Below are 93,530 nucleotides of genomic sequence, written 5' to 3' on the forward strand. Positions count from 1 at the left end.
CTTTGCGGCATGAAGATTCCGATGTTCGTTGGAGAGCCGCAGAGGCGTTAGGAAAAATCGGCAACCAAGAAGCGATATCTACCTTAATTAAAGCTTTGCGGCATGAAGATTCCGATATTCGTTGGAGAGCCGCAGAGGCGTTAGGAAAAATCGGCAACCAAGAAGCGATATCTACCTTAATTAAAGCTCTGCGGCATGAAGATTCCGATGTTCGTTGGAGAGCCGCAGAGGCGTTAGGAAAAATCGGCAACCAAGAAGCGATATCTACCTTAATTAAAGCTTTGCGGCATGAAGATTCCGATGTTCGTTGGAGAGCTGCAGAGGCGTTAGGAAAAATCGGCAACCAAGAAGCGATATCTACCTTAATTAAAGCTTTGCGGCATGAAGATTCCGATGTTCGTTGGAGAGCTGCAGAGGCGTTAGGAAAAATTGCCAATCAAGCAGCGGTATCTGCCTTAATTAAAGCTTTGCAGGATAAAGATTCCGTTGTTCGTTTGAGAGCCGCAGAGGCATTAGGAAAAATCGCCAACCAAGCAGCGGTATGTGCTTTAATTAAAGCTTTGCAGGATGAAGATTCCGATGTTCGTAGGAGAAGTGCAGAGGCGTTAGGAAAAATTGCCAATCAAGCAGCGGTATCTGCCTTAATTAAAGCTTTGCAGCATGAAGATTTCTCTGTTCGTTGTAGTGCTGCACTTGCGTTAGGAAAAATCGGTAACCAAGAAGCAGTATCTGCCTTAATTAAAGCTTTGCAAGATGAAGATTCAGTTGTTCGTTATAGTGCCGCATTTGCGTTAGGAAAAATTGGCAACCAAGAAGCGGTATCTGCTTTAATTAAAGCTTTGCAGGATAAAGATTCCGTTGTTTGTAGGAGTGCCGCAAAGGCGTTAGGAGAAATTGCTGGCTCTGAAGTTTTGCATTATATTTGGGAGTTAAAATTAAAAATACCATCATGGGATAAAAGCGATGCAATTTCTAAAATTCAAGAGCGGTGCAAATTTTATAACCATGAAATTTGTTATTCTGTCTTGAATGAGGAAACAAACAACGCTGATCCTTTAACCAGTTCTCTAAACACACTTAATCAAAGACTCAAAATTATGTCAGAAAAACCTCCAGTTCAAATGAATTTTCATGCACCTATTACTAGCAGCAGTGTTGCTGGTAATGTGGAAGGTGATAATATTAGCACTCAAAACAATTACCCGTCTACAGAAGATATTGCTAAATTAGAAACTGTGCTTGAGCAGTTACTTGAGAAAATGGAGCAGGATAAACCGACTGTAATAGATGCTCAACCAATTGTTGCTCAAGCTGTTGAGAGTAATCCAGTACTTAAAAATAGGCAAGCGATTGAGCAAGTTATCAAAAATAATCCAACGCTCAAAGTACGTTTGCAAAGAGCAGTGACAGCAGCAGGTATTGAGACAATAAAGATTTTATTTGCTCCTGCTGGTATTCCGATTGAAGCGTTTAAGGCTTGGTATGAACCTATCTAGACGTACCCTCCTATTCCTGTTTCACTTTAAGAGGATGTTTTAAAAGTTCTTTGGTCGGTAGCAAAACGTTTTAGATCCCCCTGAATCCCCCAATAAATTGGGGGACTTTAATTCCGGTTCCCCCCTTTTTAAGGGGGGTTAGAGGGTATCAACAAGTGCACAAAATCACAGTTAACTACTTTTCAAACAACCTCTGATCAGTTTCTAATATACCAAATACCATCATTACTTTTGGGCAAAATATGATATCTTTTATCAATCAATTCTAAAATCTTGGGACACTCTTTCTTAATCAGAGGCTGATAGTCATTACTAATAAATATATAAGGAGGTTTGGATAAATCTAACTCCTGTAGAAGTTGCGGCCATTGTTCTGATAGAAATAATTCAAGTGACCATGCATTTAGTGATGTTGCTTGAGTCCGACCAGATAAGTAGTAAATAGATGGATCACCTGCAACAAAAATCTCACCTGACAAACTTCCTGGTTGCGAGAGAAAGTCAACTTCTGAACGAAGCAATGTATAGTCTTTTCTAAATACAGTCTGATATTTCAATCGTGTATTTTCAGTTAAAGCAAAGTTATTCTGAACTAAAGCGACAGTTTTGAATTGTAAATTAAATAAGAAAGGTAATAAAAACAATAATGGTAGGAAAATCTTAATTACTGGTGAACTCAATTCTTTTAAAGGCTGCCATAATATATCTAAACCTTTAGTTGCTAAAATACCTGTAGGTACAAATAATAGTAAATATTGATAACTCCACAGTGACCTAATTTGGAGAAAAATAATACCCAGCCCAAAAACAAACCAAACAACAAATAGCAAGGTCAATAAATTCTTAGACTTACGCAATGATACATTGACTGCAACAGTAGCCAGTAAAACTAAAGGTAAAAAACTCTTTAAGAACCATGCAGTTCCCAAAACTAACTTAGATATACTAAATGTACCATTAGCAACCACCTGACTTGGATATACAAAAAATGTCTGATATACAATTGATAAACTATTGAACCAAGCAAAGTAGCTGACAACAACTAGAAGGGGAAAGATAATTCCTATAAAAATTGGTAAGCAAATTTCAACAATAATTTTTTTAAAATTTTGATGTTTTATCAATATAGAATAGAGCAAGATAGTTAGCCAGAAACCCAGCAAGATAGGCAAAAATATTAATTTAAATATCAGGACAATTCCACCCATGGAGCCTGAAAGCAAAAGTGGAATAAATCTTTGCTTTCCTTCGTGATTAAAAGATTGATAAGTCAGCCAAAGACAGAGAAACAAAGGAAAACCAACTAGTCCTTCTACTTGAGTAAATTGCCGATGATATGAAACAAGGTAATAAACACCAACCGTTAACAAAGGTACTAAACTTGCTATTAGCTGATGCCGAAAATAGGTTTTTAGAGTCAACTGCAATATTATAGAGAAAAGCACCATGTAAAGAAGTTCAAAGATATGGATGCCAATCTCATTAAAACCAAATAAAGTTCCTGCTAAGAAATAAAAGTAATAAATCCCAGGTTGCTTTAGATCCCAAAAATCCCGATAGAGTACTTTTCCTTGTTGCATCTCCAACGCACCTGTTGTAAAGAGTGCTTGATCTCCTCCAAATGGGAAAGGTAAATTTATCACACCAATTATCACAACAACAATCAAAACTAAAAAATCTGTTTTACTTAATCTAGGTATACTAATCATAAAAATTTTCCTAAATTCCCCAATTTGCTTTACTAGTCCGTTTTCTGGAGAAATATTTGCCAGCTAGCTATGATTGATTATGATACTGCACAGAAGGTACTGCAATAACTCACTAGAGTTTAAAACTCTCTCTCCCTGGTTAGGAAAATAATAGTTTAGAATCTCAAGGATTTTTTTCGTGAATTGATACTGTACTATCGGCATCGAAAAAGCTCCCCTGTATAGCGTTGATTTTTTGCCCATTTTTATTTTTTATAATATTGTTCTTTTGCGGAGATAATAACTTTTCTCCTTTGTATTCTTTCCATCCTAGAACACGTCTCAGACCAATTTTCAGATATTCTTCTTGAGATTCTATACTAATAGAAATCCGCCCTAAGCGTTTCGCCACAGCAGCAGATGTAAAAGTTCCTGCAAATGGATCAAGTACAATACTACCCTGATCACTACTTGCCAGAATAATTCTTTCTAGTAATGATTCAGGTTTTTGTGAGGGATGATTTTCATATTCTTGCATTCGATATCTCACACGAGAAAAATACCATACATTACCAGGTACTTTTTCTGTATTGTATTGGCTGGGAACAGATTTTCTGTAATCAATCAACTTCCTTTGTGCGCCTGTTTTTGCTGCTATTTTAATATCAGCTGAGTTGAAAATATAATTGCTTTTGTCTTTAACACAGTGAAGTATTGGCTCATACATTGAGCCGAAATATTTTGTTGCTTGAACTCCAGAACTATCGTAATGCCAGACAATTCGGCTAAGAATTACGATTTTCTGCCTTAAATAAAGGTCAAAGTATGGCATCGCTTGAGTGCTTGTCATCACATATAGGGTTCCATTTGGCTTCAATATCCGAAGACATTCATCAAGCAATTTGTATGCCCACTTTGCATACTCTTCCTCAGACTCCCATTTGTCGTAAAAATTTGAAAACCGTTTTCCAATGTTGTAGGGAGGATCGATAAAAACAATATCTACAGATTCAGAGGAAATCTCACTAGACAAAATATGTAGGGCATCGCCATGAAATATCGTATGTCCCTCGTCTTCATATCGTTCAAACATGACCATTTATCTGAAAATAAGCTGTGTGCGAACAAACAGCCTTAACATCCTCACTATGCATACTCTTGAACTAATTGTTTAAACCCCTCATCATCTCGAATTGGGTCTAAAAAACGACTGAACAACATATCTTTACTTACGCTTGAGGAGTCTAAGCTTATAGCTTTTCGGAGATTTTCAACTGCTAAATCTGCATTTTTTAGTGTCGCATAATGAAACGCTTTATTTGTGTAAGCCTGTGGCTTGTCAGGTGCAAGTTCTATCGCTTTATTGATAGAAGCCTCAGCTTCCTCATACCGCCCCAGCATATCGAGCGGAAAGATTCTATTAACCCAGGGATCATAGTAATTTGGCTCAATCTGAATCGATTTCTCATAACAATCTAAGGCTTCTTGATATCGTTCTAACGCATTCAGAGTATTACCCTTACCATTCCAGGCATTCGCATCGTCAGACCGAATCTCAATCGCTTTATTATAAATGTCTAGAGCCGCTTCATATTTTTTTAATTGTCTTAATGCCTTGCCTTTTCCAATCCAAGCTTCAAAATTTGAGGGCTGGATTTGAATCGCTTTATCATAGGCATCAACTGCTTCTGAATAGCCTTCTGCAAATAAAAAAGCATCACCTTGAATAACATCGCTCATACTTCATAATATATAGAATTTTTCTGAAACCGCGTCTACCTTGAAAACCATAGTTTTTTTGTGATTAGATAAAGCTTATAACTCCAGCTACGACCGAATCATAGCATTCTGTTGAAAAACTATAGGTTTCAAAATGGACAAGGTTTAGATATCGAAATTATACCAGAACTCATCCGTCCTTGTGCCAATATAGACAATAGACGGCTCCTATGGTCGAAGGTGTCTACCATCTAGTATGAGCGATCGCTAAGTACAGCATTTCATTAATTCGTAGCGATTATAGACAACAATATTTAAAGGGTTTCAGCCTACTTTATTTCCTTAACCGAGCAGTATGCCTATTCAATTACGAATTATGATCAAACACCTTGAAGGTAGAGTGGCATTGGTAACAGGTGCTACGCGGGGAATTGGTAGAGGAATTGCTATTGGCTTGGCTGAAGCTGGTGCAACTGTATACATCACAGGCCGCAGTCTCAACAACTCTTCCAGTAATGCGGTTTCAGGGAGTCTTAGTGAAACCCAATCAGTTATAGAGGAAGTCGGTGGTGTATGCATTCCCGTCCAAGTAGACCACAGCGACGATGAGCAAGTGCGTTTACTGTTTGAGCGTATTCAAGATGAGCAAGATGGACAACTCGACCTATTGGTGAATAATGCTTACTCAGGAGTTCAGGCAGTAAAAAATGCCTATGGGCAACCTTTTTGGGATTCTGAACTAAGTCTTTGGGATGCAAGCAACAACGTTGGTCTTCGTAGCCACTATATTGCGAGTGTTTTTGCTGCCCGAATCATGACCAAGCGGAACTCTGGACTAATTTGCACCATTTCCTCGTGGGGTAGTATGTCTCATATCTTTAATACAGCTTATGGTGTTGGTAAAGCAGCTTGCGATCGCCTAGCAGCTGATATGGCTGTTGAATTAAAACCCCATAATGTCGCTTCTGTTTCAATTTGGCCAGGTATTGTTGGTACTGAGCTTTTTTCCCATTTTGCTGATGAGATGAATCAAACCAATGCTAGTGAAAAGAATAACTCATTTCTGGGCGATCGCTACAACTGGGAAACTCCCTTATTAACTGGACGGGTGATTGCTGCACTTGCTTGTGAGCCAAATGTCATGCGCCGTACTGGACGTGTGCAGATTGTTGCCGAATTAGCTAAGAAATATGGAATTGTCGATGAAAATGGCGTAGGCGTAGCCCGTCGTAGACATCGTCCCGCATCGCTACGTTCTCTGCGTTTTGTGCTGCCGACTGTATTACCTGTACTGAGAAACTACTCCTGGCTCATACCTGATATTAAAGTGCCGTGGTCACTACTACTACTGAGTGCCCTTAGTTCGCCTAAGATTTGATGGGCATGGGGCATGGGGCATCCACCTTTGATACTCGTGAACGAGTCTTTTAGCTCCGTTCATCCACCTTTGATACTCATTAACGAGTCTTTTAGCTCCGTTCATCCACCTTTGATACTCATTAACGAGTCTTTGAAAACCAGTCTAGAAGCAACTTCTAGAAATTCTCTCATTCCCAGTCAGAGACTGGGAATGCATATTTTGAGGCTCTGCCTACCTTACTCGCGGCAGAGCCGCAACGATCAGCATTTCCAGCCAGAGGCTAGAAACGAGGTTTTAAAATCACTCTAGTGTAGGTTGGGTTGAGGGACGAAACCCAACTTTTTCAGGGCTTTCTTGGCATAGGATGAGGTTTGACTTTTGGATAATCCGATAACTCGTGTCTAGATCATAGCCCCCTCATCGCTTGCTCTTAGGGGGTTGGGGGTGGGGTTCTTGACCTCACAAAGGCCGAAAACCAATATAATCAAATTCTGTCGCCCCTTCACTAAACAAACTGTCCTGAGATATATAAAACTTTGTATGCTGAATTAATAGGTCTTAAGAGTTCTTTTAAAACTGGTGCAAGAAGATTTTAGGCTAATTGTTGATTTAGTTTTAGTTCTAGGCGTTGCAGCCTGTGGCGGACTGTTGGCGGCACTTTTGCGACAACCTGTGCTGCTGGGCTATCTCATTGGCGGGATAATCATTGGGCCAGCCGGACTGGGACTGATTAAAGAAGTTATTCAAGTAGAGACTCTAGCACAGTTCGGGGTCGCCTTTTTATTATTCGCCTTGGGTGTGGAATTTTCCTTTGCGGAACTCAAGAAGGTAAAAGCGATCGCTCTTGGCGGAGGTGGACTCCAGATTGCTTTGACGATTTTGGTAACAGTTGTGGTATGCGGGTTAACCGGAGCCTGGGGAGCCTTACCCGCTAAGGGGATGTTTTTGGGGTGTATTCTATCCTTGTCTTCCACAGCCGTTGTCCTCAAGTGCTTGATGGAACGCAACGAAACCGAAACACCTCACGGGCAAGTGATGCTGGGGATTTTGGTAGTACAAGACTTGGCACTGGGACTGATGTTAGCAGTCTTACCAGCCCTCAACCAACCAGCAGAAACCATTGGCATCGCCGTGCTAACAGCCCTAGCTTTGATTGGTTTATTTGCTGCTGGTGCAGTAGCTGCGGGGATTTGGCTGATACCGCCGTTGTTGCAACTGTTAGCCCGTACCGAAAGCAAAGAACTATTTTTATTAGGGGTTGTAGCTCTATGTTTGGGCATTGCTTTATTGACAGAGCATTTGGGACTGTCGATTGAGATGGGGGCATTTGTCGCGGGTTTGATGATTTCTGAGGTGGAATACGCCGATCAAACCCTGACTTATGTGGAACCACTGCGAGATATTTTTGCCGCTTTATTTTTTGCCGCCATTGGGATGTTAATTGACCCAGTGTTTTTGTGGAACAATTTAGAATTGATTTTGGGATTGGTGGCAATAGTTTTCGTAGGTAAATTTTTGATTATCACGCCCCTAGTGAAACTGTTCCGCTACCCTTTGAAAACAGCGATAATCGCCGGTTTAGGACTGGCGCAAATTGGGGAATTTTCTTTTGTTCTCGCCAGTGAAGGGCAATCTTTAGGGCTGGTGTCCCGACAAATATACTTATTAATTTTGGGAACCACCGCAGTTACTCTGATGCTTACTCCCTTTGTCCTGGGGTTAATGCCATTTTTATTTAACTTTGCCGAATCAATGCCCTGGTTGAAACCGTATTTAGAAGAACAAGAAGCGCGGGATGTATCGGAAGATTTGCCCTTAAAAGACCATCTGGTAGTCTGTGGCTATGGGCGAGTCGGCAAAAATTTAGTAAAGTTGTTGCTGCAACACAACCTGCCTGTGGTGGTAATCGACCAATCAGAGAGTAGAATTCAGCAGTTGCGTGAGGCTGGGGTGTCTTATGTTTATGGCAATTGCGTAAGTTTACACGTTCTGGAAACTGCCGGGGTGAATCATGCCAAAGGAATGGCGATCGCACTTCCAGACCCCATGAGTACCCGTCTTTGCTTGAAACGCGCTTTGGAATTGCGCCCAGAATTAGATTTGGTTGTCCGTGCTACCCAGGATAAAAATATTGAGGTGCTGTATCAATTGGGAGCCAGAGAAGTAGTACAACCAGAGTTTGAAGCCAGCTTAGAAATGGCAACTCATTTATTAACTGGCTTAGGCTTATTATCATCAGATGTCGTCCAACAGCAAATGCAGAAAATCCGCAACGATCATTATTTAGATTTGCGGCCAGAGCGTTCTGCTATTGAAGTCGCTCGTGATTTGCGGCAAGCAACCCGCGATTTAAATCAGCGCTGGTATCCTTTACCATCTGCTTCGCCCCTAATTGGGATGACTTTAGAAGAAGCAGATATGCGCTACTTAACAGGAGTGAGTTTGATGGCAATTCGCCGCGCTAACGGGGATGAAATCGATTATCCCAATAATCAAACAAAATTGGCAGAAGGCGATCGCTTGCTGATTGTCGGAGCAGATGAAGAACTGGCAGCTTTGGCAGAATTCGCCAAAGGACAAGCGGCTGTTCCCGGAGAAAATAGTGCTTGCCAGTGGATTACAGTTAATGCAGATGCGCCAACGTTAGGTAAAACCTTTAGAGATTTAGATATCAGCAAGCAATACGGAGTACAAGTACAGGCGATCCGGCGAGATGGCAAGTTTATCCGCTATCCTGATGGCGGCATGGACTTGCGAGTTGGCGACCAAGTATTGTTATGCGGTAGTTTAACAGGTTTGAGTCAACTAGAAGAATTATTTGCGATCGCCAGTTCAGTACCCCTTTCTGTCCCAGTGGTGAAAGCTGGTGAGGCAGAAGTTCTCAAAGAATTTCTGCCTATGGATAATTGACGATAATAGTCATTAGTTGTGATCTTTAGGTAGGTGCAATCGCGCACATATCTTGCTTGCGCGGTATTGGCTCACAGCATCAATTTACTCTGTATTCTAGCTTAGCCCTCTTTTGTCATTCTCCGGGTGGGTAATCGCTATAAGCCTTATCAGGCAATCAATACAAGCTATCCTATTAGAAAAAATGGGTGTTGTATTTGTTATTAGAAAAAAATCGTGTGAACCCTTGGTAGATAAAAGCTCTAGAATTGATAAATGGCAAATGTTTTCGGAGAGCGACAGAAGAGGGTTAGTGTTTAGTTCTAAGCTAGAGTGGACTATAGAACACGCGGCCCTGCATCTCACCCAATCGACACAATTCTCTGTCTGTACTTTCACAAAGACCTTATTCATGAGAAACTTTCAGTAAAATATTTTTTAGAGATTAATATTTTCCTTTGAAATTACAAAATTTAAGTTTATAAAATCAGCCTTTTGTTTTTTATCTCCTATAATTATATTCCAATTCTTCTCCATGAAATCCAAAAGTTTTATCCCTCTTTCTAATACTTTTTTAGCAGTCCAGTCATTATATTTGCTAACTTCTATTTCGGAATAAGAACCATATTCATACCCAATCATGCTATCAATACCTGAGACTTTTTCTGAAAAACATTTATTTTGAAAAGTCGAGTTTTTAGGTTGTGAAAGAGGTAATAGATTACCTAAAGAATGCCTTAATATGTTTTTTTCTCTAGAATTATAATTACTAAATCTTGAAGTCCAGCATTCCTTTCTTGGATTCTGTGGATATATATGTTCAATAGTTTTATAATCAAATTCATTTTCATTTTCATTTCTATTTTCAATAAACTCATGCCAATTCATTTTATCCCTATTCGTTTTTGATTGATTTTGTAAATGTAATTCATATTCATAAAGGAAATACTTTATACCCTGCCATTTATAAAATCCCTCATTTTTAAAGGCAGCTTTTATTTTTTCTAGCCATTCTTTATTATTAATAATGCTCTGGCGCTTTTCTTCTATCTCTTTTATTAACTTTTCAACTGTTAGAGTGTTTTTACTTAAAGCAGTTGCCCAGTTTAAAAAGGTAATAGGGTGAATTATAGTGATTGAATAGTAATAATCGTTAGATAGCAACAACAAAAAACTTAGTCTTTCTAAGCTTTTTAAAAAGTTAATTCTTTTGATTGGGTCGTTTTCCTTATAAAAGAAAACCATAATCAAAGTTGTGTCTAATAAAATAGAACCTTTGGTTCTTATTCTATTTAATTTATTGAGCCAAAGTTTTTCAGGTTCTGAAAAATTACTATCATTTGGATTGAAAATATTATACCAAATCTCGACAGAAGTTTTTAAACTTTGAACATAATTATAAACCTCCGTTAAGGTTAAGCTATTACTCTCTATAGATTCTTGATGTAATAATATATTTTTACTAGTGAATTTTTTTTTTCTAATAAATATGTTGAATAATATTCTTTATGAATTCTTATTCTCCTAATGCTGATTGAGAATTTCTCAAGGTTATTACTTCCAGCTATTATTTCATCAAAATAAGTAATATAATGGTTGAATAAAAAATCATCGTCATTCAGAGGATTATTCCTATTTCTCCCTAGATTATAATATATAGATTTCCAAGATTCATTAATACTATTCCTTAGTTTTTCCTGTTCATATAAATCAACATTAAATTTGATAGATAAATATATTAATCTATTTTTTAATAATTCTAAATAGGAAAGTGGCTTACCTCTATTGTTCATTGTCTCAAAAGCTACGCAAACATCTATATCAGTTGAAATAGTATAGATGTTAAATAGCAAATGCTGAGTTAGTTTGCGGTAAACCTCTTCTTTTTGCTCAAAATTTAACAGCTTTCTTTTCTCTATAAAAAAGTTTTTTGCATCTTCTAAGTTATGGGTATAAACTGTATTTTGATGAAGGCTAACCATGTCTGATTTTTCACCAAAAATTTGTGTTTTTAAAAATTCATAACTTGGATTATCTTTTTCATAACCGAAAATGTAGGATCTAGATATACCCTCATCTTTAGAATCAAAGATGAATTTCTTTTTAATTTCATAAATAGTAGTATAATTTAATTTTTCATTTTCACTTGTACATTCAATAATAGCTTGAATTAAAATTATAGCTGTTGTTAACCTTTGCTGCCCATCGACAACAAAATATGGCTCATAGTTTTTAGATTGTATGATCCATAAGTCATCTTTCCATTCTTTCTGTAAAGACTTATCAACTTCCTCTAAAGTTAAAACACCTAAATAGTGATTTTTCCCTTTGTCTAATTGTTCTAAATCTCCCCAAAACTCTTTTAATTGTTTTTCTGTCCAAGCATAGCCTCTTTGATAGTCTGGTATTCTATAGAGTTTTTCTGTAAAGATTTTAGATAGTGAATTTAAGCTTTTATCCACAGTGTTTAGTCCTTTAATACTAATAATCGTTATCCTGTAGCTGTTGCTCTGCCCAATGTGAGATAAAAATGCAGCCTCAGTTGTGGGTAATAGCCAGAGTCTTCGGCTAAAAAACTGCCACTGCTTTGGGTTCGTGACGTTAAGGATTTTTTGTAGTGGTAATAAAAAAGATTTTTACCACTACAAGGTTTTGCCAATCTGGTAAATTTTAGCGAGCACCGTAGCGTAGGAAGGGGCGTTCCAAACACCGATTTTTGACTAACTCTTGGGTTTAATATAAGCGATCGCATGTTTCCAAACAGTGGTTTGCTGACTGTTTTCATCAGCAATACAGATACAGTGTGGATCTTGCCATAAAACCTTTCCTGTGATTAAATCACCAGTCAGCAGCTTGAACTCCACTGACATTGTTTGTTTAATCAGGTTTTGGACTTGTCTAATACTAGGCAAAGTGGTGTCAAATTCGGTAAGCATTTTTAGTAAAGATGAACCTACAAGGCAAAATAAAGAGTAACTAATCCTTGATAATTCATCCTTGGGAAAATGGCAATCGAATTTACTAAGTATCATGGTCTAGGCAACGACTTTATTCTGATTGACAATCGCTCCTCATCTGTGCCTGTAGTCACCCCAGAGCAAGCCATCCAGTTGTGCGATCGCCACTTTGGTATCGGTGCTGATGGTGTCATTTTTGCCCTACCTGGAGAAAACGGCACTGACTACACCATGCGGATTTTTAATTCCGATGGTTCAGAACCAGAAATGTGTGGTAATGGAATTCGCTGTTTAGCTGGCTTTTTAGCAGATTTAGAAGGCGAATCCCGGAATAAAGACTTATATCGCATTCATACCTTAGCTGGTGTGATGATTCCCCAACTCATATCTGATGGTTTAGTGAAGGTGGATATGGGTTTACCCAGGTTACTCGCTGGCGAAATTCCTACCACCCTTGCACCCGCCCAAGAAAAAGTAATTTCTCAGCCGTTGGAGGTGGCGGGGCAAACTTGGTCAGTCACCTGTGTAAGTATGGGAAATCCCCACTGCATCACCTTTGTAGAAGATGTAGTAGCAATTGAGCTAGAAACCATCGGCCCAAAATTTGAGCATCACCCAGCTTTTCCCCAACGCATAAATACCGAATTTATGCAAGTGGTACGCCGTGACTATTTGAAAATGCGGGTATGGGAACGGGGCGCCGGGATTACATTAGCTTGCGGGACTGGTGCTTGTGCTTCCTTGGTAGCTGGAGTATTGACTGGAAAATGCGATCGCGCCGCCACTATCGAATTACCAGGTGGACTATTGCAAATTGAATGGTCAGAAGTAGACCAACGGGTTTACATGACAGGCCCAGCCCAGAGGGTATTCACTGGGAAATATGCGAACTGTTTATAACAGTACTTACGCAAACAATAGCTGAAAATAATGATTTTAGGTAGGGGCAATTCATGTAGCTTTAGCTGACCGCAGGGTATTGCCCCTGAGCGCGTGTAGTTTATATTGTTTGCGAACCGTAATATTACTGTAAAAGTATTGCGTTAACAGTCAAATAGTTGTATTGTTAGAAGTGGATTTTCTAGAAAGCCAAAGCAAAACACATTTCCATCCGATTGAAAAAAGTATTCTTCTGCTGAACTAACTTGGCAGATATGTATGATTTCTTTGTGATTGGAAGCAATTAATTTAAGTGTCCTAAAGCCTATTAATTGGCATCATTGATTATCTGCTGTTACTAGATATCAAAACAGGGTAGCACCTAAATTTATTATCACTAGACATAGGAGTGAAAAAGAATTGTTTTGACGTAGCAATGCTACGTCTCTACAAGGGTTATGTGTAACGCATATTTAATTTCTGGAGATGTCTAATACATATTTACCCACTACCAACAAAGATACCAACCCATCTGGAGCAAGGGATGGAAATATCAGAGAAAGTAATTAAGCCTTCAGTGTCAAAGGTAATTGTGATCGGGGGTGGAATTGGTGGCTTAACTTTAGCCCGTGCCTGCCTGGATGCAAATATTGAAGTTGAGGTATACGAGAAACGTCAACTCGGTGCAATGCTTTCTGGACCAGGAGGTATATTCATTCAACGAAATGCCATACGAGTTTATAAACTCTTTTCGTTAGGAAAGATTTATCAACGTTTTTATGCACAGGGGGGCAAAATTTTAAAGGGTGGGTTTTTTAGTCAAAATGGAACTCCACTTTATATTAACTCCCCAAAATTCGCTGGGGAAGAAGACTTGGGTGTATGTCTTTCCAGAGGGAAATTACAACAAATTTTGTACGAAGCATTGCCGCCAGGAATAGTACGCACTGGCATAAGTTTTGAGAAAGTTGAGGAGACTGAAGATAGTGTGCAAGTGTACTTTAAAGACGGCAGTACAACAACTGGCGACATATTAGTAGGTGCTGATGGTCTTTATTCACAAGTACGTGCAAATCTTTCTGGTAAAAAACAGTTAGAGTTGCCACTTTACAGTGGGATGTGTTGCTGGAGAGGTATTTTTAACGCCTCAAGTATTCCACTGGATAAAAAATACAGTTGGATGGAATTTTGGGGTCAGGGAAATCGCTTTGGATATTTTGATGTTGGAGGAGGGCAATTTTCGTTTTATGCCTTCAACAACAGTGAACAGGGTGGGAATGACGACTCAGTTGGTGGTTCCTTGAATGCCTTGAAGTTAATCTTTTCAGATTATGCCGAACCTGTAGCTTCAATTATCAAGGTTTTAGAAGAGGAAAGCATTTATCAAGATGATATTTTTGATCGTCAACCGAGTGGTACTTCTTGGGGAAAAGGTCGAGTAACTTTAATAGGAGATGCAGCACACCCTGTACAACCAAATATTGGTCAAGGTGGTTGTATGGCAGTAGAAGATGCCTTTGAACTTGTGAAGTTGCTCACTAATCAAGCTAGCTGCGACCAAGTTGTGTTACTGTTACGTCAATTTGAAGCTAGCCGTAGCAAACGAGTAACTCGTGTATTTACTACTTCTCGACAGGTTGGACAGCTTGGACAAACTACTTCTGCAATCGGATGTTTCGTGCGTGACTGGATTTACAAACTCACTCCCACCTGGTTAGCTTACTTACAGTTTCGATGGTTATTTGATTACCAACCTGATTGGAAACAATAGTCCCCTTGCTGACATCAAGACAAATATCTTGCACCCGCGATCGCCAGTTCTGGTATTTAACCAATTTACGATATCTGAAACTGGTTTATTTTTATCAAGTCGAGTAATTTGGTAATATTCCGCCCGAAAAACGGGCGAATATTATGATTAAGCAATTGTGTCGGTTAAACTACCTGATCTAAATCTCCTGAGAAATTTAGATGAAATAATTAATAACCTTCTATAGTATAACCAGCAGATTGCACTATCTGTTTAATTGACTCTTCAGAAGCCGCAGATTCCACAGTTACGGTTTTAGCATTAACGTCAACATCTACTTTGGCATCAGATTCCATAGTCTGAATAGATTTAGTTATTTTCTTGGCACAGTCATCACCTTTAATATTCGGAACTTTCAATTTAATTGCCATTAGTTACCTCATTAAATCAACTAGAATTTCCATTTAATAAATATTATAGTGGTTGAGATAGTGAGCGCACATCTTGCTGAAGTAAGGTAATTGGGCATCACAGTGGCAGTATTAAATAATAGCTGTACATAAATTGTTATTGATAAAATTTGCAGGCATTAAAATTAAAGAAGATGCCAAAAGATATAAAGTTATTTATGAGAATACCCTTAGTACTATTAACTTATAAAAAGCCACTTTTTTAGTTTGTTCTCAGATTCCATAAGACATTGCAGATTCTCCGATAGGCGTTCGTGTTCGACATAGTTGTTCTCGCAGCATTCCCTGAACATACAAGCATCTATACGTAAGTCACAAAACCTTTAATCTGTAGTTTTTAACTTATTGCTATGCTATAGCTACTTATGTCCAACTTTAAATGCATATATACATCTAAAAAACATCTGTCTCGTGGTATGAATGAGTTATCAGGACAATGTTCTTAAATTAGTTAATTCCGTAGCGATTAGTTTTGATGCACAAATTATTGCCATCTTCTGGAGATTGCATGGGGTATTAACGCTAGATTGCACAGATTATTTAGTAGAAATTGCTAAATATATACCCCTTAAAATTAGTTTAAACCTCATCTAAGTTTATAAGCGTAGTTTTTGCCCTCACCCTAAATCCCTCTCCCATATCTGGGAGAGGGATTTTGAAATTCTGGCTCCCCTTCTCCTAAATCTGTGAGAAGGGGTTGGGGGATGAGGGCAAATCCTTTTGATCACCGAAGAACTACAGGTTTTAAGATAGACACGGTTTATATTTATTAAACGAACCGCCAAGTGCGCCAAGTGCGCCAAGGGAGAAGGAGCAATCATTGCAAGTTTAGGGAGAATTGGCATTACTCAAGTAATAGTGCCATAGAAGTCTTGCACCGATCGCTCGCCACGGTCGCCAGTGCTGTGTCATTGCTTCCAGCTGAACTGGTGTTGGACGCGTCGCCAAGTTTTTGAGTTTTTGGAAAGCGATCGCGATCGCTAAATCGCCTTTAGGAAAGACATCAGGACGTTGCAGCGCCATTAGTAAGTAAATATCAACTGTCCAGTCTCCTATGCCTTTGAGACACTTTAACTCAGTTCTGATCGCAGTTTCATTCATTCTTTCCAGCTTGGTTAAGTCAAGCTGACCACTTGCGTTGGCTTTGCCCGCCGTAGGCATCGCCTGAGCTAACCCACGACAGTATAGAATCTTTTGCCGACTGAATCCAATCCCTCTTAATTGAACATCATCCAATCTCAGAAAGTTTTCTGGCGTCAGAGTTACAACAACCCCACATAGTCGGTTAAATACAGCCCTTGCAGCCGCTACCGAAACTTGTTGTTCCAGAATTATGCACAATAGCGTTGCAAAACCTGGTTCTCTTGACCATATCGGTGGAGGCCCCAGTGTTTTTAAAATCCGAGCCAAATCGCTGTCAAGATTGGCAAGCACCATTAAACCACGGCTCAGACTTTCTTCAGTCAACGGTTCTAGTTCAGGTGTTTGAGTCATCTTTGATCAATTTCGATTCTTGTATAAGCAGTTTTTGTTTGCGTTCAATTCCCCAGTGATAACCACCAAGACTGCCATCACTCCGTAGCACACGATGACATGGTACAATCAGCGCGATCGGATTTGCTCCACAAGCATTTCCCACTGCGCGGACTGCGTGCGGCTTGGCAATATCACGGGCGATATCGGTATAGGTGCGAGTTTCGCCATAGGGAATTTTTTGTAATGCTTCCCAAACCTGTTTCTGAAATGCTGTCCCGCGTACATCAAGTGGTAAATCAAGATGTGCCTCGCCTCCGGCAATAAAGTTGAGGATTGCTTGTATCCAGTCTTTGTGTGTCTGGTCATCACGCCTGATCTGCGCTTGGTGAAATTCCTGGTTCAAAGTGTGTTCAAGCTTGTCTGCTTCATCACCTAGTTTAACGGCACAGATACCCTTCTCTGTTGTTGCCACAAGCAAATATCCTAGTGGACATGGAGCGATCGCATAGACAATGCTGATTGTTTTTCCAGCTTGTTGGTAAGTCTTTGGTGTCATTCCCAGTTGTTTAGGTGCTTTGTCATACAGTTGACTACTTGAACCATACCCCGTGTCGTAAACTGCATTAGCAATTTCTTCCCCTTTCTGGAGACGCTGCTTTAATCGTTGGCTACGCAGCGCATCTGCATATTGAAAGGGCGATACGCGAATTATTTGCTTAAATATCCTTTGCAGATAACTGGGACTCATTCCCACCTGAGAGCATAATTCCGAGAGGGTTGGAATGCGATCAATTTGTGCTTCAATGTATCGACATACTGTTAAAACTTTGACTTTAGCCGGATTTGGAACTGTTTCAGATTGTGGCTGACAGCGTTTACAAGGCCGAAAACCTGCAATTTCAGCCTCTTGTGGTGACTCGAAGAAACAAACTTGATTCCGATTTGGTCTGCGACTAGGGCAAATCGGTCGGCAATAAATGCCCGTAGAGCGAACACCGTAGAAAAGCTTGCCGTCAATTGTGGGATCTCGATTGAGAACTGCTTCCCAAAGAGTTTTGTCTAAAAGTTGTGTCTGTTGTAATTGCATTGATGCCTCCTTGGATGTATTGCAAAATACCCATACTTTGGAGTGTCTATTATTAGTTTCTGTCTTTAGGTAAAACTAGATTAAATGTATCGATAAACTACTTTCTATCTAATTGTTGCGATCAAACTTGATTTCTACATATGAGAATTGCAACCCGCAGATCCCCGACTTCTTTAAGAAGTCGGGGATCTTGTTTCTCACGAATGATTCAGGGTAGGCAATTACTCACAAAATTTCCGCCAAATCTAAAACAAATCCTGGCAAAACATCTTCTCCCGATAGAGTTTTAGGATTTTGTAAAATCTCAACTTCTCGATTATGACGATAAATTTCTACCTGCTGCTGTCTTTTATTAATTAACCAGCCCAATCTTGCGCCATTCTCCATGTATTCCCTCATTTTGGTTCGCGTTTTTTCTAAGGAATCACTTGGAGACATTAACTCAACCACAAAATCGGGACACAAAGGAGCAAATCTTTCTTTTTCTGCTTCGCTCAAAGCATTCCACCGTTCGATTTTCACCCAAGACGCATCTGGAGAACGCTCTGCACCGTTGGGAAGTTTGAAACCACCAGAAGAGTCAAAGGATTTCCCTAGCTGATTTTGACGACTCCAAGCTCTTAATTGATAAGTGAAATCGGCATTACGGTCACTAGTACTACTCCCCGTAGGTGGCATAATAATTAATTCCCCTGAAGCTGTCCGCTCAAACTTTAAGTCTCGATTATTTTGACAAAGCTGAAAAAATTGCTCGTCAGTCAAGTCGATATTTAATTCCAGGGTAGGAGGTAAACTGACGGTGGTAGTATTCATGTTATCAGTTTGGGTGGAAGCAATATCTCTATTTTAGTAGTCTGTCAAGTCTACTATCCTGGGTAAATAAGTTTGTAGTGAGGACTTTAGTCCTTGTGTTAAACATGCTTTGTGTTTACTGCGTACCAGGTTTTCCTTAGCTTGATGGACTACGATCGCAATCCTCAACTGATTCTCCCTTTGACAAATGGTTCACCCGATTGGGTGAATGCGATCGCCTGATCACGATCTACTCTGAAAGAAGGTGCTGTTTTGCTTGTGTTAGCGATTAAGCCCACAGAATCAAAACTGTTAAATTGGTTATTCTGGCTTTTTATTGTACATCAATAGCTTGTCTATCAAAGGGTCAAAGAGTGGATGAAACCGTTGTAAAATGGCTGTATACACCAAATTGCCAGCAAGAGCCTATTAACCTGCTCTCAAAACTTGCCGTCAATTTACCAGGGGTGATTTTTCAAGTTCTGCAACGGCAGGATGGTTCTGTATTTGTCCCTTATGTTAGTTCTGGTTGTCAATATTTGTATGAATTAGAACCAGAAGCTTTACAGGCAGACTTCCAGGTGCTATACAAACTGATTCATCCACAGGATATAAAAGCTTTTGGAGAATCTATTGCTGTTTGTAGCACCACTTTTACAGCTTGGCATTGGGAAGGTCGGATTATTACGCCTAGTGGCAAACTTAAGTGGATTCAAGGTACTTCGCAACCGGAATTACAACCAGAAGGCGATTTTCTTTGGAATGGCTTGGTTATGGATATTACAGAGCGAAAATTAGCCCAAGAAAAATTGCTTGAGAGTGAGGCGCGGTATAAAGCAATTTTGGATGCTATCCCCGATTTGATGTTTCGCATCAGCCGCGATGGTGAGTATCTAGATTTGAAAAGTCAGGGAGCAAATGTCACTCTTTCCAGAGAAGAAATAATTGGAAAACATTTGCAGGAGTTATTGCCCAGTGATGTTGCGGCGATTAGCCAAGTAGCGATGCCTACGGTGGTCACTGAGCTTTGTCGTTGGCGTAGCCTCTCGCAGAGAAGTGCGGGCTACCCCTACGCTAAAACTTTAGATTCCGGAACTTTGCAAACTTGTGAATATCAACTACCAACGCCTTTGGGAGTCAGAGATTATGAGGCGCGGTTAGTAGTGAGTGGTCAAGATGAGATCCTAGCAATTGTGCGAGATATCACAGAACGCAAACAAGCAGAAGTTAAATTACAAAATCTTGCTAAAAAGTTTGCTAAAGCTTTTAGTTGCAGTCCAGATTCAATTACTATTAGTACACTTGGTGAAGGACGCTTTATTGAAATTAACGACAGTTTTGTGAAACTCTCAGGTTATGAGCGAGATCAGGTTATTGGTAAAACTTCTTTTGAGTTAAATCTTTGGGTAAACGATCGCGATCGCCTGAATTTGTTAGAGGAGTTGCAAGCCACAGGAGTTGTTCGCAACTTGGAATTTGAATTTCGGCAAAAGTCTGGCGAGATAATGACAACGCTGGTTTCAGCCGAAGTCATTGATTTGGATGGTAACAAGAGCATCCTAGCAGTCCATCACGACATTACAGAACGCAAACAGGTAGAAGCGCAATTACGCCTTTGTGGAGAACGCGATCGCTTATTGGCAAAAACCCTAGTGCGAATTCGATCTTCGCTTAACTTAGAGCAAATTCTCCAAACCACCGTGACCGAAGTCAGACAATTTCTGCAAGCAGATCGAGTTTTTATTGGTTTAAATAATGCCAATTTAGGAGTGAGAACTCTTGCTGAATCAGTAGATCCCAAGTATCCATCAATCTTAGGTTGGTCTACTAATGATGAAGCTTATCTACAAGAATTAAGAAACTTACTAAAAGATAATCTTGTCCGTGTCATTGAAGATATAACAAAAATATCAGTATCTCCCAAAATAAAAGCACACTATCGAAAATTCCAAACGAAAGCTACTTTGGCTGTACCAATTATGCTAAATAACGAATTATTTGGGGCGTTAATTGCCAATCAATGCTCAGGGTCGCGTTATTGGCAGCCAATAGAAATTGATTTGTTACAGCAGATGTCAGAACAGGTAGCGATCGCCATTCAGCAAAGCCAGATATACCAAAAACTAGCAGAACTTAACACTAATTTAGAACACCAAGTACAAGAACGGACAGCACAGTTGCAGCAGAAAATGCAAGAAGTAGAAAAATTGCATCGCGTCAAAGATGTTGTTTTGCACACGGTTGCCCACGATTTACGAACTTCGGTGATGGGTAACTTGATGGTGTTAAAGAATTTGTTAAATCAGGGAGTGGGACAAGGGGACAAGGGGACAAGTGGACAAGGCGCACAAGGCGCACAAGGCGCACAAGGCGCACAAGGGAGAATAATTGAAGAATCTCCCTTGTCTCCTCCCAATGCCCAATGCCCAATGCCCAATTCCCAATCCCCAATTCCAGTATCTCCCTCAATCATCGAGCGGATGATTCAAGGCAACGATCGCCAACTGACGATGATTAACTCATTGCTAGAAATGAATTCCTGTGAAAAACAGGGTATTGATATCAAACCCGAACCTGTGCAATTTAGCATCCTACTGGGAGGAATATTTGCCCAGTTGGAACCCATGCTAACACAAAATCAAGCGACTCTGAAGAAGTTGGTTCCCGCAGATTTACCGTTAGTAATGGCAGATGCGACTCGGTTGCAGAAAGTTTTGGCACATTTAATAACACATAGGTTGCAAAATAATCCACCAGGATTAAATTTTATTCTGAGTGCCACTGTTGAAGCTGGAATGATTCGGACTCAGATTCAAGATGACGGTGTGGTAATGAGTAAACTGGAGTGCGATCGCCTCTTTGATCTCCATGTCCGCGATCCCCAAGATTCTTGTTCTACAAGCATTGGCTTAAAAATGTATCTTTGTCGCAAAGTTATCAAGGCACATGGCGGTAAAATTGGTGTGATTACTAACCGCAAACGCGGGTTAACTTTCTGGTTCACATTACCTTTAATAACTCCATCCGCAACAAGTCGCCCATAAGTTACCAGAAAAATGCGAAGGTGTTATTTGTGGCAATGTTGAGTAAGAGAAACACCTTCGACGGTATGGGCAAAGTTAATCGGATGCTAATGGCTACCCCATTTACAACAGTGCAAAGGTGGTGGAGAAAAACCTTTTCTACGCCAACAGCAGATGAAATCACTAGTTTTTACAAAGCTCGGCGCGTAGATACGGAGTGGCTGGCCCATAGGGATCGCTTTTTGTGGCAGAGATTGCGTTTATGGTTATGGCTGGTGCTGATCTGTCTTTTGTCTTTTACTTTGCGAGACATTTACGGCTTGTTTTTCCCCTTAAAGGAGTTGGAAAGGCTGCCAGAAGCACTTACAGCTAAAAGCCTTGTGATCAATGTTGCAATGCTCATAAGTATAATTATTTACCTTGCCTTACATAAAACTAAGTTCGGTCGTCATCGTCCAGATTTATTATTTTTGGGGTCTTCTTGGTCAATTAGTCTAGCATCGCAGTTGTTTGCAACCATCAGAGGTTTCGCACTACCTGATACTATCGGCTGGTCGCTGCTGTTTTTAAGCCAAGCTGTGTTGATGCCTGTCTGCTGGATTATACATTTGCTATGTCAGGTGGGTGTGCTGGTTTACTATTTTGGTGTAAATACGGTACTTGGACTAAAAACACCAATCCCCGAACACCCAGAAATATATAATGTAACCTTGATTTTATACATTTTTTGGTTTTGTGCTATATGTGACATCGGTGTTTATCTGTACGATCGCCTGCAACGTTCTGAGTTTTACGCCCGTCAAGAACTGGAATCTGCCTATCAAAAACTCAAGGTTGCAGAAGCTAAATATCGCACCATTTTTGAAAACGCTGTTGAAGGGATCTTTCAAAGCAGTCCCGATGGACGTTACATTACGGCAAATCCGGCTTTAGCGCGTATTTATGGCTACTCCTTAGCAGAGGAGGTGACGGCAAATTTCACTGATATAGAACATCAACTGTATATTGATCCAAACCGTCGGCTAGAATTTGTGCGCCTGATGGAAAAGTATGGCAGCGTTTCCGAGTTTGAGTCCCAAATTTATCGCCGAGACGGGAGTATTGTCTGGATTTCCGAAAAAGCCTACGCAGTGCATGACGAACAAGGAAAACTGCTTTACTACGAAGGTTTGATTGAAGACATTACCCAGCGTAAACAAACTGAAGAAGAACTACGAGTATTTTTTCATGCAGTTTCTCACGACTTACGTAACCCGGTGCTGGGTAGTTTAATGGTGCTGAAAAATTTGCTTGCACATCCAGAGGAAAATATTTCGATTTCACGCTCAATTTTAGAGCGGATGATTCAAAGTAGCGATCGCCAGCTGAACTTAATCAATTCGTTGATGGAAGCTCATGTTAGCGAGGTGCAAGGTGTTATTTTACAACGCCAACACGTACAATTATTGACAGTTGTCGAAGCTGCGATCGCAGATTTAGAGCCATTGCTGACACAAAATCAAGCAATCTTGACAAATCTGGTATCCGCAGATTTACCATTAGTGAATGCTGACCCCACGCAACTATGGCGAGTTTTTTCTAACTTAATAGTTAATGCTCTGAAACACAATCCCCCTGGATTGCTTTTGACAATCAACGCTATCCGTAAGGATGACAAAATGTATTGTACTGTTAGTGATAACGGTGTAGGAATTAGTCAACAACAAAGCGATCGGCTTTTTGAGCTTTACTTTCGGGGTGCAAATATCCGCAATTCTGTAAGTTTAGGATTGGGTTTGTATTTATGTAAGCAAATCATCCATGCTCACGGTGGCGAAATTGGCGTAAACAGTGCATTGGATGCAGGCGCAACTTTCTGGTTTACATTACCTATTAGAGTTTGAGAGATATTTTGTGTAAGTCCTAATTGTGTGACTACGCATACAGGGCTATAACCTATATCAGGGAAGGTTTCAACCCTTATCCCATTTCAAAAATCAAATATAAATCCTCGTATTAGTGACAAAAGTAACCATTCAAACGTGACTTTTGACACAGGTGTATGCCTGATTATTCCAATTATATTGAGAATATACAAATCAAGCAATGCAAGAGTAAACGATATATGAACCGCTTAAAATCTATTCTTCTTGGAGGCTTATTAGCAGCTACTTCAATTGCTGCTCTTTCTCAAAATGCTAATGCTGCTGAATTTAAATCTGAGCATGATCGTTTTAATCGTAATAGTGTAGCTGTTAATAACAGTAAAGTTCAACGCGAACGTCAAGCTTATGAACAACGCGCTCATGAATTGCGTGAACGTCAAGCCCATGAACAACGCGCTCGTGAATTGCGTGAACGTCAAGCTTATGAACAACGCGCTCGTGAATTGCGTGAACGTCAAGCCCATGAACAACGCGCTCGTGAATTGCGTGAACGTCAAGCCCATTTTAATCACTAAGCTGAAAATTTTCCCTCATATTACGTTAGGAGAGTAGCAATATTCTCCTTTTTTTATTTGTATAAATCTGCTCAAATTAATGCCTAAATAATGTTAATCAAGGATTCTGAGTAAAAGTACATAAATAAATGCGATCGCTTAAATAGATGCGATCGCATGAAGTGAAATTAAGAGTATTACTTAATAGACATCTCCGAAAATGACGTAGGGACAATTCATGTAGCTTTAGCTGACCGCAGGGTATTGTCCCTACCAAGGATTTCAAGCAACGCAGAATTAATTTTCACTCCTATGTCTAATACGATCGCCTTTTTGTGGTGACGTGTTTAGCTACCGGAAATCTCTATTGAAAAATTCTCAAAACTTCCTAACATCTTCGATCTCCGTCCCTGGTAATGCAAGTGTCTTTTCAGACCTAGCTCCTTGGAGTTTCCTCGGATCAAGTCCTAATGCCTCCAATACTGTAACCGCAATCTGTTTGCTAGAAACTTTCATTATCTGAGAAGTCCCCTTAACACGAGTTTCTAGTCCACGACTACTGAGGATCAGAGAAATATGGGTATCATCATCAGAAAAACCGCCGTGTTCTGCCCTTTTGGTGCTATTAGAAATCACATATCCTGGTTTGAGTTTAATAATAATATCAGGAGTACGATCTTCTTGCAACGGATTGCCAAAGCCTGCTGCCAATAATGCGCCACGCGAATAAACTGTATCAATTGCTGGATTTGCCAGTTGCTTTAAAACAGTTGTTGCAATGTTAGCTCGGCTTTGATCCTTAAGCCATAGTAAAGCAACATCATCTTGAGTAGCTTGATTAACTGTGATCCCAGCTTTCGCCAGAGCATCTGTAAAAGTATTTCCCGGAATGAGGGTAGCTGCTCCCAAACGAGGATTCTGACCATGTTTTGCTGTCAATACTATTAGTGTCGAGTCAAATTTCCCCTGTTGCTTTAAGGTATTTACTATCTTACCGATACTGGCATCTGTATGTTCCAGAGCATCAATTAATCCTGACGAAGGTGTACCATTAGTGGCAATACCACCATTATTGCTGGCATCCTTTTGGGCTACGCTGAGAGCTTGGAAATTCATCCCAAAAAGGTTGGGAGTTCCGGGTTTAGTTGTGCCTAGTGAATTGTTTCCAGCAATTTGGTTCAATATCGCATTTACCTTCAGATCATCGTAAGCTTCCGTGAGCTTGGTGTCTTTAGTTGTCGTTTTAAATGTGAGATTAGCAGGATTACGCGCTGTCGATTGGTCTACAAGTTTACCATTTTCTAAAGCAACTTTGGCATTTATTTCTGGAGCGTAGAAGTCATCAACTCCCTTTCCAGAAGGTCCATTTGCAATGTCATAAGCAGGATGTTTATCAACAAATGCAGTGTGCAAACCTGAAGCTTTTGCTACCTCAAAAATAGTGTTTACCTTCAAATAGTTGTGAGGATAAACACGATTTCCATTACTGTCTACTGGTAATTTGCTGGGGTCAATACTATTTATCCCAAAGTTACCCCCACCACTGAGAAAATCGGGGTTTTTATCAATGTTTTCCGCAAATTCAACTTCTATACCAGCCGGAGATCCTGGTTTGTCTGATAATATCCGACTATATGTATCGTCATAATAAACCCCAGTAGTTTTGGGACTTGCTCCTGTTAAGTAGTTTAATACTCCAGGGAAGGAATCGGAGGGAGTGCTAGTAAAAGCGTTAGTGTAACTGATACCCGTTTGTCTCAAACTATTGATGTTTGGCAAATACTGTTGTAATTTGCGATCTTCCAAATCTGCTTGACGCAAACCATCAATTGATAGTAACAGCACACTCTTAAACTTCCCAGGATGCTTATAGAAAGGTTTCTCATCCTTTTTCCGACCATCAGCTATTCTGACTATGGGCGAGGAATAGTCATATCTGATTACTGGAGGATGTAAGTGTTGAATTGGTATCATGATGTTTGTATATACTGTGTAAACAGAGTTCTAGAAGTTATTTTTGATAGTCACAGTTCAGCTTATGTCAATAAAGCTTCACAAAAGACTACTAAATCTTCAATAGAAACCCCGGTATTTTCAATCTCAAGATACGAGTAAAATATTAAGAAAAGGTTATGCAAAATAGTGACAAAAGGTTATGAGGTGAAACCAGTTGACCGACAATGGGCATGATTTAATGTTGCAGCTATCAACCTCGCCCGTAAAATTTTACATTCAATATCATCAATTTTGGAATCAATATTTACATTTATATCTAGCGGTTAGGTTTCCATAAACCTTCTCGAATTTGCTATTATTCAGGAAAAAACAAACGGATAGAACAACAAAATCCGGGTAAAAGTGGCGATGTGATTTCATCATGGCCTAACAAAGTAGCAACTAAAACCAATTGTGCTTTTTCTCGGCGATAAACTTCGACTTTTTGACTAAAGCGATCAACAATCCAATACTCACGCACGCCTTGAACGGAATAAAGTTTCAGTTTTGCTTCTTTGTCTCGAAATTCATTTTGTTTACCAGGGGATAAAACCTCTACTACTAAATCTGGTGCGCCCGTCAAATGTCCCGCTTCATCTTCAATTTGCGCCAGTCGTTCTCGACTTACCCAAACTACATCCGGTATAACGCTATCTGATTGGGAAAAATCACTCCGGGATTCACAATTGTTTCCCCTAAACTACTCGAATCTGACCAAACATCGAGTTGTCAAAATATTTTGCCACAACCTTGTTGATGACGGCGGTGAGGAGTGCGAGTCACAAAGAGTTCTCCATTAATAATTTCATAGCGCCTCCACTCATTTTCGGGTAGAACTTCTAAATCGTGAATTGTCCAGCGTACTCCCTCAATTGCTTGGTTCATGATTGTCCCCGTTTGGCTGGTTGCCTTTCTTTGTTTAATTTTATCTTTCTTTGGGCAAGGCAACTATGGTATTTAAATAGAACCATAATGAAAAGCGGAAGATCAGGCGAAACTGTGTATGCTGATATTTAGCCAACTTAAACCACCTAATAGCGATGCCGCAGTTACCTTTACTCTGGCGCTAACAGCCGAAGAACGCACCCGCAGTCGTCATCGCTTTGAAACGGCAGATGCTAAGGTTGTGTTTTTCCATTTACCCAGAGGAACTGTGTTACACGATGGCGATATTCTCGAAGAAGAAACCCATAGCAGTTTAATCAGAATTACTGCCAAACCAGAATTAGTCCTGACTGCCTTTGCCCAAACACCACTTTTATTATTACGCGCAGCATACCATCTGGGAAATCGCCATGTACCTGTAGAAATTACTCCGACTTATTTACGCTTATCTTCAGATTCGGTTTTACGCACGATGTTGGAACAATTGGGGTTAGAAGTTAAAGAGGAAATTTTACCGTTTCAACCAGAATTGGGAGCTTATGGACAACAGTATCATGCTCACTGACAGCCATCTTTTGAGTATTTTGCAGCTGGCTAGCCCTACTTTGCCTGTGGGAGCATATAGTTATTCTGAAGGCTTGGAAATGCTGGTGGAAAATGGTACGATCGCTAACCAGATACATCTCAAACATTGGCTAGAAGCAGAGTTGCTCTACGGGGCAATTCGGTTAGAGGCGGCGGTGATGGTACGATCTGAGCAAGCTGCAAAAATGGGTGATATTGAATCGCTATGCCGTTGGAATCTCTGGTTATCTGCTGCTAGAGAAACAGAAGAGTTACGCGCTTCTAGTTGGCAGATGGGGCGATCGCTGATCCAACTACTTGGTAAACTAGAACCACAGATTATGCCTATTGTCAATGCTGTAGGTAATCCTGGCAATTATGCGATCGCTTTTGGCATTGCCGTTGCCCATTGGCAAATCACTATCAAAGCCGCATTACTCGGATATCTGCATAGTTGGGCAAGTAATTTGATTACTGCTGGTGTGAAACTTATTCCCCTTGGACAAACAGCAGGACAGCAGTTATTGCTAGATTTGCAACCATTACTCATCGCTGCGGCATTAGAAATTCTCGCGTTGGAGGATGATCAACTCGCCTGTTGTAGTTGGGGTTTGTCGCTGGCGAGTATGCAGCATGAAACGCAGTATACAAGGTTGTTTAGGAGTTAGGAGAGACGCGATTAATCGCGTCTGTACAGGAGTGAGAAGTTATGAATGCATTTCGAGTAGGAGTTGCTGGCCCAGTGGGTTCGGGGAAGACGGCTTTGGTGGATGCTTTGTGTAAGGGGTTGCGTGAGCAGTATCAGATTGCAGTGGTGACGAATGATATTTATACTCAAGAGGATGCTCAGTTTTTAGTGCGTTCTCAGGCGTTGACAAGCGATCGCATTTTGGGTGTAGAAACTGGTGGTTGTCCTCACACTGCTATTCGTGAAGATGCTTCGATGAATTTGGCGGCAATTGAACAGTTAGAGGAACGTTTTATCAATTTGGATTTGGTATTTTTGGAAAGTGGCGGCGATAATTTGGCTGCTACTTTTAGTCCCGAATTGGTGGATTTAACAATTTACGTCATTGATGTTGCGGCTGGCGATAAAATTCCCCGCAAAGGTGGTCCCGGTATTACAAAATCTGATTTGTTGGTGATTAATAAAACTGATCTTGCACCCTATGTCGGTGCAGATTTAAGTGTGATGGAACGAGATGCTAAAAAAATGCGCGGTGATAAACCTTTTATTTTTACTAATTTGAAAACTCAGTCTGGACTTGCAGATGTAATTAACTTTGTTTGCACAAATATCTGTTAAAAAGAAAATGACTTGCGCTGTATTCAGGTAGGGGCAATTCATGTAGCTTTAGCTTCCCGCAGGGTATTGCCCCTACAATTTTACTATAAAGCCCGTAGATGACGATTTCGCACACGTTCAGCACTCCCGGTAGGAATCGCAGCAATTAATTTTTGCGTGTATTCCTCTTTGGGTTGCAGGTAAAGACTTTCGGCTGTCCCTTCTTCAACAATTTGACCGCGATTCATCACTAAAATGCGATCGCTCATAAATTTCACTACACTTAAATCATGCGAAATAAAAATATAAGTAAGCTGAAAGTCTGACTGTAATTCTTTGAGAAGATTTAATACCTGCGCTTGTACTGAAACATCCAGCGCTGAAACTGATTCATCACAGATAATAAATTTAGGGTTTAACGCCAAACAACGGGCTATGCAAATCCGTTGGCGTTGACCGCCAGAAAACTGATGTGGATAGCGGTTAATCGCATCTGCACTCAAGCCCACCCGTTCTAAGAGTTCGGCTACTCGCTGATGTCGTTGTTGCTTTGTCTTACCAACGGAGTGAATTACCAACGGTTCCATCACCGCGTCTCCAACCTTCATCCGTGGGTCAAGAGAACTGAAAGGGTTTTGGAAGACTATTTGCATTTCTCGCCGCAGTTTTTGCAAGGGTTCTCCTTTGAGGCTAGTAATATCTTGTTTCTCAAAGATAATCTGACCACTCATCGGTTCAATTAATCGCATCAAGGTTCTGCCAAGGGTGGTTTTACCGCAACCAGATTCTCCCACCAAACCTAGTGTTTCTCCTGGTTTGACATCAAAGGAAACGCCATTGACTGCCATATTGTAGCGTTTTGTACCACCGAACACCCCGCGCACTGGAAAACCAACTTTCAGGTTGCGGATTTGTAGCAGAGGTTCCTTCTGATTGAAGTTTGCCAATCTTGCAGCAATCTCTTCGGTGGTGACTTCTGTGGGTTGTGCGGGTTCTTTCGCCTGAATTACTACTTCTCCCGTTGGTGTCTCTTCTGCACTCATATAGTCGGAAACAGTGAGTAATTTTTGGGGACGGCGGTCAAGTGTGGGGCGGCAGGCGATCAAACCTTTAGTATATGGATGCTGAGGACTGCTGAAAATTTGCTCAGAAGCACCAGACTCGACAACTTTGCCTTTATACATCACCGCTACTTCGTCAGCAATTTCCGAAATTAGCCCCAAGTCGTGGGTGATGAAAATCATTGCCATGTCACGGGTTTGCTGCAATTCTCGGATTAACTCCAAAATTGTTGCTTGCACCGTCACATCTAAGGCTGTGGTTGGTTCATCGGCAATTAAGATTAATGGGTTGCAAGAAATTGCCATTGCAATCATCACCCGTTGCAACTGACCCCCAGAAAGTTGATGAGGGTAGCGTTCCAGCATCGCTTCTTTGTGTTCTTTAACCAACTGTGGCAACTTTGATGGATCTAGTTTCGATGAATCGGTATACTGCTGTTGTATCTCTTCATCGCTCGGTAGAAGTTTTACCTCTTGCAAACCTGCGATCGCAATTTGTCGTGCTTGGGATGCTGACACATTTTGATGCCGCATAATCGCTTCTGTTAGCTGAAACCCGATGTTATAAACCGGATTAAGCGAACTCATCGGTTCTTGAAAAATCATCGCAATGTCGCCACCCCGATGCAACTGCATTTGCTCAGGAGGCAATTTTACCAAATCGATAGAGTTAGCATTCTCCTGCGGACGAAACCAGATTTCACCGCCAGTAACTATACCCGGAGTTTGCAACAAACCCATCACAGCAAGGGCTGTCACTGATTTACCACTCCCCGATTCTCCTACTATTCCTAGAGTTTCACCTCGATGTAGCGCAAAGGAAATACCATCCAAAGCTCTGTTAATGTTGCCATCACTGGGGAATTCCACTTGGAGATTGCGAACCTCTAGGACAGTTTCTCTCATAGGAGTTGGGTAGGAATATTAACTTAAAATTATTTGATTTTAACAATAGTTTTGATGTATCTGTTGGTAAATTTGGTTTTTACACTCTTTGGCAGTTTTTCTGACATCGCATACTTCCAAAATATACACGCATTTGCGATGCATCACTGCCTGTCATCTCTGCAAACTGCGATCGGTTCATGGTATCGCTCTCTTTTCAGAGTTCCAGTCTTTACATAACACCATTAACTACAGTAACTTGCCACCACGAACAAAACAGCCAGGAGAGCAAATCCGTAAATTGGTTAAGGAGCGATCGCCAGTCTGCAATGCTGAGTTATGCTTTTGCAGTGGTTGTTCTCGTTTTTATGATTTGACATCTCCAGCGATCGTTGCCCTAAAAAATCCCCCAATGGGGGAGTGAAATTAAGATGGACAAGTTTTTTACCAAGTGCTTTCAACCATAAATTTTGTAATATAATAATACAAAGAAGTCGGTGTGAAAAAATGAACCTATGTAACAAACTGTAAAGTCAACAAAGAGCTTATAAATAAATAGTTCCAGGGTTTTTACAAAACTCAATATACCTTGATTTTATCGTGCCTACTTACAGTAGAATTTGAATAAATTAACGTTTATGTCAATTATTAGCGAATAAGTTGTGGAACTAAATGGTAAACAGCCTGAATCTAACCCTCCTAAAGATATACTTTTATCTCACTGGACAGATGACCGCAGAAAAAGACAGATATGGTTACACGAAGAAGCTCCTTCTCTAGCAGAACTTTATGAAAGTGCAGTGCGTTTAAGGTTTGAAATACAAATCCCCGGTAGAGTTAGGCTTATCGCTCACTGTCTGCGCGAAATTTGCAACCGCTTACTTAACGTAAAATTGGGTCAAGCAAGTAAAGTTGAATATTACAATTTAATCGAAAATATGGCAAAAAATTGGGAAAATAAAAGTTTTACAATAGATGGGAGTTTTCCAGAAGTTGGAATCAATTCTCAAACTAATTTACCATCTTCTTCTCCCGATATTTTTATACCTCGTGAGTTATACCGTGAAATTGCCTACATAATTAAAGAACATACGGAAAAAAGACCACAATTTGAAAAGAGAATTGGGGTATTTTTTGCTGAATGTGTTTCTAAAGATGCACTTGTGGAAGAATTGTTGCCTCAAGTGAATCAATGGAAAAAAATGAGCCAATGGCTTGTTAAAACAGCACACGATAACGGGAAAGTTGATAAAGAATATAAAGAAGATGAACTTTTATATTGGTTTGATATATTTGAGGCATTCCTAAGTACATTTGCTCAAGACTTTTATAATACTACAGATGAAATCGATGACATCCTGGAAGAAGCCAACTCCTCAACAGCTTGATAAAGCCATAGCAAAGCTGATTCATCCCCAGCAACGCATTTATTTTTTCAATCGTCTACAAAATCCAGAGTGGATTAAACCGTTAAAGGATAAAGGGTTTTTCAAGAATCCTCCACAAATTATTGAGGATGTTAGTCAAGGCAGTGTCAGCTTTCCTATGTGGCCTCAGTCTCGCTATCTAGCGCGAATGGCTGAACACGAGCCGAAAGAGGTTCTAGAAATTGCACGGCAGATAGAAAGCAACAATCCCCGTGTTCATGAAGACTTTGTTGATGCAGCACTTCAGATGCCCTCACAAGAAGCAGGGCAATTAGTTCCTAAAGTTAAAACCTGGATAGAAGAATCACTATACTCATCATCTCTATTCCCAGAGAAAGTTGCTGCTCTCATAGTGCATCTTGCTCAAGGGGATGAGATTAAGAAAGCACTAGAACTGGCTCGAATATTACTTGCTGTTAAGAAAGACTTTAGTTTTAACAATCAAGAAGAAGGTAGCACCAGAGTTTATCTTCCCTCACCAAAACCACGAATACGCTTTGATAACTGGCATTATGAACAAATTATTAAAAAGAATGTACCTGAATTAGTGAAAGTAGCAGGTAAAAACAAACTAGATGTTTTTAAAATGTTAGCTCTTCTGCTATTTGATGCAGTTCAGTTTTCCCACCGTGATGAAGAAATTCAACAACTGCAAGAAAATTCACTTATCTGGGAGGATGGCTCAGGTTATTGGCGATACGCTATTGATGAACATCCTAGAAATTACTCGCATGATAAAATTAGAGAACATTTGGTAGCAGCAGTCAGAGATACAGCAGAGCAGATTTTAGAAGATGATAAGACTAAAATAGGAGATATCATTTCGGAGTTAGAGAAGCGATCCTGGCGGATTTTTCATCGCATTGCACTTTACCTGATTCGTAAGTTTCCAGAAGTAGACCACGATTTGCTTATTAAAAAATTGGCTGATCGTGAGCATTTCACAGATAGTAGTTCTTACGAAGATTATGAGTACGGACACTTACTGAAAGAGAATTTTTCTCAACTGCCAATAGAGAAACAAGAGCAAATTCTAAGTTGGATTGACAAGCCTGAACTTGACTTGAATTGGCAAGAAGATCAAGATAAAAAAGCTGAATGGATAAAATATTGGCAGTGGCACAAACTGACAATAATAAAAGATAGTCTTCCAATAGATTGGCAAGAAAGATATCAACAATTAGTTAATGAGTTTGGTACTATTGAAATTTCAAATATTTTTTCTAGAGGAGTCAGCACATTTAGAGTCTTAGGTGTTGGAAGTCCAAAGACTGACTCAGAATTAGAATCTATGAGTATTGAGGAGCTAGTTGCCTTTCTTAGAACATGGGAGCAAAATTCTACAGATCCCTTTGAAGAGCCATCACGCTCAGGGCTAGGATCTGCTCTGGCAAGACTGGCTGAAAAAAGTCCCGAACGTTATGCACAGGGAGCCGCTCAATTTCAAGATATACACCCAACATATATATCGAATTTGCTTAGAGGTTTGTGTCAGGCTTTAAATAATCAATCAAGACAACAGCAAGAAATAAGAGAATTTGATTGGATATCTGTTCTAAGTCTCTGCAATTGGTTGGCAGAGAAATCTGAAGAATTGAAGAAATATCAGACAATTTATAACGAACCCAGCAGCAGTTGGCTCGAACCTTGCCGAACAGTGGTAGACTTGCTTGGAGTCGGACTGAACCTTGATACAATAGCAATTCAGTTTAATTTTCGCGATCGGGTTTGGAACATCCTCAGACTTTTAACTCAACATCCAGACCCTACACAAGAAAGAGAAATAAAGTACCATAGCTCAAATAATAATTATAATGATCTGGCAATCAATACTGTTCGCGGGGAAGCAATGCACACAGTTGTACGCTATGCCCTCTGGATTCGTCGCCACTTTGAGCAAATACCTGAGAGTGCAGAGCAGTTGCAACGAGGTTTTGATGAAATGCCAGAAGTACGGCAGGTACTTGATGAACATCTTAACCCAGATATAGAGCCATCTTTAGCGATACGCTCAGTTTATGGTCAGTGGTTTCCTTGGCTGGCTTTACTAGATCCGCTATGGGCAAATCAAAGTATAGGAAAAATATTTCCACAGGATGAGACTTTCAGCAATCTGCGGCTTGCTGCTTGGGAAAGCTACATTAATTTTTCTGGTGTTTATGACAATACCTTTGATTTACTACATGAGGAATACCGCTATGCAGTTGAACAAATCGATCCCACCTCGATTGAACGACAAAAACTGACACATACCGATGAAGGTTTTGCCCAACACTTGATGACTCTCTACTGGCGTGGGAAGCTGAATTTGGATGAGCCAGGAGCATTACTGGCACGGTTTTTTGAGTTAGCTTCTGATACGTTGCGTGGCTATGCTCTAGAATTTGTGGGGCGAAGCCTTAAGAACACAAAAGATGAGATAGCTCCGCAAATCCTTAATAGTCTCCAATTGCTCTGGAAGAAGCGTTTTGAAACAGCGTTTAATTCTGCTGAACCTAGTTCCTACGCCACTGAACTTGCTGCTTTTGGCTGGTGGTTCGGTTCTGGGAAATTTGATGACACTTGGGCTATTGCACAGATTAAACAGATTCTTGAGCTAACTGGCAAAGTAAACCCTGACTTTTTGCTGCTGGAACGTCTAGATGTACTTGTTGATACGATGCCAGAATCATCTGTCGAGTGCCTTGAACTGATGATTAAAAATGATAAGTCTGTTTGGAGTCCCTACGGTTGGCAGAATGAAACTAAGGCTATCCTCAGTAAAGCTATTCAAAGCACGAGTGTCCAAGCAATAAAAACTGCTGAAAATATTATTCAAGATTTGGGCAAACGCGGACACTTGGAATATCGGAATTTACTTCCTCCTTCTGGAAGCAAATAACCCTATTCCGTCAAAGTGGACAGTCAATCATACAGCAATCGCAAAACTTGATTGCTTTTTCAGTTAAAGGATCTAAATTAGCTGTAGATTCATCTGATGGCAAGAACTAACCGGTGAAGATTGTACTGGAGAAATACGCGATGCAATTTGGACAGTGCGAGATAATCTAGAAACAGAATCGTAGGAGAAATATTATGCAAGCTTACAAACTTAATGGGAAAATCGATTCAGCAGGTAACTTGGTGATTACCGAACCAGTGAATTTACCCCCCGGAGATGTGGAAGTGATTGTCTTGCAAGCTATTGAGAAGCTTGACAATATTACAGTCCCAGCAAGTGAACCGCAGACAGAGACACCTAAAAGACGAACTAAAATCAATGCTTTGCAAAACTGGTTTGAGAAAACTCAGCCAGCACCTCCTGATTTTGATCCACATCAAGCCAAATGGGAATATTTAAAGGATAAACATAACCTGTGAAAGTCTTGCTTGACACCAACATAATTGTGGATATTGCCCTGGAACGACAGCCATATATCACTAATAGCGAGACAGTTTTAGCATTTGTTGAACAGGGACAAATAGAAGGCTACATTTCAGCATCAACTATTAGCGACCTTTACTATCTTATCCGTAAACAAAAAGGTCGAGATTTAACTATTGAGTTTTTGAGACAAATAGTTAGGTTCTGTCAAATTGCTACGGTAAATCAAGCTGTAATTACGATGGCTCTAACAGCAAATTTTAGGGATTTTGAAGATGCTATTCAATACTCCACTGCTGTCTTGAATCAATTAGATGCGATTATTACCCGTAATCCTCAAGATTTCACCGCTATTACACCCCGAATTTTAACTCCTGAGCAATTGATTCAGGAATTAACAAATTCTCCTTAAATGCTTTTCCTTAAAACAAAGATTATGGTAAATCTTAATCGTTCCCATCCTGCCAACACTACTGGAAATGCTTTGCTAAATTAGCTGTAGATTCATCTGAAGTTAAAATTGGTGGATTATTGATGATTGCCCTAGCGATGCCTGTGGCGGGCTACGCCTACGCTAATCCCTGCTTCTGCCCTTCAGAAACATTTGCCCCCACTGCGCCTGATATTGTATTATATTTTTGCGGAAATTGGCTAAATGTAAGAGGCTGAGGCTTTGGATTTAGAGATTAAAATAGAGTTAGTAAAGGTAGAGTTTACTTAATTGGAAGGTTCTATGATGACTTTACAAGAAATTATTAATTCTATTGAAAGTTTGCCCACAGAAGATCGAGAGTATTTATTTGAGTTTCTTCGCCAGCAACGAATTGAGAATCGGCGGATTGAAATTTTGGCTAATGCTCAGGAAGTGATGCAGGCTTTTAAGGATGGGACAGCTCATAGGGGAAGCGTTGATGATTTGATCGCTGATTTACTAGGAGATGATGATGGAAGTTGTCTGGAGTAGTGGATTTAAGCGGTCTTTTAGGAAGATCACAAAGAAAAACCTGCAATTAAAGAATCAAATTGTTAAGGTATTAAGGCTTTTGGCAGATGATCCATTTACACCGTCTTTAAAGTCTCATAAGTTAACAGGAAATTTAGCGGGGTTGTGGTCTTGTTCTGTTGCTTATGATTGTAGAATTATTTTTAATTTATCTGAGGATGAGAATTTGTTAGAAATGGTTATTTTATTGATTGATATTGGCAACCATGATGAAGTTTATTAAATGGTAAAATAGAGTCTGAAGCTTTAGATTGAGAGATTAAAATAGAGTTAGTAAAGGTAGGACTAAACTAAGCGATGTCTCACGACAAGACGCAAAGCGTCAACGCAGACAAAAAAAATAGCACATCCTCAAGGATGGCTATTTGTAGAAATTATTAATTTTGCTTGTTGCTAAGTATGGTTAGCAAACTGAATACACACTCAACTACCAACTTTAGAAGGGAATATCATCTGGATCTGGTTCTTCCGCTTTCACTGCTGGATTAGTGGTTCGCTCATAATTTGTGCGTTGGGGTATGGGTTCGTAAGTTGTCGCTTGGGGAGTAACACCAACAGCATTTGTCGCTGGGGTAGGCGCTGCACGTGGTGATTCGTAAGTGGGAACGTCTTTCTGTGGTGGACGAGATGCTGGTGATGGTTGTTGTGGAGACGTTTCAGTAAATGATGGAGTTACGGTTGCTGAAGGCGATGGATCAGTATTAAAACTACCTCCAACAGGTTGAATTTGTTGCACCGTCAATTCAGCGCGTTTTTCTTTAAAACCTTCTTGACGCTCAACAGTATTCATGGTTAAACGTCCTACCAAGATGACGCGATCGCCTTGGTGATACTTTTGCTGAATTTCCGTTGCTAAATTCCCCCAGCCGACAACTTTTAAGGTGGCTGGTGGATCTTCTGGTTTCTGGGAATTGGGAAACTGCACCAGCATTTCCGTGACTCCCAGATTATCCGCCGTATAGCGGAGTTGCGGCTCGTCAATAATTTCCGCCATCAAAACGCAGCTGTTCATTAAAATTACTCCTGAGTACAAAAAGTGTTGATTGAAAAAGTGGGGGTTTTTCTATGTAGTGCCAATTAATATCAAAATATGTTTAATTGTTTGCATTTTTTAATAATGCCTGAATAAATTTTCTAGATCAACTCTGAGTTTTTAGTCATTTCTAGCATAAAAGCCAAGCGATCACTTTGAACAGCCTTAAATATGCTGTTCGCCACCCTCGCTTGACTTTAGGAGCATTGAATTCTGCATTTGAGTAGTATAATTGTACCATGAATTCCTCAAATAGAAAAAATTATTGGCAAAAATTAAGTCTTGACGTGAGATGGAAAAATACCGGGGTGGACAAAATTTGCGGCGCGTAGTCCATAAACAGTTGATATATTTTCTTAAAACAGCGAAACATCCATTTGTTGGTAGCGCATACCCTTTTTTATAAGTGTGTCATTTTTTAATCCAAGTAATTGCTAAAAATAAATTTAACTTTTGCAAAAACTCTAGGTAAAATACATAAGCCTCATCCTTTTTCGTCAAAATCATGGGCAACACTTTTGGTGATCTATTTCGGATAACTACTTTTGGCGAGTCTCACGGCGGCGGTGTGGGAGTTGTGATTGATGGTTGTCCTCCACAACTAGAAATTTCGGCAGAAGAAATTCAAGCAGAACTAGATAGAAGGCGTCCGGGACAAAGTAAAATTACTACCCCTCGCAAAGAAGCGGATACCTGCGAGATTTTATCAGGGGTATTTGAAGGCAAAACACTAGGAACGCCTATAGGAATTTTGGTACGTAATCAAGATACTCGTCCTCAAGATTACGACCAGATGGCCCAGAAGTATCGGCCTTCTCATGCGGATGCAACTTATGATGCAAAATATGGGATTCGCAATTGGCAAGGTGGGGGTAGGTCGTCAGCGCGTGAGACAATTGGAAGAGTAGCAGCAGGTGCGATCGCTAAAAAAATTCTCCGTCAAGTCGCCAATGTCGAAATTATCGCTTACGTTAAGCGCATCAAAGACTTGGAAGGTGTAGTTGATCCAAATACTGTCACCTTAGAACAAGTGGAAAGCAATATCGTCCGTTGTCCCGATGCTGAATGCTGCGATCGCATGATTGAACTAATTGAGCAAATTGGTAGACAAGGGGATTCTATCGGCGGTGTCGTAGAATGTGTGGCGCGAAATGTGCCGAAAGGTTTGGGCGAACCAGTATTTGATAAATTGGAAGCTGATATCGCTAAGGGTGTGATGTCTCTCCCTGCCAGCAAAGGCTTTGAAATTGGTTCCGGTTTTGGCGGAACGCTACTAACCGGAATTGAGCATAACGACGAATTTTATATTGATCAAAATGGTGAAATCCGCACATTAACAAACCGTTCTGGTGGTATTCAAGGCGGTATTTCCAACGGGGAAAATATCATTTTGCGAGTTGCATTTAAGCCGACAGCAACAATTAGAAAAGAGCAGAAAACTGTAACTCGTGAGGGCGAAGAAACGCTATTAGCAGCCAAAGGACGCCATGATCCTTGTGTATTGCCGCGTGCAGTTCCAATGGTTGAGGCAATGGTAGCGTTAGTGCTGTGTGACCATTTGTTACGGCATCATGGGCAGTGTAAGGTCTTGTAGGCACTACACTTTGACTTCCAAAAAATATTTATTTTCCTGGGGTAAGTATCTGACTCGCCCTGTGTACTTATACGCGAGTGCCTAAGCTTATACTGTTTGACTTTAATTATGATACAAATACGTTGGTAGGGGCACGGCAATGCCCATTAGTGTCAACTTAAAGTAGAAGTTAGGTTTAGCAAGGGTTCCAGGGTTGCCCTCATCCCCTAACCCCTTCTCCCAAGATGGGAGAAGGGGAACTGGAGAATTTTCTCCCCTCTCCCAATATGTGAGAGGGGCTGGGGGTGAGGGCAAAACTCATACAGTCAGAAGATTTCAGCTTAAGTTGACACCAATGGATATCGCATATACCAGCGCATAACAGTAGAATAATCTTGTATATTAAGTGCCGCCATCAGAAAATAGTTACTTGCGGTTTATTAACGGCGTATCTTTCGCTGCTGAATTATCTGCTTTCTGCACTTTTACCAGACCAGGACAGGTTTTTGCAACCCAACCGTATTTATTTTCAAGCTCATCTGCAAAATATAGGTTGTTTAAGCAGATATGTTCTTAAGACTTAAGTAGGTAGGCAGAATAAAAGCCAACTATGTAAACTTATGTAAAGTACCAGAAAGGCTTTGAATATAAGCTTTTAAGCAATTTACATTTCTTAATCTAGTTGTATTTTTTAACGCCCACCTACTTATCCTAGCAACTTATCGAGGTAGAACATGACTCAGATATTACGCCCTTGCCAGAAATGTTTGAGGAAAAGCCTTTTCACATACATCTATATTAGCTTGAGCTTATTGTTATTGATGCCTACAACAGCCTTAGCTGATGGGAACAATAATTCTAACGATCCCCCACCTCAGACTACAGGAACTTCAGGTGGCTCTAGAGGATGCGAAACTCAGTCCGAGACATCTTCAAGTAGCATTCCAGCCATCATTTTGCTTGCACCTTCCCAAATTTATGGGCAAACTTTGGCAACCCGTCTTACATTCGCTTGGTTTATCAGCAATTCTGCCTCCTCGCAAATGGAGTTTCGGCTTTATGAGTATGACCAAGCTAGCAAACAATCTAAGTTGGTAAAGGAGATTAAAGACGAAAGTTTTAAAAGTTCACCAGGAATTATGATGCTATCTTTGTCCAGTCCAGAATTGTTAGTTGGTCAAAGATATCTTTGGCAAGTCGAATTAGTCTGCGACGCTAATCGCCCGTCAGGTAATCCATTTGCTACAGCTGCGATGAAAGTAGTTTCACTTCAACCAGATTTGCAAAAGCAACTCTCTCAAAGTAATGATGTTTTAACTAAGGCAAATCTCTATAACCAAGCTGATTTGTGGTACAACAGTTTAGAAATCGCTTTAATCTCAAAAGATCAGCCGAGGCTGAGAGAATTAAAGATATCTCTTCTAGAAAAGGTAGCAAATGGATCTGAAACAGGACTAAAAGAACAAATCCAAGTAGAACTTACAAAAAGCGCAATTCATCAATTGCAGCGCTAGTATAAACGTTTGAATTTCAACCAAAAAGCACTTAAAAATTTCGGTTCTATCGCTCCCCTTATTAGAGTTAATAAAAGGAGCTATAGAGCCAAAATTTCAAGACAGTGATTAACTATTCACTATTCACTGATTTAAAGCCAGTTACCAATGAGAATGAATGGTGCCCAGTATCCAGGGTGACTTTCGAGTTGCTGCTGATGCGTTTTTAGCCAAGCTATTTGAGTCGCCTGTAAAGCTCTAGCCTTACTTAGTCCACTGTGCCAGTTTTGATAAAATTTGGCTATCAGTTGCGCGGTTGCGGCATCATCAATTTTCCATAGAGAAGCCATAGCACTTTGAGATCCGGCTTGGATGGCGATACCAGCTAGACCTAGAGTTTCACGATCGCTACCTACTGCTGTTTCACAAGCTGTCAAGGTCAGTAACTCTATGGGATGATTGCGATCGCGAGTATTACTAATTAGTTGATAAAGGTCGCTGATTGTCAATTTTTGATTATAAGTCTCAGGTCGGCGAGATTTTTGATAATTTACTTTAACTTTTTTACCTGTCACCAAGAACGTTTCTCGATCATCAATACCAAACTTGCCATGTGTTGCTAGATGAATTACTGGGTAAGTATTTTTTGCTAACTCTTGTTGCAAGCGCTCAGTTGTAAAATCTTGATCCAATAAGCCCATGCTTTGAGGTAAACTCTTTGTAATGGTTTTCAGCTCTAATTTCACTTGACTAAGCGGCTGAAAAAATTTTGCCCCCGCATCCGTTTCAACGGTAGCTGCTTCTGTCAAGCCGAAAGCCAATACTCTTAATTCTTGAGGGTTATAGCGGATTGGATTGGTTAGAGTTAGTGCTGGGGTAGTGGCGATCGCATACTTTTCAATCAAGAATTGCTTGCCGTCAAACAGCGCCCCCATTGGGATACTCCGAAGAATTCCATCTTGGATAAATACTAAAGTTTCGATTTTATCTGTTTCTAAATCTTTGATAAAAGGACGAATAAACCAGTCATACACTTGTTGAGCTTTAGCTTGATAACTGTTTTCTAAATCGGAACGTTTTTCAAGTTTTACTCGCAGGTCACTGATTACATCTTTGACTTCCTGACTCTTAGCAGGTACCCAAAAAAGTCGTGATTTAAATTTTTTCTGCTCGTCAGCCAAGGTAAGAATGATCGCTAGGCGGTCTTTCAAGATAATCGAACTCAAGACAGCAGTGTTTTTCCCGATTAATGGCACTGGTTGCTGAATCAGTGCTAAAGCACAATCATTACCTAAATAATTTTGTAGTTCTGCTAGCCTTAACTCATCTATTCCGAGAAGGACAAATTCCAAATTCTGTTGAATATCAGATTCTTGAACAAGATGCTCAGTTTGCTCTAGGCGTAACTCAAGTAACTCCCGGTAAACTGGTTCAATATTGTCTCGAAAATCAAATTGAAAATCTCGCTGTTCTAATGTCAGGTCGCTGCGGATACTTTTGAGGCTATCAACAGATTGTTCATAAAAATTAATCGCTTCTTTCACCCGACCTGTAGCTTTAGATAAGCGTGCCGCTTGCCAAGCCCACAAGTAAAAGCTTTCCTTTCTGACAGTGCCAATCAGCGCTTGTTGAGTTAAATTTATCGCTTCTTGATAATCTTGACGACATTCGTAAATATGTCCTAAGCGACCTTTGGCAAAGGATTCTCCCTCGCTATCCTGTATTTTTTGAGTGATTGCCACAGCTTTGTTGAGTAGTTCAACAGACGGGAGTAATGATTCTGACTTCAAGCATTGAGTTGCTGGGTCAGTTGTTACCGACTCGCTCTTTTGGTTAGCCAGTTGTAAAAGATTAGCGAGTTGAATCGCCCCATAAGCTTGCTCACGAGAGTCGGGCAATTGTTCCAAGACGACGATCGCTTGCTGTAATATATTGTTAACTATGGCTTTATCTTCAGGATGTTGGCGATCATAAAGCCTAACTAAACCTAGTAGCGATCGCAGTTCGTTTACTCTCTGGTTTTGGCTACGAGCTAGATTCAGACTTTGTTCAAAATATTGTGCAGCTTGGTTATCATCTCTAACAGTGTCTTGCTGGAATTTTTGGGCTGCTTTGCGATCGCCTACCTCGCTTGCAAATTCAGCACGACGCTGATTGCCCTTAGCCAGACTAACGTAGGTATTGGCTAAACCATTTAAAGTAGACGCTAGATAAGTTTGATTATTGATGCGCTTGGCGATTTCATAGCTATGTTCAAAATCTTCAATAGCTTGCTTATACTCGCCTTGGAGACGATGAGCATTTCCTAAACTGCCCCAAGCGGCGACTTCGCCCAGAAAATCTGAGTGGCGGCGGGCAATTTCTAAAGCACTATCCTGAGTACATGGCAGATTGATTTGATTTTGACCGCACAAAATCGCAATTGCTCGTCGGTGCTGTCCCAAGCTACTGTAGAGTTGAGCCTGTTCTGTCAGCATCCGTCCGACTTTTATCGGCTGGTTTGTTTGACGATAGTAAGCGATAACTTGCTTTAATTGCGCGATCGCTTCCGGTATCTGACCTACTTGTTGATATGCTCTAGCAAGGTATGTAAGGACACTTATCTTATCAGATAAATTACTGTTATGCTCTTGAGAAGAAGAGAGAGCTTTTTGCCAAGACTTGATTGCTCCTTGAATATCGCCAGCTTGATATAGCTCAAGTCCTTGCTGCGCTAGCTGTGTTAAAGCCGACGATTTAGCTGTTGCGATCTCTGCGATTCCCTGATGCCCAATTGTTAGGGAAGGATACGCTAACCACAAGCATAAGGTTAGCGTCGTGAGAAACAGAACTGCCCAAACGCGACGAATACGGTATGGCAAGCGTTGCATGATGGCACAAACTAATACTTTCAGAAGTTAATTTCTTACTTAATCAGCGATCGCTTTAAGCAATTTACAGTTTTGGTGTTGCGATCGCATAATTAAATACAGTATTTTATCAGCGAATGTCTTGTCAAACTCAAGGCGCTAAAAGTTGAGACCCTTGTATCGACTTATGAAGTAGAGCAAGTTAGTAAAGAATACCAGCAAATCCTCTCTGATTTCTCAAAAATTGACTGTTGAACGAACCTATAAGCGCTCTCAGCATAGGGAAAAATAATTAATCCTGGTAATTAGTGTTTTTTTGCGGTTTAAGTAGAATGCATCGACCTGCAATGCCAACGCATCAACCTGCAATGCCAATGCATCGACCTGCAATGCCAATGCATCGACCTGCAATGCCAAGGCATCAATCTGCAATGCCAAGGCATCAACCTGCAATGCCAATGCATTGGTATCACCTTAAGTTACATCAGTGCGGTCAAAGAAAAATTTCCAATTGCCTGGATACAAAAATCGTTGTCGCCAATTACTTGCTACAGGCCAAGTCAACTCACAGACAATGCCTTGTGGAGAGTGAGGAAATCGTCGAAACTTACCTCTCAATTTTCGGGCTAAATCTTGAGCTTGGTCTGTTCCTCGTCCACCACTTTGATAGCTAGATTTAGATATAATTCCCGATCCATTATCAATTATTTGCAGACAAAACTCCTTCGCCGATCGCATACAAATAACATCAAGACGGGTAGCTCCTTGCGAATGTTTGCCGACATTACATAAAGCTTCTTCCAAAAATAGATACAGGCTTCGCTTTTGATCTGTATTTAAATAGCAATCTTCTAGTGGCTCAAAATTAGGAGGAATAAAACTTTGGATTGTTTCAAATCCTTGAAAGTTTCTTCTTAAGGTACTGTCGTAAATATGATAAAGTAACTCAGCAATTGGAGTTTGCAGATCGAGAATCTCATTCCCCTCCAAATAGAGACTGTTATGACGACTAAGCATTTCTTGACTGAGATAATCAGGGATACTTCGTAACTCCCGATTCACTTGTTCAAGTTGCGATCGCAAGTTCTGTGTTTCTATCTCTTCTTCGCCAAGACTCCTTAAAATTACAGCCAGAGTTTGCAGAGGTCCATTATGGATTGTCTCAAAACAGCGCTTGAGAGTTAGACTGCGTTGTTCGAGTAATGTTCTTAAATCTTGGTCGAAAAAAGATGTTGTCAGTCCGGCACTTGCTAAAGCTAACAAGGTTGGTACTAAAGGAATCCACCAACCCACAACTAGGAGAATATAACAAATTCCCACAAGTCCGATGCTAGTTAACCCCAGGCTCAACAGTGTTTTTACAGGAGATTTCAGGATTAAACCCAGAATTATCCCAAGTAAACCCCAAGCTAAAATCCATAAATATTCCCAAAATTTTGGCCACACTTTTAACAGTGGTCGTCTGTCTAAAACATTACTAATAATTTGGCTGGTGGCATGGGCATGAATCTCTACACCATAAATCCATTGATACTGATTAGCAGAATTTTCAAATCCTAAATCTTTAGTATAAAATGTACGTTTGACTGCTGAAGTGATAAATCTATCTTTAATACTGGAGGCTGTCATCCCCACAATCACGACGCGATCGCTAATCCAATTGGGATCAAATTTTTTAGTGAGAACATCTCTCAAAGATAAGATCCGAAAAGGTTCAGGATCAGAGCGAAAGTTTAATAATATCTGAAAGCCATTAGCATCACTTCCCACATATCCGCCAGAATTGGGGAGAAAGCGAACTAGCCGACTCGAACCAAACCGGATCGGATCGTAAGAATGACTGCCATGAGCAAATACAATTCCTTGTTCGCGCAAATAGAATTGTGCTAAACGCAGAGGTAAGGAGTATTTAAGTTTTCCTGTGTAAGTCTTGCTTGCCATCAAGCTTCGGCGTAGCTTGCCATCAGGGTCAACTATTACATCTGCAAAGCCGACTCGTTCGGGAGGTAATTCAGGTGGTGGCTTAACATTAAAAGTTCGCTTCTGATTTAATGAAACTTCAACTCCAATGATATTTGGATTTTCTCTCAAGGCAAGTCCGAAGTCTGCACGCTCGGAATTACTATCTTTATCCTTAAAAATATCCAGACCGATGACTCTAGGTTTGTAAGTATGTAGAATCCTCAGCATTTTAGCAATGTCTTTATCCGGTATGGGATAGCTTCCTAAATAGTTAATATCCTCTTCATCAATGCCTATAATTACCACCCGTGGATCGGTAGCTTCATTAGGCCGCATTCGCAGCAATTGATCGAATACAAGCCACTCTTGCGATTGCAATAATCCTATTGAGCGAACTAGCACAATAAACAGGATTATTGAGAGTCCTGGCAGCACTACTTCTCGCCAGGGTTGCAGTTGTCTATAAACTTTTTTCCAAAAATTGCCTTTGATAGTAAACGCAAACTTCATCAATTAATTAATCCGATTTTTCTAGCTGCGATTTCAATTTGAATTCTTAATTCTTTACCGGGTTCGTCGTAGACACACAGAGAATCTTGCAGTCTAATCCAGTAATTTCTGACAGTGCGATCGCTTACTAGCATTTTTTGAGCGATCGCTTTATCTGTCAAGCCTTCTTGATATTTCAGCGTCAGTACCTCGATCCATTTTCGGTCAAATTCTGGGCGCGATCGCAGTTCTGAAGATAAATAAATAGAGCCGCGCAATGCCAAGTCAACTAACTTCAACATTTCGCGGATCGGCAAAGACTTATCCATAGCTGCAAAGCCACCCTCATAAGCATTAATTATCGGTTTGAGACGTACTAAGGGTTTGATATTGGTACTTAACACCACTAAGTTAGGGGCAAGAGGGCTTTCCATCAAAGTTTTGCTCAGTTGCATACCAACTTCAACCTGAGCTGGAGCTTGAGGCTTTCCTGGCAGACATAAATCTACAATTAGCAAGTCTGGGTGGTGGCGTTCAAATAGCTGATACGCAGTTTGGGCATCCTGAGCTGCGAAGATTTCCGCTTCTGGATATTTCTCTTTGAGCGCTGGAATTGTACCTTGAAGAATAGCTTCGTGGTCGTCAACAACTAAAAATTTTTGCAAAGTTTGCTTTGAATCTCGGTTCATAACTGGTTTACTTTTTAATGTATTTATTAAACCTACCAAAACTATCGGAGGTCTAACTTTTTATGGACAGAAATTAACTTGCCATTTAAGTAAAACTTATCGTTAAAGACTAGGATACGAATAATCAACTGACTGCGTGTTGCAGATTCAGGAATTTAGTTTTCCAAAATTGGAAAATTAGCACCTTAGTTAAGGAATATGACAATTTATGAAACTTGATGACATAGTATGATTACTGGTTGTGAGGAGTCTATAAATCTTGTGAAAGCTAAATTAAGGGGTTATCAAAGCTGGGAATCGCTGCTATTTGGTTCTGGGGCGATAACTATAACGGGATGCTGTGCTTTTCTCATGACTAGCCCCATCTACGCCCAAATTATTCCTGATAATAGACTTGAGGTAAATTCCAGCGTCGCGCCAGGATGCACAGCTTGCAAGATTGAAGGTGGAACAGTTCGGGGTAGCAATCTATTCCACAGTTTTAGCGAGTTTTCTGTACCTACAGGCGGGGAGGCATATTTTAATAATACGACGCAGATTCAAAATATCTTCACTCGCGTTACAGGTAACTCAGCCTCAAATATTGATGGGTTGATTCGGGCAAATGGCACTGCAAATTTATTTTTAATCAATCCGAATGGAATTATCTTTAACTCCAATGCCTCCCTGAATATTGGCGGTTCTTTTATTGCAACTACAGCTAATAGTCTTAATTTTAGTGATGGGATTAAATTCAGTGCTGTAAATTCTCAAACCCCACCTTTGCTGACTATCAATGTACCCATTGGCTTACAATTTGGGACGAATCCAGGAAATATTCAGCTACAAGGTTCTAATTTAAAAGTTAATCCGCGTCACACCTTAGCACTTGTAGGCGGTAATGTGCAGCTTAATGGTGGTCAACTCCTAGCTTCGGGTGGAAATGTGGAGTTGGGAGGTATGGCAGACACTGGTACAGTTAGTATGAGTATTAATGGCTCATACCTTGGTTTAAGTTTTCCTAATGGCGTTGAACGAGCTGATGTATCTCTGGGCAATGGCACTGATGTCAATGTACTCGGTGGTGGGGGTAGTATTGCGATCAATGCCCATTCCTTGGATATGACTGGAGAAAATACACAGCTACAGTCAGGGATACCATCAGGGCTGGGTTCTGTTGACTCACAGGCGGGAGATATTGAAATTAATGCAACAGAGACAATAAACCTGAATGGAAGTAGTATCTCTAATACGGTGCAATCAACAGCTGTGGGTAACAGTGGCGACATCAATATAACGACCGGATCGCTTTATGCCAGAAATGGCGGTCTACTGAATACCCAAACCTCTGGACTAGGGAATGCTGGCAGTATAAACATAGTTGCCCGTGATACCGTTTCCTTTGATGGGGCGACTAGCTTCAATAGACCCAGTGCAGCATCCAGCGCTCTACGACGAACAGCCGAGGGCAAAGGTGGCAACATCAACATTACAACTCGGTTACTCTCTGTTACCAATGGTGGTGAGCTGGTTGCTACCAACTATGGTGGAAAGGGTGATGCAGGTAGGGTAGATATCGATGCCCGCGATACCGTTGTCTTTGATCAAGGACTTGGTAATATCCCGACTGGAGCATTCAGCAATGTGTTCCCAGACGGGGTGGGCAACGGTACCAGCATCAATATTACCACTGGGTCACTTTATCTGAAAAATGGCGCTGTATTGAATGTCACAACCCAAGGAAAAGGAAATGCAGGCAATGTAAATATATTTGCCGACGATACAGTTTCCTTGGATGGGATAAGTGCCAATGGCACAAATGTCACCACGGTAGTCAGCGGAGTGCAGAGAGGAGCCGAAGGTCAGGGAGGCAATATCAAGATCACAACTGGGTCACTCTCTGTTACCAATGGTGGTGAGTTGGTTGCTACCAACTATGGTGGAAAGGGGGATGCAGGTAGGGTAGATATCGATGCCCACGATACCGTTGTCTTTGATAAAGGACTTGGTAATATCGCTACTGGAGCATTCAGCAATGTGTTCCCAGACGGGGTGGGCAACGGTGCCAGCATCAATATTACCACTGGGTCACTTTATCTGAAAAATGGCGCTGTATTGAATGCCACAACCCAAGGAAAAGGAAATGCAGGCAATGTGAATATATTTGCCGACGATACAATTTCCTTGGATGGGGTAAGTGCCAATGGCACAAATGTCACCACGGTACTCAGCGGAGTGCACAGAGGAGCCGAAGGTCAGGGAGGCAATATCAATATTACCACTGGGTCACTTTATCTGAAAAATGGCGCTGTATTGAATGTCACAACCCAAGGAAAAGGAAATGCAGGCAATGTGAATATATTTGCCCGCGATACAGTTTCCTTGGATGGGGTAAGTGCCAATGGCACAAATGTCACCACGGTAGTCAGCGGAGTGCAGAGAGGAGCCGAAGGTCAGGGAGGCAATATCAAGATCACAACTGGGTCACTCTCTGTTACCAATGGTGGTGAGTTGGTTGCTACCAACTATGGTGGAAAGGGGGATGCAGGTAGGGTAGATATCGATGCCCACGATACCGTTGTCTTTGATAAAGGACTTGGTAATATCGCTACTGGAGCATTCAGCAATGTGTTCCCAGACGGGGTGGGCAACGGTGCCAGCATCAATATTACCACTGGGTCACTTTATCTGAAAAATGGCGCTGTATTGAATGTCACAACCCAAGGGAAAGGAAATGCAGGCGATGTGAATATATTTGCCCACGATAAAGTTTCCTTGGAAGGATCGGGCAACAATGGAAGCCGCAGTCAATTACTCAGTACTGTGGAATTGACAGGCGTAGGCAAGGGGGGCGATATTAATATTACAACCAGGATGCTGTCTTTGAGGGATAGGGCTAAAATAACGGTCAGCAGTCAAGGGTCAGGAATTGCAGGCTCATTAATAGTTGAAGCTAACTCTATCGATCTTGACAACCAAGCAACAATCAGTGCTGACACAAATGGAGGACAAGGAAATATTAATTTGCGATCGCAGGACTTGTTGCTCCTACGCCGAGGTAGTAGCATTACTACCAACGCTATGGGTAATGCCACTGGTGGCAATATTACGATTGATACCCATAACCTAGTCGCTGTTCCAAAAGAAAATAGCGACATCAGTGCTAATGCTGAAAATAGCTTTGGTGGTCGAGTAATTGTCAATGCTTCTGGCATCTTTGGCATCAAGTTTCGTTTACAACCCACGCCATTAAGTGAGATTACAGCTACTTCTGCTCGTGGTTCTGAGTTCAATGGCGTAGTGCAACTCAACACGCCTGATGTTAACCCTAGTCAAGGCTTAACTGCTCTGCCCACAAACATCATCGATACTTCACAGTTGATTGCCAATAGTTGCATTGCAGGGAGTAAACGACCAGAAGGGAAATTCATCATCACGGGGAACGGAGGTTTGCCAGTGATGCCAGATGACCCCTCAATTGCACCCTATCCAACTTATCAGATTCCAACTGTCCAGAGCGCAAGTATCTCAACGTCACAAGAAAACGCTCTCGACCCCGAAAACCCTACTACTAGCAGCAAACCTTACCATTCCGTTAAATCTGCGCCACTGATTGAAGCTCAGGGATGGATGTACACAGCTAATGGTGAGGTGATTCTCACTGCCTCTGCATCTACTGTCCCTCCTCACAGTTTTTGGCCACAACTGCCTACCTGTTCGGGTTCTTAAGAAGTTTTAGTTATCTTCGGAAATTGGTTTTCCAAAATTGGAAAGTCAATTTCCTAACTTGATGATGTGCGTCTGATCAAATTTATCTATTGTAAAGGAGTTCAGTGAAGGCGAACACCTAAAACGCGATCGCCGCACAGATTCAACTTATTAAACTCCCTCAATTAACTTAGGACAAAAACAATGTCTAACATCAACAACCAAACCCAAGACCTTTACAGCATCGAATTGGTGCAAGACCTTGACCATGAAAACGCTGCTACTGTTAGTGGTGGTTCTTTAGACCTTTCGGACTTACGTAATGGTAAAGGCAAACGCTTAAATAATCTCACACGCAGCTATAACAGTTTAGGCAGCTTTAACAATAAAGCAACTTGGTACGATGTAAAGGGTAACAGAAGTTGGTTCGCCTGGAGTGGTAAGAATTTCACAGGTGAAAGATTCCTTCTAAAAGCAGGCACAAAAGGTAACTTACGCTTTTCTAACAACAACATTGAGTCTATCAGTCCTGTAGCTTAGCTCGGTTCTATTTCATACCGCGACTAGAATCCTGAAAGACCTAAAACAGAAAAGAATGCTCTCACCTTTGCTTTTAGCTGAGTAACATCCTTTTCTCGCAGCTTGTAGGAGTGAGACGGTTTTTGGTCACAACTGCCTACCTGCTCAGGTTCCTAAGAAGTTACGACTTACGCACTGAAGCTTGAAACTCTACAACCCACAAATCAAAACCTCACCCTGGTTTTGCTATGCAGAACCTGTCCCTCTCCTTATTAAGGAAAGGGATGTCCCATAGGACAGGGTGAGGTTTTTTTTGAGTAATTCGATGACTTGTGTGTACATCGTAGCCTTAAAAAGGGGGGAATTTCTAAAGCTTTTTAAGGGGTTGGGGGATCTGAGTGCGTAAGTCCTGGAAGTTTTAGTTATCTTCGGAAATTAACTTTCCAAAATTGGAAAGTCAATTTCCTAACTTGACGATGCGCGTCTAATTAAATTTATCTATTGTAAAAGGGTGCAGTGAAGGCGAACACCTAAAACGCGATCGCCGCACAGATTCAACTTACTAACCTACTTCAATTAACTAAGGAGAAAAACAATGTCTAACATCAACAACCAAACCCAAGACCTTTACAGCATCGAATTGGTGCAAGACCTTGACCAAGAAGACGCTGCTACTGTTAGTGGTGGTGCATTATACATTTCGACCGGATATAATGGTTCAGGAAGTGAGATAGGTCTCGGAAAAGGATATACCAGTTTAGGAGGCTATAACAATAAAGTATCCTGGTACAAAGTAACGGGTTACAAAGGTTGGTATGCGTACACTGGTAAGAATTACACAGGTCAAAGATACTATCTAAAAGGAAACAGCCAAGGTAACTTAGGCGGTAACGCTAACAACAACTTCGAGTCTGTACTACCTGCGTAATCAGGTTGGTTCTATTTTATACCGCAGACTATAATCCTGAAAAACCTAAAATAGAAAAGAATGCTCTCACATAAGGTTTTAGCTGAGTAACATCCTTTTCTGGCAGTTTGTAGGGGCGAGGTCGTATTCGCTCCTACTTTTTCATTTTATTGAAGATAACACAAATAAACTGTAATAGATAAAGGAAAAGAAAATGACGTAGGGACAATTCATGTAGCTTTAGCTGACCGCAGGGTATTGTCCCTACCAAGGATTTCGAGCAACGCAGAATTAATTTTTACTCCTATGTGTAATACCCATAGCTTGATTGAGCGTAGGAGTACGCGAACAGCATGACAATCAAGTTGCACAGGGACTAACCAAGTAATCCCCGGATTTTTTATGAAATATCAGGTTGTTCTCCAACATAGTGAAGAAGATTGTGGCGCTGCTTGCCTTGCAACTGTTGCCAAACATTACGGACGCACTTTGACTGTGAGCCGGGTACGAGAAGCGGTAGGCACGGGATCGCGAGGTACTACCCTGCTTGGTTTGAATCGAGGTGCAGAAGCTTTAGGATTTAATGTCCGCCAAGTCAAAGCTTCTCCTCAATTGATCGACAGTTTAAATAAAACTCCACTGCCCGCAATTATACATTGGAAAGGCTACCACTGGGTAGTTTTATACGGACAAAAGGGAAATAAATATGTAATTTGTGATCCTGGTTTTGGTATCCGCTACCTCAGCCGTCAGGAATTAGTTGAGGGTTGGAGCAATGGGATTATGCTGCTATTGGTGCCAGACGACACGCGTTTTTATGAGCAGTCGAATGACAAAATGACTGGCTTTGGGCGCTATCTGGTGCGTGTTTGGCCCTATCGCTTCCTTTTGGGTCAGGCGATCGCAATTAATATTGTAATCGGACTTTTGTCTCTGGCCTATCCTTTGATGATGCAACTCCTCACCGATGATGTGCTAGTGCGGGGAGATACTCAACTATTAACTACCGTGGCAATTGGGGTAATTGCCATGAACTTGTTTAAAAGTGCGATTGGTTTGGTACAGTCTCACCTGATCGGTCATTTCGGTCAACGGTTGCAATTAGGACTGCTGCTAGACTACGGTCGAAAACTTTTACACTTGCCCTTATCTTACTTTGAAGGACATCGTAGTGGGGAAGTCGTCAGCCGAATTGCCGATATTCATGCGATCAATGAGTTAGTTTCGCAGATTGTTCTTGGTTTACCTAGCGAATTTTTTATTGCTGTAGTTTCCTTGGGCTTTATGCTCTTTTTGAGTTGGCAACTGACTCTGGCTTCAGTATTGGCCTTTGTGATCGTCACCTTAGTTAATCTGCTTTTCCTACCCGCCTTGCGCCAGAAAACCCGTAAACTTATCGTTTTAGGCACTGAAAACCAAGGCTTTTTGGTGGAAACCTTTCGTGGCGTCCAAGTACTCAAAACGACACAAGCAACTCCCCAAGCTTGGCAAGAATATCAAACCAATTATGGTCGCCTGGCTAACTTGGGTTGGAGTACGATGAAGTTGGAACTATATAGCAGCACATTCACTCATATTCTTTCAAGTTTAACTAATATAGGTTTACTCTGGTTAGGCAGCTATTTAGTAATTAATCACACATTATCTATTGGTCAGCTACTAGCCTTTAACGGCATGAGTGGCAACTTTCTCGGTTTCTTAACTTCAGTAATCGGGTTAGCCGATGAGTTTATTACTGCCCAAATTGTTATCCAACGGATGGCAGAAGTGATTGACGCTACCCCAGAAGAGTCGAATGAAGAGAAAAAGCCTTGGGCAGAAATTTCTACTGATGCAAACATTATCTGTACTAAAGTTAACTTCCACCATGCTGGTAGAGTTGACCTCTTGCAAGATTTTACGTTGACTATCCCTGGTGGTAAAGTGATTGCTTTAATTGGTAAATCTGGTTGTGGTAAAAGTACTCTAGCCAAACTAATGGCTGGTTTATATTCCCTCCAGTCAGGCAATATCCGTTATGGCATCTATAACAAACAAGACTTATCTTTAGAATGTCTGCGACAGCAGGTAGTTTTAGTCCCGCAAGACCCGCACTTTTGGAGTCGCTCAATTTTTGATAACTTCCACTTCAGCTATCCTGACCTGACTTTTGAAGAAATTGTTATAGCTTGCCAGATTGCAGGAGCTGATGAATTTATTAGCGAATTACCTGACAAGTATCATACCGTCTTAGGAGAATTTGGAGCTAATCTTTCTGGTGGACAACGACAGAGATTAGCGATCGCCAGAGCAATAATTACTAACCCGCCAATACTGATTTTAGATGAATCTACTGGCGCTCTCGATCCCGCCAGTGAAGTTGAAGTACTAGATCGATTGCTTACCCATCGCCAAGGCAAAACCACAATTTTAATTAGTCACCGTCCCAGAGTCATTGGGCGAGCCGATTGGATTGTATTACTAGAGAAAGGACGTTTGCAAATTCAAGGTTCTCCAGAAGAATTGCGCCAAATTGCTGGTAATCACTTGGACTTCCTAGAGAACCTGGGGCCATCAACTCCTAGTTTATTAGTGAAATCTTCCGGCTCTCCTGCTAATGGCAAATATGTCAGCATCACTTAACTAATTCGTAATTCGTAATTAATTCTGTTTAGGTACTTGTTATGGTTAGTCAGTCTAATTCTGTCGTACTTCCCCAAGCTGAAGAAAACGATTTTTTGCCACCACTTGGGAGTTGGACTACTATTGGTGGCGCGATCACATTGGTTGCTGTGACAATAGCAGTTGCCGTCGCCTCTGTAACTCAATACAAAACCACCGTTCAAGCACAGGCAAGTCTGCGTCCGGCTGGTGAGTTGCGGCTGGTTCAGGCTGCGACAGAAGGCCCAGTTATGCGGATTTTTGTGAAAGAGAATCAGATTGTTAAAACAGGAGATGCGATCGCATCTATTGACGACTCCCGCCTGAAAACCAAAAAGAGCCAACTAGAAAGTAGCATTGGGCAAACAAAATTACAACTGGTGCAAATCAACGCTCAGATTCATGCTCTTAATAACCAAATTGTAGCCCAAACTGACAGCAGTAACCGTGCAGTTGCAGGGGCTGAAGCTGAATTGAGCAGTCGTAAGCGGGACTATCGAGACAAGCGAATTACTACTGTTAGTGATGTCCAAGAAGCCTCTGCAAACGTGAGAGCAGCAACTGCTGGCTTAACAGCAGCCGAGACAAAGCGAAACCGATATGAGAGCGTAGCCAAAGTTGGAGCTTTGTCACTAGATCAATTTGAGGAAGCACAACTAGCTGTTCGCCAGCAAGAACAAGTACTTGAGGCTGCCAAAGCCAAATTGCAAAGCCTCCAAGCTGCCCTGAATCCAACTCCAGCAGAAATTGCGATCGCTCAAGAACGCATTGCTCAAGAAAAAGCTACGGGACAAGCTAGCATCGCCACATTAGACAAAGAACGCAACGCCCTGATTCAGCAACGGATTGAAACGCAAAAACAGTTCGAGCATGATGACCGCGAACTTAAACAAGCGAATATCGAACTTAAGGAGACGATCATTTCTGCAACAGCAGACGGTATTATTTCCAAGCTAAACCTACGTAATCCCGGACAAACATTGCGCCCTGGAGAAGAAATCGCCCAAATTGTTCCTACTTCTGCCCCCTTGGTGATTAAGGCAGTGGTAGGAACTGAGGATAAAAGCAAGTTGAAGCCAGGACAAAATGTGCAAATGCGAGTTTCTGCTTGTCCTTATCCAGATTACGGTACTCTTCAAGGTAAAGTTAAATCAATTTCTCCAGATGCATTTTTTCCATCAGCGAATAATGATGCTGCTACAGGTACAACTACAACTACAACTACTCCCAAAGGTGCTGCCTTCTATGAGGTAACAATTGAACCTCAAAGCCTATCTTTAGGTCGAGGAAACAAACAATGTTCTATTCAAATGGGAATGGAAGGCAGAGCTGATATTATTTCTAAACAAGAAACTGTACTCCAATTCTTTTTGAGAAAAGCAAGGCTAATTGTAGATGTATAAGGAATATCCTTGGGTTAAGGCTTAACTCTTTGTCAAATTCAATTTTTTTAACGAACCGCATTCGCGCAGCGTCTCGTAGAGAAGGACGCATTCGCGCAGCGTCTCGTTGGCGCAGCCTCTCGTAGAGAAGAGAAGAACGCATTCGCGTAGCGTCTCGTAGAGAAGGAAGAAAAGGAAGAAAAGGAAGAAATCTTTAACTGAACTCTATTGATGTATAAGGGATATAGTAATCCTATTTGATTTGCTCTCCACTGAGACGTTCAGATCCCCGACTTCTTTAAGAAGTCGGGGATCTTTTTGTTAGTAAAGTCTCGAAATGGGTACACTAACTCCAACAAAGTAACTGGGACAGCATTAACCCACTTTTGAGGAGTACCCAAACTATGCTCACGCTTTCCGGCTATAAAATTATTAATCAAATCTACGACAGCAGCAACTCTCTGATCTATCGAGGCTACAGGGAAGCCGATGACCAACCTGTAATTCTCAAAACCCTGCGAGATGCTTATCCTTCGCCAGAACGCATTGCTTGTTATCAGCGTGAATATGACATTATCCACAATCTCCATCTCACAGGAGTTGTCCAAGTTTACGCTTTGGAAACTCACCAACAACGTCCAGTCTTAGTGTTAGAAGATTTCGGCGGTAGTTCTTTAGCTCAATTGCAGCTAGCTGGAAAAATAGAGTTAGAAGAGTTTCTCCAGTTGAGTATTTCTATCGTCGAAAGCCTTAGACAAATCCACGCTGCTAACATCATTCATAAAGATATTAACCCCTCAAATATTGTCTTGAACCCCGACACCAGACAAGTTAAAATCATCGATTTTGGTATTTCTACTGTTCTGTCACGAGAAACACAATCATTCAAAAATCCCAATGTTCTAGAAGGTACTATTGCTTACATTTCTCCTGAGCAAACAGGTCGAATGAATCGGGCGATTGACTATCGCAGCGATTTCTATTCTTTAGGAGTGACCTTTTATAAGTTACTAACAACAGAAGTGCCGTTTCCAGGAGATGATGCTCTAGCGTTGATTCATTGCCATATTGCTAAACAACCACCAAATATGAATAACCCTCTCCTTGGTAAGGAGAGGGTGCCGAAAGTGGGTGAGGCTTCTTTTCCTATTCCCCAAGTCCTCTGTGACATTGTGATCAAACTGATGGCGAAAAATGCCGAAGACCGCTATCAGTCTGCTTTTGGGATTCAGGCAGATTTAGAAGAATGTTTGCATCAACTGCAAACCAATGGGAAAATTGAGGTGTTTCCATTGGCTAGTCAGGATGTTTCTGATCGGTTTATAATTCCGCAAAAACTCTATGGACGGGAATCAGAATTAGAGACGCTATTGGCGGCTTTTGTTCGCGTAGCGTGTCCAGAGGACAATCGCATCGCCAATGGTACAACTGAACTAATGTTGGTTGCAGGCTATTCGGGAGTGGGCAAATCAGCTTTAGTAAATGAGGTTCATAAACCCATTACAGCCAAACGCGGCAATTTTATTACTGGTAAATATGACCAGTACCAAAAAAATATTCCCTACTATGCCATTTCACAAGGATTCAATGACCTGTGTAATCAATTATTGACCGAAAGCGAATCCGTTTTAAAACAATGGCAAGAGAAAATATTAGCTACTGTTGGCAATAATGGACAGGTTTTAATTGATGTCATTCCTAATTTAAAATTGGTGATTGGCGAACAACCTCCTGTAGCTCAGGTAGCTGGACAAGAAGCCCAAAACCGTTTTAATTTAGTCTTCCAAAACTTTATCAAGGCTATTTGTCAGGCTGAACATCCCCTAGTTTTCTTCATTGATGATTTGCAATGGGCTGATAGTGGTTCGCTAAAACTGCTCAAGATTATTTTAGGCGATCGCAACATTCAAAATTTACTCATCGTCGGAGCCTATCGAGATAATGAAGTAGATTCAATTCATCCATTAGTGATGACTTTGGACGAGATTGAGAAAGAGGGAGGATCTGTATCCAAGATTCATTTAGAAAACCTCACTCCAAAAGATGTAAATGCTTTAATTGCGGAAGCATTGGGCTGTTCAACTATCTTTAGTCAGCCATTAACTAATTTGGTTTGCGAGAAAACTCAGGGTAATGCTTTCTTTATCACTGAATTTTTGAAATCTCTCTATACAGATATGTTACTCAGTTTTGATTATCCAACAAAGCAGTGGTGCTGGGATTTAGAGCAGATTCAAGCCAAGGACATTACCGATAATGTTGTGGAATTAATGACAAGAAAAATTGTAAATTTGCCAGAAGGCACTCAGAAAAATTTGCACTTAGCGGCTTGTATTGGTAATATTTTTGATTTGTCTACCTTGGCAGTTATTTCTGAGCAATCAGCCAAGCAAGTATTAGACCACTTATTACCAGCACTACAAGAAGGTTTAATTGTTTTCTCAAATAATCAATATTACCTGAGAAATTTTGGGGATGAGAAAAAAGCTAGTTGTAAATTCCAGCACGATCGCGTCCAACAATCTGCCTATTATTTGATTCCAGAAGCGCAAAAGCAAGCAACCCATTTACAAATTGGGCGACTGATATTGAGCAATACATCAGCAGTAAAGCAAGAAGAGAAAATTTTTGAAATTGTTAACCAATTAAATATTGGTGCAGAGTTAATTAACACTCAAATTGAACAGGATGAATTAGCCAAGTTGAATTTATTAGCAGGACGTAAAGCCAAAGCATCTGCTGCTTATGAAGCTGCTATGGGATATTTTTTAATCGGCATTAAATTACTAGCAGCAGATTCTTGGCAAACAAACTATGACCAAACCTTGGCATTATTTGAGTCAGCAGCAGAAGCAGCATTTCTGTGCGGTGACTTCACACAGATGAATAGATGTGTAGAAGAGGTACTAGAAAATACTCAAGTTTTGTTAGACAAGGTAAAAGTTTATCAAATTCAAATCCAAGGCTTTTCAATGCAGAATAAATTCCTAGCAGCGATCGCAACCGGTCTAGAAGTTCTGCAAGCCTTGGGAATTAATTTTCCCTCTCCTCTAAATCACTCAGAACTGGGCAAAGTGTTACAGCAAACAGCAGTTCATCTGGGGGGAAGGAAAGTCGAAGACCTAATCAACCTGCCCCAAATGCGGGAAGCGCACCAACTAGCAGCGATGCAAATTCTTTCCAGCATCATGTCACCTGCCTTTCGGGGAGCGCCTGAGATATTCCCATTCTTTGGTTTAGAGATGGTAAATTTATCTCTGGAATATGGCAATACAGAACTATCAACGGTTGCCTATGTGACGTATGGTCTAATTCTCTGTGGAGTCTTGGAAGAGATTACATTGGGCTATCAATTTGGTCAACTTGCTTTGAGTTTGTTAGAACTTTACGATGCTCAATATCTCAAATGTTACATCAGCTTTGTATTTAATAGTTGCATCCGGCATTGGCAAGAACCACTCCAGCAAACGATCAAGTCCTTAAGGGAAGCTTATCAAATTGGTAGAGACACAGGAGATATAGAATTTTCAGGTCTTTGTGCGGTCGTTGATGCCGAGCATTTATGCGCGATTGGCCAATACTTGGTGGAAGTTGAACGGCAAATTGCTAACTACAGTCATTCCCTCGGTCAAGTCCAAAACAAAGCGGTTTTTGAGAATCTAGCTATTTATTGGCAGTTAACCTTAAATCTGCTAGAAACAACTGAAAACCCTTGTCTTTTAAGTGGGGCAGCTTATCGGGAGGAGCAAATGTTACCCTGGCATCAGCAAGCTAATGATGGCACTGGACTGGCGCACCTATATTTCTCCAAGTTGTTTCTTTGCTATCTTTTCCAAGATTTCCCGCAGGCCGCAGCCAATGTCCAAGAGTTAGAAAAGTGTCTAAATGCACTAACAGGAACCATAATCGTACCACTTTACAATTTTTACGATTCTCTGACGGCGTTAGCTTTATATGCTGATGCACTGCCGTCAGCACAAGCAGGCTTATTAGAAAAAGTCACAGCAAATCAAGCCAAAATGCAGAATTGGGCGAACTACGCGCCGACAAATTTCTTGCACAAATTTTATTTAGTGGAAGCTGAACGGCATCGAGTTTTAGGACAAAAAGCTGAGGCGATTGAGATGTACGATCGCGCGATCGCTAAAGCGACAGAACATGAATATCTCAACGAACAAGCGATCGCTAATGAACTTGCTGCCAGATTTTATCTCCAATGGGGTAAAGACAGAATTGCCCAAGATTATCTACTCAATGCCTATTATGCCTACACTCGCTGGGGAGCTAAAGCCAAAGTAGCAGATTTAGAAAAACGCTATCCCCAATTTTTAAACCAAGCCGAAAGAAACTCTCAACTTCCAACCTCTAAAACCATCTCCACCAGTAGTAGCAACATATCAACTTCCTTAGATTTAAAAAGCATCCTCAAAGCCTCCCAAATTCTGGGGCGAGAAATCAAACTCGATACTTTGTTGACTAAACTAATGACAATTGTCATCGAAAATGCTGGGGCAGAAAAGGGTTATTTACTTCTCAATCAACAGGGAGAATGGCAGATTGCAGCATCAGGAACAATTGACTCAGATGCAGTTAAAGTCAGAGAAGCTATCGCCATCGAAACCTTCAGTAAACCAATATTATCTAATGCTATTATCGATTACGTTGTTCGTACCAAAGATAGTGTTGTATTAAGCGACGCTGCTAATGCAGGTAATTTCACTCGTGATTCTTACATTCATCAACAGCAACCTAAATCTATCTTGAGTTTTCCCCTCCTCAATCAAGGCAATTTGATCGGGATTGTCTATTTAGAAAATAATCTCACAACTGGAGCCTTTACCCCAGAACGGGTGGAAGTTCTGAATTTGCTTTCGTCTCAAGCTGCTATCTCCATTGAAAATGCTACCCTATACAACACCTTAGAACAAAAGGTAACTGAACGAACTCAAGAACTGTCTCAAGCTCTAAAAGACCTGAAAGCTACCCAAAAGCAACTGGTGGAATCTGAGAAAATGGCGGCTTTGGGTAGTCTTGTGGCTGGGGTGGCTCATGAAATTAATACACCTGTGGGCACCAGTATCACTGTTGCTTCTACTTTAGCTGACGAAACGCGATCGTTTATTACGGCTGTCGAACAAGGTCAATTAAAGCGTTCAGTCTTAAACAACTATCTGGAGATTGCCAAGGAAAGTACTGACTTGATTCTCAGCAACCTAAATCGTGCCGGAGAACTCGTGCAAAGTTTCAAGCAAGTAGCGGTGGATCAAACCAGTTTGGAACACCGGACATTTTTAGTCAAGCAGTATTTGGAAGAAATTGTCATCAGCCTAAATCCCAAACTCAAACAAGCTTGCCATACCCTGATTGTGACAGGAGATGAAACTGTGATCATCAACAGCTATCCTGGGGCTTTAGCGCAAATTTTCACCAACTTAGTGATGAATTCCTTAACTCATGCCTATCAACTTCATGAATCAGGGCAGTTGCGAATTCAGGTGAAGCCAGAAGGTGAGGCTGTTGTGATTCAATATAGTGATGATGGTTGCGGCATTCCACCAGAAAACTTAAACAAAATTTTTGAGCCTTTCTTCACCACTGCTAGGCAAAAAGGAGGCAGTGGTTTAGGTCTGCATATTGTCTATAACTTAGTTACTCAAAAGCTGCAAGGGACAATTGATGTTCATAGTGAAGTAGAAAAGGGAACCCTATTTACAATGACACTACCTCTGACCACAAACTATTAAGTTTTGTTGTTCCTTTTAACAAAGTTGGTTGGCAATGCTTAACGATACCGATATGTTTCTCTCACCGACAGATGATGAAGTCTTCATATTTGAAGATGATCAAGAGCAGATAAGTGATAACACTCACTTAACTCTGTTGGAGGTAGAGAGTCAGGGACAAGAGACTTCTGAAGCTTGGAAAATGATGATTGTGGATGATGATGTTGAAGTCCACCAAGCAACCAAGCTGGCTTTGAGAAGTTTTACCTTTGAGGGCAAACCGTTAAATTTTCTCTCTGCTTTTTCGGGAACAGAAGCCAAAAAGCTGATTGTTGTTCACCCAGATACCGCGTTTATTTTATTAGATGTGGTGATGGAAACTAATGATGCTGGGTTAAGGGTGGTTAAGTATATTCGGGAAGAGTTGAAAAATCAGATTGTGCGGGTGATTTTACGCACAGGACAACCGGGAGATGCGCCCGAAGAATCAGTGATTTTTAATTATGACATCAATGATTATAAGTTGAAGGTGGAACTGACTCGCCAAAGGTTAATTACAAGTGCGCTCGCTGCTTTAAGGTCATACCGCGATTTAATCACCATAGAAAAACAAACAGCACAATTAACTCAAGCATTGCACGATCTGCAACAGTCACAATATAACAGTTTCGTGGAAAAGGAAAAAATGTCGGCACTGGGCAAGCTCGTTACAGGGATCGCCCACGAGATTAATAATCCAATTAATTTTATTGCAGGCAACTTGAAACCTGCTCAAGAATATATTCACGACTTATTGGCACTAATCGATCTTTATCGGCAAACCTTTCCTGATCCGGGAGCAGAAATTGAAGAAGCGATCGCCAGAATTGATTTAGACTATCTCCAAGAAGATTTACCTAAACTCATCTCTTCCCTGAAAGAAGGTAGCGATCGCATCCGTGGCATCAGCGCCAGTCTCCGCACCTTCTCTAGAGGAGATAGCGATCGCAAGGTTCCTTTTAATATTCATGAAGGCATTGAAAGTACATTACTCATCCTGAACCACCGATTAAAAGCCAATCAGGATCATCCTGACATTGAAGTAGTCAAAGATTATGGGCAAATACCTCAATTAGAATGCTTTCCTGGGCAACTCAACCAAGTGTTTATGAATCTTATTGCCAACGCTATTGATGCTTTGGAAGAATCTAACAAAGGGTGTAGTTTCCAACAAATCCAGGATAATCCCAATCGCATCACAATTCAAACCAGCTTGTCTGAAGATCGGCATCACGTTTTGATCCGAATTCAAGACAATGGCCAGGGAATGTCGGAAAATGTCAAGCAAAAACTGTTTGATTACTTATTTACCACCAAGGCAGTAGGCAAAGGTACAGGTTTGGGATTGTCAATTTCCCGGCAGATTGTAGAAGAAAAACATGGTGGACAACTTACGGTGACATCTGAGTTAGGCAAAGGCACAGAATTAGCGATCGTCATTCCAGTGGGGAGTGGGGAGAGACGCGATTAATGCCTAATGCCTAATGCCCAATGCCCCATCCCCAATGCCCAATGCCCCATAACTAATTCCAATCCTGTTCTTCTTTCTTGCCGCGACTTTTGTAAATTCCCCCCAAATCGTGAATTTGGCGAGTTTTCTCAAAAAGCTCGGCTTCGGTCAAACCCCACTGCTGCAAGACTTTATCTAGGTCTTTTTGGATGTCTCTCGCCCCTGGAAACCCTTGATAACGCATTCGCAGTCTAGCCAATTCTGCTAAATTATAGTCTGTCGCCTCTTGAAGGAGTAAAATATCAATAACGGGGCGATCGCGGTTATAAAGAGGATGTTGTTGGTCTTTCCCTGCGGGTGCATCAGTCATCGTCAAGTCCTGTTAGCGGATAGCTAGGGTTTAAGCCGTGTTAAGTCCTAAGTTTTTAGTTTAGCTGAGAGAGGGAGGCAGGAGAGGCACAAGAAAATTGTTAAATACTGAAAAATTAACTGTCAACCTTGCAACTCTTTACTTACCCTACTCCCCACTCCCCACTCCCCACTCCCTCACTCATCGTAGACGGCAACTACACCTGAGGTCTTACGGCTCTCACCACTGCCACCTAACTTTAAATAAAGTTACATTAGTCCTTAAGAAAATACAAAAAACTTTAGATGAGGGTGAATTTTATCTCACCCAAAGTCCAAGCAGCGAGGGAGCAAGAACCCATTATGTTTGAACACTTCACTTCCGAAGCCATTAGAGTAATTATGTTAGCTCAGGAGGAAGCACGTCGCCTGGGACACAACTTTGTAGGAACTGAACAAATTCTCCTGGGTTTGATGGGAGAAGGAACTGGGGTTGCTGCAAAAGTGCTGGCCGAATTAGGCGTTACCCTCAAAGATGCCCGCCGTGAGGTAGAAAAAATTATTGGTAGGGGTTCTGGCTTTGTACCACCAGAAATTCCTTTTACCCCCAAGGTGAAAAGCCTCTTCGAGCAATCCTTTAAAGAAGCTCACAGTCTAGGACAAAATTACATTAACACTGAACACTTACTCTTGGGATTGACCGAGGCTGGTGAAGGTGTCGCCGCCAAAGTACTCCAAAATCTAGGGGTTGACTTCAAGAGTGTCCGCAGTGCCATAGTTCGCCGTTTGGGTGAAAATTCACCGGCTTTTGCTGGTAGTGGTGGTCAAAAACGTACCCAACCGCTAGTTATGGAAGAGTTTGGCAGAAATTTGACCAAATTAGCACAAGAAGGCAGACTCGACCCCGTAGTTGGTCGCCAGAAGGAAATTGAGCGGGCAATCCAAATTCTCGGTCGCCGCACTAAGAATAACCCAGTGTTGATTGGAGAACCAGGAGTTGGTAAAACTGCGATCGCCGAAGGTCTAGCTCAACGTATTGTCAACCAGGATGTTCCCGAAACTTTGCAAGACAAGCAAGTTATCAGCCTCGATATGGGGTCATTGGTAGCTGGAACTCGCTTCCGTGGCGATTTTGAAGAACGCATCAAAAAAGTCGTGGAAGAAGTCCGCACTGTGGGCAATATCATCCTGGTAATTGACGAAATTCACACCTTGGTTGGCGCAGGTGGTACAGAAGGTGGTTTGGATGCAGCCAACATCCTCAAACCTGCCTTAGCACGAGGTGAACTCCAGTGCATCGGTGCAACTACCATTGATGAGTATCGTAAGCATATCGAGCGTGATGCCGCCCTAGAGCGTCGTTTCCAACCAATTATGGTCGGGGAACCCTCAGTACAGGAAACCATAGAAATTCTTTACGGCTTGCGCGGTGCTTATGAACAACACCACAAAGTCACAATTTTGGATGCGGCACTTGTAGCAGCAGCAGAATTATCAGACCGCTATATTAGCGATCGCTTCTTACCCGACAAGGCAATAGACTTGATTGATGAAGCAGGTTCTCGCGTTCGTTTGCGAAACTCCCAAAGTTCTCCGAATAAAGAACTCAAGCGTGAACTGGCTGGCGTTACCAAATCTAAAGAAGCAGCAGTCAGAGTCCAAGATTTTGACAAAGCTGGAACTCTGCGCGACCAAGAGTTAGAACTCGCAGAACAACTGCAAGCAACATTTACCCAAAACGATCAACCTGTCAACTCTACCGTCGTTGACGAAGAAGACATCGCCCAAATCGTTGCCTCTTGGACTGGGGTACCAGTTAACAAACTAACTGAATCTGAGTCAGAGTTGCTCCTGCACCTAGAAGACACTCTGCATCAACGAATCATCGGACAAGAGCAAGCAGTCTCGGCTGTATCTCGCGGTATCCGTCGCGCCCGTGTCGGACTAAAAAATCCCAATCGTCCCATTGCTAGCTTTATCTTCTCTGGTCCCACTGGAGTCGGTAAAACAGAATTGGCGAAGGCACTAGCTGGCTACTTCTTCGGTTCGGAAGAGTCGATGATTCGCCTAGATATGTCCGAATACATGGAAAGCCACACCGTCGCCAAGCTGATTGGTTCGCCTCCTGGTTATGTGGGATACGACGAAGGCGGACAACTTACGGAAGCCGTGCGGCGGAAGCCTTACACAGTGCTGCTATTCGACGAAATCGAAAAAGCACACCCCGATGTATTCAATATGCTGCTGCAACTCTTGGATGACGGTCATCTTACCGATGCCAAAGGTCGGAAAGTTGACTTCAAGAACACGCTGATCATTTTGACTTCCAACATCGGTTCCAAGGTGATTGAAAAAGGTGGTAGTGGCTTAGGCTTTGACTTCGACACTCAAGCCGACGCTAGTTATAACCGCATCCGCACCTTGGTAAATGAGGAATTGAAAGCTTACTTCCGTCCTGAGTTCCTCAACCGTCTCGATGAAATTATCGTCTTCACCCAGCTTTCCAAGGATGAAGTTAAGCAAATAGCGGAAATTATGCTCCGGGATGTTGCTAGTCGCTTGACGGAAAGGGGAATTATCCTAGAAGTTAGCGATCGCTTCAAAGAGCGTGTAATCCAAGAAGGCTACAACCCCAGCTATGGTGCTAGGCCATTACGTCGGGCAATTATGCGCCTCCTAGAAGATTCTCTCGCCGAAGCAATGCTGTCTGGTGAAATTACAGATGGAGACACAGCAATTATCGATGTTGATGATGACTCTCAGGTAAGAGTCAAAAAATCAGAAAAACGAGAATTGCTCTTGGCAAATGTTGGATAATTTTATACCTGATCACTTTTTGATGTAATATTTCAGAAACACCTAGTCCTTCGGGTTCGCCAGTGGCTTTTAGCGTCTCCCCTTCTCTACGAGACCCTACGCGAAGGGAGAAGACCGCGCTGGCTGACCTCTCATCTAAGTAGAGGCATCTCTGATAAACATCAAGTGAAATGGTATTATATCTTTCACCCCTGGTAGAAATACCGGGGGCTTTTTTTTGATGCAGGTGATTACCCTCATCAAAATTTTTGAAATGCACTTAGCAAGATTGAAGCCAAAGTACCATGTACACTCTGTCATCATCCAGATTTTCCAAATCGCGCTCACAAAACCTCGGAACATAACCGCATAGTTCCATCAGATAAGCAATATCCTGCTGAGTTTCATTGTCACCATTTGCTACTAAAAATAATCAATTCAGTTGCAACTACTGTGGCTTGAAAATTTTTTTCTTATCTATAAATCGGACAATTTTACAGGAGATTGTAATTCTAAATTGCCTCATCCCATTACCCCCTTACAAATTAATTATGATGCTGACTCCTCTGGTAACAATTCTGATGCTGCTTCACCATCAACAGTATTATCGGAATCACCAGATTTAGAAAAACCATCTGCTATATCTTTAATAAAACCAGCCACAGGTACCGCGACTAGCAAACCCAAGACTCCACCAACATTGGTTCCTACAAGTAAAGCAACTAATACCCATATTGGTCTAAGTCCAGTAAATTTGCCTAAAAGACGAGGTGCGATCGCCTGATCAATTAACTGATCAATGACAACAGCTACCGCAAAAACTTTCACTGCTAGCCAAAAATTATGTATGGCTAATATTGAAATTATTATAATTAGACTAATGACATCACCAAAGGGAACTAAGCTCAAAAGCCCAACTCCTAAACCAAATAGTAAAGCAAACTGGACTTGAAAAACTAAAAACATTAATGTTTCTGAAACTCCCATCAGCAAAGCCAAAGTTCCCTGACCAATCAAGTAATTTTGAAAGTTTTGCTGAATAGATTCACTTACCTTCTGAGCATAGCTTCCAGGTAACTTTTTAAATATTCCCTCCCAAATTCTTGGACCATCTAACAATAGATAAAAAGTCAGCACTACTGTAATTAATGACTGAGAAATACTATCAATTGTATCTCTGATAATGCCTAAAAGTTTATCCGAAACAAACTCTAATTCATTGGGTAATTTGTTGGTTATTTGTGTTAATAACTGACTTAGATTGACATTTAATTTGTGCCTAAAAAACCAATCATTTAAAATCTGAAGTTTTTCTTCGCTAGAATCAATCCATTGGGGAAGGACTTTAACCATCTCATTAAATTGCTCTAAAACAATGGGTACTAAAGTGATACCCAGAGCAACAACAATTACTAATGCTAATATAAAAACTGATGTTACTGCATAGCCGCGTTTAACTCCTCGCTTTTGGAGAATCGAAACAGGATAGTTTAAAACGAATGCAAGTAAAGTAGCCAAGAGAAGAATTGTGACGACAGGTTGAAAATTTTTAACAAGCAAAAATGCTAGCCAAGCATTGAGAAACACTAGAGGAAATAGCAGCGTAAAAACTAACCATCTAAGTAGTTGATTCAGTGGAAAATTCATAATCAATTTAGAAATCAAAATTATTCTAGTTACTAGATTGAACCTGAAAATTAAATATGCTCAAGGGGAAGTAAATAAGAAAAATCTTCCCCTACTCCCATTCGGCTACGCTCACGGCAAGCCTACTCCCAATTATTCCGATTACTAACTTTCAGCAAAAGCTAAAAATTGCTCCTCACTTATTCGCCCTGCTTGATACAGAGTATTAGTAATTTCCGAAAGAGTTAAAACCGCATGAGCGAGATAACCATTTTGCTGTAACCGATCTTTCACCCCTTGTTCATGGTCGATAAATACCACAATGTCATTAACATTTAATCCTGCTGATTTCAACTTCTCTGCCCCTTCCATAACACTTTTGCCACTAATCAGAATATCATCAACTACCACAACCGTTTCACCAGGATGAAAGTTACCCTCAATTACTCTCCGAGTTCCGTGTGCCTTCACCTCTTTACGGGGGAAAATCATCGGACAATTAAGGCGCAAAGCTAAACCAGTAGCTGTGGGTAAAGAACCGTAGGGAATACCTGCTAATCTATCAAAATTGAGGTTCTTCAAAATATCCTGATATGCAGTCAGAACTTGATTAAAAACTTGGGGATTGGAAATAATTTTGCGTAAGTCGACGTAATAAGGAAATATCGCTCCTGATGCTTGGACAAAGCTGCCAAACATAATACAGTCAATGTCATAAAGTTGTAAAATTAAATCCTGCTGGGGGTGCTGATTTAGCAAACAAACATCAGGAAACCACACAGAACAAGTTGAATTTTCGTGAATAATTTCAGCTTTGATTTGATTAATTTCTGCGCGTAGAGACTGGACTTTATCAGATAGTTGTGAATTTCCCAACATATCTTGAGGAACAGGAATCAGCAAACCATCACCGTTAGCATTCAAGCCTGCTTCTAAAATTTGCTTCAGGTTTGAACCTTCCGCCCAGATGCTACGCGCCATAATAATTCGTTCGGGAGCGATCGCTCGAATAAGTGCTAAAGTTCCAGGGTTTGTAGTTCCCACTTCCAAACCTAATTGTTCTGGAGTTCCCCAGGTTTTTGATTCTTTTACCACCTGTAAATAAAGGGGTGATTCTTTCGTAGGATATTGCTGTAAAGCTTCTGCACCTCGATTAGAAGTACAGCATAAAATAAACACCGCTTTATCAGGATAAACCAAAAAAGGTGCTACATGATCTTGTCCTGTATAAGGGCTGAGAGTGATTGCATCCACCTGCCATTCTGTAAACACAGTCCGGGCAAAGATGGTACTAGTATTTAGGTCACTGTGTTTGGCATCTAAAATAACTGGGATGTGGGCTGGAATAGCTGCTAAAGTTTTGTACAGCAGTTCTAAACCTGGAATACCTAGCGCTTCGTAAAAGCCAAGTGTCGGTTTATAAGCACAAACGTAATCAGAAGTTTCTGCAATAATGAATTGTAACCACTTCTCCAAACCAGCGATGAGTTCTTGAGATTCATAATACACAGGCATCATCTCTGGATTCGGATCAAGTCCTACAAACAGTAAGCTTTGATTTCGCAAGATATTAGAATTCAATTTATCAAAAAAGTTCATATTTTTCGGTTTTAAAAAAGCTTAAATAGCTAGTTCATAAAAGTTAGGAGTTATGAGAGATGCGATTAATCGCGTCTGTACAAGAGTTATTCTTCCTCATCTATCCCTAGAGTTGTTCATTTACAAAAACATTGATTCTGTTAGTTGAGTGCCTCCAGCTTTTTGCCCTAATCGAGAGTGAATCACTGCAAATAAGATAACCATTGGTACTGAGGCAAAGTGAACAATTCGCAATGCTTGCCAATTGCCAAAAAGATCCACAATCCAGGGAAATTGAGCAGGTTTATACATTCCTATTCCTGTAAATAATGCCAGCAGCAAAATAGGAATAATTGCTGTATAGGCAATACGATGCCAAGCATAAATTAAACGTTGGGAATTATGACTTTTTTGTAATGCTTTGAAGTCATTGGTACCTACAAACCGATGTCGCCAGCACCGGGTAATTAAAATGTAAATTCCATACCACAACAAATTCAGCGAGAATAACCACATTGCTGCGAAATGCCAGTGTCTACCTCCTGCGAGCCAACCTCCTAAGGTAAATATTGGAGGAATGTGCAAACCTGCACGTCCACCAAAAACAGGGTTGGCGTTGTAAATTTGTAGTCCACTGGTGAGCATGATAAACAAACTAATGACGTTACAGGAGTGGAAAATTTTGGCTCCTATTGCTTGAGTAGGCAGCTTCCGAGTTTGAGAGGGAAGGGTTGAAGTCATAGATTTGACTGATTAAAGTTGCTGATTATCTGTCCTGAAAATCGGGTATGGGGCATTGAGAATTAGACGTAGTTAAGAGAGACTTTAATTATTTGTTGTGTCCAACCGAACATAAGTATCTGTCTTGGGTAAATAGCCCTGCAAATTCGAGGGTGGTATTGCTCACCCTTATTTTCCCATTTTATGATTCAGTATTCTGGCAAAGATATTCGCTGCTGTTTTATTTAACTGTCAATTTAAGCATGGCTAACGTCGTTTATCGATTGCTACTACAGTAGTCTAGCCGTAATAACACGATAAATTGCATTCCATCACTCCCTCGCTCAAACGATTGCTAATGCTGGAATCCCAATTTCTGCCATACCCGTATCGCACGCTTGTTAAATGCTGCGATCGTCACCCGAAAAGCTTTCGGCTTAAAGAAACTGTCTGCAAATTCCAATACGGCTTTAGCATACTCAGCACCCTTTCCTCGTCCGGTCAAGTCAGGGCGAATCCCCATGCCAATATCCAACGCCTGATCACGGTAATCAGCACCAGTGACCTGTCCATCTTGTCCAAAAGAACAGTAAGCTACCAACTCGCTATTCTCATCCATAATAGTGTAGAAGGTGTTCTGGGGGTGCAGAAGATGTTGTAGTAGATTAGCGTAGGTTCAATAAGTGAAACGTAAACATTACTTGTTGTGTTGCTACTATTACCCCTAACTTTTAGATTGGCATAATTAGCGCTGGCAACATCAGTGCCACTCTTGGGTAAAATTGGGGCAAAAGCAGGACACAGTTATTTTTTCATTCTGTAGAAACGTTAAGCAGTTAGTTGCTTAACAACCATGTTGCAATTGCCTAAAAACTGGCGTGCTTTCTAATAGCGGCATAGTGTCTTGCTATTGTATTCATTTCAATGATCAACTCTGTACCTTGACCTAATTGAGAATTACACTTAAGTTTACCTTGATGTTTTTCAACTATAATTTCTCGACTAATTGATAGCCCTAGCCCTTGACCTTTACCTACTGGTTTTGTCGTAAAAAATGGTTCAAATATATGTCTTTGGATATGGGGAAGTATACCTTTGCCATTGTCATAAATCCGAATTATGACTTTATGCTTTTTCCCTAGTTGGTTGTCATTTCCCCAAGGTTTATTACTGTTAACTAATGATAAATGATTGCTAATAATCTCTGTATGAATCAAAATATTGGCACTAAAGGAACAATCATATTTCATCTTTTCTTCTAAGGCATCAATGGCATTAGTTAAGATGTTCATGAATACTTGATTTAGATCACCAGAGTAACACTTGATTAAAGGCAACTCCCCAAAGTCTTTAATTACTTCAATGCCTGCTCTATCCGGCTGTTCTTTTAGACGATGTTGCAAAATTCTCAAAACACTATCAAGTCCTTGGTGCAGGTCAGCCTTTTTCATTTGACCTTCGTCAGAGGTTGAAAAATTCCGCAATGCGAAAACAATTTCTTTAACACGCTCAGATCCAGCTCGCATTGACCACAGCAATTTCAAAAAGTCTGTCTTCACGAAACCGAGGTTAAGGCGTTGCAGATGTGAGGCAATGACTGGGATTGGTGTGGGATAATAATGTTGGTAAAGTTCAATGATTCTGATTAAATCTTCAGCGTATTGACTGGCGGGATGAAGATTACCGTTGATGAAGCTAACCGGGTTGTTAATTTCGTTAGCCATATCCGCCACCAGTTGACCGAGATTAGCCATTTTCTGGTTCTGCAATAACTGCTTTTGGGTATATTTGAGTTCTGCGAGGGTAATTTCTAGCTGCTGTGATTTTTCCCTAAGTTGGTCTTCGTTAGACTGACGTTGGGCAATTTCTCTTTGGACTTGTTCAAATAGTTGGTATTGTTGAATAGCGATCGCCTTATCCTGACTAATATCCTTATGCGTCCCCGCCATCCGTAATGGTTTACCGAATTCATCCCACTGAAATACTTTCCCACATACAAAAATCCACTTCCACTCGCCGGATTTAGTCAACATTCGCAATTCCACTTCAAATACAGGTGTACATCCTTGAAGATAATCGTGCAATACTTGGCGAATTCTTGGTAAATCCTCTGGATGTACAAGTTGCTCAAAGGATTTATGCTCATTGTGGATTTCGTCTACTTCATACCCCAGGATGCGCTTCCACTGAGGATCATAATAGGTTTTGTCAGTTATCAGATTCCAATCCCACAACCCCAAGCCACTGGCGATTAATGCCATTTGGAAGGCGGCTTGTGAACATTGAGAAGTATCTAAATTTTCTTGAGATAAGTCTTTTTGTCCTTTTTGCAGTGGCTGTGATTCTGGGAAACTCTGAGAATCTTGTACTGAAAGTGGAGTTTTCAACTCATAGGTAGCGGGTTCTTCGATATGCATAGCTGCTGGTACGATGAGGAAGATATCCTGTAGCTCTCTCTACGCTGTCTTAGCACCCTGACGATCCAGTTATGGATAATTCGTCAACTTGGTTTATTAGGCTGTAACTTCGGTTGGAGATATATCAGCCTATATGAGCAATTTGGATGAAATTTAGAACAAGGTAAACGAACGAATCTAACCTCTGTTGCGATCGCAGTGGCCATTTTTTAGAAAAAATAGCTACATTGTGTGCATCTACATTCTAAGATATGTCTAAAAAAAGTAGTTAAAATCACATACAATCACCGAAAAACTCCGAAAAATTTGTCAGAAAAATTCGCTGTTTGATTTATTTGACTAATGCTCATCTCTAAACCAGGCGATCGCCTGTAGATTTACCGACTCAGTACTGAGTGCTGAGTCCTGAGTGCTGAGTAAATTAAGAAGTACTCACTACTTTTGAACTTGGGTTTTTGCCCCACCCGCAAGTGGCGTGGAATCTTTATGAATTTTAGTCTAGGCGATCGCAGCCGTCGTCAGTGTTACAGGTTCCATAAATTAGTAATTTAGTAATGAAATACGAAATCGCACAGGAAAATACAAATACAGACTTGAGTTTAATGGGTTTTAGATGAGCGATGTCTGTGATGGGCTGTTGGCTGACGCCTTTACAACACCATCATTCAACCTTAGAACACAAAACTTCCAGATTAGCTCGATTCCTTACAATGGAATAGGGTTTTATTCACTTTCCTTCTTGAGGGAATCTCAAAGTCAACACACTAACGATGCATGATACCCAACTGCTACCACGCATTAATGCTACATCCAAGAGAGAAAATGGTAAACAATATTATGTAGATGCCAAGGGAAATCGCTTTCCCAGCGTTACTACAATACTTAATGCCACCAAATCACAAGCAGACAGAGACAGATTATTAAACTGGAAAGCGCGTCTTGGTACAGAAGAAGCTACCCGCATTACTACAAATGCTAGTCGGCGGGGAACCCAAACACATAAACAAATTGAGCGCTACCTCCTTGGACAAAACCCTGTTTGTCCCGAAGCGAGTCGCCCTTATTGGGAAAGTATCAAGCCAGTTTTAGAACAAATCGACACAGTTAGACTCGTAGAAGGCTCTGTTTTTCATGATGATTTGGGTTATTCTGGCAAAGTTGATTGTATTGCCAGCTATCAAGGTATTCCCTGTATTTGCGAGTGGAAAACAGCAGACAAACCCAAAGGCTCAATTGAGCATTTATATGAACATCCACTGCAACTTACGGCGTATATAGGAGCAGCTAACGAGTATTATCGAGATTATGGCATTCAGCTAAAGCACGCTCTTTTGGTAGTAGCGATTCCAGAAATGCCAGCTGAGGTATTTTGGTTTGAATCAGCAGTCATTAAAGATTACTGGCAGCAGTGGGAAAAAAGAGTCGCTGAATATTGGGAACGCAGAAGTGTTTGGGGTTAGTCAGTGGGATTGCACAATTAGCAAAAGACTGTATTTGGTAACGTGAAGTAAATTTTTACGAGTACTAACAACAAGCAGTCTAATTTTGTAATGGCAACACAGTAATTAACTCAGAAAATCTGGCAAAATCACTTGTGTTGTGAGTGAGTAACTGAGGAATGCCATAAACTAGCATCGTGGCGACAATATTTGCATCATGAACTTGCTTACCACCAATAGTAATTTGCTGCATTAGAGATAAAAGTCTTTGTGTCACTTGGGCGGTATCGTCAGCTACTTGAAATTGAGCTTGAAAAAATCGGGTACGTTCAATTATGATCGCAACAGGTCGGGGATTCATCAATGCTTGTGGACGACTAAGAGTCATTAAGAATTCCCGCAACACCTGGCGACTAATCCATAATTCATATTCCTGCGTCATAAAGATTTTCAATAGCCTGTAGTGCTGCTTGGTGAAAGGGAGATTCAGACACATTTGCATACACTAAAATGTTCGTGTCCAGAAATACAGAGTTAGTGACCCCAATCACCATACATATCCTCACGTCTTAGAGAAAGATTCTCAGGCCAATAACCATAATTATCTACAGGGAAGTTTAGAGGAGGGCGTTTTTCCTTGCTCTCTGCTTTCTCTGCCAAAGGCTTTTCATCAATTACTATTACCACCTGATGTTCACCCTCTGGAATATCCAATGGTAATTGCGCTGTAATCTTACCATCTTTAGTAACTGTGGCAATTGTTTCTATACTTTTCATACTATTTCTATTCGATTAATACATTACTACTTGGTGAAAGAAAGATTTGGACACATTTGCATAAACGAAAATATTCGTATAGATAAATACACGATTATTAATCGTTTGCATAAAGGTCTTCTCTACGGAAAGTTAAGCTTTCCGAGACTAATCCTACAGGATAGGCGGAAAATTTGAGAGGCGCTTTCTTTTCCTTGCTCTCTACTTTCTCTACCAAAGGCTTCTCATCAATTACTATCACCACCTGATACTCACCTTCTGGAATATCCAATGCTAATTGCGCTGTAATCTTACCATCTTTGGTAACTGTAGCAATTGTTTCTATAGTTTTCATCTCATTGATCCTGATTCAATCCATCACAGCTAATACAGCTTTCGGCAATAACTTATCTTTAAACCAAACAATTCTCGCAGGGACATCATTTAATTTTACTCCCGCCTTTTCTAAATTAAGTCGCTCAGAAATTGCCAAAATCAAATCGTCACGTCCAGCCCGCCGCACCTGAGAAAACTTCTTTTGTAAATATTCTGGTCGCCAATAACCGACAATTTCTAATAAGAAGGTGCGTCCATCAGGATGCACCAAGCGGAAATCAGGAATCATCACACTACCGGGGATTGGAATCAAATCAACTTCTCGTTCTAACGCCCAGCCACTTTTCAAGGTATCCCACTTATCAGCAAAGGATGCTTCTAGCATACTATCGTAGGGCTTCCCTGGTGGATAATGGGATACCAAACCACATTCGGAATTGAGAGTGAAACGTCCAGTTTTCCAAGTATTTGTATAAGCGTCCCGGCTTTGGAGAATAGAAGAAAGACTCCATTTAGTAACGTGAAGTAAAGCAGGAATAAGTTTTGCGATCGCTAACCCATAACGCGTACTAGAATTAAACAAACTCGTCGGACCATCAATAGTAATTGTAAACCCGTGGTCAGCATCACCCTCAATATAAGCCATCAATTGAAACAACTTCAGATAGCGAAATAACAGCTTATATTCTCCCGGAACATTTCGGTGAGCATTTAATACCAGTTGGCTGGCCTTATAAAACACACCCTGCACCTGAGATAAGTTATATCGATTTAACAAATCTGGTGCTATTGGTGCATCAAAAACAGTCAAAATCTTATTTTCAGATAAATCAGCATATAGTCCATTACGAACCTGTTCTGATAAAACTTCCCGTTCAAGTTCTTGAGTTAAATCATCAGCAACTTTATTCAGAGTAATTTGTGTTGATTCTCGACTAGAAACAGACTTTGCAGCTAACGAAAACACCCGTTCTCTTAACATCTGTGGTTCCAAAGGACTAACCACCTCAAAAGTGCAAAAACTGCTTTTAAGAATATAAGCTAATCCCCGCTTCACCCGATAATCTGTAGAATCGCCTTCAAAATCAGTCAGTTGTCGCTCAAGCACACCTTGAGTCTTCCCCACTGCTGATTGAAAATAATTAATTAACTCAATCGCCAACTCCGAAGTTTTCTGATCAATCTTCAGTCTCTTCGGAATGATCTCCTCCCCGTTTTGGCGATGCATCAGTAAATCTGTCGGTAACATCTGAATTTTGGATTTTAGATACTTCGACTTCGCTCAGTACAAGTTTTGAACTTCCAGTTGAATAATTAATTTCTAACTGTTCCGCAGCCTTCAAACTCCTTTCCTTCCCACTCCCATACACAACCTGTAACTTCCCTTTCTTCTCCTCTTCCTCTCTGCGTCCTCCGCGCCCCTGCGGTTCGTTATTCCTCTCCCCTCTCCGCCGCGCCGAAGTCCCCTCCTCACTCGTATCCTCCGCCACCACCTCATATAAAATCGCCTGCTTATTCTCAATATTTCCCTTCCGTAAAATCCTCCCCAATCGTTGAGTATACTCCCTAGCCGAACCCGTTCCCGATAAAATGATCGCCACAGAAGCCGCAGGCACATCAACACCTTCATTCAACACATGAGAAGCAACCAAAGTATTAAATTTACCCTCTCGAAACTTTGTTAATATCTCATGCCGTTCCTTCACAGGAGTTTGATGAGTAATTGCCGGAATTAGTAACTCTTGAGAAATGCGGTAAACCGTCGCATTATCAGCAGTAAAAATCAAAATTCGTGCCGGATAATGTTCTGCCAATAAATTAACTAGAATTCGTAACTTCCCATCAGTACCCAAAGCGATATCTTTCGCTTCCCGGTGCGCTAACATAGCCCTACGTCCAAATTGCGATCGCGCACTCATTTGGACGAACATTTGCCAACCTTGAAGACTCCCCAAAGAAATCTTAGATTGCTTTAAAAAGTCATTGCGGGTTTGAATTAGTTGATTGTATCTTTCCCGCTCAAGTTGCGATAACTTTACCTTAATTTGAATAATTTCATGCTCTGCTAACGCCTTCCCCGCCAAATCTTCAGCGCGTTTGCGATATACTTCTTGGCCAATGAGAATATTTAAGTCAGCGTGTTTACCATCGGTACGTTCTGGTGTCGCAGAGAGTCCCAGGCGATAAGGTGCGATCGCATATTCCGCAATCACCCGATTAAAATCTGTCGGTAAATGATGACATTCATCAAAAACAATCAACGCATATTGATTCCCCAACGTCTCGGCGTGAATTGCTGCACTATCATAAGTTGCAACTAAAATTGCCGTTCTATCCCGCGAACCACCTCCCAGCAATCCCACTTCAGCATCGGGGAAAGCTGCTACTAGGTGTGCATACCACTGATGCATCAAATCTAAAGTTGGTACGACAATTAGCGTCGTGCGTGGCGTTGACTGCATCGCCATTTGTGCCAAATAAGTCTTTCCTGCCGCCGTAGGAAGCACAACTACCCCTAGTCTACCCGCCAGTTTCCAAGCCGCTAGCGCCTCAGTTTGGTGAGAATAGGGTTCCATTTCCAGACTGGGAACCAAATCTATAGGATAAAATTGCTTCGCCTCATCGATAAAATAGACATCTTCCGCTTGTAATGCTTCCACTAGCGATCGGTATCTAATTGCGGGAATGCGGAATTTTTCAACTCGATCATCCCACGTCGCATAGTCCATCCAACCTTTGCCGCGTGGTGGTGGATGCAAAATTAATGTGCCACGATCAAAATTTAATGTAGGGGTACGAGCCATGAGTATTGGGCATTGGGCATTGGGCATTGGGCATTAGGCATTGGGCATTAGGCATTGGGCATTGGTAATTATTTCCATTCGCTATGCCCTATGCGCGATGCCCCATTCCCTAGTCCATTAATTACTAATAACGCAAAAAGTGCATGATTCATCCAAATAACTCCGACAAAACCCAACTAGATGCGCTGATTAGTCAGGGAATGTCCCATGGCAAACCGATAATAACCTTGACGAATCGTACAAAGAGCAGCGACAGAGCTAGTAGAATGGAATCACATGGTATAGCAGGTAGTATCCAGGTTTGTGAAACAACTTATCAGCTTTTAAAGGATAAATACTTATTGGAGAAACGAGGTTTAATTAAGGTTAAAGGTAAAGGTGAAATGATGACTTATATACTAAAAGAAATCAATTTAAAAGCTTAATAAATCTCTACTATTTGATAGAGACTCAAAAATCAAATATCTATAATTAGAGCGACGATTATCAGCTATTGAACCTTTGCTATAACTAAGTTTTACTACTTTAGATAGATTCGTAGCAATTAACTGCTTAAAGGTGTATTTTTCCGCTCATAATAGGGGTTAAGCGATGTCTACGATGGTCGATGAGCTTGCCGTTGGCGTAGCCTCTCGTAGAGAAGTGCGGGCTACGCCGGAGCATTATCTAGCTGATTTTGGGAGTAATCCTTTAGCTAGCTGCATAAAAGGAGAAGCCACATTGAAAGGAATACGTTCCCTGCTAGCGCCTTATACTGTGGGACTATTGGCTGTTGGTAGCCTATTGCTACAGCCACTATTGGAACCAACTATTTTTGTACTGTTTTTTGCCGCCGTGGCGGTTATTTCCTGGTATGGTGGCATGGGAGCAGGGTTGCTAGCTATTGCTTTGTCTACTTTAGCTATCAGCTACTTTTTTTTAGAGCCTGTGTTTTCGCTCTTGGTTGCGAGTCTAGACAACATATTGCGGTTAGGTTTATTTGTGCTGGTGACAACACTTATTAGCTTGCTAAATTCCGAGTTACGCACTGCCAAACAATATCTTCAGGTAAGCGAAGCAAGGTTTAGAAAGTTGGTAGATTCCAATATGATTGGGGTAATTGTAACCAAAATGGACGGAGCGATCGCAGAAGCTAATGATGCTTTTTTAGGAATGGTAGGTTATTCGCAAGAAGATTTGCTAGCAGGGCGAGTTAGATGGCGTGAGATCATCCCACCAGAATATATTGAAGCTAACAACAGCGCGATACCTTCTCTACGAGACGCTGCGCGTAGCTTGCTTCCACGTTCGCGCAGCGTCCCGCAGGGAAGTGGTACGGTGAACTTTCCTGCGGAACGCTGCGCGAACGCTAACGCACAACTCACAACCAAAGGTGTGTCTCAGCCCTTTGAGAAAGAATATATCCGTAAAGATGACAGCCGGGTTCCCATCCTGTTAAGTTCTGCTTTGTTAGAAAATAATCCAGATAATATTATTAGTTTTGTAGTTGATTTAAGCAAACGCAAACAATTAGAGCTTGCCCTTTGCAAAAGTGAAGAACGCTACCGCGCTTTTTTAGAGCAGAGTTCAGAAGCTATTTGGTGCATCGAACTGGAAGTACCAATTTCGCCAGATTGTCCAGAGGATGAACAAATTCAACATTTTTATGAATATGTTTACTTAGCGGAATGCAACAATGTGATGGCGCAGATGTATGGCTTTTCTTCGGCAGAAGAAATCATCAGCGCCAGACTAGGAGACTTTCTGGTTTCCTCCGATCCAGATAATATTGCATACCTGCGTAGTTTTATCCGTTCTAACTACCGACTAATCGATGCAGAGTCCCATGAAATAGATAAGCAAGGTAATTCTAAATATTTTTTGAATAATCTAGTGGGAATTGTCGAAAATGGGCTTTTAGTAAGAGCGTGGGGAACTCAACGCGACATTACAGAACGCAAGCAAGCAGAGCAAGAGCGCGAACAAGCAGCACGCGCTGATGCCGAAACTGCAAACCGCATCAAAGATGAGTTTCTCGCCACACTCTCCCACGAACTCCGCACACCCCTAAACGCCATAATGGGCTGGACGCAGCTACTTAGGAGTCGCAAGTTGAATGAGACTACTACTGTCCGCGCACTAGAGACAATTGAGCGTAACAGCAAATCCCTAACTCAACTGATCGAAGATATCCTAGATGTCTCGCGGATTATTAGAGGCACACTCCATCTAAATATTCATCAGGTAAAACTTGTACCACTTGTAGAGGCAGCAATCGATACTGTGCGCCCAGCAGCCCAGGCCAAAGAGATTAGCATCAAGTGTCAATTTAACCCGGAAGTCGGGGTAATTATTGGTGATGCCAAGCGTTTGCAACAGGTTGTGTGGAATTTGCTCTCCAACGCCGTCAAGTTTACACCCAAGGGGGGAAGAGTCGATGTGCAATTGCAGCGCATTGAATCCCATGTGCAAATTCGGGTTAGCGATACCGGAGCGGGAATTGCTGCCGAATTCCTCTCCCATGTATTTGAACGCTTTTGTCAAGCCGACAGTTCCAGCACGCGATCGCACGGTGGATTAGGATTAGGGTTAGCGATCGTCCGCCACTTGGTAGAATTACACGGTGGTACAGTCTCTGCCGAAAGTCCAGGAATTGGACAGGGGGCGACATTCATTGTGAATCTGCCAATGAAAGCCATTTATCTAGAGGCTAATACAGCAGAGCAGCTTTCATCTGTCGTAGATGTCCAAGAGACTAACAATTACCTACCGAAGCTAGATGGCTTGCGGGTGCTGATTGTCGATGATGAGGCAGAGGCGCGTCATTTCCTGACGACGATTTTGAGAGAGTATGGCACCCAAGTTATAGCAGCTGCATCTGCTTGTGAAGCACTGCTTGCCCTGCAACAATTTCACCCCCATGTACTGGTAAGCGACATTAGTATGCCCCAAGAAGACGGCTACACACTAATTCGGAAAGTGAGGGCGCTGCCAACAGAGCAAGGAGGACGGATTCCAGCAGTGGCGCTGACAGCCTATGCTAGGGCAGAAGATCGCACGCAAGCCTTGTTGGCAGGTTTTCAACTCCACGTCCCCAAGCCAGTTAATCCGGGTGAGTTAGCGGCTGTAATTGCCAACCTTACCGGACGTACTTGATGGTGCATTGGGCATTGGGGGTAAGGGAGTGGAGTTTTTGTGCTTGTTCACGAGTATCAAAGACTCATTAATGGAGTTCAAAGCCTCATTAATGAAGTTCCGAGCTTCATTCACGGAGTTCAAAGCCTCGTTAACGGAGTTCTGAGCTTCATTCACGGAGTTCAAAGCCTTGTTAACGGAGCTCTGAGCTTCATTCACGGAGTTCAAAGCCTCGTTAACGGAGTTCTGAGCTTCATTCACGGAGTTCAAAGCCTCATTAACGAAGTTCCGAGCTTCATTCACGGAGTTCAAAGCCTCATTAATGAAGTTTTCCGGCTTTGATTAATCATTATTTTGATGGGAAATACAACCTCTAAGGGGCAATTCATGAATTGCCCCTTAGAGGATGTTTTAAAAGTCGTGATTGATGTATCAAATATTTTTACCCCACCCTAACCCTCCCCTTATAAAGGGGAGGGAACTTGATTTTCTTGTTTCCCCCCTTTATAAGGGGGGTAAAAAATCACACCGTATAACTTTTCAAACACCCTCTAATATCATGTCCGGGTAATTAGTTATGATTCCCATAGTCATTGCACCCCAAAGAGCCAAAGCTACGTTTTGTCTCCCCTCCCCGCTCTTCGAGAGGGGGCTATGATGTGCCTTAGACCTGAGAGAACGGATGCGCCATGCCGTCCCGCGTGCAGCCCGATCAGTCGAGCGAGGAGGGGGCTATGATGTGTCTTTAGACCTGAGAGAGAGTGTCAACTCCTCTTAATACGGCCACTTCCAGTCACGAATTTCCGGCATATCGTCGCCGTACTTATCAATGTAGTGTTTGTGTTCAATTAGCTTATCTTGCAACTGCTGCTTGACATAAGCTGCCTTATATCCTAGTTTGGGCACGCGGTCAATTACATCAATTACCAAATGGAAGCGATCAAGATCGTTGAGAACAACCATATCAAAGGGGGTGGTGGTGGTTCCCTCTTCCTTGTAGCCACGCACATGCAAGTTATCGTGATTAGTCTGACGGTAGGTTAGGCGATGAATCAGCCAGGGGTAGCCATGAAAGGCAAAGAGAATGGGTTTGTCTGTGGTGAAAATCGTGTCAAAATCTTTTTCGCTCAAACCGTGGGGATGTTCGCTTTTTGGCTGTAGTGTCATTAAATCGACAACGTTCACTACCCGCACCTTTAACTCAGGAAAGTGCTGGCGCAGGATGTCTACAGCAGCTAAGGTTTCTAAGGTGGGAATATCCCCAGCGCAAGCCATTACTATATCTGGTTCGCTGCTTTGGTCGTTGCTTGCCCATTCCCAAATACCGATGCCTTTGGTGCAGTGCTTAATTGCAGCATCCATGTTGAGATATTGCAATGCTGGTTGCTTTCCGGCAATGATCACATTGACATAGTTGCGGCTTCTCAAGCAATGGTCTGTTACTGATAGCAGAGTGTTGGCATCGGGGGGCAAATAAACGCGGACGATATCTGCTTTCTTATTGATTACATGGTCGATAAAACCGGGGTCTTGGTGCGAAAAGCCGTTATTGTCTTGTCGCCAAACGTGGGAGGAAAGTAGGTAATTGAGGGAAGCAATCGGTCTACGCCAGGGAATATCTAAGGTAGTTTTCAACCATTTGGCGTGTTGGTTGAACATTGAGTCAATGATGTGGATGAATGCCTCGTAACAAGTAAACAACCCGTGACGCCCTGTGAGGAGATAGCCTTCTAACCATCCTTGGCAACAATGTTCGCTGAGAATTTCCATCACCCGACCGTTGGGGGAAAGGTGGTCATCTTCAGGGTAAATCTCGGCTACCCAAGTTCTATCTGTGACTTCCAACACGGCGTCCAAACGATTTGATGCCAATTCGTCGGGGGCAAATATGCGGAAGTTGCTACTTTCTTGGTTAACTTGCATAACATCGCGCAAGAATTTGCCGGTAACTTTGGTAGCTTCTGCGATCGCCTTTCCTGGTTGGGAGACATTTACCGCATACTGTTTAAAGTCGGGCATATTCAGGTCACAGAGCATAATACCGCCGTTGGCGTGGGGATTGTCACCCATGCGTCGATGACCTTTGGGAGCCAGTTCTGCTAGTTCGGGAATCAGCTTACCGTTGCTGTCGAAGAGTTCTTCTGGTTTGTAACTCTTCATCCAATCTTCTAGGATTTTTAGGTGTTCTGGCTGTTGGGCTATGTTGCTTAAGGGAACCTGATGCGATCGCCAAAAATCTTCGGTTTTTTTGCCATCGACTTCTTTGGGGCCTGTCCAACCTTTGGGGGTTCTCATGACAATCATCGGCCACTGGGGGCGTTCGGTGAAACCATGTACACGGGCTTCTCTTTGGATGCTTTGAATTTCGGCGATCGCTATATCTAGAGTCGCCGCCATCTGCTGGTGGACATCTGCGGGATCGTCACCTTCGACAAAGTATGGCTTGTAGCCGTAGCCCACAAATAAGCTTTCTAATTCCTCATGGCTGATCCGTGCCAGTACTGTTGGATTGGCAATTTTATACCCATTCAGATGCAGGATCGGCAGTACTGCACCATCACGCACGGGGTTAAGAAACTTGTTGGAATGCCAACTAGCTGCTAAAGCACCTGTTTCAGCTTCGCCATCACCGACAACAGCAGCAACGATCAAGTCAGGGTTATCAAAGGCAGCACCGTAAGCGTGGACTAGGGCGTAACCAAGTTCCCCGCCTTCGTGGATCGAACCAGGAGTTTCCGGTGCAACGTGGCTAGGAATACCACCGGGGAAAGAGAACTGTTTGAAGAGTTTCTGGATTCCCTCAACATCCTGGGAGATGTTGTGATAATACTGGCTGTAAGTGCCTTCTAGGTAGGTATTGGCTACCAGTCCGGGGCCTCCATGACCAGGCCCGGCAATATAGATTGTGTTTAGGTCATATTTTTTGATTACCCGATTCAGGTGAACATAGATAAAGTTCAGCCCTGGTGTAGTTCCCCAGTGCCCCAATAGCCTGGGTTTGACGTGTTCCAGCTTTAGCGGTTCTTTTAGTAGCGGATTGTCGAGTAGATAGATTTGCCCAACCGAAAGATAATTAGCTGCACGCCAGTAGGCGTTTATCTTACGTAATTCTTCGTCTGTTAAAGGCTTTGTTTGTGGAATCGTTGCTAATGTCATTATCGACACTCCATTCCAAAAAGATTTTGACGGGTTCATCAGTCTGTAATTTTACTGATTTTTCAGACGATGGCCATCTACCCATGAGAAGTTTTTCTAGCCTAAAAGTAGATGTTATCAAAGTTTATTTTCAATCAATAGTTCCATTTCAAAATATGAAGTATTTTCTTTTACCCATGCTTCGATAACTTCACCAGCTAATTGTGAAGATTCATCTGAAAGTTCGCACGTAATAACTAACTCTTCAATAAAATTTTCATCATCATCAATAGATCCAAATTTATCCATCCATGCAACAATAGACATTGTTGTTTTACTCGGTTCATCTTGATAAATACAAATACCTTTTCTTTTATCTGGCGATATTAAACTATAAATTGGGCTGCCATCTAAAAACGGGGTTCCATCAATAAAATGAATGTTCAACCAAACTTCCCATCCATGTTCCTGTCCTTGATTTTTTATAAGAATACTCTCACACAAGTTCCGCCAAAAATTTTCAGAAGCTTTGTACTCATGAATATTTGATAAAAAGGTTTTAAATAGATGTTTTACCATTTTTTTATTCAACTAGACTCATACCAATTCTCTATGATGTTAAAGCCAAATAAACATCTCCTCGCATTAAACTGTGTCCTCTTGCTGAAGCTGGGAGAGATAATCAGTTAAAACGGATTCTGCAAAACCTAATTCTTCATCAGCAAACTCAGTTTTTAATGCCGCAGCTTCTGCATCATAAATAGCATCCCAATGCTGAGTTAGTTTTTTTTCTGGAGAGAGATAGCAAAATCTAATACTTCTTTTTGAGAAGACAAGGGCAATCGGGACAATATTTCTAGCGGTTGCCTGTGAATAGTTGCTGTTATTTTTTCTGGCATTGCCACATTTCCTAAATTAATAGATAGCGTGTGTATTTTAATTTTCTCATGCCTCAAGCTTTGCTTCATGTTGAAGTATCCAGTACAGCGAAACTAGCTAGAGGCAGATAAAGGAATGACCTAATTATTAATTTCCAACAACCCAGGCGGTGGTGTAATTTCAATGCGACCAGATTTCAAGTCTACTACTGGTGCGATCGCTAGCACAAATGGAATCAAAACAGTCTTTTGCTTTTTGTCAGTAGCAAATGATTCATGCAACTTCACTTCTAACAAATCATTCCCAGCAGAGATGATATCTACCACCGTCCCCACGAGTTCGCCAGATGCTTGCATAAAGACTTCCAAGCCAATTAAATCGAGGACATGATATTCATCTTCGCCTAATTGGGGGCGATCGCTTGCTGGCACCATTAACTTACAACCGCGCAACGCCTCCGCCTGATCGCAATTTTCCACACCAGCTAATTTGATCACATACAAGTTTTTATTACTGATATAACGTCCTGCCAATAATTGGATTGGTTGTGGTTCTGTTTCACCTGAACGCAACAACCAACGTTTTCCCGGCACCTGAAATCTTTCAGGGAAGTCTGATACAGGATAAACCCGTAATTCCCCAGACAATCCTTGAGGGGCAACAATCTTACCAATTTCTAGCCAATTATCTGATTTGTCATTACTCATTAGTCATTGGGCATGGGGCATGGGGCATTGGGCATGGGGCATTGTGGAAAGAATTTTTATAACTCCTAACTCTTGTACAGACGCGATTAATCGCGTCTCTCAAGCACTCACAACTGCACGCTGATAAGCTTCTTCAGCCACTTTTGCTAAACGTTGCATAGCAGTGGTAATCTCTTCATCGCTGCCGGTGAGGCTGATGCGGAAACATTCGTGCTTGTGCGCCCACTCTTCCTCTAAACCGGGGAAGAAGCTACTTCCGGGGACAATAATCACACCTACTTGCTTGAGTCGTTGGTAAAATTCCCAATCACTGATGGGTAAATCCTCTAACCACAACCAAGCAAAAATTGCTCCTTCACCACGATGGAGAAACCAAGGTAAATTCTTGGGCATCGCTTGTTCTAAACTGGTTTCTAAAACGGTAAACTTATTTTGGTAAAAGGGACGGATGACAGTGTGAGAAATTTCCACTAAAGCACCAGAATTGATTGCAAAAGCTGCGATCGCTTGGCCGTAACGTGAAGAATGGAGACTCATATTTGCCTGAAAACACTCCAGCACTTCAATCCACTTTTCATCTCCAATGGCAATACCAATCCTTTCTCCTGGTAATCCCGCTTTCGATAAACTCATGCAGTGTAAGATATTATCACCAAACACTGGTGTCATTTCGGTGAAATTCAATGCTGGGAAGGGAGGCGCATAAGCCGAGTCAATTAACACGGGCAGATTGTAAGGTGCAGCCAGTGCAGCAATCTTTTTCACCTCATCATCAGTGAGGACATTACCAGTAGGATTACAGGGGCGAGAAAAGAGTACGCAACCAGTCTTTTCTGTAATCGACAGTTGGCTGAAGTCGGGGCGATATTTAAATCGGTGAGCAGCTGCATCAATATCAAGAGTCGGTTTGTAGGCGATTAGGGCTTTTGGAACTAAGCTGATACCGCCGTAACCTGTGTAGTCAGGACTCAGGGGCAAAACAATTTGTTTTAACTCGCCGCTAGGGGTGTAGCCACCGAAGCTATTAACAGCGTAGAAGTAGAGGGTTTGACTACCGGGGGTGATCAAGATATTGCGTTCGCTTAAGTTTAACCCGTAGCGTTTGTTAAAATCATTAGCGATCGCTTCAACAAATGGTGCATAGCCCTGACTTGAGCCGTAGCGACAAACTACCTCACCATATTCTGGACTAGCTAAAAGCTGTGCAGTACAATCCCGCCATAATTGCTCTACCTCTGGCAAAATCAACGGATTCCCAGCACTCAAATTAATAAACTGCTGCCCTGCACCCGCTCGTAATGTCTCGATAATATCCTTCATGATTGCTCTGACGCCAGTCAGGTTAGACATTTGAGCGCCAATTTGAGTTAGGGCAGGGTTCATAAGCTGTGACAAAATATATGAATTAAGGGGTGGACAAATTATTTGAGGGTTGCTGCTGAGATCAAGTTTACATCGTTGCCAAAACAGCTGTTACCGCCTTTAACCAATCTAGCTAGAGAATCATATTTTAACAAAGTAATATTTATCGTTATCGCGGCGATCGCGCTGAATAAATACGATGAAGTGATACAAAAGTCTATCATGCGCTCGATATGTTTAACTAAAATAATCCCCTGCTTCAGCATTGGAGAGAACGTCAAAAAACTATATAAGAGGGCTGACATTGCAAGTTAAAGCAGCAGTAGCTTACAGCGCAGGTAAGCTGTTGACGATTGAAACCGTTCAACTATCGGGACCACAAGCAGGTGAAGTGTTAGTTGAAATTAAAGCCAGTGGGGTTTGTCATACCGATGCCTTTACCTTATCTGGTGACGATCCCGAAGGTTTGTTTCCGGCAATTTTGGGACATGAAGGCGCTGGTGTGGTGGTAGAGGTAGGCGCTGGTGTCACTAGCCTCAAACCAGGGGATCATGTAATTCCCCTGTACACTCCTGAATGTCGTCAGTGCGAATATTGTCTGAGCTTCAAAACTAATCTCTGTCAAGCCATTCGCCTAACTCAAGCACGCGGTGTCATGCCCGATGGCACCAGTCGCTTTAGTCTCAATGGGCAGATGATTCATCATTACATGGGTACATCCACTTTTGCCAACTATACAGTACTGCCGGAAATCGCCCTGGCAAAAATTCGGGAAGATGCCCCATTTGATAAGGTTTGTTACATCGGCTGTGGTGTGACTACTGGTGTTGGTGCAGTCATCAATACTGCCAAGGTGGAACCGGGGGCAAATGTCGTAGTTTTCGGTTTGGGTGGTATTGGCTTAAATGTCATCCAGGCGGCGCGGATGGTAGGGGCAAATATGATTGTCGGGGTGGATATTAATCCCAGCAAACGCGCTTTGGCAGAAAAGTTTGGCATGACACACTTTGTTAATCCCCAGGAAGTAGAGGGTGATTTAGTTCCCTATCTGGTTGATTTAACCAAAGGCGGTGCTGATTACAGTTTTGAATGTATTGGTAATGTCAAACTTATGCGTCAAGCATTAGAATGCTGCCACAAAGGTTGGGGCGTAAGTGTGGTTATTGGTGTTGCTGGTGCTGGACAGGAAATCAGTACTCGTCCTTTTCAACTAGTAACTGGGCGCGTTTGGAAAGGTTCGGCATTCGGTGGCGCTAGAGGACGTACAGATGTGCCGAAAATTGTTGATTGGTATATGCAAGGTAAGATAAACATTGATGATTTGATTACCCATGTCATGCCAATTGAGCAAATTAATCATGCTTTTGAATTGATGCGTAAAGGTGAATCAATTCGCAGTGTGGTGACTTTCTAATTCGTAATTCGTAATGACGCTCTCTGCGAGAGGCTACGCCAACGCGGACTCGCTACCGCTACGCTAACGTAATTCGTAATTAAAAAGGCTTTGTACCTGATGCTTATGTAGACAGTCCTGTTTCAAATAAGGTTTAAATCTCTATTTGAAACATAATTATGAATTAAGTAAGTGGGTGAAATTAAATATAAAACCTCAGCCTGCCTCCGGCTTCCCTCTCCGTGAGTTCGGAGAGGGATTGAGGGTGAGGTTTGATCTTATATTTAATTACGCCTACCTACTTATAAATTTTTAAATTATGTAGACACTACAAACCTAAAAAACCTGATGCAAAACTTCTATGAAGCAGACTTCTACAGTTGGACTCAACAACAGGCTAACCTTCTGCGTCATCACCAATGGAACCAGCTTGATCTACCCAATTTAATTGAGGAAATCGAATCTTTGGGAAGAAAGGAACGCCAAGAATTGAGAAATCGTCTTAGTATATTAATTGGACATTTGCTCAAATGGCAATATCAACCAAAACAACGGAGTCGTAGCTGGTGAGCCAGCGCGTTGCGGGGGTTCCCCCCGTTGTAGCGACTGGCGAACCCGAAGGGTTAGCAACAATTAGAGTACAACGACGGGAAATTCTCAAGTTGTTGAGCGAGAATCCTTGTCTGAAACCTTACCTTGAAGAAGCACTCGATGAATCCTATCAAAACAGTAGGGATTTAGCATCAGGAGAAACAAATCTGCCACTCTCAACTTTTCCCCAGCAATGTTTATATCCTTTTGAGGAAATTCTGAGCGATCGCTTCTATCCCGGTCAGCCTCCCACAGATGATTTAATGGAATAAAAGCGATAAAGCAGACAAATTATTTAGAAATCGACAGATAATACTCAAATCGCTCTCGGAGTTGTTCAACTGTCAAATTTTGAGTCCAGTACTCCACTAGGGCGTGACCAAATGCCCAGGCGTTGCGATCGGGTGAAGCGGAGTTTTCCAGCAGTAGCGGCCAAAGGGATAGCAATTCAAAGTTGAGCGGGTTAAGATTGCCTGTATTCAAGAGCGAGAAAAGCTCATATCCCATTTGGAGTTTACCAATCACAATCGGCAACTGTTCCACGGGAATTTGTTCTGCTAGCATATATGCTAGGGCTGGAGATCCGGTTGAGAGCGTAGCAACAAACTGGAGGACAGGACTTTTAAGCAATGCCGTTAGTCCCTGTGTTGTCGTCATCTGGAAAGTATAGTGGTCGATGATTTTGGCGGCGGCGATGGTACGGGCTTCTAGGTTACGCAAAAAGCGGGCGAGACGCAGTTGTTTGGTAGGCGCGATCGCATCCACTAATCCCAACGATAGCGCCTCCACTCCCCAAGCAACTCTACTTGTTTTGCTGTCACCTGTAACCACTGGTAGAACTAGATTACAGAAGTTTCCCAGCAGTTGGGCGCGATACTGAGTGGCTTCTCGAATCGCAATTTCTTTGGCGCGATCGCCCCATTCCCAATCATAAGGTGGTTGCCATTCGCGGATCGGACGCAGACGATCTACCTGGGTGACGATCGCGATCGCCGGTAAATCTGCAACTTCTGCTTTCATGTCTTGCAAAAAGTCCACATCCATTTGCAAGGCAGGATCGAGAGCAGGGGTAGCTAACAGCAGCAAATCAGCGTTGATGGCATAATCAAGCACTACATTTCGGAGATCGCCACGGTTGACTTGTTCATAACCAGGTGTATCCAAAAGCGTCAGGGTTTCCCCACTTTGACTCTGCCATTGGTAATTCTGAATGCGATCGGTACTGGGCAAAACATCAACGGCTGCGAGATCCGTCTGAAATAGCGTGTTAATCAGGCTACTTTTTCCCGATCCCGTGCGCCCCACCAGCAGAATATTCACGGGTTTTTGTTCAACCACGTCGGCTGGTTGAGCTTGAGTCAAGATTTCTCGAAGTGTTTGGGTTTTTGCCTTGGGTAGAGTTGGTGTACGTAAGGATGCTGAAACTGGTAATGTACTACGTCCGTAAAGTGCGATCGCCTGCCGACATAAGTTTCTCAGGGCAGCTTCCCGGAATAACTGACTCAAATTCCCCAACAATTGCTGAGTTGCTTGGTTACTGTAACCTTGGCTAGCTTGTTTTGCCACCGCCGCCACCGGATTTAAAACCCACTGTGCCCAGCTCCAAACACGCCAGAATTTCCGAGCCGATGGTTCTAACTTCCGGTAGACTTCATATCCTTGGTATGCTTGTCCAACCGTTACCTGATTAAGGACTGGAGATAACTTTTGCATCCACTGATCCATATCATCCACCGTTCCGCGAATCAGCCCGTAAGCTTGGGGGACGTAAATATTCAGCAGGGGATATTGAATTTGAGGATTGTAGATATGAGCGATCGCTACCACCAAATCTTGGCATCGCGTCCAAAAAGTTTGCCAGTCTTCCCAAATCGGGCGATCGCTTTGTGCAGCTTGCAGAATATCTTGGAGTGCTGCTTCTGCAAGCTTTGTAACATCACTTCCCACTGGAAGCCCTACTGTATCCTCTACTGTCGATTCCAATTCTTCGCGGACTTGGGCTAATACAGCTTCCACTTGGTTAACAGCAGGTTGAGTCCATTTAACTAATAGCCAACGCCAACCCACGAATATAACGGTGAACACGCCCCAAATCCAACTAATGCCCCAGGCATGAATTTGCGAACCGGCGGATACCAGTAAGAAAATGATGATAAACGCGATCGGGATTGCTAAGACAAACCATTGCCACAGTTTTAATCGCACCATTGCCCCATACCTGCCTTGGTTAGACTTCTTATATTTCTATTGTCGATCTAATTATCTTGTGGTGAGTTCTGGATTACTACGTGTATTAAAGTGTAATAATAGCTCACACTCGCTGCTAGTTCATGTGATGTGTTGTGGTAAGAGTGGAGATTTGCTTACCTTTAAGATAAGATTTACGTGAATAAATCACAAAAAACTGCCTTGTGCGCGTTGAATTATGCTTGTAGATTTTACAGTCGAAAACTACCGCTCAATTAAAGAACCTGTAACCCTAAGTGCGGTTGCTCAAAAACAAAGCGATCGTCAGACAAGCCAAAGTAGCAAACGCAAACGGGTAAAGTCAGATCATGAAATTGCACCTGGATATCATGTTGAAGGGTGGGACATTGAGCTTTTACCTGTTCTGGCAATTTTTGGAGCTAACGCATCAGGCAAGAGTAATGTTATCCAAGCTCTCGATTATTTATTGCTTATTATGGTTTATGGTACTCAGGAATCAGTGACATTGCAGAAATTATTTAAATATGCAAAACTAGACCCTTTTAAATTAGATAGTATCTCTATTTACAACCCTACAAAATTTGAGTTAAGAACTATATTTAATAATGCTATTTATACTTATTCTCTAGAACTTAATCAGAATCATGTACTCTTAGAAAAATTGGACTATGCTTTAAATACAACTAAGCGATCACGTCGTTTATTTCATCGTCAATGGAATGATACGGACAAAAAAATTATATGGAAAACTGGTGATGATTTTGCTGGAGCGCATAATCAACTTCAGGATAATATTAGAGAAAATGAGTTATTTATTAGTACATTAGTAAAATTAAAAGTAGATATAATTGAGTCTTTTTTAGATTGGTTAAGAACTCGTTGGCTTGGAATTAATTTGGGAAGCGAGGATTTATATCTAGCTGCAATTACGGATATTCAAAATACTTCGGCATTCAAGAAATTACTTAAAGAAACATTAAATATTGTACAAAAATTCGATACGGGACTGTCCAGAATAGAATTTCAAAAAAAATCTGATGAACGTATTGGCTACAACATATATGCTGTACATAAGACTCATGACGGTAACGAAATAAGGTGGCTTTTCCATGAAGAGTCTCTTGGTACTCAGCGTTTATTTTACTTGGCATTCCGCATAGTAGCATCTCTGAACATAGGCAGATTGATAATTGTTGATGAATTAGGCACAAATATTCATCCAAATATTGTAAGAAGTATTATCAGAATATTTCAAAATCCTAAAACTAATCCCAAAAATGCTCAACTGATTTTAACTAGTCACGATAACACGTTACAAAGAAATAACTTATTACGCCGCGATCAAATTTGGTTTACACAAAAGCGCTCTGATCAAAGCACTGAGTTGTATCCTTTGACTGATTTCCATGTGCGAAATGATTTGGCCATTGACAAAGCTTATTTAGATGGTCGTTTTGGAGCTGTTCCGTTTCTCCCATCTGAAGAGGAAATGATTTTACAGGGTGATGAGCAGTGCCAAGAAAGTTAAATCGTCGTCCACCTAGTAGAAATATTGCTCAGAAAATACTAATTGCTTGTGAAGGAAGTAAAACAGAACCAATTTATTTTAATAGTATCCGCAATGAATTACGTTCATCAACTTTAGATATTATTGTATTGCCTCATCAAAACAAAACTGATCCAGGTAGCATTATTGAAAAACTCATCGAAGAACGACAGCAGAGAAAAGATAACCAGCAGTGGAGTAAAGAAGATAAGGCTTGGGCTGTTTTTGACGGAGATGAGCATATTGAAAAAAGTCTGGCAAATTGGCAAAGTGCAATAAATCGAGCTACAAGCCAAAAAATTAATCTGGCAATTACAAATCCTTGTTTTGAACTTTGGTATTTAATTCACTTTCAAGACCATTTTGCAGAAATCACTCGTGATAGGTTAGTTAATTTACTCGAAAAGCATATACACGGCTACGATAAATCAATGTGCTTGTATCCAAAACCATTGAAATCGTTAACTGAACAAGCGATTAAACGTGCTGAAAAGATTGCAAAGCAGATAGAACGTAATGAATTATATGAGCATTCAAATCCCTGCTGTAGTGGCTTGGCTAAACTGATTAGTAGTTTATTAACTTTAGAGAATAGTTAGAGAAACTTACTTTTTGTAGCCCAATACTCCTCCACAGGTAAAATCGATAGGGAAATTCAGTTAAAAATGAATAATTAAAAGAGGCTTGTGATAAATCTTGTTTAGAGGATGTTTTAAAAGTCATGATTGATGTATCAAATATTTTTTACCCCACCCTAACCCTCCCCTTATAAAGGGGAGGGAACCAAATTTTTCTTGTTTCCCCCCTTTACAAGGGGGGATTAAGGGGGGTAACAATTCGATTAAAATCACAACATATCACTTTTC

Annotated in this window: 67 protein-coding genes and 2 pseudogenes; 35 read left to right on the plus strand and 34 right to left on the minus strand. The window is 41.5% G+C overall.

Features of this window, described 5'->3' with window-relative positions; genetic code table 11:
- The coding region (locus V7K15_RS00500; protein WP_334902032.1) for a HEAT repeat domain-containing protein at positions 1-1,496 on the plus strand (1,496 nt) is incomplete at its 5' end.
- Positions 1,497-1,693: 197 nt separating this feature from the next.
- Here V7K15_RS00500 and V7K15_RS00505 read toward each other — a convergent pair.
- The 3 genes from V7K15_RS00505 to V7K15_RS00515 all read right to left on the minus strand — a co-directional run bounded on the left by V7K15_RS00505 (position 1,694) and on the right by V7K15_RS00515 (position 4,924).
- Positions 1,694-3,205 (minus strand): ArnT family glycosyltransferase, encoded by a 1,512-nt coding sequence (locus V7K15_RS00505; RefSeq protein ID WP_334902034.1) that lies wholly within the window; start codon positions 3,203-3,205, stop codon positions 1,694-1,696.
- A 163-nt stretch (positions 3,206-3,368) separates the two neighbouring features.
- Positions 3,369-4,277 (minus strand): adenine-specific DNA-methyltransferase, encoded by a 909-nt coding sequence (gene yhdJ / locus V7K15_RS00510; RefSeq protein ID WP_334902036.1) that lies wholly within the window; start codon positions 4,275-4,277, stop codon positions 3,369-3,371.
- Between the two features lie 53 nt (positions 4,278-4,330).
- Positions 4,331-4,924 carry a tetratricopeptide repeat protein gene (locus V7K15_RS00515; RefSeq protein WP_334902037.1) on the minus strand — a complete coding sequence of 198 codons (594 nt, stop codon included), beginning with the start codon at positions 4,922-4,924 and terminating at the stop codon, positions 4,331-4,333.
- A 358-nt stretch (positions 4,925-5,282) separates the two neighbouring features.
- On the opposite strand from V7K15_RS00515, the gene V7K15_RS00520 reads away from it, so the two are divergent.
- Both V7K15_RS00520 and V7K15_RS00525 read left to right on the plus strand, forming a co-directional pair.
- A complete protein-coding gene (locus tag V7K15_RS00520) occupies positions 5,283-6,281 on the plus strand; it encodes an SDR family NAD(P)-dependent oxidoreductase (RefSeq protein WP_334902143.1) in 999 nt (332 codons plus the stop codon).
- 561 nt (positions 6,282-6,842) lie between these two features.
- A complete protein-coding gene (locus V7K15_RS00525; RefSeq protein WP_334902039.1) occupies positions 6,843-9,173 on the plus strand; it encodes a cation:proton antiporter domain-containing protein in 2,331 nt (776 codons plus the stop codon).
- A gap of 417 nt (positions 9,174-9,590) precedes the next feature.
- Here the strand turns inward: V7K15_RS00525 and V7K15_RS00530 are convergent, their stop codons facing one another.
- From V7K15_RS00530 to V7K15_RS00540, 3 genes are all read right to left on the minus strand, one after another.
- A complete protein-coding gene (locus V7K15_RS00530) occupies positions 9,591-10,397 on the minus strand; it encodes an HNH endonuclease family protein (protein WP_334902041.1) in 807 nt (268 codons plus the stop codon).
- Between the two features lie 185 nt (positions 10,398-10,582).
- Entirely contained in the window at positions 10,583-11,614 is a 1,032-nt protein-coding gene (locus V7K15_RS00535; RefSeq protein ID WP_334902042.1) for a DUF262 domain-containing protein, read from the minus strand.
- 258 nt (positions 11,615-11,872) lie between these two features.
- A complete protein-coding gene (locus V7K15_RS00540) occupies positions 11,873-12,088 on the minus strand; it encodes an Hfq-related RNA-binding protein (protein ID WP_292834294.1) in 216 nt (71 codons plus the stop codon).
- A gap of 69 nt (positions 12,089-12,157) precedes the next feature.
- Here V7K15_RS00540 and dapF point away from each other — a divergent pair, with 69 nt between their 5' ends.
- On the plus strand, positions 12,158-13,009 hold the full coding sequence (gene dapF / locus V7K15_RS00545; RefSeq protein ID WP_334902046.1) for a diaminopimelate epimerase: 852 nt from the start codon (positions 12,158-12,160) through the stop codon (positions 13,007-13,009).
- A gap of 523 nt (positions 13,010-13,532) precedes the next feature.
- Complete coding sequence (locus V7K15_RS00550) at positions 13,533-14,759, plus strand: FAD-dependent monooxygenase (RefSeq protein WP_334902048.1); 1,227 nt, start codon at positions 13,533-13,535, stop codon at positions 14,757-14,759.
- Positions 14,760-14,968: 209 nt separating this feature from the next.
- Here V7K15_RS00550 and V7K15_RS00555 read toward each other — a convergent pair whose 3' ends face one another.
- From V7K15_RS00555 to V7K15_RS00570, 4 genes are all read right to left on the minus strand, one after another.
- Positions 14,969-15,169, minus strand: coding sequence for a heavy-metal-associated domain-containing protein (locus tag V7K15_RS00555; protein WP_334902050.1), 201 nt, complete (start codon positions 15,167-15,169; stop codon positions 14,969-14,971).
- An 867-nt stretch (positions 15,170-16,036) separates the two neighbouring features.
- Complete coding sequence (locus V7K15_RS00560; RefSeq protein WP_334902052.1) at positions 16,037-16,702, minus strand: DNA-3-methyladenine glycosylase family protein; 666 nt, start codon at positions 16,700-16,702, stop codon at positions 16,037-16,039.
- A complete protein-coding gene (gene ada, locus V7K15_RS00565; RefSeq protein WP_334902054.1) occupies positions 16,686-17,771 on the minus strand; it encodes a bifunctional DNA-binding transcriptional regulator/O6-methylguanine-DNA methyltransferase Ada in 1,086 nt (361 codons plus the stop codon). The genes V7K15_RS00560 and ada overlap by 17 nt, the downstream gene beginning before the upstream one ends.
- Positions 17,772-17,996: 225 nt before the next feature.
- On the minus strand, positions 17,997-18,584 hold the full coding sequence (locus V7K15_RS00570; protein ID WP_334902056.1) for a Uma2 family endonuclease: 588 nt from the start codon (positions 18,582-18,584) through the stop codon (positions 17,997-17,999).
- A 353-nt stretch (positions 18,585-18,937) separates the two neighbouring features.
- Here V7K15_RS00570 and V7K15_RS00575 point away from each other — a divergent pair, with 353 nt between their 5' ends.
- From V7K15_RS00575 to V7K15_RS00585, 3 genes are all read left to right on the plus strand, one after another.
- Positions 18,938-21,607, plus strand: a complete 2,670-nt coding sequence (locus V7K15_RS00575) for a sensor histidine kinase (protein ID WP_334902058.1) — start codon at positions 18,938-18,940, stop codon at positions 21,605-21,607.
- Positions 21,608-21,696: 89 nt separating this feature from the next.
- Positions 21,697-23,469 carry a PAS domain-containing sensor histidine kinase gene (locus tag V7K15_RS00580; RefSeq protein ID WP_334902145.1) on the plus strand — a complete coding sequence of 591 codons (1,773 nt, stop codon included), beginning with the start codon at positions 21,697-21,699 and terminating at the stop codon, positions 23,467-23,469.
- Positions 23,470-23,690: 221 nt separating this feature from the next.
- The gene (locus tag V7K15_RS00585) at positions 23,691-24,026 is read left to right on the plus strand and encodes a hypothetical protein (RefSeq protein WP_334902060.1); all 336 of its coding nucleotides are present in this window, start codon (positions 23,691-23,693) and stop codon (positions 24,024-24,026) included.
- A gap of 357 nt (positions 24,027-24,383) precedes the next feature.
- On the opposite strand, the gene V7K15_RS00590 is transcribed toward V7K15_RS00585, so the two are convergent.
- Together V7K15_RS00590 and V7K15_RS00595 are read right to left on the minus strand one after the other, a co-directional pair.
- A complete protein-coding gene (locus tag V7K15_RS00590; RefSeq protein ID WP_334902062.1) occupies positions 24,384-25,979 on the minus strand; it encodes an alkaline phosphatase family protein in 1,596 nt (531 codons plus the stop codon).
- 337 nt (positions 25,980-26,316) lie between these two features.
- Positions 26,317-26,885, minus strand: a pseudogene (locus tag V7K15_RS00595) (Uma2 family endonuclease).
- Positions 26,886-27,003: 118 nt separating this feature from the next.
- Here V7K15_RS00595 and ureE point away from each other — a divergent pair.
- The 3 genes from ureE to ureG are packed head-to-tail and all read left to right on the plus strand — an operon-like array spanning position 27,004 to position 28,755.
- Positions 27,004-27,450, plus strand: coding sequence for an urease accessory protein UreE (gene ureE / locus V7K15_RS00600; RefSeq protein ID WP_334902064.1), 447 nt, complete (start codon positions 27,004-27,006; stop codon positions 27,448-27,450).
- The gene (locus V7K15_RS00605) at positions 27,440-28,117 is read left to right on the plus strand and encodes an urease accessory protein UreF (RefSeq protein WP_442949636.1); all 678 of its coding nucleotides are present in this window, start codon (positions 27,440-27,442) and stop codon (positions 28,115-28,117) included. Before ureE ends, V7K15_RS00605 begins: the two co-directional genes overlap by 11 nt.
- Before the next feature lie 41 nt (positions 28,118-28,158).
- A complete protein-coding gene (gene ureG, locus V7K15_RS00610; RefSeq protein ID WP_334902068.1) occupies positions 28,159-28,755 on the plus strand; it encodes an urease accessory protein UreG in 597 nt (198 codons plus the stop codon).
- Between the two features lie 83 nt (positions 28,756-28,838).
- Here ureG and V7K15_RS00615 read toward each other — a convergent pair whose 3' ends face one another.
- Complete coding sequence (locus V7K15_RS00615; RefSeq protein ID WP_334902070.1) at positions 28,839-30,701, minus strand: ABC transporter ATP-binding protein; 1,863 nt, start codon at positions 30,699-30,701, stop codon at positions 28,839-28,841.
- 88 nt (positions 30,702-30,789) lie between these two features.
- Between V7K15_RS00615 and V7K15_RS00620 the strand changes: the two genes are divergently transcribed.
- From V7K15_RS00620 to V7K15_RS00650, 7 genes are all read left to right on the plus strand, one after another.
- A complete protein-coding gene (locus V7K15_RS00620) occupies positions 30,790-31,104 on the plus strand; it encodes a hypothetical protein (protein WP_334902072.1) in 315 nt (104 codons plus the stop codon).
- Positions 31,105-31,342: 238 nt separating this feature from the next.
- A complete protein-coding gene (locus tag V7K15_RS00625; RefSeq protein WP_334902074.1) occupies positions 31,343-32,068 on the plus strand; it encodes a hypothetical protein in 726 nt (241 codons plus the stop codon).
- Positions 32,031-34,988 carry a hypothetical protein gene (locus V7K15_RS00630; RefSeq protein ID WP_334902076.1) on the plus strand — a complete coding sequence of 986 codons (2,958 nt, stop codon included), beginning with the start codon at positions 32,031-32,033 and terminating at the stop codon, positions 34,986-34,988. The genes V7K15_RS00625 and V7K15_RS00630 overlap by 38 nt, the downstream gene beginning before the upstream one ends.
- A gap of 194 nt (positions 34,989-35,182) precedes the next feature.
- Positions 35,183-35,467 (plus strand): hypothetical protein, encoded by a 285-nt coding sequence (locus tag V7K15_RS00635; RefSeq protein WP_334902078.1) that lies wholly within the window; start codon positions 35,183-35,185, stop codon positions 35,465-35,467.
- Positions 35,464-35,883 (plus strand): PIN domain-containing protein, encoded by a 420-nt coding sequence (locus V7K15_RS00640; protein WP_334902080.1) that lies wholly within the window; start codon positions 35,464-35,466, stop codon positions 35,881-35,883. The genes V7K15_RS00635 and V7K15_RS00640 overlap by 4 nt, the downstream gene beginning before the upstream one ends.
- Before the next feature lie 321 nt (positions 35,884-36,204).
- A complete protein-coding gene (locus V7K15_RS00645) occupies positions 36,205-36,435 on the plus strand; it encodes a hypothetical protein (protein WP_334902082.1) in 231 nt (76 codons plus the stop codon).
- On the plus strand, positions 36,416-36,697 hold the full coding sequence (locus V7K15_RS00650) for a type II toxin-antitoxin system RelE/ParE family toxin (protein WP_334902147.1): 282 nt from the start codon (positions 36,416-36,418) through the stop codon (positions 36,695-36,697). The genes V7K15_RS00645 and V7K15_RS00650 overlap by 20 nt, the downstream gene beginning before the upstream one ends.
- Before the next feature lie 213 nt (positions 36,698-36,910).
- On the opposite strand, the gene V7K15_RS00655 is transcribed toward V7K15_RS00650, so the two are convergent.
- The gene (locus V7K15_RS00655; RefSeq protein WP_334902084.1) at positions 36,911-37,486 is read right to left on the minus strand and encodes a single-stranded DNA-binding protein; all 576 of its coding nucleotides are present in this window, start codon (positions 37,484-37,486) and stop codon (positions 36,911-36,913) included.
- A 526-nt stretch (positions 37,487-38,012) separates the two neighbouring features.
- Here V7K15_RS00655 and aroC point away from each other — a divergent pair.
- Both aroC and V7K15_RS00665 read left to right on the plus strand, forming a co-directional pair.
- Positions 38,013-39,101 carry a chorismate synthase gene (aroC, locus tag V7K15_RS00660; RefSeq protein WP_334902086.1) on the plus strand — a complete coding sequence of 363 codons (1,089 nt, stop codon included), beginning with the start codon at positions 38,013-38,015 and terminating at the stop codon, positions 39,099-39,101.
- Positions 39,102-39,814: 713 nt separating this feature from the next.
- On the plus strand, positions 39,815-40,594 hold the full coding sequence (locus V7K15_RS00665; RefSeq protein ID WP_334902088.1) for a DUF928 domain-containing protein: 780 nt from the start codon (positions 39,815-39,817) through the stop codon (positions 40,592-40,594).
- Positions 40,595-40,725: 131 nt separating this feature from the next.
- Here the strand turns inward: V7K15_RS00665 and V7K15_RS00670 are convergent, their stop codons facing one another.
- The 4 genes from V7K15_RS00670 to V7K15_RS00685 form a co-directional block, all read right to left on the minus strand.
- A complete protein-coding gene (locus V7K15_RS00670) occupies positions 40,726-43,443 on the minus strand; it encodes a CHAT domain-containing protein (protein WP_334902090.1) in 2,718 nt (905 codons plus the stop codon).
- 252 nt (positions 43,444-43,695) lie between these two features.
- A complete protein-coding gene (locus V7K15_RS00675) occupies positions 43,696-43,881 on the minus strand; it encodes a hypothetical protein (RefSeq protein ID WP_334902092.1) in 186 nt (61 codons plus the stop codon).
- A gap of 15 nt (positions 43,882-43,896) precedes the next feature.
- The gene (locus tag V7K15_RS00680) at positions 43,897-45,894 is read right to left on the minus strand and encodes a sensor histidine kinase (protein WP_334902094.1); all 1,998 of its coding nucleotides are present in this window, start codon (positions 45,892-45,894) and stop codon (positions 43,897-43,899) included.
- Positions 45,894-46,562 carry a response regulator transcription factor gene (locus V7K15_RS00685; protein ID WP_334902096.1) on the minus strand — a complete coding sequence of 223 codons (669 nt, stop codon included), beginning with the start codon at positions 46,560-46,562 and terminating at the stop codon, positions 45,894-45,896. Before V7K15_RS00685 ends, V7K15_RS00680 begins: the two co-directional genes overlap by 1 nt.
- Positions 46,563-46,823: 261 nt before the next feature.
- On the opposite strand from V7K15_RS00685, the gene V7K15_RS00690 reads away from it, so the two are divergent.
- The 7 genes from V7K15_RS00690 (at position 46,824) to V7K15_RS00720 (ending at position 62,930) form a co-directional block, all read left to right on the plus strand.
- Complete coding sequence (locus V7K15_RS00690; protein WP_334902097.1) at positions 46,824-50,270, plus strand: two-partner secretion domain-containing protein; 3,447 nt, start codon at positions 46,824-46,826, stop codon at positions 50,268-50,270.
- A 183-nt stretch (positions 50,271-50,453) separates the two neighbouring features.
- Positions 50,454-50,789 (plus strand): hypothetical protein, encoded by a 336-nt coding sequence (locus tag V7K15_RS00695; protein ID WP_334902099.1) that lies wholly within the window; start codon positions 50,454-50,456, stop codon positions 50,787-50,789.
- Between the two features lie 574 nt (positions 50,790-51,363).
- Positions 51,364-51,696 carry a hypothetical protein gene (locus tag V7K15_RS00700; protein WP_334902101.1) on the plus strand — a complete coding sequence of 111 codons (333 nt, stop codon included), beginning with the start codon at positions 51,364-51,366 and terminating at the stop codon, positions 51,694-51,696.
- 381 nt (positions 51,697-52,077) lie between these two features.
- Positions 52,078-54,297, plus strand: coding sequence for a peptidase domain-containing ABC transporter (locus tag V7K15_RS00705; RefSeq protein WP_334902102.1), 2,220 nt, complete (start codon positions 52,078-52,080; stop codon positions 54,295-54,297).
- A 41-nt stretch (positions 54,298-54,338) separates the two neighbouring features.
- Positions 54,339-55,718 (plus strand): HlyD family secretion protein, encoded by a 1,380-nt coding sequence (locus V7K15_RS00710; RefSeq protein ID WP_334902104.1) that lies wholly within the window; start codon positions 54,339-54,341, stop codon positions 55,716-55,718.
- Between the two features lie 383 nt (positions 55,719-56,101).
- Positions 56,102-61,441, plus strand: a complete 5,340-nt coding sequence (locus V7K15_RS00715) for a trifunctional serine/threonine-protein kinase/ATP-binding protein/sensor histidine kinase (protein WP_334902106.1) — start codon at positions 56,102-56,104, stop codon at positions 61,439-61,441.
- Between the two features lie 34 nt (positions 61,442-61,475).
- Positions 61,476-62,930: a hybrid sensor histidine kinase/response regulator gene (locus V7K15_RS00720; protein ID WP_334902108.1), complete on the plus strand. Its 1,455-nt coding sequence runs from the start codon at positions 61,476-61,478 to the stop codon at positions 62,928-62,930.
- Positions 62,931-62,982: 52 nt separating this feature from the next.
- Here V7K15_RS00720 and V7K15_RS00725 read toward each other — a convergent pair whose 3' ends face one another.
- The gene (locus V7K15_RS00725) at positions 62,983-63,279 is read right to left on the minus strand and encodes a DUF3288 family protein (RefSeq protein WP_334902109.1); all 297 of its coding nucleotides are present in this window, start codon (positions 63,277-63,279) and stop codon (positions 62,983-62,985) included.
- 341 nt (positions 63,280-63,620) lie between these two features.
- Here V7K15_RS00725 and V7K15_RS00730 point away from each other — a divergent pair, with 341 nt between their 5' ends.
- The gene (locus V7K15_RS00730) at positions 63,621-66,074 is read left to right on the plus strand and encodes an ATP-dependent Clp protease ATP-binding subunit (RefSeq protein ID WP_334902149.1); all 2,454 of its coding nucleotides are present in this window, start codon (positions 63,621-63,623) and stop codon (positions 66,072-66,074) included.
- A 528-nt stretch (positions 66,075-66,602) separates the two neighbouring features.
- On the opposite strand, the gene V7K15_RS00735 is transcribed toward V7K15_RS00730, so the two are convergent.
- The 5 genes from V7K15_RS00735 to V7K15_RS00755 form a co-directional block, all read right to left on the minus strand.
- Positions 66,603-67,700: an AI-2E family transporter gene (locus V7K15_RS00735; protein WP_334902111.1), complete on the minus strand. Its 1,098-nt coding sequence runs from the start codon at positions 67,698-67,700 to the stop codon at positions 66,603-66,605.
- Positions 67,701-67,844: 144 nt separating this feature from the next.
- A complete protein-coding gene (locus V7K15_RS00740; RefSeq protein ID WP_334902113.1) occupies positions 67,845-69,278 on the minus strand; it encodes a bifunctional orotidine-5'-phosphate decarboxylase/orotate phosphoribosyltransferase in 1,434 nt (477 codons plus the stop codon).
- Between the two features lie 120 nt (positions 69,279-69,398).
- Positions 69,399-69,998: a cytochrome b/b6 domain-containing protein gene (locus V7K15_RS00745; protein WP_334902115.1), complete on the minus strand. Its 600-nt coding sequence runs from the start codon at positions 69,996-69,998 to the stop codon at positions 69,399-69,401.
- A 334-nt stretch (positions 69,999-70,332) separates the two neighbouring features.
- Positions 70,333-70,626: a GNAT family N-acetyltransferase gene (locus V7K15_RS00750; RefSeq protein ID WP_334902151.1), complete on the minus strand. Its 294-nt coding sequence runs from the start codon at positions 70,624-70,626 to the stop codon at positions 70,333-70,335.
- 217 nt (positions 70,627-70,843) lie between these two features.
- Positions 70,844-72,394, minus strand: coding sequence for a PAS domain-containing sensor histidine kinase (locus tag V7K15_RS00755; protein ID WP_334902117.1), 1,551 nt, complete (start codon positions 72,392-72,394; stop codon positions 70,844-70,846).
- 770 nt (positions 72,395-73,164) lie between these two features.
- On the opposite strand from V7K15_RS00755, the gene V7K15_RS00760 reads away from it, so the two are divergent.
- Positions 73,165-73,854, plus strand: a complete 690-nt coding sequence (locus tag V7K15_RS00760; protein ID WP_334902118.1) for a PD-(D/E)XK nuclease family protein — start codon at positions 73,165-73,167, stop codon at positions 73,852-73,854.
- 79 nt (positions 73,855-73,933) lie between these two features.
- Here V7K15_RS00760 and V7K15_RS00765 read toward each other — a convergent pair whose 3' ends face one another.
- From V7K15_RS00765 to V7K15_RS00785, 5 genes are all read right to left on the minus strand, one after another.
- Entirely contained in the window at positions 73,934-74,275 is a 342-nt protein-coding gene (locus V7K15_RS00765) for a type II toxin-antitoxin system VapC family toxin (RefSeq protein ID WP_334902120.1), read from the minus strand.
- Positions 74,276-74,367: 92 nt separating this feature from the next.
- Complete coding sequence (locus tag V7K15_RS00770) at positions 74,368-74,610, minus strand: hypothetical protein (protein ID WP_334902122.1); 243 nt, start codon at positions 74,608-74,610, stop codon at positions 74,368-74,370.
- A 97-nt stretch (positions 74,611-74,707) separates the two neighbouring features.
- Positions 74,708-74,944 carry a hypothetical protein gene (locus V7K15_RS00775; protein ID WP_334902124.1) on the minus strand — a complete coding sequence of 79 codons (237 nt, stop codon included), beginning with the start codon at positions 74,942-74,944 and terminating at the stop codon, positions 74,708-74,710.
- 15 nt (positions 74,945-74,959) lie between these two features.
- Complete coding sequence (locus V7K15_RS00780; protein ID WP_334902125.1) at positions 74,960-76,174, minus strand: DUF790 family protein; 1,215 nt, start codon at positions 76,172-76,174, stop codon at positions 74,960-74,962.
- A complete protein-coding gene (locus V7K15_RS00785) occupies positions 76,104-77,729 on the minus strand; it encodes a DEAD/DEAH box helicase family protein (RefSeq protein WP_334902153.1) in 1,626 nt (541 codons plus the stop codon). The genes V7K15_RS00780 and V7K15_RS00785 overlap by 71 nt, the downstream gene beginning before the upstream one ends.
- A 143-nt stretch (positions 77,730-77,872) precedes the next feature.
- Here V7K15_RS00785 and V7K15_RS00790 point away from each other — a divergent pair, with 143 nt between their 5' ends.
- Together V7K15_RS00790 and V7K15_RS00795 are read left to right on the plus strand one after the other, a co-directional pair.
- Positions 77,873-78,154 carry an adenylate/guanylate cyclase domain-containing protein gene (locus tag V7K15_RS00790; RefSeq protein ID WP_334902127.1) on the plus strand — a complete coding sequence of 94 codons (282 nt, stop codon included), beginning with the start codon at positions 77,873-77,875 and terminating at the stop codon, positions 78,152-78,154.
- Between the two features lie 166 nt (positions 78,155-78,320).
- Entirely contained in the window at positions 78,321-80,864 is a 2,544-nt protein-coding gene (locus V7K15_RS00795; protein ID WP_334902128.1) for a hybrid sensor histidine kinase/response regulator, read from the plus strand.
- A gap of 753 nt (positions 80,865-81,617) precedes the next feature.
- Here V7K15_RS00795 and V7K15_RS00800 read toward each other — a convergent pair.
- From V7K15_RS00800 to V7K15_RS00815, 4 genes are all read right to left on the minus strand, one after another.
- On the minus strand, positions 81,618-83,999 hold the full coding sequence (locus V7K15_RS00800) for a phosphoketolase family protein (protein ID WP_334902130.1): 2,382 nt from the start codon (positions 83,997-83,999) through the stop codon (positions 81,618-81,620).
- Between the two features lie 117 nt (positions 84,000-84,116).
- On the minus strand, positions 84,117-84,557 hold the full coding sequence (locus V7K15_RS00805; RefSeq protein ID WP_334902131.1) for a hypothetical protein: 441 nt from the start codon (positions 84,555-84,557) through the stop codon (positions 84,117-84,119).
- A 440-nt stretch (positions 84,558-84,997) separates the two neighbouring features.
- Positions 84,998-85,564 carry a ribosome maturation factor RimM gene (gene rimM / locus V7K15_RS00810; RefSeq protein ID WP_334902133.1) on the minus strand — a complete coding sequence of 189 codons (567 nt, stop codon included), beginning with the start codon at positions 85,562-85,564 and terminating at the stop codon, positions 84,998-85,000.
- A 99-nt stretch (positions 85,565-85,663) separates the two neighbouring features.
- Positions 85,664-86,947: a valine--pyruvate transaminase gene (locus V7K15_RS00815; RefSeq protein WP_334902134.1), complete on the minus strand. Its 1,284-nt coding sequence runs from the start codon at positions 86,945-86,947 to the stop codon at positions 85,664-85,666.
- 283 nt (positions 86,948-87,230) lie between these two features.
- On the opposite strand from V7K15_RS00815, the gene V7K15_RS00820 reads away from it, so the two are divergent.
- Complete coding sequence (locus V7K15_RS00820) at positions 87,231-88,340, plus strand: S-(hydroxymethyl)glutathione dehydrogenase/class III alcohol dehydrogenase (protein WP_334902135.1); 1,110 nt, start codon at positions 87,231-87,233, stop codon at positions 88,338-88,340.
- 327 nt (positions 88,341-88,667) lie between these two features.
- Positions 88,668-89,182 (plus strand): annotated as a pseudogene (locus V7K15_RS00825) (DUF29 domain-containing protein).
- Positions 89,183-89,201: 19 nt separating this feature from the next.
- Here the strand turns inward: V7K15_RS00825 and V7K15_RS00830 are convergent.
- Positions 89,202-91,118, minus strand: a complete 1,917-nt coding sequence (locus tag V7K15_RS00830) for a GTPase family protein (protein ID WP_334902137.1) — start codon at positions 91,116-91,118, stop codon at positions 89,202-89,204.
- Between the two features lie 217 nt (positions 91,119-91,335).
- Here V7K15_RS00830 and V7K15_RS00835 point away from each other — a divergent pair, with 217 nt between their 5' ends.
- Positions 91,336-92,646, plus strand: a complete 1,311-nt coding sequence (locus V7K15_RS00835; protein ID WP_334902139.1) for an AAA family ATPase — start codon at positions 91,336-91,338, stop codon at positions 92,644-92,646.
- Complete coding sequence (locus V7K15_RS00840; RefSeq protein WP_334902141.1) at positions 92,631-93,263, plus strand: RloB family protein; 633 nt, start codon at positions 92,631-92,633, stop codon at positions 93,261-93,263. The genes V7K15_RS00835 and V7K15_RS00840 overlap by 16 nt, the downstream gene beginning before the upstream one ends.
- Positions 93,264-93,530 lie beyond the last annotated feature (267 nt).

The organism is Nostoc sp., assembly GCF_036919815.1.
Lineage (GTDB): Bacteria > Cyanobacteriota > Cyanobacteriia > Cyanobacteriales > Nostocaceae > Nostoc.

Coding starts and splice junctions, on each gene's coding strand:
- V7K15_RS00505 (WP_334902034.1), bottom strand. CDS start 3,205: ATGATTAGTATACCTAGATTAAGTAAAACAGATTTTTTAGTTTTGATT.
- yhdJ (WP_334902036.1), bottom strand. CDS start 4,277: ATGTTTGAACGATATGAAGACGAGGGACATACGATATTTCATGGCGAT.
- V7K15_RS00515 (WP_334902037.1), bottom strand. CDS start 4,924: ATGAGCGATGTTATTCAAGGTGATGCTTTTTTATTTGCAGAAGGCTAT.
- V7K15_RS00530 (WP_334902041.1), bottom strand. CDS start 10,397: ATGGTTTTCTTTTATAAGGAAAACGACCCAATCAAAAGAATTAACTTT.
- V7K15_RS00540 (WP_292834294.1), bottom strand. CDS start 12,088: ATGCTTACCGAATTTGACACCACTTTGCCTAGTATTAGACAAGTCCAA.
- dapF (WP_334902046.1), top strand. CDS start 12,158: ATGGCAATCGAATTTACTAAGTATCATGGTCTAGGCAACGACTTTATT.
- V7K15_RS00550 (WP_334902048.1), top strand. CDS start 13,533: ATGGAAATATCAGAGAAAGTAATTAAGCCTTCAGTGTCAAAGGTAATT.
- V7K15_RS00555 (WP_334902050.1), bottom strand. CDS start 15,169: ATGGCAATTAAATTGAAAGTTCCGAATATTAAAGGTGATGACTGTGCC.
- V7K15_RS00560 (WP_334902052.1), bottom strand. CDS start 16,702: ATGACTCAAACACCTGAACTAGAACCGTTGACTGAAGAAAGTCTGAGC.
- ada (WP_334902054.1), bottom strand. CDS start 17,771: ATGCAATTACAACAGACACAACTTTTAGACAAAACTCTTTGGGAAGCA.
- V7K15_RS00570 (WP_334902056.1), bottom strand. CDS start 18,584: ATGAATACTACCACCGTCAGTTTACCTCCTACCCTGGAATTAAATATC.
- V7K15_RS00580 (WP_334902145.1), top strand. CDS start 21,697: ATGGCTACCCCATTTACAACAGTGCAAAGGTGGTGGAGAAAAACCTTT.
- V7K15_RS00585 (WP_334902060.1), top strand. CDS start 23,691: ATGAACCGCTTAAAATCTATTCTTCTTGGAGGCTTATTAGCAGCTACT.
- V7K15_RS00590 (WP_334902062.1), bottom strand. CDS start 25,979: ATGATACCAATTCAACACTTACATCCTCCAGTAATCAGATATGACTAT.
- ureE (WP_334902064.1), top strand. CDS start 27,004: ATGCTGATATTTAGCCAACTTAAACCACCTAATAGCGATGCCGCAGTT.
- V7K15_RS00605 (WP_442949636.1), top strand. CDS start 27,440: ATGCTCACTGACAGCCATCTTTTGAGTATTTTGCAGCTGGCTAGCCCT.
- ureG (WP_334902068.1), top strand. CDS start 28,159: ATGAATGCATTTCGAGTAGGAGTTGCTGGCCCAGTGGGTTCGGGGAAG.
- V7K15_RS00615 (WP_334902070.1), bottom strand. CDS start 30,701: ATGAGAGAAACTGTCCTAGAGGTTCGCAATCTCCAAGTGGAATTCCCC.
- V7K15_RS00630 (WP_334902076.1), top strand. CDS start 32,031: ATGACATCCTGGAAGAAGCCAACTCCTCAACAGCTTGATAAAGCCATA.
- V7K15_RS00635 (WP_334902078.1), top strand. CDS start 35,183: ATGCAAGCTTACAAACTTAATGGGAAAATCGATTCAGCAGGTAACTTG.
- V7K15_RS00645 (WP_334902082.1), top strand. CDS start 36,205: ATGATGACTTTACAAGAAATTATTAATTCTATTGAAAGTTTGCCCACA.
- V7K15_RS00650 (WP_334902147.1), top strand. CDS start 36,416: ATGGAAGTTGTCTGGAGTAGTGGATTTAAGCGGTCTTTTAGGAAGATC.
- V7K15_RS00655 (WP_334902084.1), bottom strand. CDS start 37,486: ATGAACAGCTGCGTTTTGATGGCGGAAATTATTGACGAGCCGCAACTC.
- aroC (WP_334902086.1), top strand. CDS start 38,013: ATGGGCAACACTTTTGGTGATCTATTTCGGATAACTACTTTTGGCGAG.
- V7K15_RS00665 (WP_334902088.1), top strand. CDS start 39,815: ATGACTCAGATATTACGCCCTTGCCAGAAATGTTTGAGGAAAAGCCTT.
- V7K15_RS00670 (WP_334902090.1), bottom strand. CDS start 43,443: ATGCAACGCTTGCCATACCGTATTCGTCGCGTTTGGGCAGTTCTGTTT.
- V7K15_RS00680 (WP_334902094.1), bottom strand. CDS start 45,894: ATGAAGTTTGCGTTTACTATCAAAGGCAATTTTTGGAAAAAAGTTTAT.
- V7K15_RS00685 (WP_334902096.1), bottom strand. CDS start 46,562: ATGAACCGAGATTCAAAGCAAACTTTGCAAAAATTTTTAGTTGTTGAC.
- V7K15_RS00695 (WP_334902099.1), top strand. CDS start 50,454: ATGTCTAACATCAACAACCAAACCCAAGACCTTTACAGCATCGAATTG.
- V7K15_RS00700 (WP_334902101.1), top strand. CDS start 51,364: ATGTCTAACATCAACAACCAAACCCAAGACCTTTACAGCATCGAATTG.
- V7K15_RS00705 (WP_334902102.1), top strand. CDS start 52,078: ATGAAATATCAGGTTGTTCTCCAACATAGTGAAGAAGATTGTGGCGCT.
- V7K15_RS00710 (WP_334902104.1), top strand. CDS start 54,339: ATGGTTAGTCAGTCTAATTCTGTCGTACTTCCCCAAGCTGAAGAAAAC.
- V7K15_RS00715 (WP_334902106.1), top strand. CDS start 56,102: ATGCTCACGCTTTCCGGCTATAAAATTATTAATCAAATCTACGACAGC.
- V7K15_RS00720 (WP_334902108.1), top strand. CDS start 61,476: ATGCTTAACGATACCGATATGTTTCTCTCACCGACAGATGATGAAGTC.
- V7K15_RS00725 (WP_334902109.1), bottom strand. CDS start 63,279: ATGACTGATGCACCCGCAGGGAAAGACCAACAACATCCTCTTTATAAC.
- V7K15_RS00730 (WP_334902149.1), top strand. CDS start 63,621: ATGTTTGAACACTTCACTTCCGAAGCCATTAGAGTAATTATGTTAGCT.
- V7K15_RS00735 (WP_334902111.1), bottom strand. CDS start 67,700: ATGAATTTTCCACTGAATCAACTACTTAGATGGTTAGTTTTTACGCTG.
- V7K15_RS00740 (WP_334902113.1), bottom strand. CDS start 69,278: ATGAACTTTTTTGATAAATTGAATTCTAATATCTTGCGAAATCAAAGC.
- V7K15_RS00745 (WP_334902115.1), bottom strand. CDS start 69,998: ATGACTTCAACCCTTCCCTCTCAAACTCGGAAGCTGCCTACTCAAGCA.
- V7K15_RS00755 (WP_334902117.1), bottom strand. CDS start 72,394: ATGCATATCGAAGAACCCGCTACCTATGAGTTGAAAACTCCACTTTCA.
- V7K15_RS00760 (WP_334902118.1), top strand. CDS start 73,165: ATGCATGATACCCAACTGCTACCACGCATTAATGCTACATCCAAGAGA.
- V7K15_RS00765 (WP_334902120.1), bottom strand. CDS start 74,275: ATGACGCAGGAATATGAATTATGGATTAGTCGCCAGGTGTTGCGGGAA.
- V7K15_RS00770 (WP_334902122.1), bottom strand. CDS start 74,610: ATGAAAAGTATAGAAACAATTGCCACAGTTACTAAAGATGGTAAGATT.
- V7K15_RS00775 (WP_334902124.1), bottom strand. CDS start 74,944: ATGAAAACTATAGAAACAATTGCTACAGTTACCAAAGATGGTAAGATT.
- V7K15_RS00780 (WP_334902125.1), bottom strand. CDS start 76,174: ATGTTACCGACAGATTTACTGATGCATCGCCAAAACGGGGAGGAGATC.
- V7K15_RS00785 (WP_334902153.1), bottom strand. CDS start 77,729: ATGGCTCGTACCCCTACATTAAATTTTGATCGTGGCACATTAATTTTG.
- V7K15_RS00790 (WP_334902127.1), top strand. CDS start 77,873: ATGATTCATCCAAATAACTCCGACAAAACCCAACTAGATGCGCTGATT.
- V7K15_RS00795 (WP_334902128.1), top strand. CDS start 78,321: ATGTCTACGATGGTCGATGAGCTTGCCGTTGGCGTAGCCTCTCGTAGA.
- V7K15_RS00800 (WP_334902130.1), bottom strand. CDS start 83,999: ATGACATTAGCAACGATTCCACAAACAAAGCCTTTAACAGACGAAGAA.
- V7K15_RS00805 (WP_334902131.1), bottom strand. CDS start 84,557: ATGGTAAAACATCTATTTAAAACCTTTTTATCAAATATTCATGAGTAC.
- rimM (WP_334902133.1), bottom strand. CDS start 85,564: ATGAGTAATGACAAATCAGATAATTGGCTAGAAATTGGTAAGATTGTT.
- V7K15_RS00815 (WP_334902134.1), bottom strand. CDS start 86,947: ATGAACCCTGCCCTAACTCAAATTGGCGCTCAAATGTCTAACCTGACT.
- V7K15_RS00830 (WP_334902137.1), bottom strand. CDS start 91,118: ATGGTGCGATTAAAACTGTGGCAATGGTTTGTCTTAGCAATCCCGATC.
- V7K15_RS00835 (WP_334902139.1), top strand. CDS start 91,336: ATGCTTGTAGATTTTACAGTCGAAAACTACCGCTCAATTAAAGAACCT.